The organism is Bacillus sp. FSL L8-0099 (assembly GCF_038006385.1).
GTDB lineage: Bacteria > Bacillota > Bacilli > Bacillales > Bacillaceae_G > Bacillus_A > Bacillus_A toyonensis.
Genome location: NZ_JBBOVC010000005.1, coordinates 1 through 94,565, shown reverse-complemented (window position 1 = coordinate 94,565; position 94,565 = coordinate 1). Strand labels below are relative to the sequence as shown.

The 94,565-nt window shown below is 33.7% G+C and carries 99 protein-coding genes and 5 pseudogenes; 67 read left to right on the top strand and 37 right to left on the bottom strand.

Annotation, left to right across the window (positions count from 1 at the left end):
* Nucleotides 1–390: 390 nt before the first annotated feature.
* Nucleotides 391–1,179 carry a M15 family metallopeptidase gene (locus tag MHH42_RS32230; protein WP_340895824.1) on the bottom strand — a complete coding sequence of 263 codons (789 nt, stop codon included), beginning with the start codon at nt 1,177–1,179 and terminating at the stop codon, nt 391–393.
* A gap of 948 nt (nt 1,180–2,127) precedes the next feature.
* Between MHH42_RS32230 and MHH42_RS32225 the strand changes: the two genes are divergently transcribed.
* The gene (locus tag MHH42_RS32225) at nt 2,128–2,277 is read left to right on the top strand and encodes a hypothetical protein (RefSeq protein WP_340895821.1); all 150 of its coding nucleotides are present in this window, start codon (nt 2,128–2,130) and stop codon (nt 2,275–2,277) included.
* A gap of 284 nt (nt 2,278–2,561) precedes the next feature.
* Here the strand turns inward: MHH42_RS32225 and MHH42_RS32220 are convergent, their stop codons facing one another.
* The 3 genes from MHH42_RS32220 to MHH42_RS32210 all read right to left on the bottom strand — a co-directional run bounded on the left by MHH42_RS32220 (nt 2,562) and on the right by MHH42_RS32210 (nt 5,425).
* Nucleotides 2,562–3,206, bottom strand: a complete 645-nt coding sequence (locus tag MHH42_RS32220; RefSeq protein ID WP_340895820.1) for a YcdB/YcdC domain-containing protein — start codon at nt 3,204–3,206, stop codon at nt 2,562–2,564.
* A gap of 128 nt (nt 3,207–3,334) precedes the next feature.
* Nucleotides 3,335–4,765, bottom strand: a complete 1,431-nt coding sequence (locus MHH42_RS32215) for a sensor histidine kinase (protein ID WP_340895819.1) — start codon at nt 4,763–4,765, stop codon at nt 3,335–3,337.
* Nucleotides 4,766–5,425 (bottom strand): response regulator transcription factor, encoded by a 660-nt coding sequence (locus tag MHH42_RS32210; protein WP_340895817.1) that lies wholly within the window; start codon nt 5,423–5,425, stop codon nt 4,766–4,768.
* A 150-nt stretch (nt 5,426–5,575) separates the two neighbouring features.
* Here MHH42_RS32210 and MHH42_RS32205 point away from each other — a divergent pair.
* From MHH42_RS32205 to MHH42_RS32185, 5 genes and pseudogenes are all read left to right on the top strand, one after another.
* A pseudogene (locus tag MHH42_RS32205) lies at nt 5,576–5,800 on the top strand (HIT domain-containing protein); the annotation flags it as partial.
* Between the two features lie 175 nt (nt 5,801–5,975).
* Nucleotides 5,976–6,101: pseudogene (locus MHH42_RS32200) on the top strand (RNA chaperone Hfq); the annotation flags it as partial.
* Nucleotides 6,102–6,241: 140 nt separating this feature from the next.
* The gene (locus MHH42_RS32195; protein ID WP_340895815.1) at nt 6,242–7,138 is read left to right on the top strand and encodes an Rpn family recombination-promoting nuclease/putative transposase; all 897 of its coding nucleotides are present in this window, start codon (nt 6,242–6,244) and stop codon (nt 7,136–7,138) included.
* Entirely contained in the window at nt 7,139–7,396 is a 258-nt protein-coding gene (locus MHH42_RS32190; protein WP_340895833.1) for an Rpn family recombination-promoting nuclease/putative transposase, read from the top strand.
* A 1,010-nt stretch (nt 7,397–8,406) separates the two neighbouring features.
* Complete coding sequence (locus MHH42_RS32185; protein WP_340895830.1) at nt 8,407–9,618, top strand: replication initiation protein; 1,212 nt, start codon at nt 8,407–8,409, stop codon at nt 9,616–9,618.
* A 486-nt stretch (nt 9,619–10,104) separates the two neighbouring features.
* Here the strand turns inward: MHH42_RS32185 and MHH42_RS32180 are convergent, their stop codons facing one another.
* Nucleotides 10,105–10,812, bottom strand: coding sequence for a recombinase family protein (locus MHH42_RS32180; protein ID WP_445286063.1), 708 nt, complete (start codon nt 10,810–10,812; stop codon nt 10,105–10,107).
* A gap of 375 nt (nt 10,813–11,187) precedes the next feature.
* Between MHH42_RS32180 and MHH42_RS32175 the strand changes: the two genes are divergently transcribed.
* Complete coding sequence (locus MHH42_RS32175; RefSeq protein WP_195756716.1) at nt 11,188–11,352, top strand: hypothetical protein; 165 nt, start codon at nt 11,188–11,190, stop codon at nt 11,350–11,352.
* A gap of 125 nt (nt 11,353–11,477) precedes the next feature.
* Here MHH42_RS32175 and MHH42_RS32170 read toward each other — a convergent pair whose 3' ends face one another.
* Nucleotides 11,478–12,188, bottom strand: a complete 711-nt coding sequence (locus MHH42_RS32170) for a class I SAM-dependent methyltransferase (RefSeq protein WP_340895808.1) — start codon at nt 12,186–12,188, stop codon at nt 11,478–11,480.
* A 533-nt stretch (nt 12,189–12,721) separates the two neighbouring features.
* Between MHH42_RS32170 and MHH42_RS32165 the strand changes: the two genes are divergently transcribed.
* Nucleotides 12,722–12,988, top strand: coding sequence for a hypothetical protein (locus tag MHH42_RS32165; protein ID WP_340895807.1), 267 nt, complete (start codon nt 12,722–12,724; stop codon nt 12,986–12,988).
* Between the two features lie 319 nt (nt 12,989–13,307).
* Here MHH42_RS32165 and MHH42_RS32160 read toward each other — a convergent pair whose 3' ends face one another.
* The gene (locus MHH42_RS32160) at nt 13,308–14,990 is read right to left on the bottom strand and encodes a M60 family metallopeptidase (protein ID WP_340895827.1); all 1,683 of its coding nucleotides are present in this window, start codon (nt 14,988–14,990) and stop codon (nt 13,308–13,310) included.
* A gap of 115 nt (nt 14,991–15,105) precedes the next feature.
* Between MHH42_RS32160 and MHH42_RS32155 the strand changes: the two are divergent.
* Both MHH42_RS32155 and MHH42_RS32150 read left to right on the top strand, forming a co-directional pair.
* Nucleotides 15,106–15,195, top strand: a pseudogene (locus MHH42_RS32155) (IS6 family transposase); the annotation flags it as partial.
* Between the two features lie 861 nt (nt 15,196–16,056).
* Entirely contained in the window at nt 16,057–17,760 is a 1,704-nt protein-coding gene (locus MHH42_RS32150) for a M4 family metallopeptidase (RefSeq protein ID WP_340895805.1), read from the top strand.
* Between the two features lie 272 nt (nt 17,761–18,032).
* Here the strand turns inward: MHH42_RS32150 and MHH42_RS32145 are convergent, their stop codons facing one another.
* A complete protein-coding gene (locus tag MHH42_RS32145; protein WP_340895803.1) occupies nt 18,033–18,305 on the bottom strand; it encodes an HU family DNA-binding protein in 273 nt (90 codons plus the stop codon).
* 153 nt (nt 18,306–18,458) lie between these two features.
* Nucleotides 18,459–19,166, bottom strand: a complete 708-nt coding sequence (locus MHH42_RS32140; protein WP_340895800.1) for an IS6 family transposase — start codon at nt 19,164–19,166, stop codon at nt 18,459–18,461.
* A 562-nt stretch (nt 19,167–19,728) separates the two neighbouring features.
* On the opposite strand from MHH42_RS32140, the gene MHH42_RS32135 reads away from it, so the two are divergent.
* The 4 genes from MHH42_RS32135 to MHH42_RS32120 all read left to right on the top strand — a co-directional run bounded on the left by MHH42_RS32135 (nt 19,729) and on the right by MHH42_RS32120 (nt 23,588).
* On the top strand, nt 19,729–20,919 hold the full coding sequence (locus tag MHH42_RS32135) for an efflux RND transporter periplasmic adaptor subunit (protein ID WP_340895796.1): 1,191 nt from the start codon (nt 19,729–19,731) through the stop codon (nt 20,917–20,919).
* Nucleotides 20,916–21,596 carry an ABC transporter ATP-binding protein gene (locus tag MHH42_RS32130; protein WP_340895793.1) on the top strand — a complete coding sequence of 227 codons (681 nt, stop codon included), beginning with the start codon at nt 20,916–20,918 and terminating at the stop codon, nt 21,594–21,596. Before MHH42_RS32135 ends, MHH42_RS32130 begins: the two co-directional genes overlap by 4 nt.
* Nucleotides 21,593–22,792, top strand: coding sequence for an ABC transporter permease (locus MHH42_RS32125; protein ID WP_340895791.1), 1,200 nt, complete (start codon nt 21,593–21,595; stop codon nt 22,790–22,792). Before MHH42_RS32130 ends, MHH42_RS32125 begins: the two co-directional genes overlap by 4 nt.
* Before the next feature lie 109 nt (nt 22,793–22,901).
* The gene (locus tag MHH42_RS32120; RefSeq protein ID WP_340895790.1) at nt 22,902–23,588 is read left to right on the top strand and encodes a Yip1 family protein; all 687 of its coding nucleotides are present in this window, start codon (nt 22,902–22,904) and stop codon (nt 23,586–23,588) included.
* Nucleotides 23,589–23,940: 352 nt separating this feature from the next.
* Here MHH42_RS32120 and MHH42_RS32115 read toward each other — a convergent pair whose 3' ends face one another.
* Nucleotides 23,941–24,069 carry a helix-turn-helix domain-containing protein gene (locus tag MHH42_RS32115; protein WP_340895826.1) on the bottom strand — a complete coding sequence of 43 codons (129 nt, stop codon included), beginning with the start codon at nt 24,067–24,069 and terminating at the stop codon, nt 23,941–23,943.
* A gap of 287 nt (nt 24,070–24,356) precedes the next feature.
* The gene (locus MHH42_RS32110) at nt 24,357–25,556 is read right to left on the bottom strand and encodes a hypothetical protein (protein ID WP_340895789.1); all 1,200 of its coding nucleotides are present in this window, start codon (nt 25,554–25,556) and stop codon (nt 24,357–24,359) included.
* 582 nt (nt 25,557–26,138) lie between these two features.
* Between MHH42_RS32110 and MHH42_RS32105 the strand changes: the two genes are divergently transcribed.
* Nucleotides 26,139–28,436 (top strand): cell wall-binding protein, encoded by a 2,298-nt coding sequence (locus MHH42_RS32105; protein WP_340895788.1) that lies wholly within the window; start codon nt 26,139–26,141, stop codon nt 28,434–28,436.
* A gap of 572 nt (nt 28,437–29,008) precedes the next feature.
* On the opposite strand, the gene MHH42_RS32100 is transcribed toward MHH42_RS32105, so the two are convergent.
* Nucleotides 29,009–29,584, bottom strand: a complete 576-nt coding sequence (locus tag MHH42_RS32100; RefSeq protein WP_340895786.1) for a recombinase family protein — start codon at nt 29,582–29,584, stop codon at nt 29,009–29,011.
* 255 nt (nt 29,585–29,839) lie between these two features.
* On the opposite strand from MHH42_RS32100, the gene MHH42_RS32095 reads away from it, so the two are divergent.
* Nucleotides 29,840–30,160 (top strand): hypothetical protein, encoded by a 321-nt coding sequence (locus MHH42_RS32095; protein ID WP_340895785.1) that lies wholly within the window; start codon nt 29,840–29,842, stop codon nt 30,158–30,160.
* A gap of 69 nt (nt 30,161–30,229) precedes the next feature.
* The gene (locus MHH42_RS32090) at nt 30,230–30,814 is read left to right on the top strand and encodes a DUF6037 family protein (protein WP_340895783.1); all 585 of its coding nucleotides are present in this window, start codon (nt 30,230–30,232) and stop codon (nt 30,812–30,814) included.
* A gap of 343 nt (nt 30,815–31,157) precedes the next feature.
* On the opposite strand, the gene MHH42_RS32085 is transcribed toward MHH42_RS32090, so the two are convergent.
* The 7 genes and pseudogenes from MHH42_RS32085 to MHH42_RS32055 all read right to left on the bottom strand — a co-directional run bounded on the left by MHH42_RS32085 (nt 31,158) and on the right by MHH42_RS32055 (nt 37,564).
* Complete coding sequence (locus MHH42_RS32085; RefSeq protein ID WP_340895781.1) at nt 31,158–31,478, bottom strand: hypothetical protein; 321 nt, start codon at nt 31,476–31,478, stop codon at nt 31,158–31,160.
* Nucleotides 31,479–31,569: 91 nt separating this feature from the next.
* Entirely contained in the window at nt 31,570–32,226 is a 657-nt protein-coding gene (locus MHH42_RS32080; RefSeq protein ID WP_340895778.1) for a YkyA family protein, read from the bottom strand.
* A gap of 483 nt (nt 32,227–32,709) precedes the next feature.
* A complete protein-coding gene (ald, locus tag MHH42_RS32075) occupies nt 32,710–33,819 on the bottom strand; it encodes an alanine dehydrogenase (RefSeq protein ID WP_340895777.1) in 1,110 nt (369 codons plus the stop codon).
* Nucleotides 33,820–33,948: 129 nt separating this feature from the next.
* Entirely contained in the window at nt 33,949–35,172 is a 1,224-nt protein-coding gene (locus MHH42_RS32070; protein WP_340895776.1) for a PucR family transcriptional regulator, read from the bottom strand.
* Nucleotides 35,173–35,381: 209 nt separating this feature from the next.
* Nucleotides 35,382–35,600 (bottom strand): annotated as a pseudogene (locus MHH42_RS32065) (recombinase family protein); the annotation flags it as partial.
* A gap of 75 nt (nt 35,601–35,675) precedes the next feature.
* Nucleotides 35,676–36,176: pseudogene (locus MHH42_RS32060) on the bottom strand (IS6 family transposase); the annotation flags it as partial.
* A 149-nt stretch (nt 36,177–36,325) separates the two neighbouring features.
* Nucleotides 36,326–37,564 carry a cytochrome P450 family protein gene (locus MHH42_RS32055; RefSeq protein ID WP_340895773.1) on the bottom strand — a complete coding sequence of 413 codons (1,239 nt, stop codon included), beginning with the start codon at nt 37,562–37,564 and terminating at the stop codon, nt 36,326–36,328.
* A 779-nt stretch (nt 37,565–38,343) separates the two neighbouring features.
* Between MHH42_RS32055 and alr the strand changes: the two genes are divergently transcribed.
* The 4 genes from alr (at nt 38,344) to MHH42_RS32035 (ending at nt 41,514) form a co-directional block, all read left to right on the top strand.
* Nucleotides 38,344–39,483 (top strand): alanine racemase, encoded by a 1,140-nt coding sequence (gene alr / locus MHH42_RS32050; RefSeq protein ID WP_340895771.1) that lies wholly within the window; start codon nt 38,344–38,346, stop codon nt 39,481–39,483.
* A 495-nt stretch (nt 39,484–39,978) separates the two neighbouring features.
* Nucleotides 39,979–40,665, top strand: a complete 687-nt coding sequence (locus MHH42_RS32045) for an IS6 family transposase (protein ID WP_340895769.1) — start codon at nt 39,979–39,981, stop codon at nt 40,663–40,665.
* A 92-nt stretch (nt 40,666–40,757) separates the two neighbouring features.
* Nucleotides 40,758–41,090 carry a hypothetical protein gene (locus MHH42_RS32040; RefSeq protein WP_340895768.1) on the top strand — a complete coding sequence of 111 codons (333 nt, stop codon included), beginning with the start codon at nt 40,758–40,760 and terminating at the stop codon, nt 41,088–41,090.
* On the top strand, nt 41,080–41,514 hold the full coding sequence (locus tag MHH42_RS32035; protein WP_340895767.1) for a NucA/NucB deoxyribonuclease domain-containing protein: 435 nt from the start codon (nt 41,080–41,082) through the stop codon (nt 41,512–41,514). Before MHH42_RS32040 ends, MHH42_RS32035 begins: the two co-directional genes overlap by 11 nt.
* 89 nt (nt 41,515–41,603) lie before the next feature.
* Here MHH42_RS32035 and MHH42_RS32030 read toward each other — a convergent pair whose 3' ends face one another.
* Nucleotides 41,604–42,560: a hypothetical protein gene (locus tag MHH42_RS32030; protein ID WP_340895766.1), complete on the bottom strand. Its 957-nt coding sequence runs from the start codon at nt 42,558–42,560 to the stop codon at nt 41,604–41,606.
* Nucleotides 42,561–42,773: 213 nt separating this feature from the next.
* Here MHH42_RS32030 and MHH42_RS32025 point away from each other — a divergent pair, with 213 nt between their 5' ends.
* From MHH42_RS32025 to MHH42_RS32000, 6 genes are all read left to right on the top strand, one after another.
* A complete protein-coding gene (locus MHH42_RS32025) occupies nt 42,774–42,941 on the top strand; it encodes a hypothetical protein (protein ID WP_001169068.1) in 168 nt (55 codons plus the stop codon).
* Nucleotides 42,942–43,031: 90 nt separating this feature from the next.
* On the top strand, nt 43,032–43,274 hold the full coding sequence (locus MHH42_RS32020) for a DUF3961 domain-containing protein (RefSeq protein WP_340895765.1): 243 nt from the start codon (nt 43,032–43,034) through the stop codon (nt 43,272–43,274).
* A gap of 171 nt (nt 43,275–43,445) precedes the next feature.
* Entirely contained in the window at nt 43,446–43,664 is a 219-nt protein-coding gene (locus MHH42_RS32015) for a hypothetical protein (RefSeq protein WP_335465048.1), read from the top strand.
* Between the two features lie 15 nt (nt 43,665–43,679).
* Nucleotides 43,680–43,823 (top strand): hypothetical protein, encoded by a 144-nt coding sequence (locus MHH42_RS32010; RefSeq protein ID WP_000690451.1) that lies wholly within the window; start codon nt 43,680–43,682, stop codon nt 43,821–43,823.
* A 94-nt stretch (nt 43,824–43,917) separates the two neighbouring features.
* The gene (locus MHH42_RS32005) at nt 43,918–44,421 is read left to right on the top strand and encodes a hypothetical protein (protein WP_220779877.1); all 504 of its coding nucleotides are present in this window, start codon (nt 43,918–43,920) and stop codon (nt 44,419–44,421) included.
* A 49-nt stretch (nt 44,422–44,470) separates the two neighbouring features.
* Entirely contained in the window at nt 44,471–44,827 is a 357-nt protein-coding gene (locus MHH42_RS32000) for a hypothetical protein (protein WP_088080436.1), read from the top strand.
* Nucleotides 44,828–45,406: 579 nt separating this feature from the next.
* Here the strand turns inward: MHH42_RS32000 and MHH42_RS31995 are convergent.
* The 3 genes from MHH42_RS31995 to MHH42_RS31985 form a co-directional block, all read right to left on the bottom strand.
* Nucleotides 45,407–45,577: an aspartyl-phosphate phosphatase Spo0E family protein gene (locus MHH42_RS31995; protein WP_340895763.1), complete on the bottom strand. Its 171-nt coding sequence runs from the start codon at nt 45,575–45,577 to the stop codon at nt 45,407–45,409.
* A gap of 349 nt (nt 45,578–45,926) precedes the next feature.
* Complete coding sequence (locus MHH42_RS31990) at nt 45,927–46,160, bottom strand: helix-turn-helix domain-containing protein (RefSeq protein ID WP_340895762.1); 234 nt, start codon at nt 46,158–46,160, stop codon at nt 45,927–45,929.
* 22 nt (nt 46,161–46,182) lie between these two features.
* Nucleotides 46,183–46,785: a DUF2975 domain-containing protein gene (locus tag MHH42_RS31985; protein ID WP_340895761.1), complete on the bottom strand. Its 603-nt coding sequence runs from the start codon at nt 46,783–46,785 to the stop codon at nt 46,183–46,185.
* Nucleotides 46,786–47,310: 525 nt separating this feature from the next.
* Between MHH42_RS31985 and MHH42_RS31980 the strand changes: the two genes are divergently transcribed.
* Nucleotides 47,311–48,429, top strand: a complete 1,119-nt coding sequence (locus tag MHH42_RS31980; RefSeq protein ID WP_340895760.1) for an ETX/MTX2 family pore-forming toxin — start codon at nt 47,311–47,313, stop codon at nt 48,427–48,429.
* Between the two features lie 661 nt (nt 48,430–49,090).
* On the opposite strand, the gene hfq is transcribed toward MHH42_RS31980, so the two are convergent.
* A complete protein-coding gene (hfq, locus tag MHH42_RS31975; protein WP_172793968.1) occupies nt 49,091–49,276 on the bottom strand; it encodes an RNA chaperone Hfq in 186 nt (61 codons plus the stop codon).
* Nucleotides 49,276–50,133 (bottom strand): hypothetical protein, encoded by an 858-nt coding sequence (locus MHH42_RS31970; RefSeq protein WP_095022287.1) that lies wholly within the window; start codon nt 50,131–50,133, stop codon nt 49,276–49,278. The genes hfq and MHH42_RS31970 overlap by 1 nt, the downstream gene beginning before the upstream one ends.
* A gap of 302 nt (nt 50,134–50,435) precedes the next feature.
* Here MHH42_RS31970 and MHH42_RS31965 point away from each other — a divergent pair, with 302 nt between their 5' ends.
* Genes MHH42_RS31965 through MHH42_RS31950 form a run of 4 tightly spaced genes read left to right on the top strand, consistent with a single transcriptional unit; the run spans nt 50,436 to nt 52,999 of the window.
* Nucleotides 50,436–50,852 (top strand): hypothetical protein, encoded by a 417-nt coding sequence (locus MHH42_RS31965; protein ID WP_340895757.1) that lies wholly within the window; start codon nt 50,436–50,438, stop codon nt 50,850–50,852.
* Nucleotides 50,853–50,862: 10 nt separating this feature from the next.
* Nucleotides 50,863–51,186, top strand: a complete 324-nt coding sequence (locus MHH42_RS31960; protein WP_340895755.1) for a hypothetical protein — start codon at nt 50,863–50,865, stop codon at nt 51,184–51,186.
* Between the two features lie 12 nt (nt 51,187–51,198).
* Nucleotides 51,199–52,362, top strand: coding sequence for an FtsK/SpoIIIE domain-containing protein (locus MHH42_RS31955; RefSeq protein ID WP_340895754.1), 1,164 nt, complete (start codon nt 51,199–51,201; stop codon nt 52,360–52,362).
* Nucleotides 52,346–52,999: a replication-relaxation family protein gene (locus MHH42_RS31950; protein ID WP_340895753.1), complete on the top strand. Its 654-nt coding sequence runs from the start codon at nt 52,346–52,348 to the stop codon at nt 52,997–52,999. The genes MHH42_RS31955 and MHH42_RS31950 overlap by 17 nt, the downstream gene beginning before the upstream one ends.
* 28 nt (nt 53,000–53,027) lie before the next feature.
* Here the strand turns inward: MHH42_RS31950 and MHH42_RS31945 are convergent, their stop codons facing one another.
* Nucleotides 53,028–53,249, bottom strand: a complete 222-nt coding sequence (locus MHH42_RS31945; protein ID WP_098829463.1) for a helix-turn-helix domain-containing protein — start codon at nt 53,247–53,249, stop codon at nt 53,028–53,030.
* Nucleotides 53,250–53,628: 379 nt separating this feature from the next.
* Here MHH42_RS31945 and MHH42_RS31940 point away from each other — a divergent pair, with 379 nt between their 5' ends.
* Both MHH42_RS31940 and MHH42_RS31935 read left to right on the top strand, forming a co-directional pair.
* A complete protein-coding gene (locus MHH42_RS31940; protein WP_340895749.1) occupies nt 53,629–54,099 on the top strand; it encodes an endonuclease domain-containing protein in 471 nt (156 codons plus the stop codon).
* A 494-nt stretch (nt 54,100–54,593) separates the two neighbouring features.
* Nucleotides 54,594–55,178, top strand: a complete 585-nt coding sequence (locus MHH42_RS31935) for a hypothetical protein (RefSeq protein ID WP_340895748.1) — start codon at nt 54,594–54,596, stop codon at nt 55,176–55,178.
* A gap of 50 nt (nt 55,179–55,228) precedes the next feature.
* Here MHH42_RS31935 and MHH42_RS31930 read toward each other — a convergent pair whose 3' ends face one another.
* A complete protein-coding gene (locus MHH42_RS31930; protein ID WP_340895746.1) occupies nt 55,229–55,648 on the bottom strand; it encodes a hypothetical protein in 420 nt (139 codons plus the stop codon).
* A 27-nt stretch (nt 55,649–55,675) separates the two neighbouring features.
* Nucleotides 55,676–56,842, bottom strand: a complete 1,167-nt coding sequence (locus MHH42_RS31925) for a ParM/StbA family protein (protein WP_340895744.1) — start codon at nt 56,840–56,842, stop codon at nt 55,676–55,678.
* A gap of 498 nt (nt 56,843–57,340) precedes the next feature.
* Between MHH42_RS31925 and MHH42_RS31920 the strand changes: the two genes are divergently transcribed.
* On the top strand, nt 57,341–57,907 hold the full coding sequence (locus MHH42_RS31920) for a M23 family metallopeptidase (RefSeq protein ID WP_340895742.1): 567 nt from the start codon (nt 57,341–57,343) through the stop codon (nt 57,905–57,907).
* Between the two features lie 107 nt (nt 57,908–58,014).
* On the opposite strand, the gene MHH42_RS31915 is transcribed toward MHH42_RS31920, so the two are convergent.
* Nucleotides 58,015–58,392, bottom strand: coding sequence for a DUF3888 domain-containing protein (locus MHH42_RS31915; RefSeq protein WP_340895741.1), 378 nt, complete (start codon nt 58,390–58,392; stop codon nt 58,015–58,017).
* A gap of 566 nt (nt 58,393–58,958) precedes the next feature.
* Entirely contained in the window at nt 58,959–59,414 is a 456-nt protein-coding gene (locus MHH42_RS31910) for a GNAT family N-acetyltransferase (RefSeq protein ID WP_097959299.1), read from the bottom strand.
* A 398-nt stretch (nt 59,415–59,812) separates the two neighbouring features.
* Between MHH42_RS31910 and MHH42_RS31905 the strand changes: the two genes are divergently transcribed.
* Nucleotides 59,813–60,241 (top strand): helix-turn-helix domain-containing protein, encoded by a 429-nt coding sequence (locus MHH42_RS31905; RefSeq protein ID WP_340895738.1) that lies wholly within the window; start codon nt 59,813–59,815, stop codon nt 60,239–60,241.
* Between the two features lie 24 nt (nt 60,242–60,265).
* On the opposite strand, the gene MHH42_RS31900 is transcribed toward MHH42_RS31905, so the two are convergent.
* Both MHH42_RS31900 and MHH42_RS31895 read right to left on the bottom strand, forming a co-directional pair.
* Nucleotides 60,266–61,192 (bottom strand): tyrosine-type recombinase/integrase, encoded by a 927-nt coding sequence (locus tag MHH42_RS31900; RefSeq protein ID WP_340895736.1) that lies wholly within the window; start codon nt 61,190–61,192, stop codon nt 60,266–60,268.
* A gap of 1,059 nt (nt 61,193–62,251) precedes the next feature.
* The gene (locus MHH42_RS31895) at nt 62,252–63,253 is read right to left on the bottom strand and encodes a Replicase RepFR55 (RefSeq protein ID WP_340895735.1); all 1,002 of its coding nucleotides are present in this window, start codon (nt 63,251–63,253) and stop codon (nt 62,252–62,254) included.
* Between the two features lie 450 nt (nt 63,254–63,703).
* Here MHH42_RS31895 and MHH42_RS31890 point away from each other — a divergent pair, with 450 nt between their 5' ends.
* Entirely contained in the window at nt 63,704–64,870 is a 1,167-nt protein-coding gene (locus MHH42_RS31890) for an AimR family lysis-lysogeny pheromone receptor (RefSeq protein WP_340895734.1), read from the top strand.
* Nucleotides 64,863–65,009 carry a hypothetical protein gene (locus MHH42_RS31885; protein ID WP_000170513.1) on the top strand — a complete coding sequence of 49 codons (147 nt, stop codon included), beginning with the start codon at nt 64,863–64,865 and terminating at the stop codon, nt 65,007–65,009. The genes MHH42_RS31890 and MHH42_RS31885 overlap by 8 nt, the downstream gene beginning before the upstream one ends.
* 330 nt (nt 65,010–65,339) lie before the next feature.
* Here MHH42_RS31885 and MHH42_RS31880 read toward each other — a convergent pair whose 3' ends face one another.
* The gene (locus MHH42_RS31880; protein ID WP_340895729.1) at nt 65,340–65,975 is read right to left on the bottom strand and encodes a helix-turn-helix domain-containing protein; all 636 of its coding nucleotides are present in this window, start codon (nt 65,973–65,975) and stop codon (nt 65,340–65,342) included.
* 123 nt (nt 65,976–66,098) lie between these two features.
* Here MHH42_RS31880 and MHH42_RS31875 point away from each other — a divergent pair, with 123 nt between their 5' ends.
* The 24 genes from MHH42_RS31875 to MHH42_RS31755 all read left to right on the top strand — a co-directional run bounded on the left by MHH42_RS31875 (nt 66,099) and on the right by MHH42_RS31755 (nt 87,434).
* Nucleotides 66,099–66,335, top strand: a complete 237-nt coding sequence (locus MHH42_RS31875; protein WP_340895728.1) for a helix-turn-helix domain-containing protein — start codon at nt 66,099–66,101, stop codon at nt 66,333–66,335.
* Nucleotides 66,336–66,500: 165 nt separating this feature from the next.
* Nucleotides 66,501–68,741, top strand: a complete 2,241-nt coding sequence (locus MHH42_RS31870; protein ID WP_340895727.1) for a SpaA isopeptide-forming pilin-related protein — start codon at nt 66,501–66,503, stop codon at nt 68,739–68,741.
* 34 nt (nt 68,742–68,775) lie between these two features.
* Entirely contained in the window at nt 68,776–68,961 is a 186-nt protein-coding gene (locus MHH42_RS31865; RefSeq protein ID WP_000334852.1) for a hypothetical protein, read from the top strand.
* A 77-nt stretch (nt 68,962–69,038) separates the two neighbouring features.
* Complete coding sequence (locus tag MHH42_RS31860; RefSeq protein ID WP_000802603.1) at nt 69,039–69,221, top strand: hypothetical protein; 183 nt, start codon at nt 69,039–69,041, stop codon at nt 69,219–69,221.
* Nucleotides 69,222–69,280: 59 nt separating this feature from the next.
* Nucleotides 69,281–69,520: a hypothetical protein gene (locus MHH42_RS31855; protein ID WP_000517902.1), complete on the top strand. Its 240-nt coding sequence runs from the start codon at nt 69,281–69,283 to the stop codon at nt 69,518–69,520.
* Between the two features lie 32 nt (nt 69,521–69,552).
* Entirely contained in the window at nt 69,553–72,378 is a 2,826-nt protein-coding gene (locus MHH42_RS31850; protein ID WP_340895724.1) for an ATP-binding protein, read from the top strand.
* 5 nt (nt 72,379–72,383) lie between these two features.
* Nucleotides 72,384–73,226: a replication-relaxation family protein gene (locus tag MHH42_RS31845; protein WP_340895723.1), complete on the top strand. Its 843-nt coding sequence runs from the start codon at nt 72,384–72,386 to the stop codon at nt 73,224–73,226.
* Between the two features lie 338 nt (nt 73,227–73,564).
* Nucleotides 73,565–73,825 carry a hypothetical protein gene (locus MHH42_RS31835; protein ID WP_340895721.1) on the top strand — a complete coding sequence of 87 codons (261 nt, stop codon included), beginning with the start codon at nt 73,565–73,567 and terminating at the stop codon, nt 73,823–73,825.
* Complete coding sequence (locus MHH42_RS31830; protein ID WP_340895719.1) at nt 73,822–74,079, top strand: hypothetical protein; 258 nt, start codon at nt 73,822–73,824, stop codon at nt 74,077–74,079. Before MHH42_RS31835 ends, MHH42_RS31830 begins: the two co-directional genes overlap by 4 nt.
* Nucleotides 74,080–74,092: 13 nt before the next feature.
* On the top strand, nt 74,093–75,070 hold the full coding sequence (locus tag MHH42_RS31825; protein ID WP_340895717.1) for a conjugal transfer protein: 978 nt from the start codon (nt 74,093–74,095) through the stop codon (nt 75,068–75,070).
* A gap of 9 nt (nt 75,071–75,079) precedes the next feature.
* Nucleotides 75,080–75,331, top strand: a complete 252-nt coding sequence (locus tag MHH42_RS31820) for a TcpD family membrane protein (protein ID WP_000281809.1) — start codon at nt 75,080–75,082, stop codon at nt 75,329–75,331.
* Between the two features lie 27 nt (nt 75,332–75,358).
* Nucleotides 75,359–75,907, top strand: a complete 549-nt coding sequence (locus MHH42_RS31815; protein ID WP_000659659.1) for a TcpE family conjugal transfer membrane protein — start codon at nt 75,359–75,361, stop codon at nt 75,905–75,907.
* Complete coding sequence (locus tag MHH42_RS31810) at nt 75,867–78,437, top strand: ATP-binding protein (RefSeq protein WP_340895712.1); 2,571 nt, start codon at nt 75,867–75,869, stop codon at nt 78,435–78,437. Before MHH42_RS31815 ends, MHH42_RS31810 begins: the two co-directional genes overlap by 41 nt.
* Before the next feature lie 58 nt (nt 78,438–78,495).
* Nucleotides 78,496–79,005 (top strand): hypothetical protein, encoded by a 510-nt coding sequence (locus tag MHH42_RS31805; protein ID WP_340895710.1) that lies wholly within the window; start codon nt 78,496–78,498, stop codon nt 79,003–79,005.
* Entirely contained in the window at nt 79,002–81,737 is a 2,736-nt protein-coding gene (locus tag MHH42_RS31800) for a CD3337/EF1877 family mobilome membrane protein (protein WP_340895708.1), read from the top strand. Before MHH42_RS31805 ends, MHH42_RS31800 begins: the two co-directional genes overlap by 4 nt.
* A 56-nt stretch (nt 81,738–81,793) precedes the next feature.
* Nucleotides 81,794–82,192, top strand: a complete 399-nt coding sequence (locus MHH42_RS31795; protein WP_340895707.1) for a hypothetical protein — start codon at nt 81,794–81,796, stop codon at nt 82,190–82,192.
* Between the two features lie 27 nt (nt 82,193–82,219).
* A complete protein-coding gene (locus MHH42_RS31790; RefSeq protein ID WP_098643647.1) occupies nt 82,220–83,347 on the top strand; it encodes a peptidoglycan DD-metalloendopeptidase family protein in 1,128 nt (375 codons plus the stop codon).
* Nucleotides 83,348–83,371: 24 nt separating this feature from the next.
* Nucleotides 83,372–83,956 (top strand): hypothetical protein, encoded by a 585-nt coding sequence (locus tag MHH42_RS31785; protein WP_340895705.1) that lies wholly within the window; start codon nt 83,372–83,374, stop codon nt 83,954–83,956.
* An 18-nt stretch (nt 83,957–83,974) separates the two neighbouring features.
* Nucleotides 83,975–84,295: a hypothetical protein gene (locus tag MHH42_RS31780; protein ID WP_340895704.1), complete on the top strand. Its 321-nt coding sequence runs from the start codon at nt 83,975–83,977 to the stop codon at nt 84,293–84,295.
* Nucleotides 84,296–84,320: 25 nt separating this feature from the next.
* The gene (locus MHH42_RS31775) at nt 84,321–84,617 is read left to right on the top strand and encodes a hypothetical protein (protein ID WP_000636253.1); all 297 of its coding nucleotides are present in this window, start codon (nt 84,321–84,323) and stop codon (nt 84,615–84,617) included.
* Nucleotides 84,618–84,744: 127 nt separating this feature from the next.
* Nucleotides 84,745–85,065 (top strand): hypothetical protein, encoded by a 321-nt coding sequence (locus MHH42_RS31770; RefSeq protein WP_340895703.1) that lies wholly within the window; start codon nt 84,745–84,747, stop codon nt 85,063–85,065.
* A gap of 31 nt (nt 85,066–85,096) precedes the next feature.
* Complete coding sequence (locus MHH42_RS31765; RefSeq protein ID WP_098326394.1) at nt 85,097–85,309, top strand: hypothetical protein; 213 nt, start codon at nt 85,097–85,099, stop codon at nt 85,307–85,309.
* A gap of 136 nt (nt 85,310–85,445) precedes the next feature.
* Nucleotides 85,446–86,246, top strand: coding sequence for a hypothetical protein (locus tag MHH42_RS31760; RefSeq protein ID WP_340895702.1), 801 nt, complete (start codon nt 85,446–85,448; stop codon nt 86,244–86,246).
* Between the two features lie 273 nt (nt 86,247–86,519).
* Nucleotides 86,520–87,434 (top strand): Rpn family recombination-promoting nuclease/putative transposase, encoded by a 915-nt coding sequence (locus MHH42_RS31755; protein WP_016123842.1) that lies wholly within the window; start codon nt 86,520–86,522, stop codon nt 87,432–87,434.
* A 254-nt stretch (nt 87,435–87,688) separates the two neighbouring features.
* Here MHH42_RS31755 and MHH42_RS31750 read toward each other — a convergent pair whose 3' ends face one another.
* Together MHH42_RS31750 and MHH42_RS31745 are read right to left on the bottom strand one after the other, a co-directional pair.
* Nucleotides 87,689–88,393 (bottom strand): hypothetical protein, encoded by a 705-nt coding sequence (locus MHH42_RS31750; protein WP_098859146.1) that lies wholly within the window; start codon nt 88,391–88,393, stop codon nt 87,689–87,691.
* Between the two features lie 118 nt (nt 88,394–88,511).
* The gene (locus MHH42_RS31745; RefSeq protein ID WP_186375737.1) at nt 88,512–88,685 is read right to left on the bottom strand and encodes a hypothetical protein; all 174 of its coding nucleotides are present in this window, start codon (nt 88,683–88,685) and stop codon (nt 88,512–88,514) included.
* A gap of 229 nt (nt 88,686–88,914) precedes the next feature.
* Between MHH42_RS31745 and MHH42_RS31740 the strand changes: the two genes are divergently transcribed.
* Nucleotides 88,915–89,376 (top strand): hypothetical protein, encoded by a 462-nt coding sequence (locus MHH42_RS31740; protein WP_245916739.1) that lies wholly within the window; start codon nt 88,915–88,917, stop codon nt 89,374–89,376.
* Nucleotides 89,377–89,479: 103 nt separating this feature from the next.
* On the opposite strand, the gene MHH42_RS31735 is transcribed toward MHH42_RS31740, so the two are convergent.
* Complete coding sequence (locus MHH42_RS31735) at nt 89,480–89,650, bottom strand: hypothetical protein (RefSeq protein WP_340895696.1); 171 nt, start codon at nt 89,648–89,650, stop codon at nt 89,480–89,482.
* A gap of 381 nt (nt 89,651–90,031) precedes the next feature.
* On the opposite strand from MHH42_RS31735, the gene MHH42_RS31730 reads away from it, so the two are divergent.
* From MHH42_RS31730 to MHH42_RS31720, 3 genes are all read left to right on the top strand, one after another.
* The gene (locus MHH42_RS31730; protein WP_098828160.1) at nt 90,032–90,622 is read left to right on the top strand and encodes an SLATT domain-containing protein; all 591 of its coding nucleotides are present in this window, start codon (nt 90,032–90,034) and stop codon (nt 90,620–90,622) included.
* On the top strand, nt 90,622–91,935 hold the full coding sequence (locus tag MHH42_RS31725) for an SMODS domain-containing nucleotidyltransferase (protein ID WP_340895693.1): 1,314 nt from the start codon (nt 90,622–90,624) through the stop codon (nt 91,933–91,935). Before MHH42_RS31730 ends, MHH42_RS31725 begins: the two co-directional genes overlap by 1 nt.
* Nucleotides 91,936–92,613: 678 nt before the next feature.
* Entirely contained in the window at nt 92,614–93,498 is an 885-nt protein-coding gene (locus MHH42_RS31720) for an Rpn family recombination-promoting nuclease/putative transposase (RefSeq protein ID WP_340895690.1), read from the top strand.
* A 47-nt stretch (nt 93,499–93,545) separates the two neighbouring features.
* Here MHH42_RS31720 and MHH42_RS31715 read toward each other — a convergent pair whose 3' ends face one another.
* A complete protein-coding gene (locus MHH42_RS31715; protein ID WP_340895688.1) occupies nt 93,546–93,674 on the bottom strand; it encodes a hypothetical protein in 129 nt (42 codons plus the stop codon).
* A gap of 298 nt (nt 93,675–93,972) precedes the next feature.
* Between MHH42_RS31715 and MHH42_RS31710 the strand changes: the two genes are divergently transcribed.
* The gene (locus tag MHH42_RS31710; RefSeq protein ID WP_340895687.1) at nt 93,973–94,197 is read left to right on the top strand and encodes a DUF2187 domain-containing protein; all 225 of its coding nucleotides are present in this window, start codon (nt 93,973–93,975) and stop codon (nt 94,195–94,197) included.
* Nucleotides 94,198–94,565: the final 368 nt, after the last annotated feature.

Sequence of the window (94,565 nt, the reverse complement as noted above, 5' to 3'; positions counted from 1 at the left end):
TTTTATCGTTTTCCGACAGAAAACTCCTTCCTCAAAAATGTGAAGGTGTGAAACACCAATTTTAGGTGGGAGATGAATGTCGGTTGGCATAAGCCAACATATTTGCTACCATATACTTGTACAGATTGCTCTTCGAAAACTGAAGATATGAGGTTGGTTGCAGAAAAACGTTGCAACCGTAAAATCTTCAACGTTCTATCGCCCCACGCTTGCCGAAGTTGCGAAAACCAAGCTAAAGTAGGGAGTGTGTGGTGAGTCAACGTACAAGATACTTATGTTCCCACCGTAGGGACTACGGGTAGAGCCTGCTAAGATAACCGGTGGATACATCGGTGTTCGCAGGAATCTCCCACTTCAAACAGTCCGTAAGGACGTTAAGTGGTGAGTAGTTCAAGGTTCACTTATTTTTTCACCCATTGCTTCTTCTAATGTTAGGTGATGTTGATATAAGTATGTAGCATATGGATTGCCAACGTAGCGAAGATGCCATGGTTCATATGCATATTCTGTCGTATCTGTCTTATCCTCTAAATAACGAATAACGAAGCCAAATTCATGGGCGTGTGCTGCTACCCACTTTCCTTCTTCTGTTTCTCCAAAGATAGGTTCTAATTTATATTCTGCAGATTCTGAACTAATATCCATTGTAAGTCCTGTTTGATGTTCACTCGTTCCAGGAACTGCACTAACTGACTCAGCCTTGGCTTTCCCTTGACGTTTGATATACGTATTATGTAAGGATTGTTGTCGTTTATATGAACGATAACCTGATACAGCTGTAAGCTCTAGACCTTGCTTTTTTGCAGATTGGAACATTTTTTCAAGAGCAGTGGCAGCATCTTTACGAAGTAATGTTTTTTCTTTATCTTTTGGAGATGTAAATGGAACGTTTGGTTTAGTTAAATCTTTTGGTATATAGCCATCTGGTAATTTACGATGTTTATTTACTAATACAAGGGGTGAATCTGGATTTGTAACAAGAAGAAAGTTCTCATCTATTTTTTTGGCTGTATCTGCTGCTTTCGGAAAGGCAGGAATCTCTTCTTTTGGATGTTCATCATGTTTTTGTGTTTCAACAACTTTCGCTTCATTGTGTAGTGGAGATCTCGAACCGAAATAAGTGAAGGATATGATACCGATTCCAATCGTAGCGGCTGAAATAATAATTATTTTTTTCATAAATCTGGGTAATTTCAGTCCTTTCTTATAATTTATTTTTCCATTATAAATTTAGTTATTTGAAAAAGAAGTATAAAGTGGGTGTGTTCATTTTTAAAAATATTAAATACTTTAAGAGTTTTTTCGTTTATATGGGGTAACCACAGGGTTGCTGCTTTAGTCCGTCACATTATTAACATAAGATAGAATTTAATTAATGAGCTACAGGGGCTCCAAGGACCGGTTTTAGGAATAGAAAGAGCACCTTTGATAGGAAGCGTAAAGTAACCTCCGATTTTCTTGTAGCTTCATATCATATACCCATTACCTTTATTGATTGAACTAATCCAAAACACTTTACTCTTAGGTTGGGGTTATATATCCTAATTCTTTTAAAAGCTTTTTATAGAATTTAAGAAAACAAGTGGATTACACACAAAGATAATACATGTAATTAATAGAATAATCGTTATAACTATTAATATTCCATTTCCGCTATATAACTTTTTCATAGCACTCACCTCTATTTTTTCAATCATACATGGGGTCCCGCCAACGATTCCTTCTTTTTTGAGCCACTTACAAAACTAAAACAAGAAGCTACGTGTTGCTATAAAATAATGTTTGATCAAATTGCTACTAATAACCTTGATAAACGAATATAGAAAAAAGCTTGTTTTGTAAAAAAAAGATTTATTAAAACACGCTCTTATTATTTTTTATTGACTCATTCTTTTATAAAAAAGTTTGATCATTTCCTACTTATGTTGCTCCACAATCGTGCCCGTTTGTTTAAGTACAGTTCTTCACAAAAATCTAGGAAGGAACCACCATAGAATAAGGAAGATACTCACCATCCAAAAAACTGAGGTTCCCACTATCCTCCAAACTATGGATTGGATAGCTGAACTTTGAGGGATCTTACTTTTCACATTTCTTGTTATAAAAGCAAGAATAACAAATCTGATTATGATGAACCCAACAGCTATCCAAGATAATAAATCCACTTTAACTTCTATGACTACCTCTAAAAAGGAAGAACAAAAAATTGGAGGAAGAAAACAAGCAACTAGAGAACAGCTGAAAGTAACTTATGCAGATGTTTACAAAAAGTTATAGCATACCTCCCACATAACGGACGGCCGTCGGGTATTTGATCATTAATAGGTCGGTTTAGGATAGAGTTTATCCTACCCAAAAAGTAAGGCCCGTGAGCCGCAGTTCCAGTAGGTGACATAGAGATTCACAGGCCAAGTGCATTTTTACACATGGTGGTGCCCGTCAGGCCTTGAAGGTTTTGGACTGTCACAATACTTCAACTTGGGGAATTGAACTGTGCGTTAGCCAAATTAAAATTATTATAATACCTTCCATCCTCTTTATAACATAATGAAAATCTACTTTTAGCCCAATCTCACTCCGCGCTCTCCTTCAGGGAAGATCTGAAATTGCTCTACTTTCTGGAGATCTTTATTGACAACTAATGTCCATTCTTCTCCATTGCAGTTATAATAGAAAACATATCCTTGAGCTTTTTTACCCAACTCTGAATTTTTCTTAATGCTTTCCTTCTCTACAAACTCATAATCTGTATTATTGAATAAATTATTATCTTTAACAAATTTATCTGCTATATCTTTCGCTGTATCATAAGAAAGATTTTGATAATCTTCATTTTTAGGATCCTCTGGATAACATGATAGGCGTATTATCTTATTAGTTTTTTTATCTATTATAGCATCGTATACCATAGTCCTACTTTTATCGAGCCAACTTACAGCAAGCGTCTCATGAGTATCTATTGCTTCAATTTTTAACCCTTTACTATTTTGCATTACATCTACATCTACATTAAAATACTTTTTAAAAGCATCTAGTGCTACTTTTTTATAGGTTTCATTTTTATTACTTACTTGTGCAGTACTTGACTCCGTCATTACTTCGTTCTTTGGTACTGTATTTTTTGATATTTGTGCAAAAGTTAAAGTACCACCACTAATACTTAATGCTCCAATTAAACCTAATGCAATGATTCCTTTTTTCTTCATAAAATTTTCCCTCCCTTAATTTGTTTGCTACAGTTAGAATAATACATCCTACTCTTATAGAAACAATCTACGAATTGTAACATAGTTGTAAAATCATAAGACAGCAAACAAAATGCCAGGAACTTTCATTACGAATTCAAGGTAAATGTTATTCTTATAATTGTCCCCTTATTTAGTTGGCTTTCCATTTCTAATTCAATTTCATGGATTTTTGCTATTTCAGAACATATTGTAAGTCCTAATCCAACTCCATTATTAGCCCTAGTTCTTGATTTATCAGCCATATAAAAGGCTTCAAACACTTTAGGTAAATCTTCTTCTGAAATTCCTATACCTTCATCTTTTATTTCAAGCACAGTATTATTTTCTTTATTTTTATATACATGTAAATATATATTGCTACCTTCTTTTGAAGCCTTAATAGAATTATCAATAAAATTACAAATGAAATTTCTAATTAAATCGCTTTCGACAACTACCTCATAATCTTCACCGCTAATCATTAAGTAGATACTTTTACTCTCTAATCTAGGCTTTAATATATCTTTTATATCAAATAATATATCTCCTATATTTTCTTTTCTCATTTTAAATTTTTCTCTTTCAAGTAACATTAAATCCATCATTTTCCAGGATAATTCCTCTAATCTTTTTCCTTCTTTAAATATATGGTTTAGTCCTTCTATAAATATCTGTTCATTATATGCAGTTAAGCGAAGAAAATCTGCATATCCAATTATGGAAGTTAAGGGTGTTTTTAATTCATGAGTTAAATTATCTATGAACCTTTGTTTTTCTGCAGCTTTCATTTCTAGTTCACTGATTTTTTGTTCAACAGCAGCTGCCATTTCATTAAAATTTTCTGCTAAAATACCTATTTCATCTTTAGAATCAATCTCTATTCTTTTTGAATAATTCCCCTTTGATACTATTTGGGTTATATTTATTAGCTTCTCTATGGGCCCTGTAATATACCTACTTAACATATACATGCCAATAGCTAAAATTATAGTTATACTTATTGATAATCGAATATAAAAATTATATTGTTCTTTTTTATCTTCATAAATATATGTTACATCACGAACATATGAAAACTTCAAATCTTCACCATTTATATTTATTAAACTAGTTACAAATAATAATGTTTTATTTTCTACATCTCTTATAATGTATTTTCTTTTATCGTGAGATGCATTTTTTAACTCTTCTCTATCTCGTGAAACCTTAAAATCTAGGTTACCAAAAACTACATGATTATTTTTGTCTACTATCTCTAAGTAATTATTCTTTGAATTCAATTTTTCTAAATATTTTTTTATAACTTCTTTATAATCAGCATTAACTATATTTTTAGACTCAATATATAAGTAATTATTTGAAATCATATTATAATAACTAATTCCTGTCGAAATATTTCTATGTTCAGCTAATGACCTATCAATCTCTCTTTTTAAGTTTAAGTTATGACTATTTTGTATTAAACAAACAGCACCAAAGTTAAATATTATCAAAAATAACGATGATGAATATATGGATATTTTATGCCAAAATTTCATTTAAGTCTCCCATCTGTACCCAACCTTATGAACCGTTCTAATTTTCTCATCTAAATCAAGTTTTTTTCTAATCCTTTGAATATGCATATCCACAGTTCTAGTTTCTCCTAGGTAATCATATCCCCAAATTTTTTCTAAAATTCTTTCCCTAGATAAAGCTATTCCTTTATTTTGTATTAAAAGACATAAAAGCTCAAATTCTTTTAGAGTTAAATCGATACTATTGCCATCTTTTTTCACAAGCATTTCTTCTATATATATTTCTAAATTCCCGAAACTTATGGCGTTATTTTTTTTACTGTAACGTCTTAAAACTGTTTCAACTCTTGCTAAAAGTTCTATAGACTCAAAAGGTTTTCCTATATAATCATCTGCTCCCATTTTAAGACCCTTAACCTTATCCATAATGGATGATTTAGCTGATAAAAAAATTACAGGTATGTCCTTATGCTTTATTTTATCTATTATGCTAAACCCGTCTATTTCTGGAAGCATAACGTCTAAAAGTATTAAATCAAATTGTTCCGCTTCTATTAATTCTAAAGCGTTTCTGCCATTGTAAACTTGGATAGTTTCATAATTTACCATTTTCAAATTTAGGTTTATTAAATCTGAAATAGTTGGCTCATCTTCTACAATTAATATTTTTTCTGCTTTCATCAGTTCACTCTCCCAAAAAATAATACTTACCGTACAAATTCCCTAAAAGGGATAAATAATACATTAGACTTCCGTCACAGTTAGTATTTAATTTGCCAAATTGCTGTTTGTTCAACTACCTAGCCCATCTTACCAAATAAATAAGATCCATTTCCAGTTCATATTGTTACCAAACCAAAGAAACATATTTCTTTTTTAATTACATTAGATGAAAATGATAATGACTTATCGCTTGAACTATTAGGAGTGATAAAACAAGTTGCTGCTAAAGTGACATCTGAACACGGGGCATGAAGGTTAATAACTAACTTAGGAAAATACCAAGATCCTAAACACCTTCATTGGCATATTGTCTCTGGAGAACCTATAAAATAAGATTTGTCATATTCGAGTATTGGTGAGCGTTAGTTCAAGAAGAAGGGGTATATTTTTGTTATTCCATTAAAGGGCGCGATTACTGAGCAAGAAATAAAGGGTGATACATATTATATATGACTAATATGTATCACCCTTTATTTTTTATGACTTTTTACAATTTAGGTCTTGATAATTTTACAAGAGTGGGCTTAGGATAACCGGGCAGATTCTTGCAATGGACAAATTTACGATTCTTATGATGGTTCGTGGTAAACAGCAACTCGTTTACAAACAAGCCGTTTCAACCATTACTACATAATATATATGAGAATCAGTGATATATTATAAATATTGGGGTAAGTTCTTATGTCTGTTGTGATCAGGAGTTATTTGCATGGTTACCACTCTATTATGTACAATAAAAGAAAAACATCGTATGAGGTGGGGAGAGGAAAACCCATGTCTAACCAACAGTTAGTAAATTTACGCATTGATTTTGCTTTTAAACAATTATTTGGTACAAGTGGAAATGAGGATATTCTCATCGCGTTTTTAAATGCTATGTTACAAGATTCTTTAGAATCACCCATTGTTTCCTTGCAATTAGAAGATCCACATTTACACAGAGAACATGAAGAAGATAAGCTGTCTATTTTAGATATTTCTGCAACATTAGACACTGGAACAAAAGTCAACGTTGAAATACAACTCAATAATAATCACGACATGATAAAACGTAGTTTATATTATTGGGGAAGACTATACACATCCCAACTTCAAAAAGGAATGCCATACAGCTCTCTTCATAAAACAATTACGATTAATTTGTTAAATTTCGTTATGTTTCCTGAATACGAGGCATTCCATACAACAGGAATATTATGGAACCAACAACAAGAGAAAGTATTGAGTGATGATATTGAAGTTCATATTGTAGAGATTCCAAAACTCATGAACCAGTGGCGGAATGAACAAGTAAATCCCTGGGAAGATTCGTTTGTTCGCTGGTTATTACTACTTCCAGCGAATGAAGATGAACATTTAACCCAAACATTGGAGGATATTGCGATGAACCAAGACCCCATCTTACAAAAAGCCATGAATAAATGGGAACGTATGAGTCAAGATTCTTCTTTCCGACAAGCGTATGAAGCAAGGGAGAAAGTTCTTATGGATGAGGCTGCAAAGTTTGCTTATGCAGAACAAAAAGGTATTGAAAAGGGCATTGAAAAAGGTATTGAACAAGGGAAAATACAGCTTATTCGTGGTATGCACAAAAACGGAATGCCAATAAAAGATATTGCGAAATTTACGAATTTATCTATAGAAAAAATACAAGAAATTCTTGAATTATAAATAAATAAATGGGAACGTATGAGTCAGGATTCTTCTTTCCGACAAGCGTATGAAGCAAGGGAGAAAGCTCTTATGGATAATGCTGCAAAATTTGCTCATGCCCGTAATGAAGGGAAGAAAGAAGGGCGTCAAGAGGGAATTGAAGAAGGTAAAATTCAATTAATTCGTGTAATGCATAAAAATGGAATGCCAATTGAAGATATTGCAAGGTTTACGAATTTAAGCATAGAAGAAATACAAAACATTTTACAAGCATAAATGATTAAAAATAACACCTACAAATACTGTAGGTGTTATTTTTAGTGGCCATCATCTTGATGGGAGCAGTTATCTAAGGGAGATCGCATGTTGTTCTCTTTTTATTGTATAAGTTATAGACTGGAAAGATTCTTCTTGTCGTACTTATAACATTTACAGAAGGATTTGCAATTTCACACATGCTTTTTAATCAGTTGAATTTGAAAAAAGTCATTCTTCATAATACCAAGCACCCTCATTTTCTTTCATCGAAAATCCTCCATCTTAATAATTTGGAAGTAAAGCGACGATTAAGAAAGTGTAGTAAAAAGTGAATGCGTTAAATTTATATGTTAAGGATATAGAGTGAAAATGATAAACGTAACAAATTTGGTTTTATAAACACATCACAGTTTGAAATTACATGTGAGGTGTTTATAAAAAAATAATATGTTTAATACATTCAACATAATTTTATATGTTTTGTATGTTTATATAATAATTGTTTTATATGTTTTATATGTTTATATGTTTTAGGAAGCTGAAACATATTGATATGTAAGGGATTATAGTACTTATCTATAACAAAAATGGTTTTAAAGATAACAAATTTGGTTTTATCTATAACAAAAATGGTTTTAAAGATAACAAATTTGGTTACTTATCTATAACAAAAATGGTTTTAAAGATAACAAATTTGGTTTTATCTATAACAAAAATGGTTTTAAAGATAACAAATTTGGTTGCCTATCTATAACAAAAAAGTTTTAAAGATAACAAATTTGGTTTTATCTATAACAAAAATGGTTTTACAGATCATAAATTTGATACATGATATATATTTTTATAAATTTAAAAAGATTAAGTTTCATTATTTTAGTATTCTACATAATTATGTTATGTAGAATACGTAGATATATTACAGTGGGAAATCCATTATAAGATTGTGAAAAAATTAACTATAACAAAGTGATTTTGTTTGTTATAGTTAATTTAGCAATAGGGGTAGGAAAGGAATGACGTATGTAGATATGTCTATAAATCAAGATTTACAAATTAAAGAGAATAATATTGTTTCCAAATCAAATACTTTGATTGAAGCTAATTCACGTTTGAATTTAGTTGAACAAAAAATGTTACTTTGTTTGGCTAGTAATATTGAACCTAATGACCGGGATTTTAAAACATACACATTCCCAATTAAACAATTTCATGATCTACTTGGTTTGAATGGATCTACTAAATATACAGAGTTAAGTAAAATTACAAAGGAACTATTATCTAAAGTAATTGAAATTCGAGCAGGGGAAGAATTAATACAAGTATCTTGGCTTTCTTCAGCAATTTACAATAGAAATAAAGGGACAATTGATATGCGTTTCGATCCCTTATTAAAGCCATTCTTATTAGAACTAAGTAGCAAATTTACAAGCTATAGATTGGCTAATGTTGTTAAATTAAAAAGTACATATGCTATACGTATTTATGAACTACTTAAGCAATATGAAGATTTAAGGGAACGTACAATTAGTCTAGAAAATTTAAGGTATTACTTAGATGCAATGGATGTATACCCTAATTATGCAAATTTTAAGCAACGTGTGTTGAAGCCATCTCAAAAAGAACTAAATCAAAAAACAGATATTTCTTTTGAATTTGAGGAGATTAAACTAGGTAGGAAAGTCCAGAAAATTAGATTTATCATTCGTGCTCAGAAAAAGAAAGATTCTGATTTAGTTCATTTTGAAAAGAAGTTAGATAAATTTCAACAGCCAAATACATTTGAACAAAAAATTAAGCGATTTGAAGAACGTTGTAAAGAAAAAGTGTTTCCTAAAGTGTTTGAAAAATGGGCAGCACATAAAGAAATTGTATTAGAGATAATTGAGGATATACGTTTTCGTTCAGATATTGATTCACCAATCGGTTATGTAGAATTTATTCTAAACTCCCGATTAAAAGAACTTTCTGATAAAAAAATATTAAACGAAAGTAATCAAAATGAAGATAAGTCTAATAATAATTTACTAGAAATTGATACTATTATAGATTCAGTTATTACTAAATATTCAACATCTACAGGAGCTGTAGCTACATTTTTAGTTAAAGATACAGCAATTGAGGAGTTAGTGAGAATAGTTACATTAGAAGAAGCTGAAGCTATTTGGAAAGAAAAAGAAGAGTTTGTTATGGAGAAAATTTATAGCTTCATTAAAAGAAATAGAAGTAAGAAAAGGTACTAGCGTTATTTGAACTACTCACCACTTAACGTCTTTACGGACTGTTTGAAGTGGGAGATTCCTGCGAACACCGATGTATCCACCGGTTATCTTAACAGGCTCTACCCGTAGTCCCTACGGTGAGAACATAAGTATCTTGTACGTTGACTCACCACACTACCTACTTTGGCTTGGTTTTCGCAACTTCGGCAAGCATGGGTCGATAGAACGTTGAAGATTTTACGGTTGCAACGTTTTTCTGCAACCAACCTCATATCTTCAGTTTTCGAAGAGCAATCTGTACCCTTTATAAAGGGAATTTTTAAAAAAGTTAGGCAACATCAAGATGATGATTTCTGTATCCAACAAGAGTCATCTTTTTTTAATTCCATTGATATCTATAGTGATTATAGGGGTACCGCCCACATTTTAACGAAAATATACGCTAAACAAATTTCAAAATAAAATAAGCCGAATTTCCTACTCTAAGGAATATTCGGCTCATATGCTTTATTTAGGTTGTAATTTGTTCACTTCATATTCTTTTAGTATCTTATAAAAAGTATTTTTCTTAAGTCCTAATAGTTCCATAAATTTAACTCCGCTTATTTCTCTATTTTTCCACTTTGGATAAGTTTCTTCTATTAGAATTAGTTGCTTTTGGTTTAATGCTGAAAGATTAAGTTGAGGACGCCCTAAATGCCTACCTTGAGATTTAGCAATTGCAATACCTTCCGCTTGTCGCTGACGAATCTTTTTACGTTCTTGATCCGCAACATAGGAAAGCAAAGATAAAAATTGATCTTCCATTAATCGGCCCATATCACCCATCTCACGAAATTTCCGACTATCAAACAGGGTTTCATTTTCTAAAACTACGATATCAGCTTGTAATTCTCTTGTTATATACTTCCATTCTGAAATTACCTCATCATAATTGCGGCCCATACGATCTAAGGCATCTATGTAAACAATATCACCTGTACTTAATATCTTTCTTAATAATTGATATTGAGGGCGATCAAAATGTCGTCCACTTGCTTTATCGACAAAAATGCGTCGAGCTTCCACTCCTCGTTCCATCATCTTATGTAACTGACGTTGTTCATTTTGATCTTTTGTACTTACACGTATATATCCATAAATATTTGCCACGTTTTGTACGCTCCTTACATTTGTTACCACAATTATACCATTTTTGTTTATAAAGGTGTTCATTAAAAATAAACGTTTATAAAATGATTCGAATTACCTTTATAAACTTGATATTTCAACGTTTCATAGATTGGGCCTTTTAGTTTGTAAAGGTATACCTTTATAAACACTAGTTTATTTTCCCTATTATGAAGGCAATATTTCAGTTGACATTAAAAAAACATTAATTTTCCAATCCTGAATAGTCCTTATTTGGCTGAAAAAGCGAATGAATCCTATGTATATATGAAGTAAGGGAAAAGAGGGATTACTAAATATTGAAGCCTCTTTTTCACCCTCGATATAATATATTGTAAAAAAATTCGTAATAATATGAATATTTCATATCAAATAAAACATGGGTAATGTATAATATTCGTATCTAAGGGGGTATACAACATGAAGATAATAGACTTAATACAATTTAGAAAGAAAAAAGAGTTAGAAAAAAGATTAGAAAAGCAGATTGTAAATGTTCCTGTAGTGACACAGATTAGTGTAGAGAATGGTGAAGTGAAATTTGAAGTTTCTGTTGAAAGAAAAAAACACTTTGATGTAGAGTGAAGTTTAAGCCGTTGGTCTCACCAAATGGGGCCAGACCACTGTATATTTCTACAAAAAGAATAACGTTTTCTATGAATTATGGGTAATAAATACATCTTAGATTGATAGTAATGTATGGTGGCCCCTTATAGATTATCTTTTCTCACAGCATATGTGATTGCATTTGTTTTTAATAAAACAGATTTTTCATTTCGCATAATTTTATATTCGAGCGGTTTTACTATGATGCTCAATACTTCCCAACCATCATATATTTTTCTCAATTTATTCATCATCTCTTCTGTTGGAATGTTTATCTCCATTAGTGCATCCAATTTCTTATTGGTATCCATATCAATTTCTTCAACTTCAGAATTTACAATGATACAATTTATTCCATTGTACTTCGTTCCGTCTGCCATTCGTTGAACAACTTTTTCAAAAACCTTTTCTGATTGGACATGTTCTAAACTTGAAACTGCAACAATGAAATCGAAGTTATTAGGTTTAATATCATAGTTTCCTATATCAGCTTTTTCAGTTTGGATTACTTCTTTAACTTCATATTCCTCACTGTATTGATTTAACTTTTGCAAAGCAGAGTCTAATAAATCAACACACACAACTTTACCACCACTTTTTTTTATAGCTTGAGCCAATGGGATACTATTTCTACCCACTCCAGAACCTAAATCAAGCACACTAAGATCATCTTTTCCTTCAAACAATGGAATTAGATCTATTACCGTTTTTACAGGTTTATGTAGCCACGAACCTTCTTCAAACAGTTTATAATTATCATAACAATAGTCGTGATATTTTTTCTCCTCTTTTCTTATAAATTCAATTCTGTTCATTGTTTTTCCTCATTTCTAAAATTATGTATTCTATAAATTACTGTAACAGATTTAATATAACTTTTTGAACATCTTATCTTGTTACTTAAAGAAAGAATGATCAACAATATATACATGTGAGATTAACATCACGACTCATTATTGGTAGTATCCAAAAAATCTCATTTCTTATCTTTTTTATGAGTGTGTATCATCCTTGGATTGTGTTATATCATGATGAATGGTCTTGGGTGAAGAAAAAAGCACGGAATTGCATGGAACGAGTCGCCGAGATTGCGATTTTAAGGAGATTATCTTTTCTTTTATGTGCAATGCATCGTTAAATCGCTTGAAATACACCATAGAGAAAGTGTGTTTTGAGTGAAGGATACTTATCGGAGCGTCAAAGACCTACTTAAATAAGAATAAATGGAAAGTTATATTATTCATAGGGATTGCTGTATTAATTATTTGTTTAATTTTTGACCTAGCTTACTTAATGTAAATTATCGAAAAAAATCGGGTGAAAATATAATAAAATTGGAGGTTTTACAATGGGCATTCAATATCATTATGACAATGAAGTGTATATAGATCGAAACGAATTTTACAAAAAAATAAAGACTGATTATATAGTTCGATTATTTTTTAACAAGGGGAAACAATTTATATATGGTGGTGAGTTACAGGAAGTTCTAGAAAATAATGCACAAGTATCTGGATGGCTGTATTTAAAAGATAAAACGTTCTCTTATTATGTACAACCTCAGACCTTACTAAATAATGATCCAGAGTTAAGAAAACAATTGATAAAAAAATAGAATCGGTCATTTCGGTAAGTTTAAGCTACGAGCGTTTTCTGTAAATCCTGCGATAAAGGGTACCTGAGAAAGCGGGAGATACCTGCCGTAAATACTACCAATTTTTTTACGTTGCGTTGGTTAAAATATACGTAAAAAAGCGTACACTCTTGCCTAGAAAAGAATGTACGCTTTTTTAATGGATGTTGTGCACATCGTGTATAGTGTAGCATGTCAGAATAAAAAGTTTTTAATGCGAAAGTAAGTTACAATGCTAGACGGTAATACGAATATGAATAGAACTCGGATTCTTTATTTATGATTTTGAAATCAAAAGAAATTAATCCCCTAAGATGTCTATTTCTCCTGCTGAAGCATATCCATTTACTCCGTTTACTACCTCTAATTTCACATATTTAACAGTTACAGGATTAAATGTTGCAAATTGTTGTTTCTTACTATTTTCCCATGTTCCAGAAGTTACTTTTTGATAGTTTACACCATCTGTACTTGTGTAAATGTTATAGCTTAAAATACGACCATTTGGAGATTCATCTTGTCTCGGAAGATATGATAGCTGGGTAATTGTACGAGTTTCACCAAGGTCAATCGTTAAATAGGATGGATATTGATTTTGTTCACTCCATTTACTATGCCATCTTGTATATGGATTCCCATCAATTGCATTCGTTGCAGGTTCAACTCCTAATTCTTCACTACTTGCAATTACTTTCATGTTTTGTTTAGGTAATGTATTTAGCGGAACAGGTTTAGAATCAGTTCCTTCCCAAATAGGAGCAGTTACTGTTTGTAAATTCAAAGCTTCTATTTTTTGTCTTGTTTCTGGCGATGCTTTCAGTCCCCATTTATCAAAGAATGGAAGTAAATTTTTCTGTGCAACCTTAGAAGTGTTATAAATGAAACCTTGTATTTGCTCGTCATCCGTTTTAGGTAACTCTTCGTTCGGCATTGCACGGTATAATTGATGTAATTTCGGATAAAATTCCTCTCCAAAAGCTAAGTCCAATTGCCAAAACATTGTAAGTTTCACAGAGCCATCATCAATTTTATTATAGTCTTTTTCCGATTGAGGCTTATTTAAATAAGTAAATGCTTTTTCATATGCTCTATCAGTCTCTAATCTCGACGGATGTCCAAAAGCCCGTTGCACAGACAGACTATAAATGTTTGTAGTCACTTCTCCTAATCCATCCCACTTCCAAGGATTTTGTTGTCTTTGATGTCCCATTTCATGCCAAGGTCCCCATCCGTCTTTTGTAAACTTATTTATATCTAATACATATTGAATAGAGTCTCCGACATATGATGTTACAAAATTATTAGCATACATATAATAATCAGGAGTATGATTATCTTCTGCAAAGGCTACATAATGCTTATCTGCTTGTTCCTCAGATAAACCAGCAACTCGATCTTCAATTCTAATAGATTCATCTATTTTTTTTAAGAGTTCTGCAGGGTCTGTATTAGAATCTAATAAATATTTTTTTACTCTTTCTGGACTGGCAGTTATTAAGGAACGTTCTCCTTTTAATTCCACTGCATGGGCATTAGGGTACTTATCTAGCATAGTAACTAAATCTTGTTTCGTATGTTTTCCTAATTCAAAGAAAGGTATAGGTGTTCCTCCTGTTTTAATCTCAGCTTTCACTGTTCCACCTTGTTGTGAATTATAAAAATAAATCATTCCACCATATGGATTTTCAATTGTATTTTCTCCTGGCTTTAAAGTAAATGATTTTATTTTTGTCTCATATTCACGCCATCCTGCATCATAGCCATATGCTCCTATATAAGCTTGAATGTTCTGTGTTCCTTCTACCTGAATTGTTATTTTTTCATTTGGACTTGCATATAGTCCAGTTGGTTCATAGGGACTAAACGCAAATTGTCGTCTATCTGCATCTTTAATTTGGTGTATATCTCCCTTGCCTATCACATTAAAAATACGTTCTGTTGATACTTGTGCTTGGGATTCAGCGAAGACCTTTGTTACTCCCATCTCTACCCCTATAAATGGAGCAGTAAGTATATTTACAGCTATAAATGCCTTTGCCATTCTATCATTTCTTTTTCTATTATTCTTTTTCATTCTTCATCACTAACCTTTCTATAGCTTGATAAAAAAGGGACAGATTGATTTACAGAATCAGTCTGTCCAAAATCAGAAAGAGTTCATCCGCCGAGCATTTGGGCTTATAGCATAAAATACGATTCCATTAGGAATCTACTATCACCCATGTTCTTCTTCAAATATTTGCACCAGAACCATAAATCACTCCAGAAAAGACTGGATATTTAGTTTTTCCGATTCATTAATCACTTTATTGGATTTTATAATATTAGGATATAAAAATTGCTCAATAGAAAGTTATGTATCAATCTCTAACTATAATTGCAAAATTAGTAAAAACTTATTCTATTTTTTCTCTCTTATGCGATGTAAGGACCTTACATCCTTATTAAAACACTATGATTTTCTTAAGTAAATCATAAATTCCAACTTTTCATATCTTTTTATAATGATTACTAAATATACGCATCCGAAAAAAGTATACTAGAAAAATAATATAAATATATTTCTATCAAATGGATTAATGAAAATCGAATTTATCAAAGTATATTAAAATTTTATTATATAAATTTGGAAACATTAAAGTTTTATCGATATAACTTAGTGATGCTCTATATGTTTTTCCCTTTATTTGTATATGTATAATTGCATCTTTAAACCGAAGAAAAGTAAAAGAGCATCTGAATTGAAAGATGGATTAAAAAACTGTTGAGTGGAAATAGAGTTTTTCCGTTATTATCAATCTAAAACAAAATTGTGTCCATATAATAGGGGTCACTATAGAATAGGGGGAAAGTGCGTTTTCAGGACGTGGAAGCATACTTTATAATTCTCAATATGGGCAAAAACACCCAAATAGTAAATCATCGACCTTGAATTATGTAATTTTGCATAATGTTACATAAATTCGGCATTTTCCCTTTATTTCGACAGGAATAGACGGTATACTCTTTTATAAGTTTGATATTTCAGAAAATTATACGAGGTGAATATGATGAAAAATAAAAAAACATTAGCTACAGTTGCATTAACAACAGGATTAACTTTAACAGCTGTAACACCATATGGAGTAGGTCATGCAGAGGAAACAGATCAACTACAAGTTCAAATTCAAGAAGATTCGTTCCGTACAGGTGAACTTACACAACCATCACAAAAGGCACCAGAGAATGTAGTAAAAGATGCTCTTAAAGAGAAAACAGAGCAAGTTTTGTCTCCAAAACAAGTGAATGGAGAAACAGGAGTAGATTATAAAGTCCTTCAAAAACGTGGTTCTTATGATGGAACTACACTTGTGCGTATGCAACAAACATATGAAGGAAAAGAAGTATATGGGCATCAATTGACTGCACACGTAGATAAAAAGGGTGTTATTAAAAGTGTTTCAGGAGATAGCGCGCAAAATTTAAAACAAGAAGATTTAAAGAAAACTATTAATCTATCACAAGAAGAAGCGAAACAATATATTTATACGAAATACGGGAATGATATTAAGTTTATTTCTGAGCCAGAAGTAAAGGAAGTTATTTTTGTTGATGAAAACAATGGACAAGCTAGCAATGCATACCAAGTGACATTTGCTGCTGCAACACCAAACTATGTATCTGGTACTTATTTAGTGAACGCTCATAATGGTGATATGTTAAAAAATATGGTACAAGAATCAAATTTAAAAGCAAGTGAAAAGCTTGTTGGAGCCTTAAAGGAAAGTAAAAAAAGCAATCTTGCATCATTAACCGGAACAGGAAAAGATGATTTAGGTATCTCTCGTACATTTGGTATTTCTAAACAAAGTGATGGGAAATATGCGCTTGCTGATTACACAAGAGGGCAAGGAATTGAAACGTATGATGTAAATTACAGAGATATTAAAACAGAGGAAAACTATTACCCTGGTACATTAGCAACTAGCACTACAACAACATTTAATGATCAAAAGGCGGTAAGTGCTCATTTCTTAGCAACAAAAGTATATGATTTTTATAAAGATAAATACAAGCGTAATAGTTTTGATAATAAGGGACAAAAGGTAGTATCAGTTGTACATGCTTGGGACTCTGGAGATACAAGTGATCCAAAAGATTGGCAGAATGCAGCAAGTGCTAATGGAGGTAGTATGCTTGTATATGGAGATCCTATGGTAAAGGCATTTGACGTAGCGGGACATGAATTTACACATGCGGTTACATCTAGTGAATCCAATCTTGAATATTCCGGAGAATCTGGTGCAATTAATGAGGCGTTGTCTGATATTATGGGAACAGCTATTGAGAAATACATCAATAATGGGAAGTTTAACTGGAAAATAGGAGAACAAACTGGATCAGCTTTCCGTGATATGGCAAATCCATCTTCAGTTGATTTTTCATCTGGATTACCGTATCCAGATGATTATAGTGAATTTAACGATTTAAATGGAGAGGATCAAGGAGGCGTTCATTTTAACTCAAGTATTGTTAATAAAGTTGCTTATCTAATTGCAAAAGGTGGTACTCATAACGGTGTAACTGTAAAAGGTATTGGTGAGGATAAAATGTTTGATATTTTCCACTATGCAAATACTGATGAATTAAACATGACTTCTGATTTCTCTGAATTGAGATCGGCATGCATTCGAGTTGCAACAAATAAATATGGGGCGAACTCAGCTGAAGCTCAAGCAGTTCAAAAGGCTTTTGATGCAGCAAAAATCAAGTAAACAGCGGATTTAGTGCGTATGAACTCATCGCATAATGGTTGTATAAGCAAGCGATAGGTCATATTCTGCCATTGTTTTGACTACATCATGAAAAGTTTAATGCAAAGGAATTAAAAAAACTTCTTTTACTTTGTTTAATTTATTTTGGATCTTAAATTGATGGGCAGGAGGTACTTCATAACCTTAGCTTGATAGCGATGTGACGAGATCCCCACAAGAAAAAATCACACTTTTTTTGATGAAAGAAGTGTGATTTTTATGTATCTTAATATTTATTTTACAGCTTCTTTTAGAGGTTTCCCTGCTTTAAATCCAGGTACTTTACCTCCGGGGATATGCATCTCTTCTCCTGTTTGAGGATTTCGTCCTGTACGTGCAGAACGTTCGCGTACATCAAAGGTACCGAATCCAACCAACTGTACAGATTCTTCTCTTTGTAGGGATTTTGTAATTTGATCTAGGATAGCTTGTATGGATGCAGCAGCATCTTTTTTCGAAAGAGATGATTTTACCGCTACCTGCTTAATTAATTCTGTTTTATTCATAGTGAGCTTAACCTCCATATAAATACCTATAATAGTTCGTTATTATAGTATGTTTATAGGAAAAACGCAAATGGAGTTGTTAAATGATTTGGTTCTGGTGCAAATATATGAAGAAGAACATGGATGATAGTAGATTCCTAACGGAATCGTATTTTATGCTATAAGTCCAAACACTCGGTGGATGAACTCTTTCTGATTTTGGACAGACTGATTCTGTAAATCAATTTGTCCCTTTTTTATCATATGCATGGCTTCCACACCACTCAATATAGAAGTTGCTGTTTTATATGACTTAAACCCCAACATAGAAAGCACACGTTTCTTGATAAAACGATGATCTTGTTCCACTATCTTATTAAGATATCTAACTTGTCTTAGTTGTATGCCTTCGGGTATATGGCTCTCTTCTTTTAACTCTTGCATAGCTACAGGGTAGGTAGGGTTCTTATCTACCGTTATCACACGAGGTTTAGAAACATACGAAAAAGCCAAAGCTTTCTTGAAAAAGCACTTGGCTGCTTGTTTATCTCTTGATTTACTAAGATAAAAATCAATGGTATTCTCTTCGGAATCTACAGCACGATATAAATACATCCATTTACCTTTTACTTTGATATAGGTTTCATCAACTCTCCATGAGTCATTTGTTGATTTAAGATGATATCGTACTTTCTCTTCTAATTGAGGCCCATATTGATAAGTCCAACGCATAATGGTTGTGTGAGCGATTGATATTCCTCGTTCTTCCATCATTTCCACCAGGTTACGAAAGCTTAAATTGTACCGCAGGTACCATCTCACTGTTAATAAGATTAGTTCAGGCTGATAGTGTTTCCATTTGAATAAGTTTTGCTTTTCCATACTAATCACGTCCTTTTTTAAAGTACTAGTATCAGTATGTCCAAGTTTCAGAGATTCGTTACATGAGCCTTATATTTTTTGCACCAGAACCGTTTATGTAAGAGAGTTTAAAGTGGTTTAAATATAAAGGTGTTTTATCAATTGAGCCTCTTATAGACATGAACTCTGGATCTTTTATACCGCTAAGTATTTTCTCGAAAAATAAATATATTAGCCTACTTAATTAGATAAGATTCGGATTGAATTATTAGTAATTTCGTCATTGTAGTTTAATTAATGTAGTAATATATGTCGTTAAAATTAAACAAAGTTAACGACACGTTTTAATGCTTTGTAATTCTATCAAATAATTCATTTTAAAAATAGTCTTGTTTAAATTTTCTAATATACCTAACATTAGTTTATAAGATTTTCTTTATGGAAAAATAATTAGAAATAAGAATGTAAAACAGTGTTATTTAATTCATTTATACAATTTATTGGGAAGTTTAAAAGATACTGTAAATATCATACAAGATTCCTTATTTCTTAAAAAGAATATCATCATGAAAGGAGATACATAATGTTATCAAATACAGTACGTACATCAAACAAAAAAAAGAAATGGATTATCATCGGGGTTATTGCACTAATTTTTATTGTTGCAGCGGCTAATATTTATGTTATGCAAGGTAAGAAGAAAGGTACGGCTAAGACAGATGCTGTAAGTTTTGAGAAAGTGACAGAGCGAAAGCTTAATAATACGAAGTTAATTTCTGGTCAGGTGAAACCAGGGAATATTGAAAGTTTCTATGCAGATTCGACTAAAGGCAAAGTAAAAGATATTGCGGTGAAAGAAGGACAAGAGGTAGAAAAAGGAACGAAACTATTCTCTTATGATAATGAAGAAATTAATTTACAAATGAAGCAAGCTGATCTTGATCAGAAGATGGCTGATATGCGTTACGATCAAGGGAAAAAGAAGATTGATTCATTGAAGAAAGAAATTAAGAAGGCAAAAGACAATGGGGCTGGGAAAGAAGTAACAGACCCAATGGAAGAGCAAGTAAGCGAATTAGAAATGGCACAAAAAACAACTGATCTTGAAAAAGAAAAAGGAAAGTTACAAAAAGAAGAGTTAAGTAAAAAACAGAAAGAACTTACGATTTATAGTAATTTTACTGGTGTTGTACAAAAGTTAGACAAAGATGCGGTACAAAGTTCATCTCAAGCGTTAGGTGGTCAAGGGAAAGCATTCTTACAAGTAGCTTCTAAAGATCCGTTCCAAGTTCAAGGGACTTTAACAGAGCTTCAAAAGTCACAAATTCAAAAAGATCAAACGTTCACTGTAACTGCGAAAGCAAATAATAAGAAGAAGTGGACAGGTAAGATTACGGAAGTAAGTGAGTTCCCAACGAGCGCAGAAATGGCTCAAGCTGCTGGTGCAGGTGAAGGAACTCAAAATATGTCTCAATATACATATAAAGCAAGTCTTGATAGTCAAGATGGTTTATCTCCAGGTTACCACGTTTCATTACAAGTAAACTTAGAGAATAAAACAATGATTGCTGTTCCAAGTAAGAGCATTGTAGAAAAAGGCGATGATGCATTTGTTTATATCGAAGAGAAAGGAAAGCTTCGTAAACAAAATGTGAAAAAAGGTGCTACTGATGGAGATTGGACAGAGATTACTGAAGGCGCAAAAGTGGGGCAAAAAGTGGTTAAAAATCCTTCCGACAACGTGTATGACGGAATGGAAGTGAAAGAGAAATGATTACGCTAAATAATATTGCTAAGACGTATTATCAAGGAAAGCTTGCGGTACCGATTTTGCATGGTATTGGTTTAACGATTCAAAGTGGTGAGTTTGTCTCGATTATGGGACCTTCTGGTTCCGGTAAGTCAACGCTTATGAACATTATTGGTTGTTTAGATCGTCCAACAGAAGGCGAATATATGTTGAATGATGTGAATATCTTAACAGCAGACGAGTCAAAGCTTGCTTTAATTCGTAATGAATATATCGGATTTGTGTTCCAGCATTTTAATTTACTGCCGCGTCTTTCTGCGGTGGAAAATGTTGAGCTTCCACTCGTATATGGTGGCGTGAAGAAAGCAGAGCGTCGCAAACGTGCTTTAGAGGCACTAGGTAAAGTTGGATTAGCAGACCGGGTGCATCATTTACCGAATGAATTATCAGGTGGACAGAAGCAGCGTGTAGCGATTGCTAGAGCGATTGCGAATAATCCAACGTTCATTATGGCCGATGAGCCGACTGGAGCGCTTGATACGAAGTCTGGTGGGCAAGTTATGGATATTTTCACAAAGCTTAATGCAGAAGGTACAACGATTGTTATGGTTACGCATGAAGAAGAAGTCGCTGCGTATTCATCTCGTCGTATCGTGCTAAGAGACGGAAGAATTACAGAAGATAGAAGGTGTGCGGTATGAGTTTACTAGATAGTATAAAAATTGCCTTATCTTCTATTCTAGCTCATAAACTACGCTCAGCTCTTACGATGCTCGGGATTATTATCGGCGTTGGTTCCATTATTATTGTTGTTGCGATTGGACAGGGCGGGGAAGCAATGTTAAAATCACAATTTGTTGGTTCGGGTAATAGTGTGATTTCTGTTCAGTATAATTCTGACATGAATGATCCATTTGGTATGGAATCCATAGGAAACCCGAAATTGACAGAAGAAGACATTTTGGAAATTAAAAAGCTCCCAGAGATTTCCCACGTTATTAAGACAAACTCAAATACGGAAACACTTGATGTCAATGATAAAAAAGATATGGTGAATATTAAAGGGCTAGACAGCGAATATTTCGCTGCGAATAAAGTCAAGGTATTGAAAGGCCGTTCTTTAAATGATACAGATATCGATTATGGAAATAATGTTGTCATGATTAGTTCCGATGTAGAAGAAAAGATATTTGAAAAAGAAAATCCAGTTGGAAAGATTATTGAAATGAAAGGCCAACCGATGCAAATTATTGGTGTATATAAAGCCGAGGGAGGATTCATAGGAATGGGAGGTTCAGAAGCTCTAATTCCACTAACTTTATGGCCGACGTTGTATGGAACAGATGAAATTCAAGAGATTTCTGTCCAAGCAAAAAATGTCGATAATTTAGATGAAGCAGGAAAGAAAGCGGCTGATGTATTAAATAGTCGTAAGCCAAGTGAGTTTACAGGTAAATATGATGTACCGAATTTAAAAGAAATTCAAGAGAGTATTTCTAAAATGACAAATATCATGACGATGATTATCGGCGGTATTGCTGGTATCTCATTAATCGTTGGTGGTATTGGTGTTATGAATATTATGCTTGTATCTGTAACAGAGCGTACACGTGAAATTGGTGTGCGTAAAGCACTTGGAGCAACCCGCAGTAAAATTTTATTACAATTTTTAATTGAAGCAGTTATGTTAACACTTCTTGGTGGATTAATTGGAATTGGTCTTGGATATGGTGGAGCATATATCGTTTCGACATTTGCGAAATGGCCACCTCTCGTTCCATGGGAAGTTGTTGTTGGAGGCGTATTATTCTCTATGACGCTTGGTATTATTTTCGGATTAATTCCAGCAAACAAAGCAGCGAAATTAGATCCAATTGAAGCACTTCGTTATGAGTAAATTTCTAGTGTAGTAGAGAGGAATATCTCTACTACAAATACATATTGTTCTAGTGGGCGCTAGCTAAAACCCGTTAGAATTTAATATATAAATAAAAGGAGTAATTAGAATGGAAGCGAATATGAATACGCAAAAAATTGGCGGAGAAAAACCATCTTTACTTGGAATGATTATATCTCCTGGATTACAGTTTGAGAGAATGAAAATGAGCGAGAAAGTTTGGGGGATGTTTTTCTTAGTGGCACTTTTACAAGGGCTAGTAGGTGGTTTTGGTACATATGTTATGAAGACATCACCTGAAGGGGTTAAAATGAAGAAAGAATTAGGGGGACTTGTTGGACAGGGTTCGCTTACATTAGAGATTATTTACGGAGCTGTATCAGGATTTGTTGGCACAATGATTGGAGCGCTGTTTGTAGCAGCGATTTATAAAGTATTTATGATGTTTTTTGGAAATGATACGTCTTATAAAACATTATTGACTATTATTGTATATACAAACATTGTTCTTATCATTGGTGGACTTATTAATGCTATTTTAAATTTAATTTTAGGAGGCGGAGCAACTGAATATACGAGTTTAGGGCCATTATTTACTGAAGGTTCATTTGCATATGAAATTGGTACTACAATAGAAGTGTTCTATGTATGGAATTTAGTTTTAATTTGGTTAGGATTACAAATTATAGCTGGATTAAGCAAAGTGAAGGCTGCTATTCCGTTTATTGTTTTATTTATTATAGTGGTTGCAATTATTGTATTAATAACAAATTTTTTACCAGGTATGTTTGTATAATAAGATAGGATTAAGAAAACGGTTCATCAAGGAACCGTTTTTTTTTTTTGGTTCTGGTGCAAAAATTTTGAAGTATATAAAACTAGTCTATCAAACTTTTCCATACTAATCGTACTACTCTTTAAAAGGTGTGTGATCAGTATGTCCAAGAATGATAGATTTTTCGCACCAGAACCATTTTTTTAATTTATTGATTCTTGGACAGGCTTCTGGACTAGGGCGATTATTAAGCGACCTTCTGTGTATTATTTTAGGGATCATAACCTTTATAATTAAATAATTCACAAGTAAAAGGAGCTAATATCATATATAGTTTAGCTCCTTTTGTTGCTATAAAGTCCTTTTCATTTTCCTAATAACCATTTCGTTTTAATGTGCGATAAATAGTAGTTCTGTCAACATTTAAAAAATTAGCAATCTCCTGTTTTGTTTTTCCTTGATGAAGTAACTCGAGTATCAAATCGGTTTTAGACTTATTAATTTTGGGTGTTTTTGCCCATCCACTCGAAAAGGGGGAATAAGGGGTTCAGCCGAGATATATACATTATCTTAACCAAGAAAATTAAAATATGAATTTAAAAGGGCCCTTACGTTGAATACATATACGCAACGTAAGGGTGAATTACTTTTGGTTTGAAATAAAGCTTGATTAAAAATAACTTAGGGATATGTGTAGCCGATTTCCTTAACGTACAGAAAATTGAATTGTTGGTTCGTTACTCGTTCAAAATGTTTGTAAAGCTTCTAGAGGTTATATCAACTTGCATTTTATTTGCTAGAATACCATTTAGTTAACCACTCATTCCATTTATCTTTTTGAATAGTAATGGCAAATATAGTGTTTTTATCAGGCTTGTCAGTAAGACATACGGATGTATCATTAACAGATAAATATTGTCCGTGGTTATTTTTTAAAGAGAAGCTTTCAAATCCATAATTAACAAGTGTCCATACTTGTCCATAAGCGCGAAATCCTGTAACGCCCACCTCACCATTTGCAGATGTAAGATAAGTTGCATGTGCTTCTATGAACACCTTATTAGATCCTTTTTCAATTGGAATAATTGTAAATGTGCTCCTATCTTCTGGGATCCAATTAGATGAAGCTGAAATATTGATACTATCCTCCCATGTCCGCAAGACGTTATCCCTGTTTTTAATTTTCATAGAAATAGAAGAATATTCTTCATTTTTATGCTGTGTAACGCCGCCGAGCTTATGTCTCTTTATCTCAGCAAGTTCATCAGAGGTATAACTAAAAATTTCAGATTTTTTTACTGGATTTGAAGTTATCGTTGCCAGTTTTCGCTTCTCTTCCGGTAGTGCATGAAAAAGTTTCGTTAGGTCAAAAGAAGCATTACCTGGTTTTATATTTGGAAATTTCCGTCTAATGTATTTTAAAGCTAACGGACCATTCATTTGATCACTATTGTCACTCTTTAAGTAATATGTTTGCCAATTCGTAAGCGCAATACCAGTAGTCCCTTCATCTAATTGTTTTTGTGTAATATAATACACATCACGTTCATATAGATCTGAGGCATCTGGATTTAATTCCACTATTATACCAGCTTGCTTAATCAGAAGTTGTTGGCCATGTTTGATTGTTTTATATTCAACTTTCCCATCCTTATAGAAGATTTTAATTCTCTTAGAAAAGTTTTGGTTTTTATAATAATCATACACACTAATACCAAATTCTCCTTTGTTAAAAGTAGGAGCTTTGTAAGCACGGTTTTCATTGTTAGCTGTATAATCATTTTTAGCACTTTGTTCTGATAAAAACATAACAAAAGGCTCTTTTAGAAACGTATCATAGGTAGCTCCAAATGTTGTAAGAATCGTTTCTCTTGTATCAATATCTGCTTTCGCTTTATGTTTTGTAAATGGGTTAAAACTGAATACAATCCCCATTGCTATTCCTAAAGGAGAAATTTTTTTTATACTTTTCTTTATCTTTTCTTTCATGGTTTTATCACTTGCTTTCTAAATATACTGTTACCAACATGTTTAAATTAATATCGGTAAGTTTATCTTAATTTAAATACCTTTCATTTTTCTTTCGTAAATGTTACAAAACCCTTTCATTGTTTCTCGGCCCAATACCAGCGTAGCTGTGGTTAGGGGCAAAATAATTTATTTTGATAATGGTGAATAGAACCTTTTTATTTTTAACGTCCCACAATCTTTCTTTTTTGAAATGCATATTGATGTACTGACATTGCTACATAGCAGTGATTTATATGTCGAAAAATTAAAATGGATTTATATAGAATGAGATCTGGATTACGAATCTTTTTAAATTAACAATATAGCAAACCAATAAAATAAAATGATGTATAGGTTGTATCTTCTTATATATAGTAGAGTTTAATGATTTACGATATTAAGAGACTTACCAAAAATCTTATTTTTCTGTAATTTCACGAAAGACTTTTGTAACATTTACGAAAGACTTTTGAAAGGTATTTAGATTATGATGAACCTCCGAACATTACATTCAGTGTAATAAGTAGAAAAAAACACAGATACAAAGTGAGGAATGACGTTATGAATGAAAAATACAAAAAAAGGGTACCAAAATTCCTACCTGTAGGAATTGCAATGGGGGTTTTATTCAGTGCTAGTCCATTAGCAGCTCCATTAACGGAAAATAAGGTGAAAGCAGATGTTGATACGTTTGGAACGATTGTTACAACATTTGGAGAAATATATGACGCGTTTCTTGCAGAGCCATTTGCGAAATGGTTAGAAGAAATAGACGTAAAAACTACTTATAAAGCTTTTAATGAAAACATTGCTTACAAAGCCCCTACTTTTCAAAAAGGTGAATTTGGTATTAGTGCATTTGATTACTATAAAAATAAAGATTTTAGCAAGAAGGTTAAAATTGCTTATGCAAATGGGAAAGTTGAATATAAAACAATCAAACATGGGGAACAAATTCGTATTAAAGATGCTGGTACAATAGTAGACTTAACTCCTGATGAACCAGAACTATCTAAACATGATATTTTGTATATTTCACAAAAACAATTAGATGCAGGAAATACGGGTGTTTCACTTACGAATTTTAAAACCTATTATCTACAAAGTGACAATAGCGGTCGTAAAAATGAGTTAGCATATAAATTTTTACAAAAAACATTCCCAAATGCTTATCATAATGGCATCCCTAATTGGGGTGTTAATCAGGATGAACTTTTCAATAAACTACCAGAAGAAAAACGAATACTGGGAACAATTACTTCAGAGCCGGTAAGTAAAGAAAAGATTTTTTCTCTTACAGAATCGGATATTGATAATATGAATTATCGTATGGATGATATTCTCACACAACATAAAGAAGGGCAGTACTCCTCTATTTCGTTGAAAATTAAGACCGGCGATAGCTTCCTTCGAAGCTGGGAGGACGGTAGGCTTTCTAAATCAGTTGGCGAGGTTCCACTAGGTAGGGAAAATTTTAAAATTATTCCAATTAAAAAAGGATCTAACAAGGTTATTCTAAAAGAAAACTTACAATATATCCCAAGTGCGTTAGGTACTCAGGAACGTTATAAGATCGGTCCTGATAAAGTATGGACACTCCATGATACAGGGCAGAATGGAATTTTCGTTTTACAAAATGAAAAAGGACAATATTTATCTGTTGATGATTCTTCAGCAAAGTTCACAGATCAGTATAACGAAGCTTCTTTCTTCAACGCTGATTTGAATAGAGATGAATGGAATAATTGGTTGATTGATTGGTATCCTGGTAAAGAAAATGAGAGAAAGAAGTATGACATAGACACGTACGAAATTGATGAAAAGGACCCTAATAAAAGGACTGCAAAAGATTCTCATGGAAATATGATAAAGAATAATTGGGTAAAAAAAGGTGACAATCAGTATTATGCAGGTTCTGATGGAGTTTTCTTGAAAGATTGGCAGGAAATTAATGGCAAGAAGTATTACTTTAATCCACAGAGTTTCAATTTAGTCACAACAAATGGAACTGAGATTGGTGGAAAATATTATTATTTCAATGATGACGGTTCTGTAAAACAATCAACATGGACGGAAGACCATTATGGTCTACACTATTCTGATGCTTCTGGAACGCTTATTGAAAAAGGCCTACAAGAAATCGATGGGAAAATTTATTACTTCCAAAATGGCAATGCCAATAACAAGGAAATACGTCTAGAAGATCAAAATATTATTCTTCACTTTTCTGATAAAGGCGTACTTGAGAAAGCCTCTAAGCTGGATGGAAAAGCGCTAAGTGATACTGGAACTTATGTTACTCTTGATGAGAAAAAGTTAGCATTTGAAAAAGATGGTTCTATTAGAAAAAATGGGGTCTCTAAAATCTTTATGCCTGATGCAGTTTATACAAAAGAAATACCTGTAATTGTATATTACAGTTTAGAAGAAGGGCCTTTCTATACTGGTTTCAAGGAAATTGATGGAAAAAAATATTATTTCGAGTCTGGAAAGAACTATAATTTCGATGCCCATCAAACCATTGGCGGAAAAAGATATTACTTTAATCACGAGGGACAAGCTTTACTGACAGGCTTTGTTGAAATTAATGGTAAAACATTCTATATGAACGATAAAGGTGAAATGGTAACAGGTTTCCACGACGTCGATGGCAAACGCTATTACTTCCGAGACGAGGATTATGGGTCTTATAAACGTGGAGAGCCGTATAAAAATGGAATGGTCCGTATTGACGGAAAAGATTATGCCTTTAGTCCTGATGGTGTACTTTACCAAAACTTCAAGGGTTATATTAATAATCATAGTTTTGGTCAGAGGTACATTGAAACTAACAACGAGGGAATTGTTACTAATATCTAAGAAAAGTATATAATAAAATTGAATAGAATAACGGATTCTTAATAGCCTTATCATTTATAAAGAGTGAAGTACTATGTGTGAAAGTGGGTCATATTATGCAGCATATGCTGCATAATATGACCCATTTTAGTTTTATTCATTTCTCTGAGGTGTAACAAAATGCAAAAAATACATATAAGATTATCTCTCATTCTCCTTAATGTACAGAGAGTCGGGTAATTTTTCACATAATCTTTGCTGATGACAGAATCCTGAAACCAATAATCGTTTCCATAACCCTAGTTGAACGGAATTTTACTTAATCTTGGCTTGATGGGCATGTATGGTGGGCCCCCTACTTTTTATAATAAAGTATCCCAAAAAGTAAAGTTTTTGGGACATTTTTTATATACAAGTAGTCAGGGAGTAATATCCTAGGCTAGGGATGTTCCAAAAATTTATCTCAAAATTGAATAAGAAGAGACATGCATCTTGTGTTTCTAAAAGTACACCTTTGATAACTTCTTTAAGAAATTCGAGAAAGGGGAATCAAGAACCTTAACCTTTCAGTTACTAAGTCATTCTAGTACATATTATCTATGCTCCACTTCATTTCTAACTTGCACTTTTTTCTTCGCTCGAATTAATGTACTCTTACTAATACCTGTCATTTCTTCAACTTGCTTATATGATTGATTTTTTAATAAGGATAGTGCGTGTTCAATTTGTTTGTTATTAAATTTTTTTGGTCGGCCTTCTTTAAAATCTTCACGCAACTTTGCAATTGCTTTTCCCTCTTGTGTACGTTCTACAATCATGTCTCTTTCAAATTCAGCGAATGCGCTCATTACGTTAAATACCAGTCTACCTGTTGGCGTATCCTCAACTAAACCCATATTAAGTATATGGACCTTTACACCCTTTTCAAATAATGTTTTGACAGTTTGTATCGCATCAACTGTGGAACGGGCAAAACGATCTAATTTTGTAACGACAAGTGTATCCCCTGTTTCTAACATAGACAATAGCTCCTGGAACTTTGGACGATTCGCTTTCGTTCCAGTGAATTTTTCGGAATAGATTTTTTCACAGCCTTCTTTTTGTAATGTTTGAATTTGGGATTCAAGATCTTGATGTAATGTACTGACTCGTGCATAGCCAAATTTCATAAAAATTGCCCCTTTTTGCGGTTAACTTTAGACACTAAGTTATGACACCTCTCTATGTACTGATATTACAGTACTATGATAACAGTGTCAAAACTTTTAAGTTATGAACATGTAATTGCAATGTGATTTATTTCATCCGCTCATCTTTTTAATTTCTTTGTTTTCATATAATTAAGAATTTATTCTTTAAGCATAGCTCTACCCAATGTTAAAATATTACATGTACAACCCAACGAAATAGGAGGTCTTGATTTCATGATTACAAAAGTTACACCAGACGTTTTATCAACAAATGAAATTCGTGCCTTTCTTTCATTTTTAAAGTGTCAAGAAATTTCCAGCGATCAAGCATTAATCATTTTAAAACTTGATCGTTTTAATACAAGAAAGGTTCGTGGGGCAAATTACTACGCTACAAACGAAATAGAAGAAGTATATGATTATTTAAAAGAAAAATACGCATCACGTTTTGAAAGACGTACGATCAAAGACTTTGAAGATTTATATAAAAGGGCTTTTGATTATTGCGAAAAGTATCGCGATAGATTCTATAAGCCTATTAATCGTTACTCATAAACATATTATGTTACCAGGATCAAGCTATAACGTTTCACTATCCAAACATAGACAGGAGGATAATAAACAGTGAAATTAACAGGTCTCGAACCATTGTATAGAAGTATGCTTGCTCAAAACATGAAGCGGACAAAATTCAGAATCACAATAAATAAAGCTGTTTTTAGTATTATTTATTTCATAGATTCCAAGCCTCATAAACTTGCTATTGGAATCCATGCTAAAAATGTTTTCTTTGAAATTCCCGTAAAAAAAGGATTTATTATCAGGGCTTATCTTGGCGAACATTACCAAGATGTATATGAAGCTTTAGGGCTTTCACCAAATTCTGAAAACCCATTTGGATCACGGGGTTTTTTTGAAGAAATCAACAACCGCATACCCGAAACTACCAATCCAGGAAACAAACCCAAGCCCAGAGATGTTATATTTTTCAGAAGAGATGTAGAAGAAGCAGACAAAATCTATTTTTGCGGTTGGAAAGACAACGATATCCGGGGCGAAAAATTAAGTGATAAAAACCTTCATAAAACTAGGCAATTGTTAGACGAAGAAGCCTACATAATGTGCAAAACTTATAATATCAGTAGCCGTTGGACCGATGAACCAAATAAAGAGGTAGCTTATATATTACCCAGAAAGAATAGAACATAAAAAAGCACGCTCTATAGAACATGCTTTTTATCCATAACGCGACAATCCTATCCCTACACTAGCGGTCGGCAATCCTGCTACTAACCCTAAGCAAGAACCTCCCATTAATAAAACTTTGCAACAGAACCCTTTCAGCTATTTGCACGAGAACCCAAAATAATACAACTACATACCATAATTAAAAATAAAATTACTAAACTTATTGGGAAATATTTCATAAGAGACTCCTTTTTGATATGATGTACAAAATATATTCTCATAAATTAGGAAATAACCATAAAAAAGAATTATTCCTCCTATATTCTTACATTTATAACCCAATTACTTTTACTTATTAAAGCTACTAACTAATCAATTCCTTTGCTACCTCTTTCGTTCTGAACACTTTTTTGTATTGTTTAAATTCTTGTTTATTAACTCGAAATTTTTCACCCGTATCCATGTTTTTTACTAGATATGTTTCAGCGGTATATTCCTTTATTAAAAAATATAAGAAATATATCCAAAAAGATACTGTAAAAGTCGGTAGAGCTAAGAATAATCCTGTACTAAACATTACAATCTCCAAACCTGAATTCACTCGTTTTAAAACAATTTTTTGTCCTGCTGCTTCTTCTTGCTGTAATTGTTGCATGCGTTGTAAAAATGCAGCAGCATAGTTCATGAAAAAACCTCCTTGAAGCGAAACGCAATTTAGAACTTTGGTTTTTCTTTAAGGATGAGGGGAAAGATACTTAAAGAAAGAATTATTTTTCTTACTTTTCTTCTTTTATTTTAATTTTTGCTTCTTTATAGAATGCTAGTTTTCCTTCATTATAACTTTTTGTATATTGATTGAACTTTTCTTTTTCTTTTTGTATTTTTTCATACAATGTATTAAGCGTTTTAACCATTTCACCAATCTCTTTTAATTTTGTTTCATTATCTTTTAGCTTCCCATAAAGTTCTTTTTCAATCTTCAATGATTTCGTGTAGTTTTCATTTATTTTCTGAAAAGCTTCATAGCGCTTTTTATAAGATTCTTCTACTTGTTTTGCATGAGCTTGTAATTTTTTATCTTCAATTTTATTTATATCACTATGAATTGATGCTATTTCTTTTAGCGCCTTTTCTAATACATCTTTTTCATTTTCCAATAAATGTTCACGTGCATCTATACTTGAAACAGCCTGTACTATTTTGGGTATTATTGCTTCATTATGCTCTTTTCCTTCTTGTATAATTTGATTGTACAATTCCTGTTCCGCTGTTTCTAACTGCTCAAATGTTTTCACATTATCAAATAAGGCTTTTTCTTGATTTGCTGCGTTTTCAAAAGCAATATATAATTCCTCTTCTGGTTTTGCTCCCAAACATCCTCCTAGCAATCCAATTGATAAAACTGCTAATAATGCCACTTTCCTATAAATCAATGTCGATTCCTCCTATGAGTGACTATTACTTTGATGGAGTCTGTACCATATTCCAATGTGCATTAAAATAATTCATCATAGTGGTACTACTGCAATAATTTATAATTGAGACTTCTGTGTTAAATTTTTTAAATAATATCTTTGAAGTATACAGAATAACAATTACCATTAAATTGATTTTTAAGGCTATTCCAACAAACATGATAACGATTCCGGTTGTATTTTTAATTTTGGGGTAACACAAGAAGATTGGATAATAAGTTTATCCAATCTTTTGACAGACGTATAATAGTATACTTTCTCTCTAACATGAAACCAGCAGCTTAAGAGAATGATTTCATATTAGAGATACCTAAAATTTATCATTCATGTTATATCTGAACGGTCCCACAATTCAATCGTCCATCTCTTTTATTACCCTAAAAACTCACAATATTTATTTGTAAATTTTATACACAAAAGTTGTAATTATTTACATTTCAATTAAAAATCATCTATAGAGGTACAATTGTAACCCAGTTCCTTGGCAACCGCTTCACATGTAATTTCGCCGTTCAACGTGTTTACGCCAAGTTTTAAAGCTTCATTTTGGCGTATTGCTGTTTGTACACCTTTGTTTGCGATTTGTAATGCATATGGAATTGTTACATTTGTTAAAGCAATAGTGGATGTTCTTGGAACTGCACCAGGCATGTTCGCAACAGAATAGTGAAGCACCCCATATTTTTCAAAAGTTGGGTTATCATGTGTTGTTACATGGTCACATGTTTCTACAGCTCCACCTTGATCAATTGCTACATCCACGATTACAGAACCAGGCTTCATTGTTTTTACCATTTCTTCCGTGACAAGTTTAGGAGCTTTAGCACCAGGAATTAATACGGCACTAATTAAAAGGTCTGCTTCTTTTACTGTTTCCGCAATGTTGAATGGATTGGACATCAATGTTTTGATTTGTGTACCAAAAATGTCATCTAGTTGGCGCAAACGGTCTGCATTTAAATCAATGATTGTTACGTCTGCCCCAAGGCCAATCGCCATCTTCGCAGCATTTGTACCGACGATTCCCCCACCGATGATGGCAATTTTACCACGATTTACACCAGGTACTCCTGCAAGAAGAATACCTTTGCCACCGTTTGACTTTTGTAGAAATTGTGCTCCTATTTGGACAGACATGCGTCCAGCCACCTCACTCATTGGTGTAAGAAGAGGCCGTGTATGGTTTACTTCTACTGTTTCGTATGCAATGGCGGTAACTCTTTTATCTTTAAGGGCCTGAGCTAAATTAGGTTCAGCAGCCAAATGTAAGTATGTAAATAAAATTAAGCCTGGGCGAAAGTGGATATATTCGCTGGTAAGAGGTTCTTTTACTTTCATAATCATTTCTGAATGATTCCACACTTCAGTAGCATTATCAACAATTAAAGCACCAGCATATACATAGTCGACATTACTAAAGCCGCTACCAACACCAGCATTTTTTTCGACTAATACCTTATGACCAGCTTTCACAAACGGAATAACTCCTGCAGGCGTAAGCGCGACACGGTTTTCATTATTTTTTATTTCCTTTGGTACACCAATAATCATAAAATTTCCTCCCATTACTTAATCTTTTAGCTACCATATTTTAAGTATAGAGTATTAAAAATGTCTTTTCATTGTTGAGAAAAAACAAAAATACAGCATCCTTTTGTGGAATTCCACAAAAGAATGCTGTTACATAAATTTTTTTAACTTGAGATCCAAGTACAGAATCATTTTTTGGTTTGGATCTTTTAAATCAATCTCACTAATTTCATAAATACGCTTAAGTCTATAGCTAAGTGTATTAGCATGAATATTCAAAGCTTTAACTACCTCGCTAATATTACCGTCTTTATTTAAATAAGTTTCCAACGTTTCAACAAGGTTGCAATTATGCTTATGGTCATATTCATACAGCTTTTGCAACGTCTGGTTTTCATACTCTTCATGTTTTCTCTTCTCAAGTAAAAGATCAATCAATTGATATATACCCATATTTTGGTAAATGTGAATATTTAAAGTATCAGAAGGGAATTTTTCTTTAATAGATAAAACTGTTAGTGTCTCTTTGTAAGCTTTACTGATTTTTTGGTAGTCACTATATATACTGCTAAATGCTGGCTTGATAGATTTAATACCATATCGCTTTTCCATTTTATGCACAAAACTATCCGCAAAATCATTGATTTCATGAAAAGGACGCTTCACATTATCCAATGAAGTAAGAAGAATCAATTGATTACGATCAATTGTATAAAGTAAAACTTTCAAATGTTGACTTGTTTTTAACAAATAAGAAATTTGTTTTTCTCTTTCATTTGTGATTTTTTGTTCAAAATGGAATACGGCGACAGTAAATAAGGATGCTGGAGTTATTTGGAGCTGGTAGAAATTCTCCAAAACTTCTGCGTTTAACTGCATATGATTCGTTAGCAATTTCCAAAAAAATTCTTGCGATCGTTCTTCTTTTTGGTTTTTTCGGGCTTGAAGTTGCAACAGCTTACTCTTTACGGCCTCCGCGTATTTCTTTAGCAAGAGGCAATCTTGTTCAGTTAAAGATTTTTCAATTTCTAAAGCCCAAATGAATCCTAAAACGTCTTCTTTGTTCCAAATAGATATCGCGACTCTATTACCGAGACCAATATCATCGATTTTTTTTACACGAATAGGCTCCTGACTTTTTAATAAATCGGGAATAATTCCCTCTTTCCACAGGTTATTGATTACTTTTTCAGGTACGCGACGCCCCATAATAGTACCAATTCTCGCTGGGTCTGTCCTTTCATCATGGGTACTATATGCGAGAAGGCGATGATTTACATCCTCAATAGTAATCGGGCATTGCAAAATCTCACTAACTATATCAGCAAATTCCTCCAAACTATCGAAGGTAACTCTAAAAGAATCATGTTTCATATATGTCAAGGTTCCTCCATCCTAAGTTAATATAAATTTTCGTATTCACTGTAAGAAAAATATCCTTCTTGTAAATTAACAAAATGATATCATAATTTTATTAATCCTGTGCAAACAAATAAATTATATAAAGATTGAAATAGTTCTGGTGCAAATATAATCAAATTTGGAAAAAATTTAAAGATTTCATTAGGAATCCACTGTTATGCAATGAGACCACTTATTATTGTAATTTTTCTTAAGTATGTATTCATATTTTGTATATCCTCTCCAATTTTTCCCTTAATTAATTCTTGCCTTTCGTCTAAAATCATTTGTTTATTTCTTCTCAAACGATCTAGTGATTGAATATATAAAACATCTCCATTGCTCAGCATACGCTTCATAAGTTGATATTCAGGACGTTTAAAATCTTTTCCACTATTGATTTTTACTACTTACTCTAAGGTTCTGTTGCGATGTTAAAAAAGTAGAAACAGATATTGTTGAATGAGGAGAACCATTTAGGCAGTGACTAATAATTTGTGTAATTCCTTGTACGTCGAAAAAACGCAGTTTGGCTGTAAACTGCGGTCTCGTTTATATATAGCATGAATCGTTTCAATCCCTTTTAGCATTCGTGAAGCATGACGGATACTGTGGAATTCAGAAGGTTTAGAAAAGCACCGTTTTACATGTCGATGATCCCTTTTCATCTTTTTGAACGCACAAAGTAAGGCAGGCGCCTTGTCTGTAGTAAGAATCGTTGGTTCTCCAAAAGCTTTGATAAGTCGCTTCATAAACATATAAGCTGCTTGATGATCGCGTGTTTTTCGAAGTTGGAAATCAAGCGTATGTCCATCGCTATCAACGGCACGATATAGATATCGCCATTCACCTTTCACTTTAATGTAAGTCTCATCTAAATGCCAAGCATGGTGGGCAGTTTTGTTTTTCTTTTTTCAGATTTGATAGATCAGACTGCCATATTCATGAGCCTAACGCATGATTGTTGTTGGATGAACACCGAAACAATTCGGTATATTGTGTTTGTAATCCGTGTCCGAAGGCGATTCATCTCCCACCCATTGGGCTACGTCCTTCACATTCCTTAAGGTGGGAGTATTCTCACCTATTTAAGATAAATAACCCTTTTTATTGACCACTTTATGATTTAAAACTTTAGAGGCAATTCTTCTAATGACCTCATTAGATAGTTTTCTTTCCATCTTATTTGCTCTCTTTCACCTTGTATCTGTATGTTTGGCAAACGGTGTAAAAGTGTAGAAATTGCAACTTTTGCTTCTAAACGAGCGAGTGGTGCACCAAGACAAAAGTGACTACCATGACCAAATGCAATATGACGATTATTTTTTCTTGTAATATCAAATACATCCGCCTCTGGGAATACCCTTTCATCACGATTAGAAGATGCTACTGATATAATAATCCTATCTTTTGATTGAATATCTTGTCCATGCATTGTAAATGGTTCTGCTGTCCAACGTAAAGTCGTTAATTCAACAGGGCTATAAAACCGTAATGCCTCTTCAATTGCAAAATCGATTAAATTAAGATTTTGACGAAGTTTTTGTAACTGATCTGGGTGCTCCAGCAGGGCCAATGTCATATTTGTAATTAAATTCACCGTTGTTTCATGTCCAGCAACAATAAGCAACGTGATTGTCGAATATAACTCAGATACATTTAATTTCGTTCCTTCACTTTCCGCCTGTATTAGTGAACTGATTAAATCGTCAGCAGGTTTTTCTCTTTTTTTATTAACTAAATGCTGTATATATTCAGCAAATTCTCCTAATTCTTGATTATTTGTCTGCATGTCTTCTAACGTATGTGGAGTACTAATAATTGCCTGTGACCAAACTCTAAATTTATGCTGATCTTCAAGAGGTACACCCAACATTTCACTAATCACCATAATAGGTAAAGGGAAAGCATAATCACTTACAAGGTTTATAGAATTATTATGTTCTACTTTACTTAATAAAGTATCAGCAATATATTGAATTTGGCCTTCAAGTTGTATGATCATCTTAGGGGTAAATGCCTTTTGAGCAAGTAATCGTAGACGGTTGTGATCAGGAGGATCTGAGTTCAACATATGATTTCTTAACAGTTCCCTATTCTCTAATGAAATAGGTACGTCCACTTCTTCTTTGTTATCGAATACGTTTTCAATATTTTTCATTAATCTGGCATCTTTCAATAATGAGACTGCGTCCTCATATCTCGTAATCAACCAACTTTGACTCTTTTCTCCGGAAGATAAAGGATAAACAGGGCGAAATTCGCGCAATTCTTTATATATATCATATGATTCCTGTTTAAATATAGGAGAAGATAATTGTGATTCTGATGATAACTTGAGATTCAGCTCGTTTTTTGAAGACATCTATATTACCTCCATCTTTATAAATATCTAGGTAGCTGCAGCACCTAATTTGCATTATAACCCATGTCACTTTAATAAAGATAAGAATATTCCGATAAAATATTACTTTACTTGGTGAAATAAATAATTTAATCCTTAGATATTTACCTACTTTAATGTAATTAATATATACTAATGTTTTAAAAGTGCAATTAATTATAATTAGCATAAAATATATCCTAATGAAAACCCCTCTCCTAGTATCATAAAAGTACCGAGTAGAATAGTTGATTTAGGTGGTTCGACTTGCGACATGCCAAAAACCCGTGAATTTCCCCCTTACTTGAATGGGGAAAATCCCTCTTATATAAATATTTAAAGGTGTTTATCTCATGACAAGACTATATTTTTCTATGAAATAAGATATATGAGTCAGTGCTAATTAGAAAATTTAACTGTCATAACCTCTTCGTCATTAGGAAAAGTGAACGATCGTTTATAAAGGTACCATTTTCTATTTTTGATATTGCCCCCTCCTTTGTGAGTTTCAACAAAAAGATAATCCGTTTTTTTCCTTTCTGAACAATGAAGAAAAATTTTGAACATTCTATACTTTGGTTATAACAAAATAAATCAACGAATATTAAGTGGGAGAAAATCTAATGGTTATTTAGGTACCGAGGAAAATAATAAACAACGGAAATCGAGTTGTGCTTACACATACAGGGGTTATCTCATTTATGAAGCAATCTCCTCTTAAGAGCAGATTCTGAGGAGGGGCATACAAAGGAGATGGGTACATGAAACGGAATAGTTATCGTGACACATGGGTAGAAATTTTAATGGACAACATCCATCACAATTTTTTACAATTCAGGAGATATGTAAAGGACCAAAGGAAAATCATGGCTGTCGTCAAAGCGGACGGTTACGGACATGGCGCAGTTGAAATTGCGAGCTTCCTCATACAAGCAGGAGTGGATTATTTGGGTGTCGCTCTTTTAGATGAAGCTCTGCAGCTGCGGAATGCGGGTATCTCTAATCCGATTCTTGTTTTAGGGTATACGCCAGTGCGCTCGGTTAAAAAAGCGGTTACGGAAGACATTGCGCTAACCGTATTCTCCCACGAAGTATTGGATGAAATTATCATCCAATCTTCTGTATTACAAAAAACAGCTTCTATTCATTTAAAAGTTGATACAGGCATGTCCAGAATTGGAATTACTTCTGCGGAAGAAGTTTTGGAACTTGCACAAAAGGCGGTTACCTCTCCTTCTGTATATCTTGAGGGCATATTCACGCACTTTGCGAATGCGGACAGTAAAGACCCTACCTATACATACATACAGTTTCAGAGCTTTTTGGATGTAATTGAATTCTTAAAAAGCAACAATATTCATGTGCCAATCAGGCATTGTTGCAACAGTGCTGGAACAATGAATTTTCCTGACATGCATCTGGATATGGTGCGGATCGGTATTGCTTTATATGGCTTATACCCTAATGAAACGTTTAAAGGGCATCCTATCAAACTTAAGCAAGCTATAAATTTCAAAACGGAAATCGCAACTCTGAAAACTATTCCCGCCTTTCAATCAATCAGCTACGGCTGTACGTATAAACCCGAAAGAGAAAGTCTTATCGCAACACTTCCACTCGGTTATGCGGATGGTCTTTCACGCCTTCTTTCCAACCAGGGAATGGTTTTAACGCATGAGCAGTTATCCCCTATTGTCGGGCGTGTGTGCATGGATCAGTCGATGATTGAAGTGACGGATATTGAAGGCTGCCGTGTTGGTGATGAAGTAACTATTTTTGGATATAATGGCTCTTCGTTTCAATCTGTAGACGAGATTGCAAGGTTGATAGGGACTATTAATTACGAAGTGGTTTGTTTGATTGGAAAGCGGGTGCCGAGAATTTATGTAAAATCACAATAGCAAAAACTCTTTGCAGTCATTTTCAGACTATATTCCTTCGGATGAAGCACTATTTGTGTAATGGCCTATGTTTCATACAACTGTAGTATTTGAATTTTTTCATGATACAACAACCATAATAAAAAAGGCCACAATTCGTGGCCAATTCATTATGGTTGTTGAACTTGTCCTTCGGCAATAGGAGTTTTTTGTTGTTTTATTTCCTCTTCAATATTAAAATGGGACCACAAAGAAAGAGAAAGCAAAATTTTAACAAGATTATTTTTCTGAATTTTGAGTTTTGGATTTCTTAACTTATTGATTGATATGTTTGTTGCTTCTCCACTCTTTCTTTACTGTACCCTGTAGAAGAAAATAGCTTATCTTTATTAAAGTTGTTTTCTTCTGTAAAATTTGATGTACATTTTTTATCTATTTAAGATACCATTTTGGGTTCTGTTGCAAAGTTTTCCGAATGAGACTACACTCTAGAAAAAAGAGTAAGGAGAATCACAAATGCGATGTTTTAAAGGGAAACAGTTCAAGAAAGATATTATTTTAGTAGCCGTCGGCTACTATTGTCGTTTTTCTTTAAGCTATCGTGATGTCTCTGAAATTTTAAAAGAACGTGGTATTTCTGTTCATCCTACAACGATTATGCGCTGGGTTCATGAGTATGGGACTTTGATCTATCAGATTTGGAAAAAGAAAAATAAGCATGTGCAACGATCTTGGAAATTGGATGAGACCTATATTAAAGTCAAAGGAGAATGGTGTTACCTTTATCGTGCGATTGATAAAGAGGGGTACACCTTAGATATTCAACTTCGTAAAAAGCGAAATCATCAGGCAGCATATACCTTTATGAAAAGGCTAGTAAAAGTGTTTGGAGAACCAACGGTTCTCACTACAGATAAAGCACCGGCGTTACTTTGCGCATTTAACAAATTAAGAAGACAAGGATTTTATCAAACTACAATCCATTGTACAATCAAATATTTAAACAATCTTATTGAACAGGATCATAGACATATAAAGCGACGTCTAGCTAAATCCGCAGGATTTCAAAGTCTTCGCCATGCTTCACGTACCTTGAAAGGAATCGAAACAATTCATGCTATATATAAACGAAAACGAAGTTTGCGACCAAACTTCGTTTTTTCAACGTACGATGAATTACAGCGATTACTTGCTATTGTATAAAATTTAATTGTACATAACTTACCTTTTTGTCTGTTAAGAAACTTTGCAACAAAACCTTTTAAAAGATAAACATAGCAAGAAAGGATGTTTTTATGTCAGAGCAATATGAAGCTTTTTCTAATATTAAAGCAAGTGATAAATTCCAAGAGCGTCTTTACACGGTGGCAGGGTATTATATGCATTATTCTAAACAAAAATCTAATAATGCTTTTAAAAAAGTACATGTTAATTTCACTTTATTATTAGTTGAAGAAGAGTTATGTTTTTTGATTTCACTTTTAACTCCTGCTGAATTAGAACATTTTTATGAAACAGTAGATATTAAGTGGTCTGATAATGTTTTATTTGATGGGAATAGGCCTTATATGAAAGCAACAGAAGATATTAAATTAATAAATACAAAGGGGGAGTACAATGAAAATTAAGGAGATTGTAAGTAGTTTTTTAATGATGGGAGTATTATTTTCGGGATGTTCGGCAATTCAAGATTCAAATAATATAAAACAAACAAGTGGATCACAAGATGTTGCGCAAGTTATAGAGTTTCCATCAAATAAGTATCCAGAAACAGCGTCACATATTAAAGATGCGATTGCAAATGGCAAGACAGATATTTGTACAATTGATCGGGATGGAGCGGCGGAAAGGAGAAAACAATCATTAGCAAATGTTCCAACGAAAAAAGGATATGATCGAGATGAATATCCTATGGCCCTTTGTCGTGAAGGCGGTAAAGGGGCTGATATAAAATATATAAAACCAGCTGATAATCGCGGCGCAGGCTCATATATAGGTAATAAAGTGGATAAATTACCAGACGGGGCAAAAGTGAAAATTGTTGTAAAGTAAATTAGAAGATTGATTGCAATGGATATAATATTAAAGACCCCTATTTACAGAATTAATTGTAGGGGTCTTTAATAAAAGTTTCGATCAACTTAATACATATGGATTTGTTTTTGGCGGTTTAACTTTCCTTGCAAATTTAAATATTGAAGTTTTTCTTGTTTCTTCTCATCTATTACTATTTTTGAAGCTTTATAATTTATATCGGAAAAAATAGCTATATGTTTAATCCCGTCTTCAAACTTTTGCATAACTTCCTCAACAAGTGATTTATTATAAATCGTAATAGAAACTGAAGGAATTCGCTTTATATTATCTGTATCTGCTTTTTCAATCCAAGGAGAATAAAGTGAAATGCTATGGTATGGGAATGTTTCAGTTGGTTTGTTTATTGATCTAATTCGACCATGAAGGCAAATGGGATGATTTGGGAATTTAGAAAGGTAGTCGAAAGCCTCCCTAAAATTCTCGGTATCATAAAAAAATTTATTCCAATCAATCTTTTTGTTATGAAATTTTAATACTACAAGATTACGTAATTCTCTGTCTTGATCTTCAAGTTGAGTACGTAACTGCATAATTTTTTTCATAGATGCAAGGTAGGAAGAGAGCTTCCCTTTATTTTCATAAACTTTTTGAGGATTCTTTTGTTTGGCACCTGTTGGTACTAAAACACCACTAGCTACAGAGCTGTTTTTCTTTTTTTGTAAAGCGTTTTTAATAACATGTAGTCTAAATTCATACTTTCCATTTTCTAAGCTAGTTATTAAGTCTTCTGCACTTCTTGCAATTACTTTAACTTGACCAGCAGTGTTGAATTGGCAAGTTTCAATATGTTTTTCTTTACCAGCTAAGCGAAGAAATGCTCTTACTTTTATTGTTTTGTCATTATATTTACGTTCGAACTCATCCACAAAACTAAGTTGTTTACGACAATTTTCATCAGTACAATATAAATCAGTTTGTAAGGCTTCGTTTTCTTGAATCTCATCAATCCCGACAATTCTATTTAAAAAAGGATGATAAGCACTAGACATTTTAATTCCCATTTTAACCCTCCTATATAAATTGAGTGTTCTTTATTTTATAGTATCAAATATTTCAAGGAAGATAATGGATTATTTAAAAAAACAGCTGTTTTAAAGGGTGTTTAATACTTACCTATTGTCGAAAAAAATAAATATTAATTTCCAGAGAAACACTTGATTTAGGTAACTTAATTCGTTAAAATAAAGGTAACTTAAATCAAGAAAGGAGCTAAAATGCAAAAACATGGAGGTAAAAGAGAAGGCGCTGGTCGCCCATCTCTTGGAATTACTAAAAAAGTTTCCATCACTTTACCAGAAGAAGCCTGGAAACGTATTGAAGATAGCGAAAAATCCTATTCACAGTTTTTCAGGGATGTAACGCTAAAAGAATTAAAAAAGTAAAAGTGTATAAGAAAAAGCCCTTCCCAGGTCTGCCAACTTAGTAAGGACTTTTTCAAAACCTATAAACTTTGATTCAAGAAAGGATGAATTGTGTTGACAAAACCCTTTTTAAAAATCGAAAGTGGTGAGTTAATTTTAACACAACCCCACCACAAATTTAAATCCTCCAAAAAATTTTACTTATTTATTTCAGAAAATTACAAAAAGTTAAATCGTTATTTTGGTATTGAAGAGAATGTTTCCGATCAGATTTGGTTTTATGGTTTCTTTGCAACCTCAATTTTTATGATGCTTTTCACCTACTTATTTTCGGGTATCGTATATGGATTTTAGAGGGAAGCCATATAGAAGAAAGGGTATTTTAAAATAATCCCTCTAGAAAGGAGATAAACATTGATTCAATCAATAAAGAATACCATGCAATTTATTGGTTTGATCTTAATTAGTGCGTTGATTGCTGTCAGCTTAGTGAATTAGTCCTTTAAGAGAGAAAGGAGCAATCACATGGAAGATTACAAATGTAGAGCGTGTGGAAAGATTGCCGCGGAAGGATTTGCATTAGGAAGACTATGTTATTACTGCATTGAAGAAGTTGTAATTCACATAAAAAAACAAATAGAAGGCAAAGAAATTTCTTGTAGGCATGGAGATAATCAAACAATCGAAATCCTGGGAACAGATGAATCTATAACGGTTTGTCATGAGTGTGGAGAAGAAGTATAAAAGGGAGGCAAGAAAATGAAAATCGGTGTATCTGTATGGAGAGTTCTTTGCAAAGAAACAAAGTTGAAATTGCTTCAAAATGCTATGCAAGAGAGTAAAAGCCGCTTTACAAAACAATCCCTTTCCATTGCTATAAAGCAACAGAAAGGGGAAGTGTGATGAGTGATCGTATTGGTGAAAGGCACAAGAAATAAGATGCCTTCAAAAATATTTTAGCATGTTCATTTAAGAAATAAAGGGGGAACTTAATGTGATGAAAACAGTCCAATTGTTGAAAAGTGAAGAGTTTGAAATTGGTACAACGGATAAAAACGGGCACAAATTAAGACAGTCTGATTTTGTTGTCACACAAGATGATTTTGAAGGGATTAGTATTTGTCAAATTCTATACAACAGTATTGCAAAAGAGTTTGTGGCTATGAGTGATTCTAATTGGTGGATACCATATCATGATTTATCTGTTGCAACAGAAAGGCTAGATTATGTCATTGCAAAAGAGTTTTTGGGGCTAGAAACATGCGGTACATATTGGGGTAAGAATCGTACGCCATTTATTAGAATGCCGATTGAATATTTCAATCCTGTTGAGGAATCCACTTTTATTCTTGAAAAATTAGGGCGGCAATATGACGATCTATTGAGCGTAAAAGAAAATGGGTGCTGGTACCTAACAGTAAACAAGAAAATATATAGCGAAAAGCGTCTTGGGATAGCCGCTTGTTTAGCCGCTGTTGATACTGTAAGAAACAAGAAGTAGGGATTTGATTTTAAGGGAGAAATACAAATTATAAATAGGGGGAATTAAAATGTTACATGCAGTTATGCAAGAGCAAAATTACTGGAAAGGCCAGAAACAGAAATTCCGAAAAAATAATAAGAAGTTATTAATTTCATTAGAACCACATTTGCATGAAAGATTGGAAGAGTTCGCATTGTATAACGAAAATTTAGATCAAATTGCATCGGAGTTAGTAACAGAAGGTTTAGACTATATCTATATGGAGGATATACCTGTAAGGCAATCTCATGCTTTTCAGCATTTTGTAGAAATTGAATTATCACCATTTCAGCAAAAACTCTTACAACAATTGGCACTCAAACGAGGATGCTCAACAAGAAAAATGGCATATACAGTATTACATTTCATGCTCAAAACAAAGTAAAAGAATCCAATCATAAAAGAAGGATTCTTTCACCAGGTATTCGTTGGCAAATGACTTCACCTAAGGAATTGAGTCTCGTACACTCAATTCCTTTTTTATGTTATAAAAAAGAATGTAATTTGTCAAAAAGCATTTGTTATAGAATAACAAATGCTTTTTGTTGAACTTGAATTGAACACTTTCAGAAAGTATTTATATTGTTTGCCTTTTTCTCTTGAAAAAATGTACCCTCAATCACTAATTTTACCATAGAATATAGAAAATGTAGCGTTTTAATATCAAAAAACCTATTGGTTTTATATGGATTCTTTCTTTATAATAATGAAAGGTAGTTCCCGAATGTAGATAGGCTCTCATGCAAGAAAAGCAAGAGAGCCTATCTACATAAAAAAGGACAATTTATTTGGTGTAAGGGGTTTAATGACAGCTTGTTACTACAACCCGTTTTTATTTTAAAACAATTAATCAGAAAATTCAATCTAAAGTTTTTTCTCAATATGGCTTTTCATATTTTTGAATTATAATATAATTAATTCTTTTTATTTCTATATCTGTCTCTTATCTTCCTGTTATGAATCCTTATTGAATTAAGGATTCTTTTTTTATCTTCATTTTTTGATTTAATCGATATTTTCCCATTGCTTCATAAATTAATAGGTCTAATTTTTGACTAAAATCAATTACTTTTTTATGGCTAAATCCATATTTTTTTACAAGATAGCTCAATTCTTTTTTTTGATCTTCGATCATGTCATGTAATAATCACATATCCACTTTTTCCTTTAAACTCCTTTATAGGGGTCACCAAGCCAAGGTTTTGAAGTACACCCTAAATGAAAATTCTCTTTCTCGACAGTTTTTTATTTTGAGAATTCAGCTCATTTTTTTAGTTTTGGGTAACAATGAATTACTTATGTTGATAGACATGTATGATGCCACCTATAAAATAAAAAGAGATAAGAACACTGTTTAAGGTGTTTTATCTCTTTTTGAATCTACACTCGTAATCCCACGTATTTTAATGGGATTACAGATTACTTTTCAACAGGAATTATAAATGCCTTACCATAAATATATTGAACAGGAAAAAAACTATAGTTTAATTTTTTCGTAAATATTCATCATTTTCAGAATGTGTATATTCTAAGATATCTCCAGGTTGACAGTTTAAAACCCTACAAATTGCATCAAGTGTAGAAAAGCGAACAGCTTTTACTTTACCTGTTTTTAGATTGGATAAATTGACTACAGATATTCCCACAGCATCGGCTAATTCTCCCAATTGCATTTTCCTATCTGCTAATACCCGATCCAATCGTGTAATAATAGCCATAAAATAGCACCTCTCGTAAAACTTACAAAGTAGAATCATATTCTTTTTGCAAATATGCACCATATTTAAAAATATGAGACAAAAATAAAAGAAGAAATCCCATTATCATCATTTCAAAATTAAAATTAAGAGAAATTACAGTTTCAGACAAATGAAGTGTTCTTACAAATAAAAAACCCAAAATATTCATTAGTAATCCGACGATAAAACTATAAATAATAACTCCATAAGCCAAATATTGGATGTGTTTAATACAACTTTTAGAAAAGGGTTGTTTATTTCTTGTAAACTGTAAAATTCTTTTTATCTGTACAGTAAGGAATAATAATATTGTTAGGATTACTTCACCTATTATACAAGCATTTATAATCAATGTCCTAATTTGTGTGTCTTGAATATGATTTACATCAACTTTATAAGAAGAATCATTAAAGCTTAAATAAATAGTACCGCCTTTTGCAGTTAAAATGTCAAGTAAGGTATGGGGTTGAACTAATATTCCTCCAATCATCATACCTAAAACCAAAAACATTCCAATAATTACTGTCCAATAAAAAATGTTAAATAAACCTTGAAACAATTTTATTGTTTTTTCAAAACCAATAAAATCCTTAGATTGATTCATATTTTCACTCCATTTCTTTTTTATTAATATAGCACCATTTTCGTTGTTTATCATTATACGGTTAATGTTTATTGCTAATAACATAATGATAAACATTAACTAATTGATATGTAATTTTACATATCCAAATAAAGGGAATCAATATACAGAGCATGATTAAATTATATTAACAATATTAAAATCGGATTTATTCTTCTTCCAAATTAAAATAGTTATTTTTTAGCTAGATATATCAAGTTATAAGTATTTTCGTTAATTAAATGCTATTAAAATAGTGTTTTATCAGTATAATATTTTCTCTCATTTTAGTTCGTGATAATAGAATTAGTAAATGTAATCGACAAAATTCTACTATTTACGCGTTGAAAATTTAATGTTTTAATATGGACATAAGATTCTTACATCTTATGAGATAAAAGAATAAAATCTATTTTCATTGTTTATTTTTAATGTTAGGCCTTAGGTAAGAGTTTTAAAGTATGGCATTATGTATAGTTTATCAATCTATTTAAAGAGAGGTATGTTATGAAAAAGCAGAAAATTGAGAAAACTAATGGAATTTTAACAGGAGAGAAAAAAATGAAACGCTATAAAAAATTGTTAATGGTTGCTCCACTCGCATGTATGCTAGGAACAGGAGTTGTTACTTTGCCAACTGCATCTCATGCAGATGCAGCACCAGTAGCTTATATTCAATTGGATGAGGGTAGTACTTACTCTACAGAAAACATAACAAAGGCTTTATACAACAGGATACTCAAAGGTATTGAACGTTCACCTGAATTACGTCAGAAATTTAAATTAGCAGATGATGAATCGGTACAAAGAGAACAAGGTGAAACTACTTTCAATGGTACAAAGTACCCTGCTATTGATTATGGTTTAAGAGATCAATTAAGTAAGGTGACTGCTTCAAGTATTGGAACAAATATTACGGTTAATCCAACTACAGTTACTGAAGTAGAAGCGGGTAAAATTGAGCTATTAAGTTATAGGAATGACACTCCTCTCACACAAAAACAGTATACAACAGAAAAATCAGTCAAGCGTATAGATACTGTTACTGCGACAAACCAATATGGATTTAAATTAGGATTTGAGTCTAACACTGAATTTAAAGTTGATGCTCTTGTAGCTTCAGCTAAACAATCATTTAAAGCTAGTGCTGAATTTAATTTTTCACATACAGATACAAATACTGTTACTAATGAAGAGACGGTTACATTTAAGGCACAAGAAGTACTTGCTGCCTCAGGCGGAACAACGAATTATTTTACTAGGGTTGGAAAAGCGAAGTTTTCAGGATCATTCCAAACTGATGCGGCTTTAACTGATCTAAAATTGAAATTACCTATAGTTAAGAATAATAATTCTAACACTGTAGCTCATACTGAAGAAGTTACTCTAACTTCACAAGATATATATACTATTTTCAAAAACTCACCATATGCATTACCAACATATTTAAGTTTTGATGACAATGGTAAAAAAGTCTTAGTGAAAAACGTAACTTTTAACTATACAGGAGAAATGGGTTATAATACAGCGGCACAAGCGGAATTTATTCCATTCAATCAAGAAAAACCAACACAAACAATGTCATATGAAAAATATGAAGCAAAAGCACAGGATAAATCTCTTTAAGAAAAAACTAGAAAAATAAACTATAAAATGCCCAATAAACTTTGTCCGTAACAAAGTTTATTGGGCATTTTCGTTTCGGTGCATAGATAAAGGAACTGAAGGAAAAACTCTCATCAAATTTAATAAATTTCTTTTTAGAATTATAACCTGTCTATATTAAATTAAGATTTATAATATAAATGTTAGATGTTCCCACTTTTAATACTTTATGAAAACCATTTTCTTTTATTCTTTGAATCTTGCAAGTAGGTATTGTTCTTTATTTTTATTTCCTCGATTAATGAGATTTTGAATCATAATAGTTCTTGTACATCTTTTAATAATATGAGCTTATTTTTCTTATAGGGGTACGGCAACATCGCCATAAGGCTAAAGAAAATTAGATACATTGAATATCGAGAAGTAGTGTTATGTTAACTTATGTAAAAATTGTGTCTAAACGTACAAATTTTCCCGAAATGATATGGTGATCTCTTATACATAGAATCTTAAAAAAATGTATCCCAAAAATTACAAACAAAAAACAAGGCTGAAACCAGCCTTGCTCTAAAGGAAAAAAACTAACTCTTATATCTACAGTACATTACGTATGTAAATTTTTAAAGTGGATATATTCGAAAGGATAAAAATATTATAATTGTAAGATTTTTGTGTTTTGTGTTTATAAAGAAACCGTTGAAATTGCTTGTTTATAAATGAACTGTTGCTTTCCATTGCTTAAAACTAGTACCGAAAATTTATCAACAGCGATAATTTTTCCAGGTACTCTGACACCGTTTATTAGAAAAATTGTCACTTCTTTCTTTTCTTCTATAAGATTTTCATAAAACTTTTCTTGTGTATACATCATTTAGACGGTTGCAACTCCTCTCCTTTTTTAGAACGGTTCATAGCTTCTAAGAATACATATTCTTTTACTGTTAGCTCTACCGTTGGGCAATATTCAACCTTTGATAATTCGTGAAATAGAGAAAGGTTTTTGTGTAGTTTTTGAATCATTTCATCTAAAGTGATTTCTCCTACACCATATTGGATTACTGGATTTAAAAATACGTCTATATCTATTAAACTTGGTTCAATTAGGGAAACAATTTCTTGTATTTTTGGTAAAACAATTGTTTCATAGCGTTGTTTGAATAGTTCTAAGTCTTCTGGTGCGGGTTCATTTTCACATAGCTTTTTGAAAGATATTACACGAATGTCATTTCGTAATGAATCAATACGCGCTTCATAAAACGCTTTGTCAAACCCTTCTTTGTCAGCAACATCATAATGAAGTTCTGTTTGTGATCTACGTTTTTTCTGATAAGAATCCATAAGGATTTTTTCTTTTGCATTAAACATCATGATAAATACAGTACGCTCTAAATTCATGACTTGGTTTGCTACGCTTAATGTTTCATCTAATACTTTTGCGCGTTCTTCTTCACTTAACTTTTTTATAGAGGATGGAACAAGGTTTTTGACATTCTCAAACGACTCTGAATTTGTAATGTGTTGAAGAGAAAATTGAGCGACCTCTGGTAAACAAGGATCAGTTGTTTTGTCTAAGAGTAACAAATCTTTAATCGTTCGCACTGTATTTTTGATCTCTTTTTGAGCTTGTCGAACTTTTTCTATGCTTCTTTCCATGTATTCTGGTTGTTTAAGACGATTGAAAATGTATTCTCTTCTTTCTTCAAAATGTTGCTGTAAAAGTGACATAGCTGTTTCCCCCTCTATTTTCTGAATTGATTTAAAACTCCTCTTATATTGTATCATTAAAGTTTATGAACTGGGACGGTAGCAAGGTTTATTTGTGAAGACAAGGTTTGAAATTGCATATCAGACAATCAGCGATACATATTCTTTACCAAAGCAATTACCAAAGCGGATATCAACCTTATAACCAAAGAATCTATCATGATAGCACTATCAAAAGAAATCTTCGATTATCACATGTTTTTAGGGGATTTTGAGTTTTGTTTATAGTAGGAGGAACGGAATGAGAAAAAGGAGGGGGAACAATGAATAATTCTTATGAAATTATCGGTAATCAAATTAAATATTATTTGAGGGATGATCCAACGAGAGGATGGAACAACATACCTAGTCCACAATTTCGAAGTGTGAAAGAAATTACAGAATGGTGTGGAAGTTCAACAAATGAAATTATGTGTGGGTGGGATGCGCTCAATCAAAATGCAATGAGTGTAACGGATACAACAGATTTCTTATATAGGTGGATTAGTTGGTATGTGACCGAACCATTGGACAGTACAGCACAAGAAATACGAAAGTTACCAGATGAACTTGCGAGTTTCATAACAAATGTACCTGTTGATACATTTGAACTCATTAAGAATACCTCTCATATGGTGTTAGATTGTATATGTTTTGTATGGGACTGGATACCGAATTTGTTAACGATATTCTTTTTTTAGGAGGGAAAACATGCTGAATCGAAAAGAAACAATTTCTTTTCAAGCCTTTATGGACCAATCTTATAAGAAGAAAAAGCAAATAAAAATATATAGTATGGGCCCTATTAGCCCGCTTGCATTTTTTCATATGTCATCACCGCTGGTTCATACGTATGTAGCCCTGGGAATAGTAGGCGGCCTTACAATTGGAGCTGTTTTGTTGGAAAAATACTTAGTACGAAATGATTATGTTTTTGTATCTAATCTCCTTTCTAATGGTCTGTATTACGGTGTAAGAATTGGAGGAATGGGGTTCATTGGTTATGTATTTATTCGCATTTTACTCATGTTATAAGGAGGGTTACCAATGAAAGGATGGTTAAAAAAGAAAAAATATAAATATCAGTTAGAAGAAGTATTTAAGAAAGCGAAGCTATACGATGAGCACATTACACGAGGTGGAAAGCTCCCCATTTATCCTACGATTCATGATGTTTACGAAGGAAAGGAAAGTGTGCGGTACACTTTTACACTACCTAATGGCGTTGATCCAGCTCAAATTCATAAGAAATGGTTCTGTTTTCAGCAGGTACTAGGTAAAAATCTCATGATTGAGGGGGATATAAAGAAGTTCGTACTACATGTATTTCATTCTAATGCAAGTTTACAGCCTTACGATTACAGTTATAAACAATGGCAACCATTATTGAAACAATATCGTCTTCCTGTGGTAGTAGGACGGGATCAATTCGGAAATGCAATTGTGTATGATATGGTTGATTCAAATACACCTCATTTACTGATTGCGGGAGAAACAGGAAGCGGAAAAAGTAGTATGGTGCGTGTGATTTTAGCCACATTAATCCAACATATGTCACCAGGGCATTTACATTTGTACCTGGGGGACTTAAAAAATTCAGAGTTTCATTTTTTAAGAAGAGTGAAGCACGTAAAGTATGTTTGCATGGAAGAACATGAAATGACAAGTATGTTATCAAAATTATGGAAAGAGGTATTGCATAGAAGAAAGGTAATGGAAGAATATGAGCTGGGTCATATTGATGAATACAATCAAATGACAAAAGATAAACCTTTACCCTATATTTTTATTGCTATTGATGAAGTAGCAATGCTACAGGACGAAAAGGAATGTGTCACCATAATAGAAAAAATATCAGCTGTCGGCAGATCGCTTGGTATCTTCCTCATGCTAAGTATGCAACGTCCAGATGCAAAAATACTTGATGGTAAGTTAAAGCTCAATTTGACGGTAAGAATGGGCTTTAAATGTGCAGACTTAATTAACAGTAATATTGTGGGGACGCCTGGATCAGAAAATTTAAGTCAATCGGGCCAAATGATTTTAAAATTAGATGGTTTAAAAAAGGTGCAGGCTCCTTTTTTGGCATTGGATCAGGCAAAAGAAATAATAGAACCGTATCGTTTATCTAAAGAGCAAAGTGTAAAGAAGGAAGAACAGGAGCATCAAGAAGATAAAATCTTTGGGGTGTTAGATGATGTTAACGAATAGAGATAAGCAAATTATAGACCATTTACAGCAATTTAGATGTATGTCGCGTGATGATATTATTGATCTTCACTTTAGAAATGTGAAAAATGCAGTAACATGCTGTAATACTGTTACAAAGCGATTAAGCCGCGAAGGATATATTGATGTAGATACATCACAACGTCCATACGTGTATTTTCCTTATCCAAATACCATTCGTAAAGGAAGCCAAAAGATACGTCATTTTTTAGCGATTGTAGATGTATATAAGCAGTTATTACGAACTGAAAGTCCGAAGATATTTCAAGTAGAACCTAAGTATAAGAAAGGTTATATGGAACCCGATATATTTACCATTTGGCGTAAAAGTCCATTTTTTATAGAAGTCCAGAACTCCATCTATAATAAGGCTACGATCCAAACGAAAATAAAACGTTATGAATCGTATTTTCGTAGCATGGAATGGAAAAAAGAATCCTGGCAACCGAAACATAATATGGTATTTCCCTCACTTTTAATCCTTACTGATCTCAAATATTCAATCTCTAGTTCTAATTTCCGTATTTTTCAAGCGCCCTCTATTCCACATTTTCTTACACAAGTACAGCAACCTAAAGGCATTTCGGTTCAAATAGGTTCAGTCAAAGCAAAATTATGAAAGCACAAGATACTGTTTCTTGTGCTTTTTACATATCCCAAAAGTCATTGCTTTTAGCGTAAGGATCAACTTTTCTAATAGCATTTAATAGTTTTTTCATGATTTCAGGTTTGGGGATATAATCTGTATCTCTACATGCTTTACTGATGGTTTGAACAGAAACCTTCGACTTTTTGGCTAGTTCCTGTTGTTCAATTCCTTGCCGATCTAACCATTTTTTTAATTTAGTCCTATTTTTGCGGAAAAACATTTATCTCACTCTCCTGTCCTTATTTTTTTATTTACAATTATGGACAGGAAGTTAAATTCATATACAATTCAATTCAACTTAAATTTAAGTAAGATACAAGAGAACGAGATTCATAGAGTATTTACACGAACGATTTATTGATAATTTCACTTGGAATGAGGTATACATACAATGCAAAGATTTGACTTACGCATCATACAACAAATCTTTGCAAAGCACTTTCCAAAGAAATTTAACTTAATCTGTGTCTAGAGAATATGAAAAAGGACTGTTTTGTTTTACTCGTATAAGATAAGTAAATGGAAAAGGAATAAATAGAAAGACTTTGGGCATATTACGTTTTGGGCATTGACTCAAAATTGTTATTGGAGTGGAAAAAATGATAGGTTTATTGGTTGTATTAGGTTGCACAATTATATTTTTTCTTTTAGCACAAATTCTCACTCCTTCATCTACTTATGATCCCAATACTGATTCACAACGGGCGAAATGCTCTAACAAATTAGAGAAGAGAGTATATGATGCATTGCGCTTCAAAGGTTATTATCCAATTGTGCAATATAAAGTACCGAATAAACGTTTTAAGTTAGATTTTGCGTTTTTTTCTCCAAATGGTTTAAAAATAGACGTAGAAATTGATGGACCTTTTCATCGAACACCAGAAGGAGTCAAACGAGACAGTAGACGGGATAAATACATGAAAACAAACGGATGGAAAGTAATTCGTATTACTGACATTGCATTAAATAATAGGTTTGAAAAACAAATACTTTTGTTGGTGGCAACATTAAATGAATTAGGGATAGAACCTTCTAAAGAAACCGATTTTGTTATGTTAGAACAGGAATAAAGACGTATGATGAAAGTTACATCACACGTCTTTATTTTTTGAAAAGAGCCTAGACCAGAATCCTTGTTTTTGTTCTTGAGTGGATGCTATAAGTCTTTGTGATTCACGCATTTCATCAAAATCTCGTTTTAAGAGTATATCACTGCTATAGCACGAGGTGAATGCATGGTATTAAGAGGGAAACTAAAGTAATAGGAAGACAGAAAAAGGTATTTAATGATTAACAAATTAATGAAATGGAATTAGGGATCCCCATACCAAGAATTAAAATTACTATGTGCTATAGAATTGATACAGGTACGCCGAGTCACTAAAGCAAAGACTAATAGCAAAGAATGCGAACCATGATGGGATTCCCTTGCAAATATTAAGCGGAAATTGAAGGATGAAAAATTCTTGTTTTTAAGCAGGATAAAAAGTGTACAATGGGTATTAAGGATTAGTAAAATGATACTATGTTAAGGGTGTAGCGATACTATAATGGAGGTGGTTGAATGGAGAGCAGAGATGATGTTGTAAGTGAAGTGTATTTAAAAACAATAGATGTCTCCCGTATCACCAATCTAGCAGAAAGTACAATCAGAAAATATAGCTTAGAACTCGAAAAACAAGGCTATGAGTTTAATAAAGATGGCGATACAAGACTGTATCATGCCGATGATGTGACAGTTTTTAATACTCTAAAAGAGATTAGAGAAAAAACTAAGGTTTCATTGAATCACGCTGTTAGCGTGTTGATGACACAGCAATCTCGTGCGACACAGGGTGTAGCGCGTTCGGAAGTTGCTGTGACAAGGTCTCAGAGTGAAGAAGAGCAATACGCGCTACAATCCATATCGAGTGAAATTAGAAATTTCTTAGAAGATATCAAGACTGAATTTATAGGTTTTCGAAAAGAACTTGAAATTGAACGTCAAAGCAATGATTTATTTAAACAAGAGCTTGAAGCGGAGCGTAAAAAAAATCAGGAATTAGAAAAGAAACTTGATCTTATTATGACGGAATTAGAAAAACTCAACGCTAAAGCTGATATTTCTAATCAAGAACCCAAAAGGAAGAAACTATTTGGGATATTTTAAGTTTATACAAAACAAAAAGAGTTGCTCTTATACGGGCAACTCTTTTTGTTTTAGAAATCTGGATATTCTAAATCGTCTTCATCTAATGATCCTGTAATGTTGGTATTAGTGATTAATTGTCCCATTTGACCTACGTCTTTTAATAAATCGTCTGCCAAAGAATTATGGGTATTCTCATCGTTTTGCATAAGAACAGCAGATACAGGAGCCACCTGGAGATCTGAAATGGTTTGTGTAATTTGTTTTATAGCGTTCATCATTTGTTCTTGATTTTTTGAGACTTTTAAAAGTTCTTTTTTTGCATCAAAGGGCTCTTTTTGTGTTAAGTCTTGTTCAACTAATTGAATAATATAAGTTGCAAGCTTTTTTGAGCGGGCTTTTTGCTCAAGGTGATTATAAACTTCTTCGCTCATGTGATCTGTTCGAAGCCCAAAGACTGTTTGTTTCTCGGTCTTTTTAGTACGTCCCATAATGCGGCTCCTCCTTTCTGGCTATACTTATTTCTCTGTTTTTTGCAGCATTTCACCGCGGCTTTTTACTTCAAGACCATATAAATTTAATTTACGTGAATCTGGTAAGAAAATATGATTTGCTTGAGCAATTTCAGCTCCATACATTTCTTCAATGACTTCATGAATGCTAGTTTCTAATATTGGGGCAACACCACCGAAATAAACATATTTATAAACTTTATCAGCTGGTGCAGGCATTACATCTTGGATTTTTAAAATTAGAAACTTAGCAAACTCTTTTAAGGAAGAGCGGATTTTGTCCGTTAAATCTACACGCTGGCCAGTGTTTCCGTCAACTAATTCCATTTTGGGTTTTTGGAAATTGTTCACTATAAATGTTTCAAATGAACGTAAATCAGAGAATTTTTCTAAGAACTTTTCTTTTCTTAATTTTTCAATATGAGATAGATAAGATAATTTGTCTATCGGTTGCATTGAATCACGGTTCTTAGGTGATTTTAAACCGGCTGGTGATAATACTAGATCAATCGTCCCGCCGCCAATATCAACAAGTACTGTATCGTTGTTATCGAATTGTCTTGCCTCTTCACGATCTTCTAATTCAAAATTCTTTTTAATTGCTAAACGTGCAATTTCTCCTTCGATACGACAAGTTGCCTTTTCTACAGTTATTTTTAATGTTTTTTCCATTCCTGGTGTATGTATTGTAACTTCATGCTCTCCAGCAAATCTTTCCGCCATTGCATTTTGGGCTTCACTAAATTTTGCTGTTCGTTTCAGTAACCATATAGGTAACATTGTTTGGAAATATTCAATTTCAACTGTATTGTCATCGGATTCGCGAGTTTCATTAATAGCATGATAGAAAGAAACAGCTGATAAAAACATTACGTAAGGGATAGGGCTTGTAATTTTATCATGAAGTTTGTTGACATGATTGTTAGCTAATGCATGTTTTGCAGCTTCGTCGCCAACTAAGAAGAATCGTTCACTGTCTTCTCCTGGGATTGTTGTTGAAATAAGTAGGCGAGATAATAATTCTTTAGGATTAGTAATGGTTGCTACAAAATGAGAATCAGCTTCGTCTTTACTAATTTCTACAACGTTTGTAGGAGTTTCGATATAGAAACCATCAATTAAGTTCATATCAAGTGAGTTTCCAGAATCCTTATTCATCATAGTAATTTTCATTAACTATTCACTCCTTTAGTTATCTTGTTAACAAGATAACATTTTTTCAGCGTTATTGGAAGTATATTTGTGAAAAAAGTTAACAAATAAAAATAATCGTATTATCTATAGAAATAAGCTTTTTATGTTATTTTTATTTCTAAATGTTAATTAAAGTTAACAATAAATTTATTGTTAACTTTAATTGATGTGAATCTATTTTTCATAATAAATTTGTATCTTTTCGTTTTTTCGATAAGAATTTCCCCTTATACAATGAAGCGATAAGGATTCTAAGCGCAAGAACTGTGGGGACAGTTCAATTTCTCATCAAATTAAATAGGTTTTATATGGAACATTTGACACACTCTGGGTTTCCTTCATTTTCTAATTGATAAAATAGAATTCAAATATTACCGAAATTAGATAAATATTTCTACAAATTCAAAATATTAACAAAAGTGATAAAAGTGATACATTTAATTTGAAACTTATAAAAATATTTAAGGGGGATTAATTATGTTTAAAAAAATGATAGTAAGTACTTTAGCTACAGGCTTATTATTCTCGGTTAGTGGAAATACATTTGCTGAATCACCGGATTATGGTTCGGTGAAGTATGAAATTAATGGTGCAGTCAAGGCATCGGAATTTAAAGATATAGCAAAGATGCCTATAGATATGAAAAAAGTAACTTCCACCGATCCCTACAATTTAGATAAAAAGAATGGTAGAGTACATAAAGGTTTTGATTTTGCAGCACCACAAGGAACAAGAATAGATGCTGTTCAATCTGGTAAAGTAGTTTTTGCTGATTTTGGAAGCAAAAAAAATGGGTTTACTGATTATGGTAATGTAGTAGTTATCGAACATACCTACAATAAAAAGAAACTTTATACCTTATATGCCCATATGAGTAAGATGTCAGTGAAAAAAGGTGACACAGTAGAAGCGAGTCAAAAGATAGGAGAAGTTGGTAAAACGGGAGAAGCCACAGGTAATCACCTTCACTTGGAAGTAAGAACAGATACACTTCATGGTGAACGTGTAGATCCAACTAAATATTTGCCACCATTTAAAAAATAATAATATGTAAAACTTTTAAACTATTAGTCCTTATAGCAATAGCTTAAAAAAACCTGTTTTTTGCTATCAACAGGTTTTTTTATTTACATAAAATTCGAAAGCGAAAGTTAAACATCCTGTATGTGCTTATATTCAATAAGTTGTTGACCACTAGCATCTACTCTAACGGTAATTTCATCAATACCATAGCCAATATGTGGTCCATAATAGGGGGAAACTCGTACTTTCACATCATAAGCTCCACCAATACCATATAATTGTTTAATATTCATAATCTCAGTATCCCATCCTGCCCAGGATGGGATACCTTCTGTAGCATTTTTATAAATTTCTGTTAAAGCTTTATCAATTGATGGACTGAGGCTTCTTATTAGAGCATATTTCACCATATCATTATCTGGTTCTTTTGCATTTGCTTGAAAAGAGAACGTAGAGTAGGAAATGATGAACATTAAGATACTTAGTACAATTAGAATTTTCTTCATAGCATCACCTAAAATTATTCTGTCCACTTTGGCTAATATTATTGTACTAACAAATACTTTAGTTTGAGTAAGATAAGAAAAAAATGAAGAAATTTTATTGTATACGATATACATGCTCGGTTAACATAATGCATCAGTATCGGTAGCAAGGAAAAAGGCGAATCCTGTGTAAGTTGGGATTCGCCTTTTTTAGGTAGTTTTAGAGAATGTAATCATAACATATTTATATTATGGTTAACAAATAATGATTTCCTCTAAGAAACCATTATATAACTTGTGTTTTTTTTATAACATATGGTGTATTGCCAGCATTTCGAAAAAAACTAGGCTAAGAGCATACAAGATTTTATACAGTTTTTCGGCTAATCCAGTAAGAAACGCGAGCCATAAAACCGCACCAGAATAGGAATGTATAAAAAGATGCATAGAGTCATAGAAAAAGACAAAGACAAATCCCTTGTGAGAGTAAGAAGACGTCTTTCTCTTTGCTACCGATACTGAGACGTTATGTTAACCGATCATGTATAGAGTATTCACCTGTAGACTTAAAATAAAGTTGGATTAAATTATGATTTAGTTGTCATAATAATTGAACGTGGATAGAATCCCAATTTCTCATAAAACGATACAGCTTCATTCCCGTACACTACTGTTAATTCAATTTCATATATTTGTTTTTCTTTAAACCATTCCATTGCACTATTCATTAATTTCAAACCCAATCCATTTCTTCGGTATTTTTCGTCAACAAATAGGACCTCAATCTTCCCGCTTACTTTTTTACCATATGCTATATAAAATCCTAATATATTGTCCGTTTCCGCTTCAATCAATAATTCGATCCTGTATTCTCCATACTTTAAGTTTTTTTCATATTCTTTAATACGTTCCTCAAATGTAATTCTTGGATAATCACCAGAAAAAAATTTTGATTTACTATTATGATATTCATGCAATTTATCTAATGGGTTTCTTATCACTTCTATTTCTTCGAGTGTTATCTGTTTGTTAATAATTTCCATTCTTTCACATCTCCAGTAATATATTTTTATTTAAGTATAGAATACTGTACTTCCTATATCGAGAATTATGTAAATAAGCTGTCCAAATGGACAGCTTATTGTATTTTTGGCTTAGCGTAGGGTTTTTCCAAAATGTGGAGGTACCCTTGATTCAATTTATGATCAATTAAACTTAGGTTTTTATCCTCGAAAAATACTGTAAGGATAAGGTTTTGTATTCATTAGCGTACAATTCCCCCTAAATGATATGGTGCTCCCTAATAACATTTTATGAGTTGGATATTGAGGGTAATTTAGTAAGGGTTTTAATATGTGAACCATTGGTTTACATGCATTAGATTAATGGTTTCTTTATTAATTAGGAGTTTATATGTAATGTTTTCTTAGAGGTGAATAATATGAATTTAGGTACGCAATTAAAAAAGTTTCGTGAATTAAAAAGCTTTTCACAAGAAGATGTGGCTCGAAAGGTTGGAGTGACTAGACAAGCTGTATATAAATGGGAGAGCAATAAAAGTTACCCTGATATTGATAATTTGATTTTACTTAGTGAATTATATGAAGTAACAATTGATGAGTTAATAAAGGGATCAGCGAATACTCGAGAGGAATTAGAAAAAAAGGATAAGGATAAGTGTGAAGACGATGATGAGGAAAATGATTTTGTTTTTTTTATAGGTATTGCTCTTATATTTATAGGGATATTTATTGGCATTGAAGGAATTTCCTTATTTATAACTATATTAGGAATGCTGATAATGGTATTTTATAGTGATGTAAAAAAAGCAATTATTAATGAATTTAAAATAAAAAGAAGACCAAACTAGAAAAAATTTAGTTTGGTCTTCTTTTTATTGCTGTTTATTCCAGAATTGAACGTATCTATGCAGGGCCTCAACGCTTTTCAATCCTAAAAATGCTTTAATTTCAATGGGTTTCATGTCATTCTGTAGCGCATTTAATATAAAACGGTTCCGTAGCATAGTAGGCGTTATATGGATTTCAGCGCGTTTCGCTTCTTTCTGTAACATGCGTTGTACAGCGATTCTAGTTAAAGCGGCAGGTTGATCTTTTTCATAGTCCCAGCGGAACGTTTGCGGGCCGAAATCAAACGCCACAAAGAAGGGATCGCCCGTTTGTTGGCGCGGCCTAACAAGATTAGGAATCTTGTTGTAATACGATAAGGCCAGTTTTACATGCTCTTTTGAAAGGGTAATAGATCGCTTGTAGGCGTGTATCCCTCCTGGGGTAATGGTATTCGTCCCAAAGTGTATATCATGCATAGAAAGCGTAAGAATGTCCTGGATAGACAGCCCATAATCTAACATGAAATGAATTAATAAAAGATTACGTTCTAGAATAAACTTTCTTCCTGTTGCTTGGTAGTCGGTTAATCCGTTATAACTACGCATGACGCGGAATAGTTTTTTTGTTTCTTGATCCGATGCAAAGTGTTTAGAAGTTAGTCCAGGAGGGGAGATATCACTTTTTAAATCCTGGGCCGCACCATGAAATTGTAAAAAGTTAATGAGAATACCTCGTACACGCTTGATATTAGAAATTGACGCTCCACGTTCCTTTTTAAGGGCTTTTAAGTATCTATCTAATGCATTTGTATCGAAAGAACGAAAAAACGATTCTGGGGGTGATTTGACGCGTTTCTGAATCCATGATGTGAAAAGTGTGAGATCGTAGCGGTATTGTTTAACGGTGGAAGATTTACGGCCATGTTTTAACAAATCAGCAAGGAAAACATCAACAGAAAGTTCCCAAGTCATGTTTATATACTCCTTTTTCCTAAAAATTGTGTACCGCAATTATATACGAGAACTATACAAACAAGCAATAGGGGATTCTAGGTCGAGGTGTTTTCTTTGGGGCTTGGTGGGAGTCCAGGGCCAGGACATTGCGGGGCTATGCGGAGACATATGGGCATGGCTAGACAGGGCGTGGAGTTGTAATATAGGTGGATATATAGATGTGTAGGAATGAGTGGAAGGCGAATGATGGGCCGATGTTGAAGGAGGACGATATGCGAGGAATGGGAATGGCCGCCGCCCCGCCTACGTAGTTTTATGAAAATCTGCCTGGCAACGGAATCTGATTCATAGCTGAATCAAGATACCCTTACCAGGAGAGCTTCAAGGTAAATCTAAGTTTCTAAATATTCCGCGGAACCTAGTTCTATCAATCAGTTTAAGGTAAGAATAAGTTCAGAATAACCTAAGTATGTTGTCGCAACTAATTCTGTAGATTTATCTCATATTATTCTGAATTAATTCTGAGGTTATTCTCTTTACTGAAATGCTCATAATGAACAGGAATGATCGTTTGTTTTTAAAGTGCTGTACTATATATTTATGGTAAAAATTACGAATATTAGTATTTATACTGTATACAGATATTCGGTGTTCCGTAAATTTGTATATTAAATGATAAAAAGAGTTCTATTTTGATATTTAGTTTGTTCTGGAGGTTTATGTTTAAAAATCTAGCAAAATATAGTTCCCAATATGGGATACTTTTTATAATAAATCTTGTTTTTAAAAAAATTAAAATGATTAAATATATTAGGATTTATTTTTGCCCAATAAGCCTTACTCTCACAAGGGATTAGAAAATTCTTCTTATTTAATTACTGATTTAAGAGCAGGTTCAATTCAATTATAAATTCATAGTGGATTTGTTGTGAAAAACGCCCTCAATTTACAAAAGTATAATAGATTAATAATATGTTTAATCTATTAAAATAAAGAATGGCATGACAAAAAGCCTTGTTAGGGGGGGATTTTTTGAACAAGGCTATAAAACAATTATTTTTTTGTGGAAAATGAGATTTAGGCGTTTGGATCGAGCATCTTTTTGAATAAATCGAATGGGATTGTACTCTTATTTGATTTTCTCAATCCTATATTTCTTATGTTTTCTTTCGCCTGTTTATCTCTACGCTCTCTATTTGCAGTTAACTGTTTTGTATAGATTGTCATGAAATGTGCAGGCGTACTGTCTTGTGATTTGTTTATCTCAAAATACTGTACACAATCTTCAAAAGTCTTTCTTACTTCCCAATCTACGTCTGGTGGCATACGAACCGCAATTGTATACGCATCTTTTTCAGTAATATTCGTATCTTTACTCAACATATATAAATAAAGTTTTTGTTGATCTTCACTCATCCACTCATCCATTTTACGAAATCGCAGTTCTAACTTTTCAACTGGATTAGGGGTATTCTCTGGCTCTTTTTCTTCCGTTTCTTCATTTGAAAGAGCAACAGTATCCAATATATCTATCCCCTGGCATGTAGGCACAGGTGGTTTTTCGGCTTGTTCTGTAGATTTCTCCTGTTTTTTACTTAGTCTTTTAGATAGAAACTTTGTAAATGTAGAAAAAATATCAATTGAAAACGCCCATTTTTGCTTAAAATATTCAATGATTTTCAAATAATTGGTATTGAGGCTTAATATGTAAATAGATGGTGCAATCTTACCATGACGTCTTGTTTTGATTTGATGGCATACTTCAAGGTCCTCTAACCAATTCAGAATAAAGTTGATGATCGGCACAGAAATACCCGATTTTTCACTGATTTGATTTTGTCTCATTTGAGAGTAGCCTTCTTGTACTAGGTAAGATAAAACAACCTCTAATGCCTTATAGCGGCGTGGTGTTTGTATGAAGAAATCTTTAGTGGTTTTACCTTCTGTATCTAAAAGAATTGTATCGATAGCCTTAATTACTTTTTGTACTGTTTTATTGATAGCACCTTGAGGAACATGAACCAGGTGTGGGCTTAATTCTCGTTTTGCTGTACTTAGCAAAAAGTTATTTAGTAGCATGAAAAAACCTCCTATTTTTCCCACCTAAAATAAACAGAAAAATGCTGGAAAAACAGAGGTTCTATATTCACATTACATATACAATATGGTATAATTTCAGTATCAAGTATGATACTAAAAAAAATCATATAAATTTTTTATGTGAATGAACCCTGTTAGGGAGCTTTTATCTGGTGTCGTCGCCAAACTTCAGCCAGATAAAAGCTCGAGGTGGGTTTATTTTTTTTGTTGTTATACTTGTATTGTAAAACGTTCCTCGCAAAATATCAATAAAAGATGAATAAAACCTATTCGAAATTACAATAAAAATTTTCAGAATCTTTAGAATATTAAGTGTTTATTTTTTCAACCACATCGTCAAAGATTCTTAATATTCTAAAATAAAAAACATGAAGATATGTTAAAATTTTGTAAAGGGCTAATAGGGTTTAGTGAGGAGGAATTGTCACTATGAACGAGATCATTACAAAAGAAACTACAATGAAACATCTTATGGATGAAATATCGCAAAAAATAAACGAAAAATATACATTACGTAAAATAGCCAAATTATCGGGGGTAAGTAGAGAAAAAATAACTAGAGCAATTGAATGTAAAAACAAATATGAAATGAAATTAGACAGCTTTTTAAAAGTGGTTAGCATCTTATATGACAATTTAGAGGTAAGACGTCAAAAAATTAATACCTTTATACTCTTAATAAAAAGTCCTTTGAACATTAGGAAAGCCTTGTGTTATTCGCATGTTTCTGGTGATTACGAGATTATAGATGTATTAATAAAAAAACATATTAATACCGATAGTGTGAGTCAGTACCTATTAATTTATGATTTATTTAATCGAAGAAATAAAAATGAAATTAAGGGGCAAAAAATAGTTGATGAAATTAAAAATTTAAAACTTTCTTCTAACGCAGAGTGTCAAGCGTTATCAAATTTGCTTTATACTGTGGCTATGTATGATGAGGACGAATCAAATGCAGTTGCTCCTTTCGCAAAAGACGCGGAAAAATCTATAAAAGACATTAAACAGACATATATAAAAGATCATTTATATATGCAATATAAAGAAAGGCTTGCTTATATATATTTGTTGAGTGACAAAATTGATAAATGTAGAGAAGTCTGTGAATCAATCTTAAAATCAGACTTAGAAATTCCGATGATTAAGGCTGTTGCAAAAGGGTGTTTAGGAGAGAGTTACATATATGAGGACCCTTTGAGGGCAGAAATGCACATGGAGTCAGCATTGGAGCTTCTTGATAATATCCATGTCCCTAGAAAATCTCAAAAATATTTTGCTTTTAAAACAACATTGGCACATCTTTATATTGAAAATAATTTTAATCTTCATAAGATTGATTTTGATTATATTCATATCGGCGAACATGCTCATTATGAATGTTTACATGGTGATCGAGAAAAAGGGCTTGCAATGTATAAAATTTTGGAACAAAATGGATTTAGTGCACATCAATTATATTCTTATTCAAAAGTAATTGGAGACATACAAGGTTTAAAAGAGGCATTAATATCTTTTGAAAGATCTGGAAACTTGTTTTATGCTAGAGGTGTGAAACAAGCGCTATTGAAAAGCGAGGTGAATTTAGTTGACTAAATATCTAATGTGCATACTACTTGTTTTAGGGATTTCAGTAACTTCCTTACATAATGAACCAGTTGAAAAGTTTGCTAAGGTTCAAGATAATCCCTCTTTAACTTCATCTTATATGATGGTAGACCCTGGGACTGGTTGAGTCTAAATTTTAAAAACTGAATTTTAAAATGATTAGACGCTACTTATTGTAGCGTCTTTCGTACTTTTTAGGGGGTGGTGCGATTTTTGATTCTGTAAAAAAAATACACCACCTTGACGCTGATTCTTAAAATATAAGAAAAGGACGTGGCATTGTCATGGAATTAAATATTCATTGGTTAGAGCAAAATGTTAAGAATAATTGTTGTACAACTGATGTATATACTATTTTTAACCTATATATGGATTTAATCCAAATATGTAAACAAGAAAGTACAGGGGAAAATATAGAAAAGACAGGCTAATTTAAACATAATTATTTTAACTAAACCTATTTGATCTTTTTTTGAGATTTAAATTCATTCATATAGGCGATCAATTTTTTCTCTAATTCAGCTCTATGCTCATCTGGAACGCTTATGTATGTTTCAAATAAATTCTTAGATAAGCGCGAGATGAGCTTTAATGTATCTTCATCCCTAACGGCCGCTTCTGGATTCAATAAATCATTTATACTTACTTTATGGTATGAAGCTATATTATTGAGCGTGGAAATATCAGGTTCTCTGAATCCATTTTCCCAGCCAGCATAGGTACTATAGGGAGTATTTAATTCTTCGGCGATTTTTTTGCGACTTAGTCCCTTTAATGATCTTAGTCTTTTTAAGTTTTCTTCAAGTGGTTTGAGTACATCTTTTTTTTCTAGATTTTTTATCATATCTAGTTTGTGATTTTGTATCTCTATAGAATCTAATGAAATTATTTGTGTATTAACTAATTCATCAATAAGAAGATCATAGTAAATAGAGAACTTTTTTAAAGATAGCAAATCTGGTTCCCTTAAATCATTTTCCCAATTGTTATAAGCATAATAAGAGATATTAATTTTGGAAGCTAGCTCTTTTTGAGTTAGCTTTTGTAAGTTTCTGAGATGTTTAAGGTTTTGTCCTAGAAATGTATTGGTCATAATTAAACTCCTTTGCATGGATTTTAAAACAAAATTGCGTTTTTGAATAAAAATTATTCGTTTTGTGTTGACTTTCGGCTTTAAGCCGAATACAATGTAATTAAGGGAAGGGAGGGTGAAAAAATGCTAGCGTCACATGAAAACAAAACCGTTGTACGAGAATACAGGGAATCCAAAGGTTTAAGTATTAAGGAAGTTTCCAAAGGCGCTAAAATTCCAATCGGCACATTATATGATGTTGAAATTGGAAGAAGGAGTCTGAAAGACAATAAAGCTAAAAAAATAGCTGATTTCCTTGAAGTTCCGATCGAGAAACTTTTCAGACCAACATATTATCGTGCAATACACATCACAGAATGAATAAACCTCATGTTATTGATTACATCTATCTAAGTGTATTGTAAATGAAATTCGGCTAAAAGACGAAATAATTATGACTAAAGTATATTGTTTTATATTTAGAAAGAAAAAATGCTAAATATTCCGTTCTTTGAAAACTGAATAATCCTAAAGGAGCTGTAAAAAATGGTTTTGAAACGATCGTATCAAACACTACTACTCTTTACGAGTGTACTTTTATTTGTGATGAGCTGCTTGATTCCGCTGAATCAAGCCAGTGCGGAGGTAATCAATCGTGAAAGGTATCAGATGGATTGGGCCTATAGTCCGCAGTATGGGAAAGATGTTCGTACAGAGCTACTAAAGAACGCCAGTGGTCAAATCGCGTATTGTCTGGTATACGGTTTAAAATCCCCAAATGGAGAGGATTTACCAGAAGCAGGCAAAACAGATGATGTATCCTATCGTGTCTTAATGAATGGATACCCACAGAAAACACCAGAAAGTTTAGGTGTTTCTAATTGGCAAGAAGCCCATTACGCGACACAACTAGCTCTTTGGAATGCACTTGGCCAGATTTCCATTGATGAATTACAGTTCAAAAATGCGGCTGTTCAAAAAGCGGCAAAGAACATTATTCATGCGGCAAATCAAAGCCAGGATACACAAGATGTTTGGATGAATGTCATTCCAACGGATAAACAAGAAGCACAATTAAACGGTGAATATTTCGAAACAACAACATACAACGTTCAAACAAATGCAAAAAAAGGTACATTTCAAGTACAAATGAACAATGCACCACAAGGCACACGTATTGTCACAGAACAAGGTGAAGGGAAAGAAACATTCCAACTAGGAGAAAAGTTCCGTATTCAAGTACCAAAATCCTCTAAGAGTAGTGAACTATCTCTAAAAGTCGTTTCAAATCTAACGAATGTTCATGCAATCGTATATAAAGGAACAAGTACGATTCAAGATGCAACTGTATTATTAGAGCGCAGTACAGAACAAGTAAGCACAGACTTACAAGTATTCTGGAAAGCAAATGGCGCCTTAAAAGTGATGAAAGTGGATGAAAACCAAAAGCCACTACAAGGCGCAGTATTTGAAATCGTAAACAGTAATCAACAAGTTATGGGAACGATTACAGCTGACAAAAACGGTATCGCTGAAATGGGCAACTTAGAACTTGGCACATACACTGTAAAAGAAGTGAAAGCACCTGTTGGATATGTGTTAGATGCTACACCAAAGCCTTTTGAAGTGAAAACAGGTGAAATTGCTGTTGTTGAAATGAAAAATGTACAGATCAAAGGCAATATTGAAATTAAAAAAGTAAGTGATACAGGCAAGATTCTCCCAGGCGTTGAATTTACAGTATTTACGCCAGAAGGAAAGGCAGTCACAAAAGTAACTACAAATCAAGAAGGGATTGCGAAAGTAAATTCTCTTCCGTTTGGAAAGTATTACTTCCAGGAAACGAAAGGATTAGAAGGTTACTTATTAAATCAAACAAAGTATCCATTTGAAGTAAAAGATCATAATCAAACACTTACATTCGAAGTGAAAAACGATCAAGTAAAAGGAAATGTACAGCTTGTAAAAGTAGATGAAGATGGGAAAACAAAATTAGAAGGTGCTGTTTTTATCCTAGCTGATGAAAAAGGCAAGAAAATCAGTGAGCATAAGACAGACAAAAACGGGTTAATCAAAATTGATAATATCCCATTTGGAAAGTACCAATTCATCGAAAAAACATCACCAGCGGGCTATGTGCTGGTAAAAGACCCGATTCCGTTCAGCATTACTGAAAACGGAAAAACAATTGAGCTAGTTGCAAAGAATACAAAGATTAAAGGCTCAATTGAAATTACAAAAGTAGACGTAGCCGATGGAAACAACAAGTTACCAGGTGCAGAGTTTACGATTTATAACGAGCAAGGCCAGGAAGTTGTAAAAGGAAAAACAAATGAACAAGGCATTGCAAAGTTTGAGAAATTACCAGCTGGTAAATACACATATAAAGAGACATTCGCGCCAGAAGGATATTTAATCAATGAAGAAACATTCTCTTTTGAAATTAAAACAGATGGTGAGATTATCAAACATGTTGTAGCAGATCAGAAAAAAGAAGTTCCACCAACACCAGAAACGCCACAGCCAGAACAACCAAAACCGCAACCAGAAAAGCCACAAACACCACAAGTCATTGAAAAACCTGTACCAACACCAGAGAAACCACAATACATTGTAAAACAACCACAACCGATGAAAGAACAACCTAAGAAAGTAGAAAGCCATTTACCAACAACAGGCGGCAAAATTGAAAATCCATATTGGAAATGGATTGGTGGTACATTTGTCGTTCTTGGTAGCATCATAGCTGTTTACGCATTTAGAAAACGTAAGAATCAAGAAGTTTAAAAAACTCTCAACTGATAAGGGAGGGCGGGATCAAATGTGCATATTTGATGTACATTATCAAATCAATGATAGGAAATATACGAAATCATATTTACTTGCATTGGTGGAAGATGGGTTTCAGTTGCGAAAAAATATCCAACATGTTCTGTTCAAAGAGCACCAACAAGAAATTACGATCCTTTCTACAGATTTAGAAGAATTAGATTTAGTAGCTTCATAATGAATGAAACCTCTTAGATGTACAGAATATTTCTATTTAACGATATAGAAAGATAAAACAATACAGGAGGATTTCTTATGAAACCAATTAAGCATATGCGAAGTAAACGCGGTTTTTATATCGGTCGAGTTCCTCATACAACACATACACCTTCAACAAATAAGCGTACAGAAGAATGGGCGGGAAGAATGGGAAAAAGCATGATTTTCTCTTCTCTCTTGGTCACGCTAGACCCTTACAAAAAAGCGCGCAAATCATAATATTCATGGGAGGACATTCTTTCACTGAATATCCTCCCCACTTAAAAGGAGGAAGCAAGATGGGAAAACAAGCGTATCAAAATCGTCAAGAATGCTGGGAAACGTTCTGGAAAGAACAAGTCATGGTAAATGGTGAATTAGATATTGAGCAAGTGAAGCAAGAACTCTTCAACTATAAAACACTCTTAGATCAAATTAACAAACCTCAAAACGGGATCATGCAACCTCAAATCTTGATCCAATTAGCCGCAGAAGAACGAACACAAAAGCATCGTGAAAAACTAGTAGCCCTTGCATAAGGCCATTTCAAGGATAGAAAGGAAGTGAAGAAGTGGCGCACAGCAAGCTCGACAAAGAAATTGAAAACTTCATAGAAAAGAACTGGAAAATGCTCTTAGGTATAGGAGCTGTTGCATTTGTCTGGTTTTCTAAAGAAAAAATCCTCACAGAATTGATGAAGCTGGTGCCAACTGTAGTCGGTGTGTTTCGTGGGATTGCTTTATTGATCCTGTTGGGAATTGTCATACGGATTGTCTTACATGGCATCTATTTATATCTAGAAAAGAAGCGGTATCGATACGTATTATTCATTCCGCACATAGATGATGAAGTCACACCAGATAAACTAGGGCAAATGATTCGGCATGTACATGGTTCGGGCCGAAAGCCTTTAGAACGCCTGTTAAAAGGGCGCGATTGGTACCGCATGACGATGTATCGTCCAGAGGGAGAAAACGAGCGTGTTCGCTTTTATGTAGGTGGTCCAGAAGATAAAATCAAACAGGTTGTGCAAGCTATACAAAGCGCCTATACCCACAGTGAAATTTATACCGTCCCAAAGGAAGAAATGCCATTTCCAACAAGGAAAGCGGTAGGAGGACGGATGGTATTAAAGAGAAAGCGGCTAGATGCCACGTTATCACTAGCACGCTATACACGTGATGTATTACCGATGTTAGGAAGTGCAATGGAAGAAAAGACATGGGTTGATGTTGCTTTTACACCAGATAACGGGTATCAGCTGACAAAAGGGATTCGAAAAGCAGAAAAGGCCATTCGAAAGAAGAAAAAGCATGGGCTAGATGCCTTTGAAAAAGAAGAAATTCGCGCATTGAATAAACGTTTTGCAAAAAATGAAGTGGCATTTCAAGTATCTGTTTCATTTGCAAGTGACTATTATCCTGGTGTACCTGTTATTAAGAATTTAGGGCATATGGTAGCAAGTATTATGGCAGATGTGAATGAGTTGAGATACAGAAGGTTTAGACGTAGTATGCCAGCTGTACCACATCCCGTATACGGGAAAATGATATGGACGGGATCAGAGCTATTAAACTTGTTCCATCTACCTAACGTAACAGGGGATAAAAACAGCAAGACAGAGCGCAACATCTTGTATCTAGATAAAGGGGAAAACATGATACCAAATGATTTATTGGCCGAAGGCATTTCAATTGGCCATGTGATGCATCCCTATATCAAGGATCGATTAGTAAAAATTCGAGAAGACTTTTTCAAGAATCATGGTTACATTACGGGAAAAGTTGGGTCTGGTAAAAGCACCATTGCCATGAGGTTAATGCAAAGTGTCATTGATAAATGGCTAGAAAATCCGAATGAAGCAGGTGGATTATCTCTATTTGATCCAACCGAAGATTTGGCATATGTAGCAATGAATCGCCTATTGAAAGCGGAAAAGGATGGGAAACAGGTGGATTGGAGTAAGGTTCATTTTATCCGTTTTCGAAACACAGATCACCCGCCAGCTTTGAATTTGTTTCATCGGTTTCCAAATGAAGATATCCAAACAGTGGTTGAATCCATTATGGAAATGATTAAGTTAATGATTCAAGGGCAAGCACAACAAACAGAACGATTACTAAGGGCAATTATCGGGACGTTACTTTGTGATAAGAGTCAAATTCATACGATTTTAAGTATCCCACTCTTCATAAGTGATGAACTATTTCGAGCAAATGTAATTGCCAATTTACAAGGGCCAGAACAAAAATATTACTCTCACTTTTGGAAATATGAAGTAGGAAGCGCATTAGAAGACAGCACACAGGCGATTTTAAACCGATTAGATATCTTCCGTAATACGTTGTATTTAAAGCGTATGTACGGGCAAACAGGCTTTTCCTTAGAAATTCGAAAGTGGATGGATGAGGGGCACCTTATCTTTTATGATTTAGCGGGTATGGGAAAAGAAGATACATTGCTTACAGTCGGTTATATTTGTAATCAATATCACCGTATCGCCCAACAGCGGCCGCATGGTTCAAAACTACATTTAGGAGTTATAGATGAAGCACATGACGTGCCAGTACCCGTTCTTCCGAAAATTATTGCGAAGGATCGGAAGCATGGATTTGGATTATGGGTGATTACACAGCAAGTTTCGGGACAGTTAGACAGAGAGCTAACAGACATGTTAACAGAGGCGGGCGGAAATTACTTTGTATGTAGGCAAGGTCATAATTCCGCGAAAACGCTAGAGGGCATTATGCAAAAGCAATTCCGTACAGAGTATTTGCAAAACCTTCCTAACTTAGTTGTAGCCATACAAACACAAGATTATATCAGAGGTGAAGCAAAAAATGTATGGTGTACCATACGTGTTCCACCATTAGACCGCTATCTACCAAATGGAAAAGCGGCTAATTACAAAAACGAAAAAGAAATTCATGCATCAAATGAATGGACCAGAGCAAAGATTCATTCTTTAGAGCGACAAAATGGAAAAGCCGGATTAGAAATCGACAAGGAAATTGATGAGTTTCTATATGGAAAAGGCAAGTATCAGCAAGCCGAAAAAGTCAATTTAACCAAAGAAGAACCTGTTGTGACATCGGGGCTAGATGAATTAGAAGAAAAAGCACCCTCCAATGAAGAAGTGAAAGAACCTGTTTCCGAAACAAAGCAAGTTGAACCCGCACATCAAGCGCAAATTATCCCATTTCGAAAACAAGCTACCGAAGCGGTAAAAGTGAAAGAAGAAAAACAAGAAGTAAAACAGCCAAAAACACAAACAAAAGAATCAGAAATAGAACTTCCAGAAGAAACGCCGATCATCGAACCATCAAAAAGTGAGGATGAAATGGAGGCAGTTATGAAAGGAGAAAAAAGCATTTTCGATATGTGGGAAAAGGAGTAGAGACTATGTGCAGTATGTTGTTATTGGAAGAAGACCAAAACTTACTCATGGATATACACAATCACATCTATGTTGATATGGAGTATATAACAGAAAAAGTATATCCGAACCATAAGAAAAAATCAGTATACTACCGTTTGAATCGTTTGGTACAAGAAAAATATTTAAAAAATGAATTACTTCCCATACCTGTTTCAAGAAACCAGGTTCGTAAATCTGGAAGACCGCAAAACGTATATACGCTTGCGGCAAAGGGAGTAGAAACAGTTTGTGGATTAAGAGGGAGTGTACATTGGAAAAGTAGTTGGTCCCAACGTTCGGCATCCTTTGTGTATCACAGTTTAATGTTAGCAAAGATTGAATGTGCCATGACATTAGTATCGAAGAGAGAAGAAAGATTGGAACTAAAGGAATGGATTAACGAACCGCGGGCCACATTCCAATATGCAAAAGGAAAAAATCGCGTCATACGCCCAGACGGGGTTGCGGTAATTGGATTAAAAGAAGCAATTGATAAAAACATTGGTGTATTCATGGAAATGGAACGTTCTTACGGATCAAAAGAAGTATTAGAAAAAAAGATCATCCGTTATAACGATTTCATGACGCAAGAAGGAAAAAAGGCAGACTATCGGACACATGCTGGTATGGGATATGAAATACCGATATGGCGCCTGGTATTTGTTGCAGGTAGTGAAAGTAGGGAAAAAGAATTGATTCGCTACTTAAAAGGGGTAAGCAGTCCAGAAATTCCAGTTTATATCACACTGTTTCAAGATATATTGCAAGACCCATTCGGGAATATTTATCGGAATATTCAAAATTCGAATAAGAAAGTGAGGTTCTAAGAATGTGTTTCGGTTTATTTTATCGATAAGTGCCAGTGTTTTTCTGTTAATTGTCTTTTCAGATTGGTTATTTGAAAGAGTACCAGGATCAAGAGAAGCCTGGGAAGTGGTGAAAAGTAAAGTGGTGGAAATTTACTATACGCAGGGATGGGAAGGCGTGTTACTTCTCTGTCTGGTGGTAGTAGGAATATGGAAGATGGCCGATAGTCGATCATAAGGGGGAGATAAACGATGTTTACACATAAAAACACTTATGAAAGAGGAAGTTTAGAAGAAACTGAAGTTCAATTTCTAACGGAAATCTATGAGGGAATGGGTTGTGAGGAAACACATGAGATTTGTTTATCTCAAACAGATGTATATATGCAGAAGTTTTATCTTATGGAAAAATCATTGAAATAGAGATCGGATTAAATACAGATGAATTGGAATGGAAGTGCGATGGGATAGAGCTTACAAAAGAAAAAGCAATGTTAGAAATTGAACGTGAAATCAGCTGTTATGACATGTTCCAACAAGCAAGGATAGACAAAGGGTGGATGTTTAAAGAAAAGGCAAACAAGTTTCTTACAGTTTTAAGAGAAAAGGAGAGTGCATGATGGACGAATTGGAAGGTTTAGAGTTTGTAAGGGCGTTTCGGGCTACAGATGGAGCGTCCTTTGAAGTGGGGAGGGATGAAGACAAACGGTATGTGGTTCATGCTCGATTTCCCTATATCACAGGCAGTCAAACGAAACTCAACAATTTTATCAATTATGCAAGAAATGGAATAAAAGATGAATCAACCGCAGTTGGTATGGCTTCATTCGCTTGTGATTGCTACGAACGATCTTTACGCCAGTACCGAAATTGAAGGGGGGATGAATATGTTTCAAAAGGTGAAACAGTGGTTTGCAAAAACATTTGAAAGTAAACAAGGGAAGGCAAGGAAAGCCACAAAGCTTCCTTCTTATAAAGGGCGCTTAATTGGAAAATGGGCCTTTTGGCTCCTGTTTAGTTGGATGCTAATTGTATCCATCACAACTGTAGTAAAAGGAAAGGGAGATACAACAGCAAAGGCCAGCACTACTCCAAAGGAAGTTACGCAAAAACAAAACCTTGCCTCACGTCCAGAAGCAATTGAATTTGCGCGCGGATTCGCAAAGGAATACTTTACATGGCAAAGAGGGGATGAAGGCAAGAAGAAGCGTTCAGAGCGCTTACATCCATATATACCGAAAACATTTGATCCGCAAGTTGGTTTAGATTTTGTAAGTATGCAATGGGATTCCAATTTTCTATACGCAACTTTATTAAAAGTAGATGAGGTTACAGATAAGGAAGCAAACGTAATTTTTAAAGTGAAATACAAATTAAGCCGCATGAAAGCAGATAATAGCGGGCCAGAGGATAAGGAGGTGATCCAGCAAGTGTCGGTTCCTGTTCAATCAGATGGAAAGGCTTTTGTCATTAGTGGATTCCCTCAAATTGTCAAGGTAAATGAAAAAGCAGAAGTACCAGAAGGAAAAGAAGAGAACGACCGAGAGGAAGTCCATGAACTCACTGTAAAAGAAGACATTCGGGAATTTCTACCCACTTTCTTTAAATCCTATACTACCGCAACACAAAAAGAACTCGCGTACGTGCTAGCTAATACGGATATTAAAGGGTTAGAAGGAGCCATGAAATTTGAAAATGTACTTTCCTCTAAGATTTATCCAGGAAAAACAAAAGACACGTATGAGGTACAAACAGAGGTATCTATGATTGATCCGCATTCTGAAACGAAAATGAAAACAAGTTACACGTTGTTTGTAAAACAAGATGGAAAGCAATGGGTTGTAAAAGACTTAAAAACAAAATAGGAGAGGGGCATGTATATGTTCAATATAAATCATTTTGTGTTAGGGATCGGGTTGGAAGGATTTTTCGAAATGATGAAGACACAAGGAACATACGCATTATATTGTGCGTTTATCATTGTTATCTTGATCGTAGCGGCAAAGCGTGCATGGGGAAAAGCGATCACGTTAATTGTTGGCGGCGGGATTGTTGTATTCTTCATTAACAAACCAGATGCATTAAAAACAATCGGAACGTGGTTAGGCGGATTGTTTGGCGTCTAAGTAAGGGATGGAAAGGAAGAGGGCTACATGAAGGAAAAAGAATCAAAATCTATCATTGTCTATTGTTTTGGAAGCTATATGAACTATATGCGAAGACAGTACGAAATTATGGGATATCGTCTTCCGCGTGCAGTTACATGGAGGGCACTTGGTTATTTTGCGGCGGTAGAAGCGGGGCTTGTAGCCTTCCGCTTCCTTCCTCCCTTTAAATGGATATTTGGGGATATGATCGATCAAGTTTGGCTCATGTATTATGGTGTGATTCCTCTTTTCTTAGTATGGGGCGCGGATAAATATAAAACAGATGGAAAATCACTTTTCTCTTTTGTTCGGTCCTGGGTCACATTTCGTTTACGGAAGCATCAAAGTAGTCGCTTGGTGAATGTACCCAAACTTAAAAAACATGTGTTTTATGGTCATGTATGTGTACAACATGACGTCAAAGATTTACCAATCGTACATTCATTCAGTGAAGAAGAGAACGACATACACGCTTATGATGTAACATTTTTACCCCAAAAGGAGGAAGTTGAATATGTTGAAAACAATGAACAGACCACCATTAAAGCACGTTGAAAAGAATTTAGCGTTTAGTACAGACGGAAAAGTATCCGCAGTGTATGAAGTAGACGGATTTGAATACGATCATCAAGACGAAAGTACAAAAAAAGTATATTATCGCAATCAACTCGCTCTATTTACCCATCAAGAATATGATATCCACTTGCTTGTGATTCCTCGTACAACAAATTCAGATGAAATTCTGGATGAACATATTTCCACTTTAAAAGGGCCAATGGCCCCAACAGGACGCTTTCTTTTTAAAAAGGTAAAAGAATACTTACGAAATGCGGCCATTGCGAAAGAGAACATGGAATATCGCTTTTTCGTTTTAGTACAACTGAATATGGAACAGAAAGAAAGACAAATTCGTAACCCTGTCGTAGAAACATGGAAGTTTATGAAGAAGATAAGAGAAGGATTTGCAGAGACAGCCCAAAACATATCGGGTATGAATGTGACGGATATTTTAGAAGAGGAAATTGAAAATTATTTAGAAGTAGAAGACGTGTTATTTAGCCAGGTTAGAGGGGCCTTTCATAATACAAGACGTGCGAAACCGTCAACAACGCGCTTTTTATTCCATCATAACTTCAAACGTGGCATGAAAGAACTGAATCGGGATCAAAACTGGAAAGTAGGTTCTACAGTTACCTTGAAAAATGAAGAAGGAAAGGCGGTAAAAGTACGTCGGCCAGATTTACAAGAAATGGTGCACTTAACGGATACGGTGATTGATGAAAGCCCAGGGCGCTCTCTGATACTCGAAAGACAAAATGAAGAAGGGGAAATGGAAACCTCTCATGTTGCTTTTCTTGCGGTGAAAGATATGCCCGAAATATCGGCTTTTCCTGGTGGAGAGTGGATTTATCGCATTCAATCTCATTCATTAAAGTTTCCTGTTGAAATGAGTATTCGAGCGTATCATTTAGAAAACCAGATGGTTACCCAAAAACTTTCGAACAGTGAACTGGAATTAAACGATCAACGCCAACAAGCAATGGTAGGTGGCCGCACAACAGATTTAACAATTGATCGTAAAGCAAGAGGCGTCAAAATTGTAAAAGATCGATTTGAAACAACGGGAGCACCTGGATATGAACTAAGTGTACTGTTTTGTGTATATGCAGAAGATGAGAAAACATTAAAATCACGCGTCAATACGCTGATTACAGAATATCGCAAAATGAAAATTGAATTGCTCAATCCATATGGAGAACAATTAGCATACTTCTACGAGTTCTTACCAGGTTCTAAACGTTATAATACGGATTTCAAATTGTTTGTGGAACCGGGCGTACTTGCACAAGGAATGTTCGGGGCCACAACACAAATTGGCGATAATCAAGGGTTTTACATTGGAAAGACAAAGAAATTGAATCGTCCTGTTTTTATTCGTCCCGAACTAGCGGCGAAAGCATTAGATAACATTGTGACAGCGTTTGAAAGTTTATCGGTTATGTTTGCGGGGCAAACAGGGAAAGGGAAATCGTTCTTAATGAACTTACTCGCTTTCTGGATTGTTATGAGTGGCGGAAGGGCATTTATCATCGATCCAAAAGGGGACCGCACACGATGGCCCGAATTATTGCCAGGGTTCAATGAGGATACCTTGCAAGTATGGACACTTGGGAAGAATAAAGAGGATGCGGGCTGTTTAGACCCATTCCGAATAAGTGCAACGATAGAAGATGCGAAGAGTTTAGCACTTGAAATTTTGACGTTCCTATCGGATGTAGGTTTAGAGGATATCAGATATGACTATTTATATAAAGCTATTGAACGAGTGGCGGAAAAAGAAGATGCATGTTTAACTTTGGTTCGTAAAGAGCTAGAGGAAATGAAAAAAGAACCTAACTTATTGCCAACTGAATTAGAACGGTTAAACGCTCTTACAAATCGTTTAGCAACCTTAGAAGGCATCCAGCTAGGAGATTTATTGTTTGGTAGACCAGGTCAAGATTACCGCGTATTAAGCCTAGAACGCCCATTACAAGTATTACAAATTCAACATTTACGCATTCCGAAATCAGAGGAAAAGAATGAAAGTGTTACAGACAAATTATCTCGTAGTATCTTAATTGCATTAGCGGCATTTGGTAAATCCTTAATGCATTCCGACCGTAGTATTTTCAAAGTATACCTACAAGATGAGGCATCAAGTATTTTGAAAAATAAAGAGGGTGCGGCGTCTTCTGACAAAATCATTCGAGAAGGACGTTATCACAATATCGGATTGTATTTAGGAACACAAAACGCATCCGATTATCAATCTGAAAACAAAGAGGTTGCCAATGTGGGTATGAAGTTCTGTTTTGCGCTGAAATATGATAAGGAAGCGGAAGAAATGTTGCGTTACTATAACTTACCGGTCACAGAAGAAAATATCTTAATGTTACGCCAGTTACGACGCGGCGAAGCCTTGTTCCAGGATATTTTTGGCCGAACCGCGGTTGTAGAAATTGATCCTGTTTTCCAAGAATTAAAGACTGCATTTGATTCCTCTACGAAAACAGACGAAGAACGCGCACAACAATTGGCGTAATTCGTATTACAATACAGATAAGAGTATTCTAAATTATCTGTATATGGAGGATGGAACGATGAAAAAATTTCGTATGTTATCTGGATTATGTGTAGCAGGAATGTTGATGGTAACGGGTGTTGCGGGTTGCTCAAATGAAACCAAAAGTAATGCGAATCAACAAGAGAGCCAGAAAGAACGTGATATGAAAGAATCAGATAAAGCCGCAGTTGCTTATTTAAAGGCTTATATTGAAATGGACCGAAAAAAATTAAATGAACTACAGTACAAAAAATATGATTTTGGAGAGGATCGAGTAAAAAATCCAGGCATTAGTAAAGAAATGAAAGAGCGCTACGATTTGTATAGATATGATTTACAAGAGGGGGAGGATGAATTTTATTACAGAATAAAATTTTATGATCCTGTAGAAAAGGCTCAAATGGGGTTATACCTCCGAATGGTTAAAGATAAAAAGGATAATAAGTGGAAAAATTATGAATGGGCATGGGATTCAACAAATAGTCTTAATTCAATTGTGGGAGATGTGAAACCTGTACATGTCCATAAATGGGGGCAAAAGGAATGAAAAAACTTTTCTCTATTTGTATGATTCTTGCATTCTTCTTACTACCGTTAGGGCCCTATGTGGCCCTAGCGGAAGATACAAAAACAGAAGAAAAACAGGAACAAAAAGGAGCGCGAATCTCTGAAAATCTATTTAGTGGGTACACAGATGGGATTTACAAAGATAAGTATTACGAAATCGACACATATCAACCAAAGGAAGAAGATAAGAACGTGTTTCAAAAAGTTGGTGGATACTTATTTGGTGATGATAGTGTGGGAAAAGACTTGCAAAGAATGTTGTATACAACATGTCAATGGCTTGCCAATATGGCGTTTCAGTTAAATGTAATTCTTGGCCAATTAACAATCTTTTTAGTCGATCAAGCATTGAATCTGGATATTGTAGATACAGTGGCGGATAAGTTAGGAGCGGCTATGCAAAATATTGCTGGTATTGGAAAAGGCGGTTTTTTATCTTCTGGACTATTCCCAGCAATTATCGGCATTGCATGTGTGTTATCGGCTTGTTATGCGGGCTATATCTTCTTTATTAAGCGCCAACCTTCCAAAGGTCTGAGTGAGTTGGTGAAAACAGTATTGGTTATTGCTTTTATTGTTACGTACATTGGAAATGCAGGTACGATTTTAAAGAGTGCAAATACGATTAGTTCTGAAATTAGTGTAACGGTGTTAGCGAAAGCAACAGGAACAGTTGCGGGTGATCCAGGACGTTCCAAAGCGGATGCAATATTTTCAGTGAAAAAGCAGATTTGGGATTTGTTAGTTGAACGACCATATCTATTTCTACAGTATGGGGAAGATTCAAAAGAAAAATTAGGAGCTAAACGAGTAGATGAATTATTGGCAAAAGCGCCAGGCGAAGATCGTATAAAAATAGTGCAAAAAGAGGTAAAGGATCAAGGCAACCAAATGATGGTCATTTCTTCTGTAGGAGAACGTCTTGTATTTACAGTCATGTATTATGTAGTGAATACATTCGCAGGTGTTCCAGTAATTGCGTTTTGTTTACTGATTGTAGCATTTCAATTATGGTTCCTTGTCATGAGTATTATCTCACCAATCGTCATGGCGGTAGCTTTATTGCCAGGACACCGCAGAGTCATTGAAAGCTGGGCTTCACAATGGATTAGACCATTGGCATTAAAAATCTTTATGTCTGTTATGCTGGTTATCATCTTTACGGTGGCAGAATTACTGTATGTATTACCAGAAGCGGGCGTTGCAGGATATGTGTCTACAATGATCTTCCAAATTCTTGTTTTCGTTCTTTGCTACCTGTTTAGAGGAAATATTGTTGCGGCCTTTAGTCGAGCACGTGGCGTGTATGAGACAGTCACAAATATATCTCTTATGACTGAAAACTTTGTAGATAAAGGAAAAGAGTACGCTGGAAATACAATGTCTTATATTGGAGACAAAATGGGAGCACATTTTAACAGCGCGGCTGAATTAGCGGCGGCAGGCGGCCAGTTAGAAAATGCAGGGACAGACGACGAAAAGGCAAAAGCAAACCCGTTAGTGCAAGCGAATATACCGAATGATTTACCAAATAATCAAACGGAACAAGAAAAAGAAGAGAATCAAAAGAAAGGAAACCTTATTTCCTTACAGGATCGTGATAAAGATGGGAATTTACCACAGCAGGAAGAGGAAGGGAAAGAACAAACGTCACCAGGTGAAGAAGAGGTACCAATGCAACAAGACCTTATCAGCTTAGATAAGGAAGCATTAGAACAAGAAATGGAAGGACAAGAAATGGAAGGACAACAAGAAGGAACAGAGGTAGAAGAATCAGAAATGGATGTTCAACCAGAGCTTGTATCTTTACAAGATGAGGAAATCCCTACAGGAGAAGAAATGCCAGCTGATATAGAGGCATATGAAGAAATTCAAACAGAAGTACCAGAACAAGAAGTACCACTAGAAGAAATTCCGACTGATATAGAAATACATGAAGATGTACAACAAGAAGTACCAGAACAAGAAGTACCATTAGAAGAGGTTTCAACTGATATGGAAGCATATGAAGAAATCCAAACAGAGGTACCAGAACAAGAAGTACCATTAGAAGAAGTTTCAAGCGATATGGAGGCATATGAAGAGATTCAAACAGAAGTACCAACACAAGAACTTCCATTAGAGGAAGTGTCACCAAATCATGAAACATTTGAAGAAATCCCATCCGATATCCCACAACAAGACATTCCAACAGAAGAAATTCCGATGGATATTTCAAGAGAAGAAATACAACCAGAACAGGAAACTTCAACAAATATTCCACAACAAGAAATTTCAACGCCAATTGAAACAGAGGCAAATGAACCTTTAATACCAGATACAATTCGTGCAGATGAAAATGAGGAAGGTGTCATTGTACCTCATACACCAGAAACAACAAGTGCAGATATTCCAGATGCTATTTCTGCAGAAGTGAATGAAGCGGGGGAAATTGTTGCAAAAAACCCTAATATAGATGTCGAGTCAACTATACAAGATACAAATTCATCCGACTCATTTATCCCAACGGAACCTATTTCTTCTGATTTGACACCAGTAAATGAGAAAGAAGTAAGCAAAAATGAGCCAATTCAAGAAAAAGCAGAGACAATCGATACGCCAGATATACAATATGGAGCTGTAGCCGCGGGAAGTGAAAACTGGATGCCTTCTACTGATCCGCAAAACTTAGATAACTTAGATGATTTGGAGACACCAAAAAAAGATGAGTAGAGTCCTAGTCTTTTAGGACTTTACTATTTTTTTACGCAAAAAGGAGCGATTTATCTATGAAACACTGGGGATTAACTTGTATGAAAATGGTGAATATCAGTATTTTTCTTTGCATTGGGTGTTTAGGATGGATGAACATAATTATTCTTTTCATACAAAGAGAATGGGCGACAGATTTATTAGGATGGATTGGTTTAGGATTACTTATCTGGTATACACTCATTCTTCTAACTCTTCAAATTATCCATAGTGAGTTATGTTGTCGTATAGAAGATAGAGCGAAACTAGCCTTTTTCATTTGGTTTGTAGGAATCGGTCATTTTGGATTACTACAATTTATACAAGACCAGCAATCTACTGTTTTAACGCTACTATTTCATGTTTTTGCGATTATACCCATTCTTTTGGCCTTAATATATGGGCTGATTGTTCGAAAGTATTTCAATCAATCTTGATACATGTTGCAAAGGGGGAGGGATGATATGAGACCAGAAATAAAAGAAGTCGTAGACAAAACGATACAAGAAGATATTGCGCAAGAACAAAAAAAGAAAAAGAAAAAGAAATCCTGGTTACTGACACTTCTTTTTGGAAGTTCTACTTTCACAATAGGATTGTTCGTCTGTATTGGATTTCTTTTATTTATCGTTTTGGCGCAAGGCATTGGCAAAAAAGAAGAGGAAGCGCCAGCAACCATCCCAAGTAATGGAATGACGGTTTGTCGGCCAGGCGGAAAAACAGTGGCACCAGAAGAATTACAACCCCACCTGGGCGGCGTTTTTACAGGGAAAGCACAAGCCTTTTTAAATGCAGGAACACAAAACCAAATCGATCCCGTTTTACTAGCGGCCATTGCAAGATTGGAAACGGGTAACGGTACATCTAATGCAGTAAAGAACTATAACAACCCAGGCGGCCTCATGGACCCTAGCAGTTCACAAATGAAAGGGTTTATGAAGTTTGCCACTTTGGATGAAGGAATCAACGCTATGGCGCGAAACTTATATAAAAACTATATCGGTATGGGGATTACAACAATAGAAGCAATTGGAGCGAAATATGCACCACCAGGAGCCGCAAATGATCCGCATGGCACAAATGGTTTATGGCCAGTATTAGTAACCAAATTTGTGGCACAAATGGGCGGACTTACTTTTAATTGTGAAGCGGGAAAGCCAGGCGGTGTTGTAGATACGGGATCAGCAAGCTCACAAGGGTTTATTCGTCCAATCGCTCAAACAACGATTACAAGCCCATTTGGACCACGCTGGGGCACCATTCACAAAGGTATTGATTATTCTTGCCAGGACGGTGTCACCCCAATTGCCGCGTCGAAAGGTGGCGTTGTAGAGTGGGCGAAATTTGGCGCTTCCGGTTCGGGTTTTGGCGGCTATGGAAATGTAGTTGTCATTAATCATGGGAATGGATATTGGAGTTTATACGGTCATATGTCGTCCATTACTGTACAGGAAGGACAAAACATTGGAGTTGGTCAACAGGTGGGAGTTTGCGGAAGAACAGGGCAGGTAACAGGGCCACATCTTCACTTTGAGATCAAAACATCTTTGACGTTTGGTCAAGTCGACCCAGCACCGTATTTGCCGAAATAAGCGGAAAGAAAGGGAGGAATAGGGATGAAACAGGGAATCGTTGGTTTAGTCATACTTGTACTGGTGGGTATCAGTGTATGGTTATGGAATCAAAATCGCACTTTACAGCATAAAGTCGAGCAAACGGAAAAGAAATGGACGGAACAAGTAAAAGAGCTAAAAACAGAGAATCGAGCATTGGAAAAGCGCGTGACAGTTTTAACAGAAAATACCCAAGATAAAGGGCAAGAAGTAGCAAAACAGTTTGTAGAGCTGTTAATACAGAATGATAACAAGCAAAAAGAAAAGCCAGGATTTGAGAAGATCAAAGAAATGATAACAGGGGAAGCAAGAAACAAATTATTAAACGCGCCAGAGGATGCACATAACCATATAGAAGATGATGGCTCTATGCATATTCAAACGAAAGCAAAGATAACAGATATGTACTACATCAAAACCGCTGATAATAAAGCGGATGTAACGGTTAAATATGATTATCTTGTAACGATAGATGGAACTGAACAACAAGAAAAACACACAATGAAATTAAATTTATTATTAGAGGGTGAGAAATGGTTTGTAGAAAATTATGAGTTTCAAATCAATACAGGAATTGAAGGACCATAGAGAAAGGAATGAGGGGAGTTGATAAAACAAAATGTATTGCATCATATTGGGTATGAAGTATTACAAGAAACGTTTGTATTAATTCGAAATGTATTTTCCTATTCAGAAGAAGACGAATACAGCATGACGTATGTACGAGACATTGTAGATGCTTTGCATAATATCCCGCATTCGATTCAGAAACAACATGATAAATTCTTAGAATTTGAGTTCAAACTGTTAGAAGAAACATTAATGCAAATGGACTTTGGAAAGGTTGCCGCGCAAAACATTCCCTATTTTAAAATGTATGCAGCACGTGTACAGCAATTGTTACAGAAGCGCTATAAAGAGGTGTAATCGAATGGAAATGGGGCGATAAAGAATGATCGTATTGGGAATTGGGCTGTCAGTTTTGCTGATAGCCTTTTTATTTATCCAGGTATATCCGTTCCAGGAACAAAAGTTAGAACAGAGAAAATATGATGAATATGGAATCTGGATCATTATTTGTACAGGGGTATGTCTCTATGTTTCGCACCATTTTTTACAGGAAAACACATGGCAATGGGGATTAAAAATCATAGGTGCAACTTTTTTTACAGGTTTTTCAATTGGATGTGTTGGAAAACAAAGTATATATGATTTTCAACATAAAAAGTTTCCCTTTCAGAAAAAATGACGTTTCAGATTCGTTTGTAATTGATTTTAAATAAACTGTTAATATATTTGGTATCGAATGAGATTATGCTCTTTATTCGGTCTTTCAAGTGGATTAAATGAGTTTTTAGAGAAAAAGGGGTGTAGGAATGCTTTTTTTAAAGGTTATTGCATATATTTTGCTAAGTATAGGAGTTTGTACGCTTATTTTGGCAGGAATAGCCGTGATTGTAAAGAAACAAATGATAATCGCAAATATAAACCTAGTATTGGCCATGTATTATTTTTGTTCGGGAAGTCTTCTGTATTTGTGCACGTTATGGGAAACACAAGATATTTTCCTACAAGCTTTTTTGATTTTTATTGTGGGAATTGCGATCATCCGATTAAGAAAGAGCTGGTATGTACCGCAAATGCGTACCTATCTTCAAAAACAACAGGAGCAAGCTACAAATAAGAATGATCTGTGAGGAAATACAGGGAAAAAGGAGTGGAGAAATCTTGATACATCAATATGAATTGAATTTTTCAGTGATGTATAGTGGCAAGGTAACAGACTCACAATCTACGATTATTTCAGCAAGTTCTTTAGAGGAAGCAAATGAAAAATTACAATCAGAAGTAAAGCGGCGATTAGGAAAGTGTAGTATAAAAGTGAAAGCGGCCAGTTTATGTGTTTCAGAGGATAGTCGGTATAGAGTTGGATTAAAATAAAAGGGAGAGCCTCGTTTATCACGAGGCTCTCCCTTTTATTTAAAATCCTCCATTGTCTGTATTGAATTTTTTAGATTGTCCCTTAAATTTTTACATCTTTAACAAAGGGAATAAAAAATATTTTTTAGGAAAACTTATGAAAAAACAATATGAAAAAGGGGAGTGTAAAAATATGGGATTTATTGAAATAATCATTGCTGCTGTTAATGCTTATTTAGAAAGGGAGAAAGCAAAAGAAGATGAACAACGCTCAATGGAAATTATTAATGCAATAAACAGACATGTTATTGAAAATCGTCAAACAATTCAAGAGGCACTAAAAGACTTTAAAATAGATGAGCTTACGGGATTATACTTAGGGCAAGTGGAAAATTTTAAAGAATATGAGCCAATAGATGCCCATAAAGATTTATTAATGAACATTGCTTATGATTTAAATGAAGAAGTCTTTGGCCCATTAATTCACTTATATGATGAGGAAAATAATGTTGAAAGAGTTAGAAAAATAGTTCGCCTAATGATACTCGTTGTTAATTTACGTGCATTGGTTTTATCTGAATTAAAATTTAGGCATGGAGATAATCGAGATGATCACGTTTTAGAGCAGCTAAGATATGTAAGGTTGTGTTGCACTTGGTTAATTAACAATCAACATAGTCGAAACTACTTACCGTTGTTTGAAGCATGGGATCATTGTGAATCAAACCCTCCAATTGATACTGTTTGTCTACCTACTGGGGAAACTGATCCTTGGAAAATTCCTACGACTTGTTGTACATCACAATTTGAGCCATATAAAGTACAACGTGATATATTGGACGAAGATAAAAAACAAAGAGATGAAATTGATGAAGCTATTAGGCATTTAGAGGGAACTGTATTCCTGTGGAATTGGAATATGATAAAATCTAGTTACAAACCTAAAGAGCATAAATAAGAGTGAAAATGAAGATAAATTAGCTTTAAATGTAATGTACTAGCTTGAATGCATTTATGTATTGGCATTTTTGTTCGTATTTTGTATACTAAACGTGAGTTTTTCTTACAGTAGGCAATCTTTCAGTTTCTATGAAACGCAACTAATCTGTTAATTATGTATGGTGTCAAACAAGCTCTTATGTCAATGGATATAAGAGCTTGTTTGCATGTGTATCACTCTTTTATGTACAATAAAAGAAAAACATCTTATGAGATGGGGAGAGGAAAACCCATGTCCAATCAACAATTAGTGAATTTACGCATTGATTTTGCTTTTAAACAATTATTTGGTACAAGTGGAAATGAAGATATTCTTATTGCGTTTTTAAACGCTATGTTGCAAGGTTCTTTAGAATCTCCTATTGTTTCTTTGCAATTAGAAGACCCACACTTGCACCGAGAACATGAAGAAGATAAATTATCAATTTTAGATATTTCTGCTACATTAGATACAGGTACAAAGGTAAATGTCGAAATACAGTTGAATAACAATCATGACATGATTAAGAGAAGTTTATATTACTGGGGAAGGCTATACACATCCCAACTTCAAAAGGGGATGCCATACAGCTCTCTTCATAAAACAATTACGATCAATTTGTTAAATTTCGTTATGTTTCCTGAATACGAGGCATTCCATACAACCGGAATCCTATGGAATCAGCAACAACAGAAGGTATTAAGTAGTGATATTGAAGTTCACATCGTAGAGATTCCAAAACTCATGCAACAGTGGAGGAATGAACAAGTAAATCCCTGGGAAGATTCATTTGTTCGTTGGTTGTTATTACTACCAGCGAATGAGGACGAACAATTAACCCAAACATTGGAGGATATTGCGATGAACCAAGACCCAATTTTACAAAAAGCGATGAATAAATGGGAACGTATGAGTCAAGATTCTTCTTTCCGACAAGCATATGAAGCAAGGGAGAAAGCGTTGATGGATGAAGCTGCAAAGTTTGCTCATGCTCGTAATGAAGGGAAAAAAGAAGGAATTCAAGAAGGGATTCAAGAAGGGGTACAGCAAGGGAAAATACAAATGATTAAAGGTATGCATGAACTTGGTGTACCAATTGAAACGATTGCAAAAGCAAGTAAATTAAGCATAGAAGAAGTTGAGCTTATTTTGAAAGGAAATTCATAATAAACAACTAAGATAGTAAAAGAGCCACAATCCCCAATGGCTGGGATTGTGGCTCTTTTTTTACGATGCAAGAAGAAGACACAAGAGAAAAAATCAGTGACAAGATATTACACATAGAAGAGACTTGTCACTGTTACGTTCTCTGTAAGAGTATAGCATAAAATGATTTTGATAAGGGATAGCAAAGCGCAAACTTGTTGCATGATTTATAGTGAATAAAGTACAAAAAAACAATTCTTGTAAGGTAGTTTTTCTCACGATTCAATCAAACGAGAGTTCTCTAAATCGTTCCATTCTAAAAGCTTAGTTAGTATGTCTTCCTTTTGTTTTTTTAAATGTTCCATTTTATCTTGGATAATTTTTTCGGTTTGTTTCCATTCTGTGGAGTGCTTTAGAGTATCATCAAATTTAGCCAATTGTGACACGTTCATATAATCTGAATACTTAGAGTTATTCCATATATGCTCTTGTTGTAACTTGAAAATTGGCGCTAATTCGAGAGTATCTACATTTGCTACGTGCTGATTATATTCTGTAAATAGTAGATGTTTAACTAAGGATAAATTTTTATGCTTTGGATTATTAAGACCATTATTGAGTAATCGATATTTTTGTTCTTTTATAAGTGCATAATATTCATCATTTGTTGTATTTTTTACTTTCTCTAAAGAAATATGGTCTGTAATTTTAATTGATTCATTGTTCATAGACATTCTGTATTCGAAGGTATGGAAATGACAATCGCCATGTATATGAGCTTGGAGAGCATTGATGTTAGAGTTGTGAACTAAATCAATTAATACATTACCTGTTCCGTTCCCTTTTTTTATCGTACGAAAGGCGAAGATGAATCCATAAATATAATCGTTTTGATAGTCAATCCCTACAAAATCATATCGGTATCTCGGACTTAAATCTAAAGCCCTGTCATATTCTAGCCCTATTGTTAAATCGTACATAGCAACCTCCTATAAATAATTTTTTACCCTTATTAGAACCATTGTATCAATTAGGAATTGTAATTGACTAATTTTATATAGGGGGCAACCAGCATTCTACGAATTTTGTATGCTAAAGTTATATATGTTTTTTTATCAGTTGAATTTGAAAAATGTCATTATCCGTAATACCAAGCGCCCTCATTTCCTCTTTAAAAGAGCGCCAGGGTTCCACTTTTATGGATTTTGTACTTTTATTCCGCAATGTATATTCTCTTATATAATATGATGTTTGTTTTTTATTATTTTTCATTGTAATTCCACCTATGTATTAATAATAGAACATTTTACCAAAGGGGTGTATATTTTAATTATACAAATACTAGAAATTTGATTAGGAAAGAAGTTGATATTTTATGCCAAATTGTGATTGGGGTAGCCCCTGTGATTGTTCGGACTGTAGAACAAAACGATTTCCTGTAGTATGTACTCATTGCGGTTTTGAAAATATACTTAGAGTAGTGGGAAGCTCTGAATATAAGATGGGTAGAAAAGGACTAGGAGATTATGAATTTACCCATCCAGGAGGAACAAAAGATTTAAGTTGTTATCATTGTTCAACGGTCATACCAGGAGTTCGCTACTATGATGATTATGATGAAGAAGCTTGTAAAAATAGTTTAGAGCTTTATCAAAATAAATTAAATGGTCGTATTTGTAGTGCTTGTAATGCAATAGAAGGTGATCTCAAAGGTATTTCTTTTGTTACATTAAAAAAATTACATAATAAACTTTACTGTCAAAATTGTATAGTGGAAGTTGGTAAAAATCAAATTCCCGATCCTTCAAATGAAAATGAAAAATACAACTTCAATGGAAATACTTTAAAGTGGGAATTAGATAAAGTACGTATCGAATGTCCTTCTTGTCATAAAAAAAGGTGGCTAAATGCCGAAAATCGTTGGAGAAAGCAATGTAAGCCCTGTTATTATGCTAAATCATAAATTAAATTTAAGGGAAGCACCTTACTATGAAAAAAGGTGTTTCCCTTTAGTTTGTACCTTATGTTTTATAGACTTGTTTCGATAATAATTGTGTATTTGCTAATCACTTCAAATGAAAAGTAGAGTGTCTATAGTGATAATTATTAAGGATTTTATTAATGAAATCTCCCCTGTTATTATTCTTCTCTTTTTCTTGCTGTTGGAATGAATTAAAACGTTGTGATGCGTTCTCCATTGTATGTAATGAAGGAAATAAGCCTTTTGCTAATTCCATTGGTTTTGGCTCCTTTCTAAGGTATCTTACTTATAATATAACAGAACTAACTAAAAATTCTGAAAATATAAATTATTTTTACGTAATGTATTTGGCTCCTTTTTTCTTCTCTCTTTATTAATATAGCACTTCGAACAATAAATCTCGGGTTTGGAAGGTCTCTCACCAAAAAAAGAAAAGATTTACGAATTTATTTTTTACAAATTATGAAGGGGGATAAACTTAGTTTTACTTTTTATAGATTACTAATATGGAGATTTTATTGCGGGCTAGAGTAGGAACCCTGTCGATAGGTAGCTAATAAGAGACAGGAATTAGGAATGGTGTTAATATATATTTAATAAATCATATATAAACAAACGAGATAGGGGCTGATGTGTATTGAATAAAGATGCTTTATTAAAAGAGTTAGCCACAAATGGATATAATGTTGGCTTTGGAGCAAAGAAACACTTTGCTACCTATGATATTGTCGAAAAAATTCCCGTTATCATATCCGTTATAACCTTCATGGTAGGGCTTGGACAGCTAGCCTATCCTAATGCTCCTTATGCTCAATTTATTTCCTTAATTTTAGTTATTATCAGCGCATTTGCTTTTTATATTTCGCCTTATAGTCAGGATAAAGAGAAGTATGAAGAAGCTGGTGTTAAGACTACAAAATTATTCAATCAATTAAGAGCATTGTATTGGAAAGTCCAAATTTCCTCAGCAGATAATTTTCAAGAAGAAGAAACTCAGATGAGGGAAATCATGAATGAATTTTACGCAGTTAGTATGTCAAAACAAATTTATGGGAGCGATTGGTTTGCACACTACAAGTTTTTTTGTCAAATGCAGATTGATTGGATAGATGAGCAAAAAAAATTTAAATGGTACAAAGATAAAATACCTAAATCACTTGTATTTTCCATTTTAATGTATATAGTAATATTCCTACTTTTAAAAATAGCATTTACAGGGGGACTTTGATGTTATCAGATTCATTCTCAGAATATGTAGAAGGTTTGGAAGTAGATAATTTAGAGGATATTGATAAGAAGTATAAACGGATAACAAAAAAATTAAATCAGTCGTTTTGGGATTTAGAAAGTGATGAAGAACATGCACATAAAGTCGGATCACTAGGAAGAGGCACTGCTATTAAAGGTATCAGCGACCTAGATATGTTATTCATCCTTCCTGATGCATTGTATACGCAATATAATAATCATGAGGGGAATGGTCAATCTAAGTTATTACAACGAGTAAAAGAAGTAATAAGGGCAACATATCCTAGAACCATTGTCCGTGGCGATGGACAAGTTGTAGTTGTTAGTTTTTCTAACTATCAAATAGAAGTTTGCCCTTGCTTTTCAGAAAATGATGGCAGTTTTACGTATCCTGATTCCAATAACGGTGGGAAATGGAAAAAAACAGACCCGATTCCAGAAATTAGAGAGAGTCTTGCTATGACAGTAGATACGGATACGCATTACCGTTATATATGCAATATGATGCGCGCTTGGAAAAATGAAGCGGGTTTCAAATTCGGGGGATTGTTAATTGATACTTTAGTATATGACTTTTTTGAAGAATACGCAGACTATAAAGAATGCAGTTTTGAAGATTATTTGCCGATACTTAAGGACTTGTTTGCTTACTTAAAGAATCAGAGTGAGACTAGAAAGTATTGGCTTGCATTGGGAAGTAATCAACAAGTATATGACAAAAAGAAAACTTTTATTAAAAAGGCAAAGAAAGCTCATGGCAAGTTAGAATCATTATCAGAAGAAAGTGAAGAAATATATGATATTCTCCAAGAGTTATTTGGTCAAGGATTTCCAGCTCCTGAAGGAGTACAAGAGGTTACCAAGAGTGCATTTGCATCTTACGAATACAGTAAGACTGAGCAATTCATTGAGAAGTTGTTCCCTGTAGATATTCGATATAGTTTATCGATAAATGCTAATGTATTACAGGATGGTTTTCGTGAGGGGAGTTTATCAGAATTTATAATGAAGCGATTCCCTCTCAAGACAAAAAAGCAATTAAAATTCTATATTGAACAAAATGAAGTAGCTGAGCTTGAATTACCTTACACAGTTTACTGGAAAGTACGGAATGTTGGAATAGAAGCCGTTAAAAGAAACATGATTCGCGGGGAAATCTCTCAAGATACAGGAAACGAGCAAATAACAGAAACTACAGATTTTAGAGGTAGCCATTATGTTGATTGTTATATTATTCATAATGAAGCTTGTGTAGCTAAAGATAGAATTAAGGTGCCCATTGCTATTGCTTAAAAAGATATTACAAATAGATAAAGTTCTTTAAGATAGTGAAATGAAAATGAAAAAAGTCAAATGCCTACAGCTCAGCTGTAGGCATTTGTTTTGAAAATATGTTAGTCGTCGTAGGAGTGTCTCAAAAAGTAAAGTTTTTGGGACTTATTTTATATACAATACGTTATGCTGTAATCCAAAAGGTTAGGGGTATTCCCAAAATTAATTTCAGAATTGAATAAGAAAATATATGCATCGGTTTCAAAAGGTACACCTTTTAGAGCATATTTAATATTTGTAAATCGAAAATGAGTTTTACAAAAGATGCAAAATGTTAAACCTATAAAACCCATTGATATCAGTATGTATGCATGAGATCAATGGGTTTTTATTTGGATATTTAATGGTGTATTTTACAAATTATAAAAAGATATAAACTTAGTTTTACTTTTTAAATGTAATGTACTATCTTGAATACATTTATGTATTTGCATTTTTGTTCGTATCTTGTATACTAAACGTGAGTTTTTCTTACAGTAGGCAATCTTTCAGTTTCTATGAAACACAACTAATCTGTTAATTATGTATGGTGTCAAACAAGCTCTTATGTCAATGGATATAAGAGCTTGTTTGCATGTGTATCCCTCTTTTATGTGCAATGAAAGAAAAACATCTTATGAGATGGGGAGAGGAAAACCCATGTCCAACCAACAATTAGTGAATTTACGCATTGATTTTGCTTTTAAACAATTATTTGGTACAAGTGGAAATGAGGATATTCTAATTGCGTTTTTAAATGCTATGTTACAAGGTTCTTTAGAATCCCCTATTGTTTCCTTGCAATTAGAAGACCCACACTTGCATCGAGAACATGAAGAAGATAAATTATCAATCTTAGATATTTCCGCAACATTAGACACGGGAACAAAAGTAAATGTGGAAATACAGCTAAATAATAATCATGATATGATTAAGAGAAGTTTATATTACTGGGGAAGATTATACACATCCCAGCTTCAAAAGGGAATGTCATATAGTTCTCTTCATAAAACAATTACGATTAATTTGTTAAATTTCATTATGTTTCCTGAATATGAGACATTCCATACAACAGGAATCTTTTGGAATCAACAACAACAGAAGGTATTAAGTGATGATATAGAAATTCACATTGTGGAGATTCCAAAACTCATGCAACAGTGGCGTAATGAACAAATAAATCCCTGGGAAGATTCGTTTGTTCGTTGGTTATTACTACTTCCAGCGAATGAAGATGAACAATTAACCCAAACATTGGAGGATATTGCGATGAACCAAGACCCAATTTTACAAAAAGCAATGAATAAATGGGAACGTATGAGTCAAGATTCTTCTTTTCGACAAGCGTACGAAGCAAGGGAAAAAGTTCTTATGGATGAAGCGGCAAAGTTTGCTTATGCAGAACAAAAAGGGATTGAAAAGGGCATTGAAAAAGGGAAAATGCAGCTTATTCGTGGTATGCACAAAAATGGAATGCCAATAGAAGATATTGCAAAGTTTACGAATTTACGTATTGAAGAAATACAAGAAATTTTACAATCATAAATAAATTAACAAATAACACCTACAGATATATCTGTAGGTGTTATTTGTTAATGACCGCCCCCGCCTGGAAGGTGATGACCACCAGCATTTCCATGTGTATATTTCCAACTTACGCCTGGTTCATTAATATAATAACCAGTGTTTCCATCTGCGTATTTATAACTTATATATTTCATTTGAATTCCTCCCTTTTTGTTAATACTTACATAGTCGCTCAGAGCAAAATAAAGCCTATTTGTTATATAATGGAATCAAGCCGTAATCAATATGGTTTCCCCGTTATGAATAATGAGATAATTTATGTGTCCCGTGTATTTGCTTTTCTTTTTGTATTTAGAGTGAAAATTTTTAAATATAGAAGCAATGATGAAATATGATATTAAGTTTTCTTCATTTTATAGACTTGTAAACAGTATGAAGAGGTAAAAAAAGGGAAACCTACCGAATAATTAATGGTGATTTAGGGGGTACCAAATGGAGCATAAAACAAAGGTAACAATTGGGGATTACGTTCAATTTTCATATCGTAAAAATCCTAATTTACAATTAATTGGATATTTAGTGAGTGTTCTACAGAATACAATTGTTGTAGATATTACAGAGATAATGGGAATTGAAGTAGATGATGTTATGCAAGTTGTAAAACACGGTTACTACAATAAAGTGTATCAAAGGAAAATAAAAAATAATGTTTCATAAAAAATGCTCCTAGATAAATCTAGGAGCATTTTTTTAGATGAAGTTACTGGATTTTTTAAGATGATGAATACCAGCTGCTAGATAGTAACATATTCATTTAGAAAAAGCACTATCATGGATTCTTTTTTCAACGATGCTTAATGTTTACAAAGCGAAAACGAATTTTATAAAGTATACAAAATGTTAAACTTAAAAAGCGAATCGTATCATGTACATGTACTAATACGGCTCATTTTTTTATAGTTATTTATGAGAATTCGGCTCATTTTTTTCGTTTTGGGGAACAATCAATTTCTTAATTTGATAGCGATGACACAAGAAATCCCCTATAGAATAGACTTTTTTAAGTGACTATTTTATAGGGGATA

What these genes read in the sequence shown, in the direction of transcription:
- MHH42_RS32230 (WP_340895824.1), bottom strand. Translation starts at nt 1,179, where the DNA reads ATGAAAAAAATAATTATTATTTCAGCCGCTACGATTGGAATCGGTATC.
- MHH42_RS32225 (WP_340895821.1), top strand. Translation starts at nt 2,128, where the DNA reads ATGATGAACCCAACAGCTATCCAAGATAATAAATCCACTTTAACTTCT.
- MHH42_RS32220 (WP_340895820.1), bottom strand. Translation starts at nt 3,206, where the DNA reads ATGAAGAAAAAAGGAATCATTGCATTAGGTTTAATTGGAGCATTAAGT.
- MHH42_RS32215 (WP_340895819.1), bottom strand. Translation starts at nt 4,765, where the DNA reads ATGAAATTTTGGCATAAAATATCCATATATTCATCATCGTTATTTTTG.
- MHH42_RS32210 (WP_340895817.1), bottom strand. Translation starts at nt 5,425, where the DNA reads ATGAAAGCAGAAAAAATATTAATTGTAGAAGATGAGCCAACTATTTCA.
- MHH42_RS32195 (WP_340895815.1), top strand. Translation starts at nt 6,242, where the DNA reads ATGTCTAACCAACAGTTAGTAAATTTACGCATTGATTTTGCTTTTAAA.
- MHH42_RS32185 (WP_340895830.1), top strand. Translation starts at nt 8,407, where the DNA reads ATGTCTATAAATCAAGATTTACAAATTAAAGAGAATAATATTGTTTCC.
- MHH42_RS32180 (WP_445286063.1), bottom strand. Translation starts at nt 10,812, where the DNA reads ATGAACACCTTTATAAACAAAAATGGTATAATTGTGGTAACAAATGTA.
- MHH42_RS32175 (WP_195756716.1), top strand. Translation starts at nt 11,188, where the DNA reads ATGAAGATAATAGACTTAATACAATTTAGAAAGAAAAAAGAGTTAGAA.
- MHH42_RS32170 (WP_340895808.1), bottom strand. Translation starts at nt 12,188, where the DNA reads ATGAACAGAATTGAATTTATAAGAAAAGAGGAGAAAAAATATCACGAC.
- MHH42_RS32165 (WP_340895807.1), top strand. Translation starts at nt 12,722, where the DNA reads ATGGGCATTCAATATCATTATGACAATGAAGTGTATATAGATCGAAAC.
- MHH42_RS32160 (WP_340895827.1), bottom strand. Translation starts at nt 14,990, where the DNA reads ATGGGAGTAACAAAGGTCTTCGCTGAATCCCAAGCACAAGTATCAACA.
- MHH42_RS32150 (WP_340895805.1), top strand. Translation starts at nt 16,057, where the DNA reads ATGAAAAATAAAAAAACATTAGCTACAGTTGCATTAACAACAGGATTA.
- MHH42_RS32145 (WP_340895803.1), bottom strand. Translation starts at nt 18,305, where the DNA reads ATGAATAAAACAGAATTAATTAAGCAGGTAGCGGTAAAATCATCTCTT.
- MHH42_RS32140 (WP_340895800.1), bottom strand. Translation starts at nt 19,166, where the DNA reads ATGGAAAAGCAAAACTTATTCAAATGGAAACACTATCAGCCTGAACTA.
- MHH42_RS32135 (WP_340895796.1), top strand. Translation starts at nt 19,729, where the DNA reads ATGTTATCAAATACAGTACGTACATCAAACAAAAAAAAGAAATGGATT.
- MHH42_RS32130 (WP_340895793.1), top strand. Translation starts at nt 20,916, where the DNA reads ATGATTACGCTAAATAATATTGCTAAGACGTATTATCAAGGAAAGCTT.
- MHH42_RS32125 (WP_340895791.1), top strand. Translation starts at nt 21,593, where the DNA reads ATGAGTTTACTAGATAGTATAAAAATTGCCTTATCTTCTATTCTAGCT.
- MHH42_RS32120 (WP_340895790.1), top strand. Translation starts at nt 22,902, where the DNA reads ATGGAAGCGAATATGAATACGCAAAAAATTGGCGGAGAAAAACCATCT.
- MHH42_RS32110 (WP_340895789.1), bottom strand. Translation starts at nt 25,556, where the DNA reads ATGAAAGAAAAGATAAAGAAAAGTATAAAAAAAATTTCTCCTTTAGGA.
- MHH42_RS32105 (WP_340895788.1), top strand. Translation starts at nt 26,139, where the DNA reads ATGAATGAAAAATACAAAAAAAGGGTACCAAAATTCCTACCTGTAGGA.
- MHH42_RS32100 (WP_340895786.1), bottom strand. Translation starts at nt 29,584, where the DNA reads ATGAAATTTGGCTATGCACGAGTCAGTACATTACATCAAGATCTTGAA.
- MHH42_RS32095 (WP_340895785.1), top strand. Translation starts at nt 29,840, where the DNA reads ATGATTACAAAAGTTACACCAGACGTTTTATCAACAAATGAAATTCGT.
- MHH42_RS32085 (WP_340895781.1), bottom strand. Translation starts at nt 31,478, where the DNA reads ATGAACTATGCTGCTGCATTTTTACAACGCATGCAACAATTACAGCAA.
- ald (WP_340895777.1), bottom strand. Translation starts at nt 33,819, where the DNA reads ATGATTATTGGTGTACCAAAGGAAATAAAAAATAATGAAAACCGTGTC.
- MHH42_RS32070 (WP_340895776.1), bottom strand. Translation starts at nt 35,172, where the DNA reads ATGAAACATGATTCTTTTAGAGTTACCTTCGATAGTTTGGAGGAATTT.
- MHH42_RS32055 (WP_340895773.1), bottom strand. Translation starts at nt 37,564, where the DNA reads ATGTCTTCAAAAAACGAGCTGAATCTCAAGTTATCATCAGAATCACAA.
- alr (WP_340895771.1), top strand. Translation starts at nt 38,344, where the DNA reads ATGAAACGGAATAGTTATCGTGACACATGGGTAGAAATTTTAATGGAC.
- MHH42_RS32045 (WP_340895769.1), top strand. Translation starts at nt 39,979, where the DNA reads ATGCGATGTTTTAAAGGGAAACAGTTCAAGAAAGATATTATTTTAGTA.
- MHH42_RS32040 (WP_340895768.1), top strand. Translation starts at nt 40,758, where the DNA reads ATGTCAGAGCAATATGAAGCTTTTTCTAATATTAAAGCAAGTGATAAA.
- MHH42_RS32035 (WP_340895767.1), top strand. Translation starts at nt 41,080, where the DNA reads ATGAAAATTAAGGAGATTGTAAGTAGTTTTTTAATGATGGGAGTATTA.
- MHH42_RS32030 (WP_340895766.1), bottom strand. Translation starts at nt 42,560, where the DNA reads ATGGGAATTAAAATGTCTAGTGCTTATCATCCTTTTTTAAATAGAATT.
- MHH42_RS32025 (WP_001169068.1), top strand. Translation starts at nt 42,774, where the DNA reads ATGCAAAAACATGGAGGTAAAAGAGAAGGCGCTGGTCGCCCATCTCTT.
- MHH42_RS32015 (WP_335465048.1), top strand. Translation starts at nt 43,446, where the DNA reads ATGGAAGATTACAAATGTAGAGCGTGTGGAAAGATTGCCGCGGAAGGA.
- MHH42_RS32010 (WP_000690451.1), top strand. Translation starts at nt 43,680, where the DNA reads ATGAAAATCGGTGTATCTGTATGGAGAGTTCTTTGCAAAGAAACAAAG.
- MHH42_RS32005 (WP_220779877.1), top strand. Translation starts at nt 43,918, where the DNA reads ATGAAAACAGTCCAATTGTTGAAAAGTGAAGAGTTTGAAATTGGTACA.
- MHH42_RS32000 (WP_088080436.1), top strand. Translation starts at nt 44,471, where the DNA reads ATGTTACATGCAGTTATGCAAGAGCAAAATTACTGGAAAGGCCAGAAA.
- MHH42_RS31995 (WP_340895763.1), bottom strand. Translation starts at nt 45,577, where the DNA reads ATGATCGAAGATCAAAAAAAAGAATTGAGCTATCTTGTAAAAAAATAT.
- MHH42_RS31990 (WP_340895762.1), bottom strand. Translation starts at nt 46,160, where the DNA reads ATGGCTATTATTACACGATTGGATCGGGTATTAGCAGATAGGAAAATG.
- MHH42_RS31985 (WP_340895761.1), bottom strand. Translation starts at nt 46,785, where the DNA reads ATGAATCAATCTAAGGATTTTATTGGTTTTGAAAAAACAATAAAATTG.
- MHH42_RS31980 (WP_340895760.1), top strand. Translation starts at nt 47,311, where the DNA reads ATGAAAAAGCAGAAAATTGAGAAAACTAATGGAATTTTAACAGGAGAG.
- hfq (WP_172793968.1), bottom strand. Translation starts at nt 49,276, where the DNA reads ATGTATACACAAGAAAAGTTTTATGAAAATCTTATAGAAGAAAAGAAA.
- MHH42_RS31970 (WP_095022287.1), bottom strand. Translation starts at nt 50,133, where the DNA reads ATGTCACTTTTACAGCAACATTTTGAAGAAAGAAGAGAATACATTTTC.
- MHH42_RS31965 (WP_340895757.1), top strand. Translation starts at nt 50,436, where the DNA reads ATGAATAATTCTTATGAAATTATCGGTAATCAAATTAAATATTATTTG.
- MHH42_RS31960 (WP_340895755.1), top strand. Translation starts at nt 50,863, where the DNA reads ATGCTGAATCGAAAAGAAACAATTTCTTTTCAAGCCTTTATGGACCAA.
- MHH42_RS31955 (WP_340895754.1), top strand. Translation starts at nt 51,199, where the DNA reads ATGAAAGGATGGTTAAAAAAGAAAAAATATAAATATCAGTTAGAAGAA.
- MHH42_RS31950 (WP_340895753.1), top strand. Translation starts at nt 52,346, where the DNA reads ATGATGTTAACGAATAGAGATAAGCAAATTATAGACCATTTACAGCAA.
- MHH42_RS31945 (WP_098829463.1), bottom strand. Translation starts at nt 53,249, where the DNA reads ATGTTTTTCCGCAAAAATAGGACTAAATTAAAAAAATGGTTAGATCGG.
- MHH42_RS31940 (WP_340895749.1), top strand. Translation starts at nt 53,629, where the DNA reads ATGATAGGTTTATTGGTTGTATTAGGTTGCACAATTATATTTTTTCTT.
- MHH42_RS31935 (WP_340895748.1), top strand. Translation starts at nt 54,594, where the DNA reads ATGGAGAGCAGAGATGATGTTGTAAGTGAAGTGTATTTAAAAACAATA.
- MHH42_RS31930 (WP_340895746.1), bottom strand. Translation starts at nt 55,648, where the DNA reads ATGGGACGTACTAAAAAGACCGAGAAACAAACAGTCTTTGGGCTTCGA.
- MHH42_RS31925 (WP_340895744.1), bottom strand. Translation starts at nt 56,842, where the DNA reads ATGAAAATTACTATGATGAATAAGGATTCTGGAAACTCACTTGATATG.
- MHH42_RS31920 (WP_340895742.1), top strand. Translation starts at nt 57,341, where the DNA reads ATGTTTAAAAAAATGATAGTAAGTACTTTAGCTACAGGCTTATTATTC.
- MHH42_RS31915 (WP_340895741.1), bottom strand. Translation starts at nt 58,392, where the DNA reads ATGAAGAAAATTCTAATTGTACTAAGTATCTTAATGTTCATCATTTCC.
- MHH42_RS31910 (WP_097959299.1), bottom strand. Translation starts at nt 59,414, where the DNA reads ATGGAAATTATTAACAAACAGATAACACTCGAAGAAATAGAAGTGATA.
- MHH42_RS31905 (WP_340895738.1), top strand. Translation starts at nt 59,813, where the DNA reads ATGAATTTAGGTACGCAATTAAAAAAGTTTCGTGAATTAAAAAGCTTT.
- MHH42_RS31900 (WP_340895736.1), bottom strand. Translation starts at nt 61,192, where the DNA reads ATGACTTGGGAACTTTCTGTTGATGTTTTCCTTGCTGATTTGTTAAAA.
- MHH42_RS31895 (WP_340895735.1), bottom strand. Translation starts at nt 63,253, where the DNA reads ATGCTACTAAATAACTTTTTGCTAAGTACAGCAAAACGAGAATTAAGC.
- MHH42_RS31890 (WP_340895734.1), top strand. Translation starts at nt 63,704, where the DNA reads ATGAACGAGATCATTACAAAAGAAACTACAATGAAACATCTTATGGAT.
- MHH42_RS31880 (WP_340895729.1), bottom strand. Translation starts at nt 65,975, where the DNA reads ATGACCAATACATTTCTAGGACAAAACCTTAAACATCTCAGAAACTTA.
- MHH42_RS31875 (WP_340895728.1), top strand. Translation starts at nt 66,099, where the DNA reads ATGCTAGCGTCACATGAAAACAAAACCGTTGTACGAGAATACAGGGAA.
- MHH42_RS31870 (WP_340895727.1), top strand. Translation starts at nt 66,501, where the DNA reads ATGGTTTTGAAACGATCGTATCAAACACTACTACTCTTTACGAGTGTA.
- MHH42_RS31865 (WP_000334852.1), top strand. Translation starts at nt 68,776, where the DNA reads ATGTGCATATTTGATGTACATTATCAAATCAATGATAGGAAATATACG.
- MHH42_RS31860 (WP_000802603.1), top strand. Translation starts at nt 69,039, where the DNA reads ATGAAACCAATTAAGCATATGCGAAGTAAACGCGGTTTTTATATCGGT.
- MHH42_RS31855 (WP_000517902.1), top strand. Translation starts at nt 69,281, where the DNA reads ATGGGAAAACAAGCGTATCAAAATCGTCAAGAATGCTGGGAAACGTTC.
- MHH42_RS31845 (WP_340895723.1), top strand. Translation starts at nt 72,384, where the DNA reads ATGTGCAGTATGTTGTTATTGGAAGAAGACCAAAACTTACTCATGGAT.
- MHH42_RS31830 (WP_340895719.1), top strand. Translation starts at nt 73,822, where the DNA reads ATGATGGACGAATTGGAAGGTTTAGAGTTTGTAAGGGCGTTTCGGGCT.
- MHH42_RS31825 (WP_340895717.1), top strand. Translation starts at nt 74,093, where the DNA reads ATGTTTCAAAAGGTGAAACAGTGGTTTGCAAAAACATTTGAAAGTAAA.
- MHH42_RS31820 (WP_000281809.1), top strand. Translation starts at nt 75,080, where the DNA reads ATGTATATGTTCAATATAAATCATTTTGTGTTAGGGATCGGGTTGGAA.
- MHH42_RS31815 (WP_000659659.1), top strand. Translation starts at nt 75,359, where the DNA reads ATGAAGGAAAAAGAATCAAAATCTATCATTGTCTATTGTTTTGGAAGC.
- MHH42_RS31810 (WP_340895712.1), top strand. Translation starts at nt 75,867, where the DNA reads ATGTTGAAAACAATGAACAGACCACCATTAAAGCACGTTGAAAAGAAT.
- MHH42_RS31805 (WP_340895710.1), top strand. Translation starts at nt 78,496, where the DNA reads ATGAAAAAATTTCGTATGTTATCTGGATTATGTGTAGCAGGAATGTTG.
- MHH42_RS31800 (WP_340895708.1), top strand. Translation starts at nt 79,002, where the DNA reads ATGAAAAAACTTTTCTCTATTTGTATGATTCTTGCATTCTTCTTACTA.
- MHH42_RS31795 (WP_340895707.1), top strand. Translation starts at nt 81,794, where the DNA reads ATGAAACACTGGGGATTAACTTGTATGAAAATGGTGAATATCAGTATT.
- MHH42_RS31790 (WP_098643647.1), top strand. Translation starts at nt 82,220, where the DNA reads ATGAGACCAGAAATAAAAGAAGTCGTAGACAAAACGATACAAGAAGAT.
- MHH42_RS31785 (WP_340895705.1), top strand. Translation starts at nt 83,372, where the DNA reads ATGAAACAGGGAATCGTTGGTTTAGTCATACTTGTACTGGTGGGTATC.
- MHH42_RS31775 (WP_000636253.1), top strand. Translation starts at nt 84,321, where the DNA reads ATGATCGTATTGGGAATTGGGCTGTCAGTTTTGCTGATAGCCTTTTTA.
- MHH42_RS31770 (WP_340895703.1), top strand. Translation starts at nt 84,745, where the DNA reads ATGCTTTTTTTAAAGGTTATTGCATATATTTTGCTAAGTATAGGAGTT.
- MHH42_RS31760 (WP_340895702.1), top strand. Translation starts at nt 85,446, where the DNA reads ATGAAAAAACAATATGAAAAAGGGGAGTGTAAAAATATGGGATTTATT.
- MHH42_RS31755 (WP_016123842.1), top strand. Translation starts at nt 86,520, where the DNA reads ATGTCCAATCAACAATTAGTGAATTTACGCATTGATTTTGCTTTTAAA.
- MHH42_RS31750 (WP_098859146.1), bottom strand. Translation starts at nt 88,393, where the DNA reads ATGTACGATTTAACAATAGGGCTAGAATATGACAGGGCTTTAGATTTA.
- MHH42_RS31745 (WP_186375737.1), bottom strand. Translation starts at nt 88,685, where the DNA reads ATGAAAAATAATAAAAAACAAACATCATATTATATAAGAGAATATACA.
- MHH42_RS31740 (WP_245916739.1), top strand. Translation starts at nt 88,915, where the DNA reads ATGGGTAGAAAAGGACTAGGAGATTATGAATTTACCCATCCAGGAGGA.
- MHH42_RS31735 (WP_340895696.1), bottom strand. Translation starts at nt 89,650, where the DNA reads ATGGAATTAGCAAAAGGCTTATTTCCTTCATTACATACAATGGAGAAC.
- MHH42_RS31725 (WP_340895693.1), top strand. Translation starts at nt 90,622, where the DNA reads ATGTTATCAGATTCATTCTCAGAATATGTAGAAGGTTTGGAAGTAGAT.
- MHH42_RS31720 (WP_340895690.1), top strand. Translation starts at nt 92,614, where the DNA reads ATGTCCAACCAACAATTAGTGAATTTACGCATTGATTTTGCTTTTAAA.
- MHH42_RS31715 (WP_340895688.1), bottom strand. Translation starts at nt 93,674, where the DNA reads ATGAAATATATAAGTTATAAATACGCAGATGGAAACACTGGTTATTAT.
- MHH42_RS31710 (WP_340895687.1), top strand. Translation starts at nt 93,973, where the DNA reads ATGGAGCATAAAACAAAGGTAACAATTGGGGATTACGTTCAATTTTCA.